Annotated in this window: 104 protein-coding genes and 2 tRNA genes (2 of these 106 cut by a window edge); 48 read left to right on the top strand and 58 right to left on the bottom strand. The window is 65.5% G+C overall.

Annotated features, from left to right (window positions below; all coding sequences use genetic code 11):
- A protein-coding gene (gene recQ, locus ACQY4G_RS06075; protein WP_421989476.1) for a DNA helicase RecQ crosses the window boundary here: on the bottom strand, positions 1-1497 show its 5' portion. Its footprint begins 273 nt before the window's first position; only the first 1497 of its 1770 coding nucleotides appear in the window; it begins with the start codon at positions 1495-1497; the stop codon falls past the left edge of the window.
- Between the two features lie 120 nt (positions 1498-1617).
- Between recQ and ACQY4G_RS06070 the strand changes: the two genes are divergently transcribed.
- From ACQY4G_RS06070 to ACQY4G_RS06045, 6 genes are all read left to right on the top strand, one after another.
- Positions 1618-1914, top strand: a complete 297-nt coding sequence (locus tag ACQY4G_RS06070) for a hypothetical protein (protein WP_067692584.1) — start codon at positions 1618-1620, stop codon at positions 1912-1914.
- Between the two features lie 71 nt (positions 1915-1985).
- Positions 1986-2261, top strand: coding sequence for a hypothetical protein (locus tag ACQY4G_RS06065; protein WP_067692581.1), 276 nt, complete (start codon positions 1986-1988; stop codon positions 2259-2261).
- On the top strand, positions 2254-3438 hold the full coding sequence (locus tag ACQY4G_RS06060) for an acyl-CoA dehydrogenase family protein (protein ID WP_421989474.1): 1185 nt from the start codon (positions 2254-2256) through the stop codon (positions 3436-3438). Before ACQY4G_RS06065 ends, ACQY4G_RS06060 begins: the two co-directional genes overlap by 8 nt.
- Before the next feature lie 189 nt (positions 3439-3627).
- Entirely contained in the window at positions 3628-4866 is a 1239-nt protein-coding gene (locus ACQY4G_RS06055) for a CoA transferase (RefSeq protein WP_421989472.1), read from the top strand.
- Between the two features lie 3 nt (positions 4867-4869).
- Positions 4870-6102: an acetyl-CoA C-acetyltransferase gene (locus ACQY4G_RS06050; protein WP_421989470.1), complete on the top strand. Its 1233-nt coding sequence runs from the start codon at positions 4870-4872 to the stop codon at positions 6100-6102.
- On the top strand, positions 6102-6956 hold the full coding sequence (locus ACQY4G_RS06045; RefSeq protein WP_421989469.1) for an FAS1-like dehydratase domain-containing protein: 855 nt from the start codon (positions 6102-6104) through the stop codon (positions 6954-6956). Before ACQY4G_RS06050 ends, ACQY4G_RS06045 begins: the two co-directional genes overlap by 1 nt.
- Here ACQY4G_RS06045 and ppk2 read toward each other — a convergent pair.
- Positions 6953-7723, bottom strand: a complete 771-nt coding sequence (gene ppk2, locus ACQY4G_RS06040; RefSeq protein ID WP_421989467.1) for a polyphosphate kinase 2 — start codon at positions 7721-7723, stop codon at positions 6953-6955. The genes ACQY4G_RS06045 and ppk2 overlap by 4 nt on opposite strands.
- Before the next feature lie 58 nt (positions 7724-7781).
- Between ppk2 and phhA the strand changes: the two genes are divergently transcribed.
- A complete protein-coding gene (gene phhA / locus ACQY4G_RS06035; protein ID WP_067693134.1) occupies positions 7782-8723 on the top strand; it encodes a phenylalanine 4-monooxygenase in 942 nt (313 codons plus the stop codon).
- Positions 8724-8786: 63 nt separating this feature from the next.
- Here the strand turns inward: phhA and ACQY4G_RS06030 are convergent, their stop codons facing one another.
- The 5 genes from ACQY4G_RS06030 to ACQY4G_RS06010 form a co-directional block, all read right to left on the bottom strand.
- Positions 8787-9038, bottom strand: coding sequence for a hypothetical protein (locus ACQY4G_RS06030; RefSeq protein ID WP_291171512.1), 252 nt, complete (start codon positions 9036-9038; stop codon positions 8787-8789).
- A gap of 79 nt (positions 9039-9117) precedes the next feature.
- The gene (locus ACQY4G_RS06025; protein ID WP_291171513.1) at positions 9118-9372 is read right to left on the bottom strand and encodes a GlsB/YeaQ/YmgE family stress response membrane protein; all 255 of its coding nucleotides are present in this window, start codon (positions 9370-9372) and stop codon (positions 9118-9120) included.
- 110 nt (positions 9373-9482) lie between these two features.
- On the bottom strand, positions 9483-10298 hold the full coding sequence (locus tag ACQY4G_RS06020) for an undecaprenyl-diphosphate phosphatase (RefSeq protein WP_421989465.1): 816 nt from the start codon (positions 10296-10298) through the stop codon (positions 9483-9485).
- An 80-nt stretch (positions 10299-10378) separates the two neighbouring features.
- A complete protein-coding gene (locus ACQY4G_RS06015; RefSeq protein WP_421989463.1) occupies positions 10379-12508 on the bottom strand; it encodes a M13 family metallopeptidase in 2130 nt (709 codons plus the stop codon).
- 156 nt (positions 12509-12664) lie between these two features.
- Positions 12665-14392 carry an ABC transporter transmembrane domain-containing protein gene (locus tag ACQY4G_RS06010; protein WP_421993578.1) on the bottom strand — a complete coding sequence of 576 codons (1728 nt, stop codon included), beginning with the start codon at positions 14390-14392 and terminating at the stop codon, positions 12665-12667.
- A gap of 264 nt (positions 14393-14656) precedes the next feature.
- Here ACQY4G_RS06010 and ACQY4G_RS06005 point away from each other — a divergent pair, with 264 nt between their 5' ends.
- The gene (locus ACQY4G_RS06005) at positions 14657-15895 is read left to right on the top strand and encodes a polyhydroxyalkanoate depolymerase (protein ID WP_421989461.1); all 1239 of its coding nucleotides are present in this window, start codon (positions 14657-14659) and stop codon (positions 15893-15895) included.
- 26 nt (positions 15896-15921) lie between these two features.
- On the opposite strand, the gene ACQY4G_RS06000 is transcribed toward ACQY4G_RS06005, so the two are convergent.
- The 6 genes from ACQY4G_RS06000 to ACQY4G_RS05975 all read right to left on the bottom strand — a co-directional run bounded on the left by ACQY4G_RS06000 (position 15922) and on the right by ACQY4G_RS05975 (position 21766).
- Positions 15922-17358, bottom strand: a complete 1437-nt coding sequence (locus tag ACQY4G_RS06000) for an MFS transporter (protein ID WP_421989459.1) — start codon at positions 17356-17358, stop codon at positions 15922-15924.
- Between the two features lie 40 nt (positions 17359-17398).
- Complete coding sequence (locus tag ACQY4G_RS05995; RefSeq protein WP_421989457.1) at positions 17399-18352, bottom strand: DUF5996 family protein; 954 nt, start codon at positions 18350-18352, stop codon at positions 17399-17401.
- Between the two features lie 17 nt (positions 18353-18369).
- Positions 18370-19551 carry an acetyl-CoA C-acyltransferase gene (locus ACQY4G_RS05990; RefSeq protein ID WP_291180094.1) on the bottom strand — a complete coding sequence of 394 codons (1182 nt, stop codon included), beginning with the start codon at positions 19549-19551 and terminating at the stop codon, positions 18370-18372.
- A 93-nt stretch (positions 19552-19644) separates the two neighbouring features.
- Positions 19645-20094, bottom strand: coding sequence for a MaoC family dehydratase (locus ACQY4G_RS05985; protein ID WP_291180097.1), 450 nt, complete (start codon positions 20092-20094; stop codon positions 19645-19647).
- Between the two features lie 111 nt (positions 20095-20205).
- On the bottom strand, positions 20206-21588 hold the full coding sequence (locus ACQY4G_RS05980; protein ID WP_421989455.1) for a DUF5935 domain-containing protein: 1383 nt from the start codon (positions 21586-21588) through the stop codon (positions 20206-20208).
- Positions 21581-21766 carry a hypothetical protein gene (locus tag ACQY4G_RS05975; protein ID WP_421989453.1) on the bottom strand — a complete coding sequence of 62 codons (186 nt, stop codon included), beginning with the start codon at positions 21764-21766 and terminating at the stop codon, positions 21581-21583. The genes ACQY4G_RS05980 and ACQY4G_RS05975 overlap by 8 nt, the downstream gene beginning before the upstream one ends.
- Positions 21767-21846: 80 nt before the next feature.
- On the opposite strand from ACQY4G_RS05975, the gene ACQY4G_RS05970 reads away from it, so the two are divergent.
- The 4 genes from ACQY4G_RS05970 to ACQY4G_RS05955 all read left to right on the top strand — a co-directional run bounded on the left by ACQY4G_RS05970 (position 21847) and on the right by ACQY4G_RS05955 (position 30479).
- The gene (locus ACQY4G_RS05970) at positions 21847-23064 is read left to right on the top strand and encodes a TIGR04063 family PEP-CTERM/XrtA system glycosyltransferase (protein WP_421989451.1); all 1218 of its coding nucleotides are present in this window, start codon (positions 21847-21849) and stop codon (positions 23062-23064) included.
- A 5-nt stretch (positions 23065-23069) separates the two neighbouring features.
- Positions 23070-24044 carry a hypothetical protein gene (locus ACQY4G_RS05965; protein ID WP_421989449.1) on the top strand — a complete coding sequence of 325 codons (975 nt, stop codon included), beginning with the start codon at positions 23070-23072 and terminating at the stop codon, positions 24042-24044.
- Positions 24045-24263: 219 nt separating this feature from the next.
- Entirely contained in the window at positions 24264-28916 is a 4653-nt protein-coding gene (gene gltB / locus ACQY4G_RS05960) for a glutamate synthase large subunit (RefSeq protein ID WP_425061724.1), read from the top strand.
- 126 nt (positions 28917-29042) lie between these two features.
- The gene (locus ACQY4G_RS05955; protein ID WP_421989447.1) at positions 29043-30479 is read left to right on the top strand and encodes a glutamate synthase subunit beta; all 1437 of its coding nucleotides are present in this window, start codon (positions 29043-29045) and stop codon (positions 30477-30479) included.
- On the opposite strand, the gene ACQY4G_RS05950 is transcribed toward ACQY4G_RS05955, so the two are convergent.
- Both ACQY4G_RS05950 and ACQY4G_RS05945 read right to left on the bottom strand, forming a co-directional pair.
- Positions 30476-31465: a hypothetical protein gene (locus ACQY4G_RS05950; protein ID WP_421989445.1), complete on the bottom strand. Its 990-nt coding sequence runs from the start codon at positions 31463-31465 to the stop codon at positions 30476-30478. The two genes, ACQY4G_RS05955 and ACQY4G_RS05950, sit on opposite strands and share 4 nt — an antisense overlap.
- A gap of 70 nt (positions 31466-31535) precedes the next feature.
- Positions 31536-32318 (bottom strand): enoyl-CoA hydratase, encoded by a 783-nt coding sequence (locus ACQY4G_RS05945; RefSeq protein ID WP_421989443.1) that lies wholly within the window; start codon positions 32316-32318, stop codon positions 31536-31538.
- A gap of 80 nt (positions 32319-32398) precedes the next feature.
- Between ACQY4G_RS05945 and ACQY4G_RS05940 the strand changes: the two genes are divergently transcribed.
- Positions 32399-33178 carry an SDR family NAD(P)-dependent oxidoreductase gene (locus ACQY4G_RS05940; protein WP_421989441.1) on the top strand — a complete coding sequence of 260 codons (780 nt, stop codon included), beginning with the start codon at positions 32399-32401 and terminating at the stop codon, positions 33176-33178.
- A gap of 1 nt (position 33179) precedes the next feature.
- On the opposite strand, the gene ACQY4G_RS05935 is transcribed toward ACQY4G_RS05940, so the two are convergent.
- From ACQY4G_RS05935 to ung, 3 genes are all read right to left on the bottom strand, one after another.
- Entirely contained in the window at positions 33180-34676 is a 1497-nt protein-coding gene (locus tag ACQY4G_RS05935; RefSeq protein WP_421989439.1) for a serine hydrolase domain-containing protein, read from the bottom strand.
- Positions 34677-34740: 64 nt separating this feature from the next.
- Positions 34741-35073, bottom strand: a complete 333-nt coding sequence (locus ACQY4G_RS05930) for a TraR/DksA family transcriptional regulator (protein ID WP_421989437.1) — start codon at positions 35071-35073, stop codon at positions 34741-34743.
- Between the two features lie 179 nt (positions 35074-35252).
- Entirely contained in the window at positions 35253-35933 is a 681-nt protein-coding gene (gene ung, locus ACQY4G_RS05925) for a uracil-DNA glycosylase (protein ID WP_421989435.1), read from the bottom strand.
- A gap of 78 nt (positions 35934-36011) precedes the next feature.
- Between ung and ACQY4G_RS05920 the strand changes: the two genes are divergently transcribed.
- The 3 genes from ACQY4G_RS05920 to ACQY4G_RS05910 are packed head-to-tail and all read left to right on the top strand — an operon-like array spanning position 36012 to position 37870.
- Positions 36012-36629 (top strand): ribonuclease D, encoded by a 618-nt coding sequence (locus ACQY4G_RS05920; protein ID WP_067692479.1) that lies wholly within the window; start codon positions 36012-36014, stop codon positions 36627-36629.
- A gap of 24 nt (positions 36630-36653) precedes the next feature.
- Entirely contained in the window at positions 36654-37322 is a 669-nt protein-coding gene (gene lptC / locus ACQY4G_RS05915; protein ID WP_067692477.1) for an LPS export ABC transporter periplasmic protein LptC, read from the top strand.
- The gene (locus tag ACQY4G_RS05910) at positions 37322-37870 is read left to right on the top strand and encodes an LptA/OstA family protein (RefSeq protein WP_067692474.1); all 549 of its coding nucleotides are present in this window, start codon (positions 37322-37324) and stop codon (positions 37868-37870) included. Before lptC ends, ACQY4G_RS05910 begins: the two co-directional genes overlap by 1 nt.
- Before the next feature lie 7 nt (positions 37871-37877).
- On the opposite strand, the gene holA is transcribed toward ACQY4G_RS05910, so the two are convergent.
- The 4 genes from holA to ACQY4G_RS05890 form a co-directional block, all read right to left on the bottom strand.
- A complete protein-coding gene (gene holA, locus ACQY4G_RS05905) occupies positions 37878-38924 on the bottom strand; it encodes a DNA polymerase III subunit delta (RefSeq protein ID WP_421989433.1) in 1047 nt (348 codons plus the stop codon).
- Positions 38921-39421, bottom strand: a complete 501-nt coding sequence (gene lptE / locus ACQY4G_RS05900; RefSeq protein ID WP_421989431.1) for an LPS assembly lipoprotein LptE — start codon at positions 39419-39421, stop codon at positions 38921-38923. Before lptE ends, holA begins: the two co-directional genes overlap by 4 nt.
- Positions 39421-41937, bottom strand: a complete 2517-nt coding sequence (gene leuS, locus ACQY4G_RS05895; RefSeq protein ID WP_421989429.1) for a leucine--tRNA ligase — start codon at positions 41935-41937, stop codon at positions 39421-39423. Before leuS ends, lptE begins: the two co-directional genes overlap by 1 nt.
- Positions 41938-42003: 66 nt before the next feature.
- On the bottom strand, positions 42004-42450 hold the full coding sequence (locus ACQY4G_RS05890) for a DUF3576 domain-containing protein (RefSeq protein WP_421989427.1): 447 nt from the start codon (positions 42448-42450) through the stop codon (positions 42004-42006).
- A 336-nt stretch (positions 42451-42786) separates the two neighbouring features.
- Here ACQY4G_RS05890 and ACQY4G_RS05885 point away from each other — a divergent pair, with 336 nt between their 5' ends.
- Positions 42787-43551 (top strand): hypothetical protein, encoded by a 765-nt coding sequence (locus ACQY4G_RS05885; RefSeq protein WP_067692457.1) that lies wholly within the window; start codon positions 42787-42789, stop codon positions 43549-43551.
- Positions 43552-43667: 116 nt separating this feature from the next.
- The gene (gene phbB / locus ACQY4G_RS05880) at positions 43668-44393 is read left to right on the top strand and encodes an acetoacetyl-CoA reductase (protein ID WP_421989425.1); all 726 of its coding nucleotides are present in this window, start codon (positions 43668-43670) and stop codon (positions 44391-44393) included.
- Positions 44394-44435: 42 nt separating this feature from the next.
- Here phbB and ACQY4G_RS05875 read toward each other — a convergent pair whose 3' ends face one another.
- A complete protein-coding gene (locus ACQY4G_RS05875; RefSeq protein WP_421989423.1) occupies positions 44436-45197 on the bottom strand; it encodes a DUF4019 domain-containing protein in 762 nt (253 codons plus the stop codon).
- A gap of 140 nt (positions 45198-45337) precedes the next feature.
- On the opposite strand from ACQY4G_RS05875, the gene ACQY4G_RS05870 reads away from it, so the two are divergent.
- A complete protein-coding gene (locus ACQY4G_RS05870; RefSeq protein WP_369815365.1) occupies positions 45338-45616 on the top strand; it encodes a ribbon-helix-helix domain-containing protein in 279 nt (92 codons plus the stop codon).
- Here the strand turns inward: ACQY4G_RS05870 and ACQY4G_RS05865 are convergent, their stop codons facing one another.
- Entirely contained in the window at positions 45617-45844 is a 228-nt protein-coding gene (locus tag ACQY4G_RS05865; RefSeq protein WP_067692451.1) for a hypothetical protein, read from the bottom strand.
- A 75-nt stretch (positions 45845-45919) separates the two neighbouring features.
- Entirely contained in the window at positions 45920-47203 is a 1284-nt protein-coding gene (murA, locus tag ACQY4G_RS05860; protein ID WP_421989421.1) for a UDP-N-acetylglucosamine 1-carboxyvinyltransferase, read from the bottom strand.
- 124 nt (positions 47204-47327) lie between these two features.
- Between murA and galU the strand changes: the two genes are divergently transcribed.
- Both galU and ACQY4G_RS05850 read left to right on the top strand, forming a co-directional pair.
- Positions 47328-48218: a UTP--glucose-1-phosphate uridylyltransferase GalU gene (gene galU, locus ACQY4G_RS05855; RefSeq protein WP_291180151.1), complete on the top strand. Its 891-nt coding sequence runs from the start codon at positions 47328-47330 to the stop codon at positions 48216-48218.
- Between the two features lie 86 nt (positions 48219-48304).
- Positions 48305-48649 carry a DUF2282 domain-containing protein gene (locus tag ACQY4G_RS05850; protein ID WP_421989419.1) on the top strand — a complete coding sequence of 115 codons (345 nt, stop codon included), beginning with the start codon at positions 48305-48307 and terminating at the stop codon, positions 48647-48649.
- A 59-nt stretch (positions 48650-48708) separates the two neighbouring features.
- On the opposite strand, the gene ACQY4G_RS05845 is transcribed toward ACQY4G_RS05850, so the two are convergent.
- From ACQY4G_RS05845 to glnE, 8 genes are all read right to left on the bottom strand, one after another.
- The gene (locus tag ACQY4G_RS05845) at positions 48709-50460 is read right to left on the bottom strand and encodes a flotillin family protein (protein ID WP_421989417.1); all 1752 of its coding nucleotides are present in this window, start codon (positions 50458-50460) and stop codon (positions 48709-48711) included.
- 34 nt (positions 50461-50494) lie between these two features.
- Positions 50495-51139, bottom strand: a complete 645-nt coding sequence (locus ACQY4G_RS05840; protein WP_421989415.1) for a YqiJ family protein — start codon at positions 51137-51139, stop codon at positions 50495-50497.
- Between the two features lie 401 nt (positions 51140-51540).
- The gene (locus ACQY4G_RS05835) at positions 51541-52842 is read right to left on the bottom strand and encodes a cytochrome P450 (protein WP_421989413.1); all 1302 of its coding nucleotides are present in this window, start codon (positions 52840-52842) and stop codon (positions 51541-51543) included.
- Positions 52842-54389 carry an acyl-CoA synthetase gene (locus ACQY4G_RS05830; RefSeq protein ID WP_421989411.1) on the bottom strand — a complete coding sequence of 516 codons (1548 nt, stop codon included), beginning with the start codon at positions 54387-54389 and terminating at the stop codon, positions 52842-52844. Before ACQY4G_RS05830 ends, ACQY4G_RS05835 begins: the two co-directional genes overlap by 1 nt.
- Positions 54390-54541: 152 nt before the next feature.
- A complete protein-coding gene (locus ACQY4G_RS05825) occupies positions 54542-55219 on the bottom strand; it encodes a M23 family metallopeptidase (RefSeq protein WP_083508240.1) in 678 nt (225 codons plus the stop codon).
- A gap of 139 nt (positions 55220-55358) precedes the next feature.
- Positions 55359-56159 carry a ferritin-like domain-containing protein gene (locus ACQY4G_RS05820; protein ID WP_421989409.1) on the bottom strand — a complete coding sequence of 267 codons (801 nt, stop codon included), beginning with the start codon at positions 56157-56159 and terminating at the stop codon, positions 55359-55361.
- Positions 56156-56629, bottom strand: coding sequence for a peroxiredoxin (locus ACQY4G_RS05815; RefSeq protein WP_421989407.1), 474 nt, complete (start codon positions 56627-56629; stop codon positions 56156-56158). The genes ACQY4G_RS05820 and ACQY4G_RS05815 overlap by 4 nt, the downstream gene beginning before the upstream one ends.
- A complete protein-coding gene (gene glnE, locus ACQY4G_RS05810; protein WP_421989405.1) occupies positions 56629-59307 on the bottom strand; it encodes a bifunctional [glutamate--ammonia ligase]-adenylyl-L-tyrosine phosphorylase/[glutamate--ammonia-ligase] adenylyltransferase in 2679 nt (892 codons plus the stop codon). Before glnE ends, ACQY4G_RS05815 begins: the two co-directional genes overlap by 1 nt.
- A 110-nt stretch (positions 59308-59417) precedes the next feature.
- Between glnE and ACQY4G_RS05805 the strand changes: the two genes are divergently transcribed.
- Genes ACQY4G_RS05805 through ACQY4G_RS05795 form a run of 3 tightly spaced genes read left to right on the top strand, consistent with a single transcriptional unit; the run spans position 59418 to position 62300 of the window.
- Positions 59418-61121, top strand: coding sequence for a M28 family metallopeptidase (locus ACQY4G_RS05805; RefSeq protein WP_421989403.1), 1704 nt, complete (start codon positions 59418-59420; stop codon positions 61119-61121).
- A 23-nt stretch (positions 61122-61144) separates the two neighbouring features.
- Positions 61145-62137 carry an agmatine deiminase family protein gene (locus ACQY4G_RS05800; protein ID WP_421989401.1) on the top strand — a complete coding sequence of 331 codons (993 nt, stop codon included), beginning with the start codon at positions 61145-61147 and terminating at the stop codon, positions 62135-62137.
- Between the two features lie 34 nt (positions 62138-62171).
- Positions 62172-62300: a hypothetical protein gene (locus ACQY4G_RS05795; protein WP_291171610.1), complete on the top strand. Its 129-nt coding sequence runs from the start codon at positions 62172-62174 to the stop codon at positions 62298-62300.
- A 130-nt stretch (positions 62301-62430) separates the two neighbouring features.
- Here ACQY4G_RS05795 and thrS read toward each other — a convergent pair whose 3' ends face one another.
- Positions 62431-64440, bottom strand: a complete 2010-nt coding sequence (thrS, locus tag ACQY4G_RS05790) for a threonine--tRNA ligase (RefSeq protein WP_421989399.1) — start codon at positions 64438-64440, stop codon at positions 62431-62433.
- Between the two features lie 231 nt (positions 64441-64671).
- On the bottom strand, positions 64672-66333 hold the full coding sequence (locus ACQY4G_RS05785; protein ID WP_421989397.1) for an alkaline phosphatase D family protein: 1662 nt from the start codon (positions 66331-66333) through the stop codon (positions 64672-64674).
- A 120-nt stretch (positions 66334-66453) separates the two neighbouring features.
- Between ACQY4G_RS05785 and ACQY4G_RS05780 the strand changes: the two genes are divergently transcribed.
- The 10 genes from ACQY4G_RS05780 (at position 66454) to ACQY4G_RS05735 (ending at position 78444) form a co-directional block, all read left to right on the top strand.
- Positions 66454-66678 (top strand): hypothetical protein, encoded by a 225-nt coding sequence (locus tag ACQY4G_RS05780; protein WP_421989395.1) that lies wholly within the window; start codon positions 66454-66456, stop codon positions 66676-66678.
- The gene (locus ACQY4G_RS05775) at positions 66675-67280 is read left to right on the top strand and encodes a hypothetical protein (RefSeq protein WP_421989393.1); all 606 of its coding nucleotides are present in this window, start codon (positions 66675-66677) and stop codon (positions 67278-67280) included. Before ACQY4G_RS05780 ends, ACQY4G_RS05775 begins: the two co-directional genes overlap by 4 nt.
- Complete coding sequence (locus tag ACQY4G_RS05770; protein ID WP_421989391.1) at positions 67277-67471, top strand: helix-turn-helix transcriptional regulator; 195 nt, start codon at positions 67277-67279, stop codon at positions 67469-67471. Before ACQY4G_RS05775 ends, ACQY4G_RS05770 begins: the two co-directional genes overlap by 4 nt.
- 79 nt (positions 67472-67550) lie before the next feature.
- Entirely contained in the window at positions 67551-68633 is a 1083-nt protein-coding gene (locus ACQY4G_RS05765; RefSeq protein ID WP_421993576.1) for a YjgN family protein, read from the top strand.
- A gap of 4 nt (positions 68634-68637) precedes the next feature.
- Positions 68638-69714, top strand: coding sequence for a M48 family metallopeptidase (locus tag ACQY4G_RS05760; protein WP_421989389.1), 1077 nt, complete (start codon positions 68638-68640; stop codon positions 69712-69714).
- 39 nt (positions 69715-69753) lie between these two features.
- The gene (locus ACQY4G_RS05755; protein ID WP_421989387.1) at positions 69754-70497 is read left to right on the top strand and encodes an alpha/beta fold hydrolase; all 744 of its coding nucleotides are present in this window, start codon (positions 69754-69756) and stop codon (positions 70495-70497) included.
- Entirely contained in the window at positions 70494-71333 is an 840-nt protein-coding gene (locus ACQY4G_RS05750) for a tetratricopeptide repeat protein (protein ID WP_421989385.1), read from the top strand. The genes ACQY4G_RS05755 and ACQY4G_RS05750 overlap by 4 nt, the downstream gene beginning before the upstream one ends.
- Positions 71330-72307: an LLM class flavin-dependent oxidoreductase gene (locus ACQY4G_RS05745; RefSeq protein ID WP_421989384.1), complete on the top strand. Its 978-nt coding sequence runs from the start codon at positions 71330-71332 to the stop codon at positions 72305-72307. Before ACQY4G_RS05750 ends, ACQY4G_RS05745 begins: the two co-directional genes overlap by 4 nt.
- A 176-nt stretch (positions 72308-72483) precedes the next feature.
- Positions 72484-77172 (top strand): NAD-glutamate dehydrogenase, encoded by a 4689-nt coding sequence (locus ACQY4G_RS05740; RefSeq protein WP_421989382.1) that lies wholly within the window; start codon positions 72484-72486, stop codon positions 77170-77172.
- A gap of 45 nt (positions 77173-77217) precedes the next feature.
- Entirely contained in the window at positions 77218-78444 is a 1227-nt protein-coding gene (locus tag ACQY4G_RS05735; RefSeq protein WP_421989380.1) for an NAD(P)/FAD-dependent oxidoreductase, read from the top strand.
- On the opposite strand, the gene queG is transcribed toward ACQY4G_RS05735, so the two are convergent.
- Complete coding sequence (gene queG, locus ACQY4G_RS05730; RefSeq protein WP_421989378.1) at positions 78428-79462, bottom strand: tRNA epoxyqueuosine(34) reductase QueG; 1035 nt, start codon at positions 79460-79462, stop codon at positions 78428-78430. The genes ACQY4G_RS05735 and queG overlap by 17 nt on opposite strands.
- Before the next feature lie 81 nt (positions 79463-79543).
- Here queG and ACQY4G_RS05725 point away from each other — a divergent pair, with 81 nt between their 5' ends.
- From ACQY4G_RS05725 to msrB, 4 genes are all read left to right on the top strand, one after another.
- A complete protein-coding gene (locus ACQY4G_RS05725; protein WP_421989376.1) occupies positions 79544-80524 on the top strand; it encodes an ABC transporter ATP-binding protein in 981 nt (326 codons plus the stop codon).
- On the top strand, positions 80521-81732 hold the full coding sequence (locus tag ACQY4G_RS05720) for an ABC transporter permease (RefSeq protein WP_421989374.1): 1212 nt from the start codon (positions 80521-80523) through the stop codon (positions 81730-81732). Before ACQY4G_RS05725 ends, ACQY4G_RS05720 begins: the two co-directional genes overlap by 4 nt.
- Positions 81733-81881: 149 nt before the next feature.
- A complete protein-coding gene (locus tag ACQY4G_RS05715) occupies positions 81882-83222 on the top strand; it encodes a cytochrome P450 (protein WP_067692371.1) in 1341 nt (446 codons plus the stop codon).
- Between the two features lie 83 nt (positions 83223-83305).
- A complete protein-coding gene (msrB, locus tag ACQY4G_RS05710; RefSeq protein WP_421989372.1) occupies positions 83306-83803 on the top strand; it encodes a peptide-methionine (R)-S-oxide reductase MsrB in 498 nt (165 codons plus the stop codon).
- Here msrB and ACQY4G_RS05705 read toward each other — a convergent pair.
- From ACQY4G_RS05705 to ACQY4G_RS05675, 7 genes are all read right to left on the bottom strand, one after another.
- Positions 83800-85545 carry a hypothetical protein gene (locus ACQY4G_RS05705; RefSeq protein ID WP_421989370.1) on the bottom strand — a complete coding sequence of 582 codons (1746 nt, stop codon included), beginning with the start codon at positions 85543-85545 and terminating at the stop codon, positions 83800-83802. The two genes, msrB and ACQY4G_RS05705, sit on opposite strands and share 4 nt — an antisense overlap.
- A 1-nt stretch (position 85546) precedes the next feature.
- Positions 85547-85966, bottom strand: coding sequence for a GtrA family protein (locus tag ACQY4G_RS05700; protein ID WP_421989368.1), 420 nt, complete (start codon positions 85964-85966; stop codon positions 85547-85549).
- Between the two features lie 13 nt (positions 85967-85979).
- Positions 85980-87551: an NAD(P)/FAD-dependent oxidoreductase gene (locus ACQY4G_RS05695; RefSeq protein ID WP_421989366.1), complete on the bottom strand. Its 1572-nt coding sequence runs from the start codon at positions 87549-87551 to the stop codon at positions 85980-85982.
- 85 nt (positions 87552-87636) lie between these two features.
- Positions 87637-88269: a PilZ domain-containing protein gene (locus ACQY4G_RS05690; protein ID WP_421989364.1), complete on the bottom strand. Its 633-nt coding sequence runs from the start codon at positions 88267-88269 to the stop codon at positions 87637-87639.
- A 152-nt stretch (positions 88270-88421) separates the two neighbouring features.
- Positions 88422-88507: transfer RNA gene (locus tag ACQY4G_RS05685), tRNA-Leu, on the bottom strand.
- Positions 88508-88577: 70 nt separating this feature from the next.
- Positions 88578-88859 (bottom strand): integration host factor subunit beta, encoded by a 282-nt coding sequence (locus tag ACQY4G_RS05680; protein WP_067692353.1) that lies wholly within the window; start codon positions 88857-88859, stop codon positions 88578-88580.
- A gap of 150 nt (positions 88860-89009) precedes the next feature.
- Entirely contained in the window at positions 89010-89351 is a 342-nt protein-coding gene (locus tag ACQY4G_RS05675) for a GntR family transcriptional regulator (protein WP_291171669.1), read from the bottom strand.
- A gap of 210 nt (positions 89352-89561) precedes the next feature.
- On the opposite strand from ACQY4G_RS05675, the gene ACQY4G_RS05670 reads away from it, so the two are divergent.
- The 5 genes from ACQY4G_RS05670 to ACQY4G_RS05650 all read left to right on the top strand — a co-directional run bounded on the left by ACQY4G_RS05670 (position 89562) and on the right by ACQY4G_RS05650 (position 95364).
- A complete protein-coding gene (locus tag ACQY4G_RS05670; protein ID WP_421989362.1) occupies positions 89562-91220 on the top strand; it encodes a peptide MFS transporter in 1659 nt (552 codons plus the stop codon).
- Between the two features lie 103 nt (positions 91221-91323).
- A complete protein-coding gene (locus ACQY4G_RS05665; protein WP_291171675.1) occupies positions 91324-92706 on the top strand; it encodes an amidohydrolase in 1383 nt (460 codons plus the stop codon).
- Positions 92703-94088 (top strand): amidohydrolase family protein, encoded by a 1386-nt coding sequence (locus tag ACQY4G_RS05660; RefSeq protein ID WP_421989360.1) that lies wholly within the window; start codon positions 92703-92705, stop codon positions 94086-94088. The genes ACQY4G_RS05665 and ACQY4G_RS05660 overlap by 4 nt, the downstream gene beginning before the upstream one ends.
- Positions 94089-94117: 29 nt before the next feature.
- A complete protein-coding gene (locus tag ACQY4G_RS05655; protein WP_421989359.1) occupies positions 94118-94609 on the top strand; it encodes an FKBP-type peptidyl-prolyl cis-trans isomerase in 492 nt (163 codons plus the stop codon).
- Between the two features lie 77 nt (positions 94610-94686).
- Positions 94687-95364, top strand: a complete 678-nt coding sequence (locus tag ACQY4G_RS05650; RefSeq protein WP_421989357.1) for an NnrU family protein — start codon at positions 94687-94689, stop codon at positions 95362-95364.
- A gap of 31 nt (positions 95365-95395) precedes the next feature.
- Here the strand turns inward: ACQY4G_RS05650 and ACQY4G_RS05645 are convergent, their stop codons facing one another.
- The 9 genes from ACQY4G_RS05645 to rpe form a co-directional block, all read right to left on the bottom strand.
- Positions 95396-96193: a crotonase/enoyl-CoA hydratase family protein gene (locus ACQY4G_RS05645; RefSeq protein WP_421989355.1), complete on the bottom strand. Its 798-nt coding sequence runs from the start codon at positions 96191-96193 to the stop codon at positions 95396-95398.
- Positions 96190-96987, bottom strand: a complete 798-nt coding sequence (locus ACQY4G_RS05640; protein WP_421989353.1) for an alpha/beta hydrolase — start codon at positions 96985-96987, stop codon at positions 96190-96192. Before ACQY4G_RS05640 ends, ACQY4G_RS05645 begins: the two co-directional genes overlap by 4 nt.
- Positions 96988-97010: 23 nt before the next feature.
- Positions 97011-98933 (bottom strand): 1-deoxy-D-xylulose-5-phosphate synthase, encoded by a 1923-nt coding sequence (gene dxs, locus ACQY4G_RS05635; protein WP_421989351.1) that lies wholly within the window; start codon positions 98931-98933, stop codon positions 97011-97013.
- A gap of 75 nt (positions 98934-99008) precedes the next feature.
- A complete protein-coding gene (locus ACQY4G_RS05630) occupies positions 99009-99476 on the bottom strand; it encodes a Fur family transcriptional regulator (RefSeq protein ID WP_291180254.1) in 468 nt (155 codons plus the stop codon).
- 37 nt (positions 99477-99513) lie between these two features.
- Positions 99514-100194, bottom strand: coding sequence for a peptide-methionine (S)-S-oxide reductase MsrA (msrA, locus tag ACQY4G_RS05625; RefSeq protein ID WP_067693091.1), 681 nt, complete (start codon positions 100192-100194; stop codon positions 99514-99516).
- Complete coding sequence (locus tag ACQY4G_RS05620; protein ID WP_255356022.1) at positions 100194-100325, bottom strand: hypothetical protein; 132 nt, start codon at positions 100323-100325, stop codon at positions 100194-100196. The genes msrA and ACQY4G_RS05620 overlap by 1 nt, the downstream gene beginning before the upstream one ends.
- A 109-nt stretch (positions 100326-100434) precedes the next feature.
- Positions 100435-102021, bottom strand: a complete 1587-nt coding sequence (gene purH, locus ACQY4G_RS05615) for a bifunctional phosphoribosylaminoimidazolecarboxamide formyltransferase/IMP cyclohydrolase (protein ID WP_421989349.1) — start codon at positions 102019-102021, stop codon at positions 100435-100437.
- Between the two features lie 5 nt (positions 102022-102026).
- On the bottom strand, positions 102027-103886 hold the full coding sequence (locus tag ACQY4G_RS05610) for a heparinase II/III family protein (RefSeq protein WP_421989347.1): 1860 nt from the start codon (positions 103884-103886) through the stop codon (positions 102027-102029).
- Entirely contained in the window at positions 103883-104545 is a 663-nt protein-coding gene (gene rpe / locus ACQY4G_RS05605) for a ribulose-phosphate 3-epimerase (protein WP_421989345.1), read from the bottom strand. Before rpe ends, ACQY4G_RS05610 begins: the two co-directional genes overlap by 4 nt.
- A gap of 277 nt (positions 104546-104822) precedes the next feature.
- Between rpe and ACQY4G_RS05600 the strand changes: the two genes are divergently transcribed.
- Positions 104823-105320: a DUF2141 domain-containing protein gene (locus ACQY4G_RS05600; RefSeq protein WP_067692322.1), complete on the top strand. Its 498-nt coding sequence runs from the start codon at positions 104823-104825 to the stop codon at positions 105318-105320.
- Here the strand turns inward: ACQY4G_RS05600 and ACQY4G_RS05595 are convergent.
- The 6 genes from ACQY4G_RS05595 to ACQY4G_RS05570 all read right to left on the bottom strand — a co-directional run bounded on the left by ACQY4G_RS05595 (position 105311) and on the right by ACQY4G_RS05570 (position 110670).
- The gene (locus ACQY4G_RS05595; protein WP_421989343.1) at positions 105311-106207 is read right to left on the bottom strand and encodes a hypothetical protein; all 897 of its coding nucleotides are present in this window, start codon (positions 106205-106207) and stop codon (positions 105311-105313) included. The two genes, ACQY4G_RS05600 and ACQY4G_RS05595, sit on opposite strands and share 10 nt — an antisense overlap.
- Entirely contained in the window at positions 106204-107241 is a 1038-nt protein-coding gene (locus tag ACQY4G_RS05590; RefSeq protein ID WP_421989341.1) for a diacylglycerol/lipid kinase family protein, read from the bottom strand. Before ACQY4G_RS05590 ends, ACQY4G_RS05595 begins: the two co-directional genes overlap by 4 nt.
- A 274-nt stretch (positions 107242-107515) precedes the next feature.
- Positions 107516-108769: an adenosylmethionine--8-amino-7-oxononanoate transaminase gene (locus tag ACQY4G_RS05585; RefSeq protein WP_421989339.1), complete on the bottom strand. Its 1254-nt coding sequence runs from the start codon at positions 108767-108769 to the stop codon at positions 107516-107518.
- Positions 108766-109389, bottom strand: a complete 624-nt coding sequence (gene bioD, locus ACQY4G_RS05580) for a dethiobiotin synthase (RefSeq protein WP_421989337.1) — start codon at positions 109387-109389, stop codon at positions 108766-108768. The genes ACQY4G_RS05585 and bioD overlap by 4 nt, the downstream gene beginning before the upstream one ends.
- Positions 109386-110507: an 8-amino-7-oxononanoate synthase gene (locus ACQY4G_RS05575; protein WP_421989335.1), complete on the bottom strand. Its 1122-nt coding sequence runs from the start codon at positions 110505-110507 to the stop codon at positions 109386-109388. Before ACQY4G_RS05575 ends, bioD begins: the two co-directional genes overlap by 4 nt.
- An 86-nt stretch (positions 110508-110593) precedes the next feature.
- Positions 110594-110670: transfer RNA gene (locus ACQY4G_RS05570), tRNA-Arg, on the bottom strand.
- A gap of 131 nt (positions 110671-110801) precedes the next feature.
- On the opposite strand from ACQY4G_RS05570, the gene ACQY4G_RS05565 reads away from it, so the two are divergent.
- The 4 genes from ACQY4G_RS05565 to ACQY4G_RS05550 form a co-directional block, all read left to right on the top strand.
- Positions 110802-111200 carry a hypothetical protein gene (locus ACQY4G_RS05565; RefSeq protein WP_291168497.1) on the top strand — a complete coding sequence of 133 codons (399 nt, stop codon included), beginning with the start codon at positions 110802-110804 and terminating at the stop codon, positions 111198-111200.
- A 112-nt stretch (positions 111201-111312) separates the two neighbouring features.
- Positions 111313-111792, top strand: a complete 480-nt coding sequence (locus tag ACQY4G_RS05560) for an MmcB family DNA repair protein (protein ID WP_421989333.1) — start codon at positions 111313-111315, stop codon at positions 111790-111792.
- Between the two features lie 48 nt (positions 111793-111840).
- A complete protein-coding gene (locus tag ACQY4G_RS05555) occupies positions 111841-112557 on the top strand; it encodes a sterol desaturase family protein (RefSeq protein WP_067692300.1) in 717 nt (238 codons plus the stop codon).
- A protein-coding gene (locus tag ACQY4G_RS05550; RefSeq protein ID WP_421989331.1) for a DUF2141 domain-containing protein crosses the window boundary here: on the top strand, positions 112521-112600 show its start. It continues 406 nt past the right edge of the window; 80 of the gene's 486 nt are visible here — the first part of the coding sequence; the start codon lies at positions 112521-112523; the stop codon falls past the right edge of the window. Before ACQY4G_RS05555 ends, ACQY4G_RS05550 begins: the two co-directional genes overlap by 37 nt.

Raw genomic sequence — 112600 nt, 5'->3', positions numbered from 1 at the left:
GATCTCGACCGCGCTCTCCCCCTTGAGGATTGCGCGCGCCGATCCGCCCAGCGCCAGCCCGCCATGCTCGGTCGCGACAAGATCGCCGCGCGCCTGCAAGGCCCGCGACAGCGGCTGGAGCAGGCGCGCCTCCTCGCCCCCGACGATGCCGAACACGCTCAGCCGGTCGTGCCCGCGTTGACGCACGCGCTCGTCCTCGTTGCCGGTCAGGACCTTCTGCAAATGCCCCATGCCGAAGCTCTGACCGGTCCGGTAAACGGCTGAGAGCAGCTTGCGCGCCAGTTCGGTGACGTCGGTGACCCCGGGCTGTTCGAGACAATTGTCGCAATTGCCGCAGGTTCTGGGCGGATTCTCGCCGAAATGCTGCAGCAGCACCGCGCGGCGGCATTCGGCAGTCTCGACCAGCCCGGCGAGCGCATCGAGCCGCGCGCGCTCGGCATTGCGCCGCGTCTCATCCACCTCGGCGAGCCGCTGGCGCGCGGTCGCGAAGTCGCCGGCACCCCAGAACATGACCGCCTGGCTCGGATCGCCGTCGCGCCCCGCGCGGCCGGTTTCCTGATAATAGGCCTCGATCGACTTCGGCACGCCGACATGCGCGACGAACCGCACATCGGGCTTGTCGATCCCCATGCCGAAAGCGACCGTGGCGACGATCACCATATCCTCGGACGCGACGAAGGCGGCCTGATTGGCTGCGCGAACCTCGGAATCCAACCCCGCGTGATAGGGCAGCACCGGCCTGCCGGTCGCGGTGGCGAGTTTCTCGGCCAAATCCTCCACCTTGCGCCGCGTCTGGGCATAGACGATTCCCGGCCCCGCCTCGCTCGCCATCAAAGTGGTCAGCTGGCGCACCGGATTGTCGCGGTGGCGGATGGCGTAGCGGATATTGGGCCGATCGAACCCGGCGAGGACGAGGCCATCTTCCGCGATGCCGAGCTGCGCCATCACATCGGCGCGCGTCTGCTGGTCGGCGGTCGCGGTCAGAGCGAGGCGCGGGACCTGCGGAAAACCATCCAACAGGCCCCGCAGCAGCCGGTAGTCGGGGCGGAAATCGTGCCCCCATTCGGACACGCAATGCGCCTCGTCGATCGCGAACAGGCACAGAGGCGCGGCGCCCACGAACTCGCGGAACGCCGGCTGGCTTGCACGCTCGGGCGCGACATAGAGCAGATCGAGCTCGCCCGCGCGGAAAGCCTCCTGCGTCTCGCGCCAGTCGGCATCGGCGCTGGTCAGCGTGGCCGCGCGGATACCGTTGGCGCGCGCGCTGCGCAGCTGGTCGTGCATCAGCGCGATCAACGGACTGATGACCACGCAGGTGCCTTCCAGCATCACTGCGGGGAGCTGGTAGGTGAGCGACTTGCCCGCGCCGGTCGGCATGACGGCCAGCGTCGATTGCCCGCCCAATACGCGCGCAACGACCTCTCCCTGCCGCCCGCGAAAGGCGTCGAAACCGAATGTGTCCTTTAGGGCTTGAAGTGCGCCTGCGTTTCCGCTCATCCCGGCCTGATGCCAGACGTGCACGCAGGCGCAACCGGCGGCATGCGATTTTCCCCTTGCCCAGCGCCCTCCGCTTGCGCTTTATCCGCCGGCAACAAGTCCAATCCGGAGAGAGACGTCATGAAGTTCCGTATCGCCCTGACCGCCGCCGCCACCATCGCGCTTGCCGCCTGCGGCAGCACCGAGGATGCATCGACCGAAGCCGAAGCCGACACCGTCGAAATCGCGGCGGACGAAGCGCTGGCCGACATCGATGCCGAGCCGGTCGAGGATCCGGCGGCCACGATCGAAGAAACGGCCCCCGAACCCGAAGGCATGTCCCCGAGCGAAGAGGCGCAGATCCAGGAAGCTGGCGACAATGCCGCCGACACGGCCGCCGCCGCGATGGACGCGATGGCCGAAGATATCGGCAACTGATCGGCCGACGTACGGGCAGCCGCGCCGTAGCGTCCTTTGCGCTTCGCGCGCGAGCGCCTAGCCTCCGCCCCATGTTACGACTCGCGCCCCCGCTCGCCGCGCTCGCCGCGCTTTCCGCCTGCTCCGGATACGAGGAGGGGGAGGAGCCGGTCGAGGCGGTTTCGCAAAGCGAGGCCGACGCGCTCGACGATGCCGCCGAAATAATCGAGCAGCGTCGCCTGCCCGAAGACGTCTTGCCACCCGAAGGCGACGACGGCGCGGGCGAGCCCGGCGCAGACACCGGGCAAACCCTCCCGGCGCCGCGCGAATCGGGCGGGCCGGCTCGAATGGAGTTTCCCGATGAGTGACGCCGCAAATCCCGGAATGGATGCCGAAACCTTCGATCAGTTCCTTGAACAGCTCGAACGCTATGTTCGCGAACGGCTGATTCCGGCGGAAAAAGACGTCATCGCCAACGACAAGATTCCCGACGAGATTGTCGCGGAAATGAAGGAGATGGGGCTGTTCGGCCTGACCGTTCCGGAGGATTTCGGCGGCGCGGGGCTGAACACGACGCAATATGCCAAGGTGGTGAAGACGATGGCCTATGCCGCGCCCGCCTATCGCTCGATCTTCTCGATCAATGTCGGCATGTTCAACTCGGCGATCAAGAACGGCGGGACCGAGGCGCAGAAGGCCGAATGGTGGCCCCGGATCGCCGAGGGCGCGATCGCCTGTTTCGGCCTGACCGAGCCCGGTTCGGGCAGCGACAGCGCCGCCATGGCCACCACCGCCAAGCCCGATCCCGACGGCAATGGCTGGATCCTCAACGGGACCAAGCGTTACATCACCAACGCACCGCATGCCGATGTCGGCCTGATCATGGCGCGGACCGAGAAGGACGCGCTGCCCAAGAACGCGCATGTTTCGGCCTTCATCGTGCCGATGGACACGCCCGGCGTGTCGACGGGCAGCCCCGACGAGAAGATGGGCCAAGCAGGCAGCCATATCTCGGACATCATGCTCGACGACGTGCATGTGCCGGGCGAAGCGCTGCTGGGCGGCGAGACCGGCAAGGGCTTTCGCTTCGCCATGATGAGCCTCGACAACGGCCGCATATCGGTCGGAGCAGCGAGCACGGGCTATGCCCGCCGCGCGCTAGATTCCGCAGTCAAATATGCCAACGAGCGGCAGGCCTTCGGCGAACCGATCGCCAATTTCCAGCTGATCCAGCAGATGCTGGCCGACAGCTGGACAGAAATCTACGCCGCCGAGGCGATGATGACCGATGTCACCGCGCGCGTCGATCGCGGCGAGAATACGGTCAAGCACGCCGCCGCCTTCAAGGTCTTCGCCTCCGAAATGTGCGGCCGCGTGGTCGATCGCGTGGTGCAGATCTACGGCGGCGCGGGCTACCTCGCCGAGTACGACGCCGAACGCTTCTTCCGCGACGCACGCATTTACCGTATCTACGAAGGCACGACGCAGATCCTCCAGCTCCAGATCGCCAAGCACATGCTGCGCGAATATGCGGCGGGTGTGTGACGAGACGTCGGATGAGCCCTGTGACGAGTCTTTTTTCCGTGCGCGCCGGACCTCCGTCCGGCCCTTGCTGTTCCATCCCGCTCCCCCTCCCGACCACCCATAAAATACCGTGCCGTGGGTGGCCGGGAGGGGGAGCGGGATGGAACAGCCGCGAGCTGACGACGGACGTCGGCAGCGCACCCAACAAAAATGTATAGCCTCCTTTCGGACCTCTCGATCATCGAAGCCTCGAGCTTCGTCGCCTCGCCCACGGCAGGCCTTTATTGCGCGCAGATGGGCGCGGAGGTGATCCGGGTGGATCACAAGGCGGGCGGGCTCGATTATGATCGCTACATGCTCACCAAGGAGGGCCGCTCGCTGAGTTGGGAGAATCTCAACCGGGCGAAGAAATCGGTCGCGCTCGACCTGCGTAGCGGCGAGGGCCGCGAACTTCTTGTCGAGCTGTCCGCCCGGACCGGCAACCTCATCACCAATTTGCCGGAAAAGAGCTTCCTGTCGCATGACGTCATTGCGGCGCAGCAGCCCGACGGCGCACCCGATCTGGTCAGCGTGCGGATCATGGGCTGGCACGACGGCAGGCAGGCGATGGACTTCACCGTCAACGCCGCCAGCGGCTATCCGCTGATGTGCGGACCCGAAGAGTGGGACCTGGAAACGGCGCCGCCGGTCAACCAGGTATTGCCCGCGTGGGACTTCATCACCGGCGCCTATTGCGCCTTTGCGATGCTGGCGGGGCTGCGCCACCGCGACGTCAGCGGCGAAGGCAGCGAAATCCGCGTGCCGCTGGGCGATGTTGCCATAGGCACCATGGCGAACAGCGGGGCGATGGCCGAAATGCTTTGTCGCGGGGCCGATCGCGAGCGGCTGGGCAATGCCATCTGGGGTGCTTTCGGGCGCGATTTCCGCAGCCGCGACGGCGTGCGTTTCATGGTTGCCGCGTTGACGGCGAAGCAGTGGAACGGGCTCGTCGCTGCCTTCGATCTTGCGGACGAAATCAGTGCACTCGAAAGCGAACTCGGCGTGCGCTTCGCAGAAGGCGACCGACCGCGCTTCGAAAATCGCCACCGCCTGTTCGACCTTTTTCAGGCGCGCGCAGACAAGCTGGATTGGGCCGATCTCTCCGCGCGTCTTGCCGAAGAAGGCACGACCTTCGAACGCTATCGCACGATGTATGAAGCGGCCAATGACGCGCGGCTGGTTGCAGACAACCCGCTGTTCGGCCCCTCGCCTGCAAATCCGAGCGAATTCGCATACCCGGCGACGCGCAGCTTCGCCAATATCCCGACCCGCGATGCGGGCGATCCCGCGCCAGCACCCTATCTCGGCGAGCACACCGAAGAGGTGCTCGCCGAGCGTCTCGGGCTGGCATCGGGCGCGATTCACGCGCTCGTCGATCGCGGCATCGCCCGCCTCTCCGATAAGGACTGATCCATGACGTCACCCCGCCGCGTAGCCATCTGCAAGCCCCTCAGAACCCCCGTCGGACGCTTCCTCGGCAGCCTCGCCCCGCTGGAAGCGGGACAGCTTGGCGCCATCATCATCAAGGCGCTGGTCGAGCGTAGCGGCATCGACCCCACGCGCGTCGACGACGTCGTTTTCAGCCAGGGCTACGGCAGCGGCGAGGCACCCGCGATCGGCCACTGGAGCTGGCTTGCCGCGGGCTATCCCGAGGAAGTGCCCGGCTTCCAGCTCGACCGGCGCTGCGGTTCGGGCCTGCAGGCCGTCGCGACGGCAGCGATGATGGTCCAGACCGGCGTGGCCGACTGCGTGCTTGCGGGCGGCGTCGAGAGCATGTCCAATGTCGAGCATTACACGACCAAGGCCCGCAACGGCGCGCGCATGGGCGATATGGTCCTATGGGACCGGCTGACGCGCGGCCGCCTGATGAGCCAACCGATCGAGCGCTATGGCGTCATCACCGGCATGATCGAGACGGCCGAGAACCTCGCCAAGGATTACGGCATTACGCGCGAGGAGGCCGACGCCTTTGCGGTGCGCAGCCACCAGAATGCAGCGCGCGCCTGGGATGAGGGCAAATTCGACGAGCAGCTCGTCCCGGTCGAGATTCCGCAGCGGCGCGGCGATCCGGTGGTGTTCGACAAGGATGAGGGGTTTCGCGCCGATGCCAGCATGGAAACGCTGGGCAAGCTGCGCGCCATCGACCTGAAGCGCGACGCCGACGCCATCGTTACGGCAGGCAATGCCAGCCAGCAGAACGACGCCGCGGCGGCCTGCCTGATCGTCGCCGAAGACAAGGTCGAGGAACTGGGTCTCGAACCGATCCTCTGGTTCCATTCGTGGAGTGCGGCGGGCTGCGATCCCAGCCGGATGGGCATCGGCCCGGTCCCGGCCGTCGAGCGTCTGTTCGCGCGCAACGGCATGGGCTGGGACGACATCGGCCTGATCGAACTCAACGAAGCCTTCGCCCCCCAGGCGCTCGCTGTGCTCAAGGGCTGGGGTTTTGCCGAGGACGATAGCCGCCGCGAACTGGTCAACGTCAACGGCTCGGGCATTTCGCTCGGCCATCCGATCGGCGCGACAGGCATCCGCATCCTTGCCGACATGGCGCATGAGATGCAGCGCCGCGAGGTGCGCTATGGCCTCGAGACCATGTGCATCGGCGGCGGACAGGGGATGGCCGCCGTGTTCGAGCGCGCCGCCTGATGGCGGATTGGTCGGACTGGATCGGGCGCGAACAGCGCGGCGCGGACGAGCTTGGCGCGCGCCTCGCCGCGCAATGGTGCGCCACCTTCGACCGCGATGCGCCGGCCGACAGCGCGATGCCGCAGGGCATCCATCTGTGCCTGTGCACACCCGAGGCGCGCACCGGCCAGCTCGCCCCCGATGGGCACCCGGTCCGCGACGACGACATCGCGAGGTTCCTGCCACCCGTTCCGCTGCCACGCCGCATGTGGGCATCGAGTGCGATGCAATTCCACGCCCCGATCGCGATCGGCGCCCGGATCGAGCGGACCAGCCGCGTCGCTTCGATCACGCCCAAGTCGGGCAGCCGCGGCGAGATGGTCTTCGTCGACGTCGATCATGAAACCCACGCCGACGGAACCCTCGCTGTGAGCGAGCGGCAGAGCATCGTCTATCTCGAAGGCCTCGCGCCCGACGCACCGATTTCGCCACCCGAACCGACGGGCGAAACCTTCGACCCATCGAGCTGGGATGCCCACCGTTCGCTGATTCCCGACGAGCGGCTGCTGTTCCGTTACTCGGCGCTGACCTTCAACACCCACCGGATCCATTACGATGCGCCCTTCGCGCGCGAGGTCGAACGCTATCGGGGGCTGGTCGTTCAGGGCCCGCTAACGGCCAGCCTCCTGTTGCAGCTTGCCAGCGCGCATTTCGGCGAGAACCGCCTCGGCACCTTCACCTTCCGCGGGGTGAGCCCCGCCATTGCCGGCGAGACGCTCAACCTCGCTTTGCGCGGGACGAACGGGGAGATCGAAATGGGCGCCTTCGCCTCTGACGGGCGCCAGGTCGTGAAAGCCAGCGCGGCGCTCGGCTAGCCGAGCGGATAGTCGGCAATCGGACCGAGCACCGAATAGTGCTCGGCCTTGGGTTCGCGTCCCAGTTCGGAAAACTCGATTTCGGGCGGCGCGACATGCGTGTCCGGCAGCCGGTCGAGCAGATCGCGCACCAGTGTGAGCCGCCCGTGTTTCTGATCGTTGAAATCGACCAGCGTCCAGGGGGCCCATTCGGTATGCGTCGCCGCCAGCATCGTCTCGCGCGCTTCGGTGTAGGCATCGTATTGGCCGCGTGCAGCGAGATCGATCGGCGAAAGCTTCCAGCGCTTGAGCGGATCATCGAGCCGTTCGCGCAAACGCTCTTCCTGCCGCGCCTGGTCGGTCGTAAGCCAGTATTTGAACAGTAAGATTCCATCGTCGACCAGCATGCGCTCGAAGGTCGGAGCCTGCTGCAGGAACTGGGCGACCTCGGCCTCGCTGGCATAGCCCATCACCTTCTCTACCCCCGCGCGGTTGTACCAGCTGCGGTCGAACAGCACGATTTCGCCGGCACAGGGCAGGTGCTGGACATAACGCTGGAAATACCACTGGGTCCGCTCCGCCTCGGTCGGCTTGGCCAGCGCAACGATATGGCACTGGCGCGGATTGAGTTTTTCCGAAACCGCGCGGATCGCGCCACCCTTGCCTGCCGTGTCGCGCCCCTCGAACAGCACCACGATGCGCTGCCCGGTCGTTCGCGCCCAGCGCGCCATGGCCACCAGTTCCGCGCGCATCGGCTTCAACGCCGCCTCGTAATCCTTGCGCTTCATCGCGCTCCTTTCGCACCATTTGAATGCCTGCGCCAATGGTAGTATCAACGTCTACGATATGGCTACACTCGCAGAACCCGAACAGGACTTTACCCGCCTGCCCGACCTTCCGGCAGACGTATTCACCGCGCCGCTGAAAAAGCCCGAGCATGTCGGCGACGACTGGCTCGAACCCAAACAGACCGAGTACGACAGCGAAGACGACGCGATCTGGGACGACCTGTTCGCAAGGCAGATGGGCGTGTTGCCCGGGCGGGCCGCAACCGCGTTCATGGAGGGGACCGAGAAACTCGATCTGGGCAAGGGCGGTGTGCCCGAATTCGGGAAGCTGTCGGAAGAGCTCGACAGGCTGACCGGCTGGAGCGTCGTGCCCGTGCCGATGCTGATCCCCGACCACGTGTTCTTCTGGCACCTCGCCAACCGGCGCTTCCCGGCGGGAAATTTCATCCGCACGCGCGAGACCTTCGATTACATTCAGGAACCCGACGTCTTTCATGACGTGTTCGGCCATGTGCCGATGCTGACCGACCCGGTCTATGCCGATTACATGCAGGAGTATGGCCGCGCCGGGTGGAAGGCGATGCGCTACAACCGGCTGAAAGCGCTGGGTGCGCTCTATTGGTACACGGTCGAATTCGGACTGATCCAGGAAGCGCCGGGCGACATCCGCGCCTATGGCGCCGGCATCCTCTCGGGCCCGACCGAGGTCGTCTATTCGGTCGAGGCAGAAAGCCCGAACCGGATCATGCTCAATGTCGACCGCGTTATGCGCACCGATTATGTGATCAGCGACCTTCAGCCGACCTATTTCGTGATCGAGAGCTTCGAGGATCTTTACCGGCAGACTGTCGAGCGCGATTTCGACAAGCTCTACCGCAATCTCGGGCCCGGCTTCACTTACGCGAACACGGCGGTGATCGATGTCGACTACGTGGTCAACCGCGGGACGCTGGAATATACGCTTCGCGGCGGGCGCGGTTCGGGCGCGAAACCCGTCTGAGCGAATCAAAAACGGCCCGGGATCGCTCCCGGGCCGTTCGTTTTGGTCGCAATCGACCGAAAATTACATTTCGTCGATTTCGTCAGCCTGCTCTTCCATGGTTTCTTCCATGGCGTCGGTCTGGTCGTCCATTGCGTCGGCCTGATCTTCGGTGATCTCACCGGCCTCTTCCATGGCGTCGACCTGGTCGTCACGAGCGTCTTCCATCTCTTCGATGTTGGCTTCGGCTTCGTTCTCGGCAGCACTGTCGCAGGCGGCGACGCCGAGGCTGAGAGCAGCGGCCGATGCGACGATGGTAAGCTTGTTGAAGTTCATTTTCGTTCCCCTTGGTATTCGAGACGCGAATCCATCCCGCGCCCGTTTGTAAAGAAATGCGGATGATTGTGAAGCGCGCTTAACGATAGGCGCGTTGCCGCACGAGGTTGAACAGGCCGATCGACACGATCGAACCCAGAACCGCCCACAGCAGCGCGATACCGCTCACGGTTCCGAAAACCGCGCCTTTACCGGCAATCAGGCCCGTCACAAGCGAGCCCAGAACGCCGACCAGCGCATTGGCAAGAATATCTCTACCGTCTTCGATGCGCAGGATAATCGTCGCCAGCCACCCGAGCAGGGCACCCACTACGATCAGGATCAGCAAGCCCATTTGTGTCTACCTTTGCGTTTCACTCTGTGGTCATAAACCCGCGTGCACTCAAAGGTTCCGCCGCACAGCAGAAATATGGCCGGACTGTGGCGCAGACCGGACCGGCAGCGTCAGGCGAACGACAGCCAGATGAGCGCTGCGGTGCCTGCCACGATGCGATACCAGGCGAAGGGGGTAAAGCCGCTGCGGCTGACGAAGGCTACGAAGGCGCGGATCACCACCAGCGCGACGATGAAGCTGACCACGAAACCGACGGCGATCTCGTCCCAGCCGACGCGCGTCGTCCCGCTCATCATCTCGTCGTACTTGGTGACGACTTCGAGCGTGCTGGCCCCGATCATCGTCGGAACCGCGAGAAAGAACGAAAACTCCGCCGCGGTCTTGCGGTTGATGCCCATGGCGAGCGCGCCCATGATCGTCGCACCCGAGCGGCTGACGCCGGGAACCATCGCGAGACATTGTGCAAAGCCCACGCCAAGCACCTTCTTGAGCGGCAATTCCGCCACTCCGCGCCCTTCGTCGCGCGGCTGCGCCACGCGTTCGATGACGATAATGGCGATCCCGCCCGCGATCAGCGCCCAGGGGACGATTCCCGGATTGCCGAGCATGGCCTCGAAATTTTCGTAGAGCGCAAAACCGATCACCGCGCTGGGCAGGAAACCGAGCAGGATGTTGCGGGCGAACATGAGCCCCTCGCGCTCGCCCTTGAGCACGCCCATGCCGGCCGACCAGAACGTGCCCCAGTACTGGTACACGACCGCCAGGATCGCGCCGAGCTGGATGACAACGTTGAACATCGCCCATTCGTTCGGGTCCGCGCCCGAGATCTCGGTTGCGAGGATCAGGTGCCCGGTCGAAGAAACGGGAATGAATTCGGTAAGTCCCTCGACAATGCCGAGGAAGATCGCGGTGAGGAAATCGTTCATTGCGCTCGCGTCCATGAAGCAAGGGCGGAGCAAGTCAAGCAACCTGCTCCGCCCTTTGACGATTTAGCGGCGAATCGTGTCTACCAGATACGAATGCGCTCTTCCGGAGGCAGGTAGAGATCGTCCTCCGGGGTCACGTTGAACGCCTCGTACCAGGCATCCATGTTGCGCACGATTCCGTTGGTACGGTATTTGGTCGGGCTGTGCGGACCCTGGCGGATCTGCGCGCGCAGCGCGTCTTCGCGATACTTCCCGCGCCAGACCTGCGCCCAGGCGAGGAAGAAACGCTGGTCGCCGGTCAGCCCGTCGATCACCGGAACCTCCTTACCCTCGGTCGCCAGCTTGTAGGCGCGATAGGCCATCGAAAGACCGCCGAGATCGCCGATATTCTCGCCCAGCGCGAGGCGCCCGTTCACGCAGGTCTCGCCATCGTCGAGCGGACAGAACTGGTCGTACTGTGCCACCAGCTTGTCGCCCAGCTTGTCGAAGTTGGCGCGGTCCTCGTCGGTCCACCAGTTGCGCAGCGCACCCGAGGCGTCCGATTTCGAGCCCTGGTCGTCGAATCCGTGGCCGATCTCATGCCCGATCACACCGCCGATCGCGCCGTAATTGACCGCGATATCGGCGTCCTTGCCGAAGAAAGGCTGCTGGAGAATGCCGGCCGGGAACACGATCTCGTTCTTGGTCGAATTGTAATAGGCGTTCACGGTCTGGGGCAGCATGAACCACTCGGTGCGGTCGATCGGCTGACCCAGCTTGGCGAGATTATCGGCGGTCGACCACTCGGCCGATGCCATCACATTGGCCAGCGGGTCACCGGCGACGATCTCCAGGCCCTCATAGATTTCGAGATTGTCGCGGTAACCGATCTTGGGATCGAAACTGTCGAGCTTGGCCATCGCCTCGGCCTTGGTGGCCTCGGTCATCCAGTCGATTTCCTCCAGCGATTCGGCCAGTGCCACGCGCAGGTTGGCGACCAGTTCTTCCATCGCCGCCTTGCTTTCGGGCGGGAAATAGCGCTCGGCATAGGAGGCACCCAACAGCTCGCCCAGCATGCCTTCGGTCGCGGCGATGGCGCGCTTCCAGCGGTCGCGCTGTTCCGGAATGCCGCGCAACGCCGTGCCGTAGAAGGCGAAATTCGCCTTGTCGAAGCGCGACGGCAGGATCGCGGCGTTGTTCGACAGGAAGTTCTTGATCGTCCACGCTCGGAGCACTTCCATCGGCGTGTCGAGCACGAGTTCGAGCATGGCCGGCGTTCCGCCGCCGATCTTCTCGAGCGTTTCCTCGTCCAGCTCGAGCTCGGCCGCGAGCGCGGCGGAAGGCGGAATGTCGTTGACGATGAAGCGGTCGCTCGCGTCGAATCCCGTCGCGGCGAGCATCGCCGCCATCGGGAAGCTTTCGGACAGTCCGCCAAGCTCTTCCGGCGTCAGCGCCGTATAGGTGAGATCGCGATTGCGGCGCACCGTGCGGTCCCACGCGACCTTGCGGGCGATGGAATCTTCGAAATCATAGACTTTCCGTGCCATTTCGGCGTCATATCCGGCCTCGGATAGCAGAAAGCCGAGATAGTCCTGGTAGGCCGACCGGATCGAAAGCCCCTTTTCGCTCTCGTCGAAATAATATTCGCGGTCGGGCATGCCGAGCCCGCCGGACCCCACATAGACCGAGTAACGCGTCGGCTCCTTCGCATCGACCGTGACGAAGCCGCCGAGCGGCGAGGGATAGCCGGGCGTACCCCACAACGTCACCAGTTCGGCCAGCGTGTCGGCGTCGCGGATTTCGTCCAGATAGGGCTGAGCGGGCGCGAGGCCTGCCGCCTCGATCGCATCGGTGTCGAGATAGGATGCATAGGCATCGACGATGCGTCGCTCGTCATAGGTCAGCTCCGCCGCCGGTTTCGCCAGCAACTCGTCGACCACGGCCTTGACGTCGGCGGTCGACTTTTCGCGCAGCAGGTCGAACGCCCCGAAACGTGCCTGGTCGGCGGGCAGCGGGTTCTCGTCGATCCATTTCTGGTTGGCATAGGCGAAAAAGTCGTCGCCCGGATCGATGTCCGGCGACAGATAGCGCGTATCGAAGCCCCATTCGCCGAAGCTCATGGTCGGAGTGGGCACCTCGACGGCATCGTCGGTTTCGGCCTCGGCCAGCGCGGGCGTCGCAATCGCAAGCGCCAGCGCGCTGGCGCCGGTGGTGATGATGGATCGGAACATTGGCAGTCTCCCAATTCGTATGGCCCCGCAGGGCGAAATCGTGTGATGCTTGCATAGGGCGATCGGCGCGAAAATGACGACGCCGGTCGGTTTCACTTGCAACTTTGTCGAAAAAGCGCGGTCGCAGGCGGGTTCTCGGACACCTCCGCCGAGGAATCAGGCGTTTTCGAGCCCGAACTGCAGCGAGGCGAGGTGCGCATAGAGCCCGCCATTGGCCGACAACTGATCGTGCGTGCCCTGTTCGGCAATGCGGCCGTCCTCCATCACCACGATGCGGTCCGCCGCGCGAACGGTCGACAGGCGGTGCGCGATGACCAGCGTGGTACGGGCTTCCATCAGATGTTCGAGCGCTTCCTGCACCAAGCGCTCGCTTTCGGCGTCGAGCGCGCTGGTCGCCTCGTCGAGCAACAGGATCGGCGCATCGCGCAACAGCGCGCGGGCAATGGCGATGCGCTGGCGCTGGCCACCCGACAATTGCGTACCGCTTTCACCAAGATAGGTGTCCATGCCCTGCGGCAGCTTCTCGATGAATTCGGCGGCGTTGGCGGCGCGCGCGGCGGCCCAGATCTCGTCCTCGCTCGCATCCCAATTGCCGTAACGCAGATTGTCGCGGGCATTGGCGCTGAACAGCACGCCTTCCTGCGGGACATAGGCGATCCGGCGGCGCACCTCGGCGGGATCGGCGGCGGTCAGCGGGATGCCGTCGAGCCGGATCGAGCCGGCCTGCGGATCGTAGAAGCGCTCCGCGAGCTGGAAGATGGTCGACTTGCCGGCGCCCGAGGGGCCGACGATGGCGACCGTCTCGCCCGGTTCGATTTCAAGGCTGAAATCGGTTATCGCCGGCGCCTCCAGCCGCGTCGGATAGCGGAAGGTGACGTTGCGGAACGACAGGCTGCCGCGCGGCGGCACCGGCAGGTCCTGCGGGCGCTCGGGCGCAGTGATGGCGGGCTGTTCGTCGAGCAGCTCGGACAGGCGGCTGGCCGCGCCTGCGCCGCGCAGCAGGTCGCCATATACCTCGGTCAGCGCCCCGATCGCGCCCGCGACGAGCCCGGCGGTAAGGACGAAGGCGGCGATCGTACCGCCCGAGATCGTGCCCTCGCTGACCGCCTCCGCGCCGCGCCAGACGAGCAGCGTGATGCCGCCGAACACCAGCAGAATGACCACGGCGGTCATCGCCGCGCGCAGGATCACCCGGCGCTTGGCCACGCTGAAGGTCCGTTCGACCGCTTCCCTGAAGCGGCCGTGCTCGCGGTCCTCCTGGTTGAAGCCCTGCACGATCTTCATCGCGGACAGCACTTCGGTGACCATCGCGCCGATATCGGCCACGCGGTCCTGACTGGTGCGCGAAACCTTGCGCAGCCGCCGGCCGAACAGGGTGATGGGGACGACGATCGCCGGGATGATGAGGAACAGCCCCATCGTCAGGCCCGGGACCAGCCAGAACAGATAGAGCGTACCGCCCACCGCCATCAGCGTGTTGCGCAGCGCGACCGAAACGGTCGTGCCCACCACCTGTTCGATCAGCGCGGTATCGCTGGTCATCCGGCTGGAGATTTCCTTGGGGCTGTTCTCTTCATAGAAGCCCGGCGCGAGCCGCAGCAGGTTTTCCTGCACGCGCAGCCGGATATCGGCGACCACGCGTTCGCCCAGCCAACTGACGAAATAGAAGCGCATCGCGGTGCCCACCGCCAGAACGCCCACGATGATCAGCAGGTAGCGGAACCAGCGCCCCATGTTGGCGGGGTCCGCCCCATCGGCGAAGCCGCGGTCGATTACCAGCTTGAAACCCGCCGGGATCGCCAGCGTCGCCGCGGCGGTTATGAACAGCGCAAGCAGCGCCAGCGCGACATGGCCGGGATAGTTCTTGCCCGCGCGCCACACCATCTTCAGCGGCTTGAGCGAGCGTTCGCGCGGGGCATCCTTGGCCGCGCGCTTGCGCGCGAAGCGCCCGCGCCCCTCGATCTTCGTATCGTCCGTTGCTGACATGCGCTTCCCACTAGGTCCACGCGCGGCGAAAATCCACTGCGCTGCACGCGCGAAGACACTATTTCGGAGGTTGTGCATTGCACAATGGTCACGCCGGCGTCAGGATGAGCGCCTTTCGTCCGGGAAAAAACGACAAGAACCCGGGGCAGCAGGGGATACGTATTGCTCTATCACGCCTATGAACTGCAGCGCAGCTGGCTCCATTCGGCCAGCGCCTTCGCCTCGATCGGGGTGGAGATGCTCAACAATCCGTCCAATCCGATGAACTATGTCGGCCCGATAAGGTACATGAACATCGGCCCGATGGCGGCGAGCGCGCTGGAAGTCTTCGCCCATGCCACCGCCTCATACGGCAAGCCGGCCTGGGGCATCGAGACGGTCGAGGTCGACGGGCGGCCGGACCCCGTTTTCGAAGCGACGGTGATGAACCGCCCGTTCGGCGATCTGAAGGAATTCTACCGCGAGAGCCTGCCCGCAGATGCGCCGCGCCTGCTGGTGGTCGCACCCATGAGCGGGCACTATGCCACGCTGCTGCGCGGAACGGTCGAGCGGATGCTGCAAAACTACCGCGTTTTCGTGACCGACTGGGCCGATGCCAAGACCGTGCCGTTGCACGAGGGCACTTTCGACCTCGACGACTACATCGACTACGTGATCGCCTATCTCGAACATATCGGAGAGGGCGCGCATGTGATGGCGGTGTGCCAGCCTTCGGTTCCGGTCTTCGCCGCAACCGCGATCATGAATCGCGACAAGCATCCCTGCACGCCCAAGACGCTGACCATGATGGGCGGGCCGATCGACACGCGCTGTTCGCCGACCAGCGTCAACGATCTCGCGATGGATCGCCCGATCGAATGGTTCCGCCACAACGTCATCGCCACCGTGCCGATGCAGTATCGCGGCGCGGGGCGGCGGGTTTACCCCGGCTTCATGCAGCTCGCCGGCTTCATGAGCATGAACCTCGGCAATCACATGCTGAGCCATTACGAGATGTTCAAACACCTCACCGTGGGCGACCAGGACAGCGCGCAGGCGACCAAGGATTTCTACGACGAATATCGCAGCGTCTGCGACATGACCGCCGAATTCTATCTGCAGACGGTGCAGGAGGTGTTCCAGGACCACGCGCTGCCCAACGGCACCTTCCTGCACCGCGGCAAACGAATCGATCTGGGCGACATCACTCGGACGGCACTGCTGGCGATCGAGGGAGAACGCGACGATATCTCGGGCCTCGGGCAGACCAAGGCCGCGCTCGACCTCACCCCTCGTCTGCCCGAGGCGAAGAAGCGTTATTACATGGCCGAAGGTGCCGGCCATTACGGCATCTTCAACGGCAGCCGCTGGCGCAGCAAGATCGCGCCGGTGGTCGAGGAATTCATCGCCAGGCACGGCTAGATTCGGCCAAGGCTCGGCCGGACAGGCTAGGCTTTCGCGTCGAGCTGCTTGAGGCCGAACCACCCGGTCGCGCCCGCCAGCGCGGCGGCCCCGGCCATGGCGTAAAGCGCGGCATGGAAGCCGTCGAACAGCGCCTCGCCCGACATGGCGAGCACACTCCCCATCAGGGCCACCGCGATCAGCCCGCCGGTGCGCGATACCGCATTGTTGAGCCCGCTCGCCGTGCCGGTATAGCTGTCCTCGACCGCCGCCATGACCGCGCTGGTCAGCGGGGCGACGGCGATCGCCATACCGATCCCGATGGCCGCAATGCTGGGCAGGATACTCGCCCAATAGGAGCTTTCGGGCCCAATCCGCAGGCCGAGCAGCAAGCCGCCTGCAACCACCAGCGGGCCGATGGTCAGCGGCAGGCGCACGCCGGTGCGCTGCGCCATCCCGCCCATCAGCGGGCTGCCCAGCCCGATGAGCAGCGGGAAGGGCATGATCGCGAGGCCCGCCATTGTCGGGGAATAACCCGCGCTTTCGATCAGGAGATAGGGCAGGATCAGCAGCATCCCGCCGAGCGCGCCGTAGAGCAGGAAGGTCAGCAGGTTGAGGCTGACCACGCAGGTCCCGCCGAACAGCGCGAGCGGCATCATCGCCGCCTCGCCCTTGCGGCTCTCGATCCCGAAGAAGACGACCGCGAGCACAAGGCCGAAGGCGAGGCTTGCCGCGACCCGCCAGTCGAATGCGCCGCTCGCGCTCCAGAAGGTCAGCGCCAGCGTGATCCCGGCCAGCGCCAGCGTCGCGGTGCCGGCGCCCGCGTAATCGGTCGGCACGTCGCCCGCGCGCCGCACCTCCTGCGTCTTCCACAGCGCGAGGGTGGCGGCGGCCACGCTGATCGGGATCAGCAGCCAGAAGATCGAAGGCCAGCCGAAATTTTCGACCAGCCAGCCGCCCGCAAGCGGTGCCAGCGCGCCCGACGCCGCCCCCGCCGCCGCCCAAGCGCCGACCGCGCGTCCGCGCGCCTTGCCCGAAAAGGCGCCGTTCAGCAGCGCGAGCGAATTGGGCAGCAGCAGCGCGCCGCCGATGCCCTGGCCCGCACGCCCGACGATCAGCGCGGGCAGGGTCGGCACCAAAGCGCAGAGCAGGCTCGCGAGACCGAACAGGACGACGCCGATCACCAGCAGTTTCCTGCGCCCGTACCGGTCGCCCAGCGCCCCGCCGAGCATCAGCAGCGCGGCGAGCGGCAGCGTGAAGGCGTTGACCGCCCATTGCGTCTCGGCGGCGCTGGCGGCGAGGTCGGCGCGGATCGCGGGCAGCGCGACATTGACGATCGAGCCATCGATGAAGGGCAGGCTGGAGGCGAGGATCGACATCGCCAGAACCCAGCGCGGATGCGCCTGTTCGGCCTTGAGATCGTGTGCTTCGGCACGTGCGCAGGATTGCTCGGGACGGCAATCGTGCGGCGCGTCGTAACTCATGCCAGGGGCCTCGATACGGCTGGGAGCGGCATCTCAGCGATCAGCCATCGCGGCGGGCCGCGACATCGTAAGGTTCGCCGAAGCCACCTCGCGGGATCTCCAGCATGGCCCGCTCCCATGCGGCGCACTTGGCCACTGCGGCATAACTGCTTTCGAGAAATCGCAGCAACGCAGCCTGGGGATCGGCGCTTTCGCGCAGCGCGGCATAGGGCAGCACGAACTCGCCCAGATCGCCGTGCCAGTAAGCGGCGTGGGGTTCGATCGGGCTTTCCGCCAGCCCGTCGGGCGTGGGATAGCCATAGGCGTAGAAGGCCGCTTCATCGACCCCGCCGCCGCCAAGCCAGAATCCCGCGCTGGCGACCTCGTGGCTATAGGCTTCGCGGGTCACCGCGTCGGACAGGTTGGGAAAGCCGCCCGGATGCAATGGCGCCTCGCGCCCCGAAAAGCGGGTGACCGCGAGATCGAAGCTGCCCCAGAACAGGTGGCTCGGGCTCGATTTGCCGACGAAACCGGTGCGGAAGGTCTCGAACACGCGATTGACGTCGGAAAAGGCACGGTGGATGCGCGACAGCACGGCCTCGTCCCATGCCCGCTCGCGCCTGTCCTCGGCGAAGGGGATGGCTTCCTCGACCTCGTTCGGAGCGCCCGAGATATCGGTGTCGACCCCGGCGAGCGAGAGCAGTTCGGCAAGCTGCTCGTGGAAGCGGGCAACGCTCTGGCCGGTGATTTCGAAGCCGTCGGCAAAGCCGCTCGAGGTTTCGACCGCGACGGCGGAACTGAGACAGTCGACCATGATCTCGGCCTCGCCGCCCGGAAAGAACACCGGATAGCTGCGGAAACCGCGCGGCACGACGCGCAGGGCGACGTGCCAGCTGTGGTTGCACCACGGCAGCGCGCGGGTGGGCAATTTACCCACCACCTGCAGATAGGCATGCAGGCTCTCGATGACCGGGCGATCGGCCTCGAAATCGAGTTTGGGCCACCGCTCGGTCATCGAAAGAACTCCTGCTGTTAGAAAATCTCGAAGAGACCTGCCGCGCCCATGCCGCCGCCGACGCACATGGTCACGACGCCGTATTTGGCGCCGCGGCGCTTGCCCTCGAGCAAGACGTGACCGGTGCAGCGCGCACCGGTCATGCCGTAGGGGTGGCCGATCGAAATCGAACCGCCATTGACGTTGAGCAATTCGCCCGGGATGCCCAGCTTGTCGCGGCAGTAGAGCACCTGCACGGCGAAGGCTTCGTTCAGTTCCCAGATACCGATGTCGTCGACCTTGAGGTCGAAACGCTCGAGCAGCTTGGGGATGGCGAAGACCGGGCCGATTCCCATTTCGTCGGGCTCGGTGCCCGCAACCGCCATGCCGACATAGCGGCCGAGCGGGGTGAGACCCTTTTTCTCCGCGACCTTGGCCTCCATGAGGATGCTGGCCGAGGAACCATCCGACAGCTGCGAGGCGTTGCCCGCGGTGATCGAGGTGCCCGGACCCATGACAGGCTGCAGGCCGGCGAGGCCTTCGAGCGTGGTCGAGGGGCGGTTGCCTTCGTCCTTGTCGATGGTCACCTCGACGTCGGAGATCTCGCCGGTTTCCTTGTCCTGCACCTTGTGCGTGGTGGTGACGGGAACGATCTCGTCATCGAACAGGCCCTTTTCCTGTGCGGCAGCAGTGCGCTGCTGGCTCGACAGGGCATATTCATCCTGCGCCTCGCGGCTGATGCCGTAGCGCTGGGCGACCGTCTCTGCCGTCTGCAGCATCGGCATGTAGATCGCGCCATGCATGTTCACCAGCTCGGGATCGGGCATCACGCGCATTTCCTTGGTCTGGACGAGCGAAATGCTTTCCTGACCACCGGCGGCGACCACATCCATCCGGTCGGTAATGATCTGCTTGGCCGCGGTGGCGATGCTCATCAGGCCCGAAGAGCACTGGCGGTCGATGGTCATGCCGCTGGTGCCGATCGGGCAACCGGCGCGCAGCGCGACCTGGCGTGCAAGGTTGCCGGCCTGCGTGCCCTGCTGGAGCGCGCTGCCCCAGAGCACGTCGTCGACTTCGCCGGCCTCGATACCGGCGCGCTCGATCGCGGGCTTCAGTGAATAGGCGCCGAGCGTCGGGCCCTTGGTGTCGTTGAACCCGCCCTTATACGCACGGCCGATGGCGGTGCGGGCGGTGGAGACGATGACTGCGTCACGTGACATTTGCTTTTCCTTGCTGATCCCCAGCGCAGGCCGGGGTCTCCTTGAGGGATGGCGCGGGGCCGACGGAGGTCCCAGCCTTCGCTGGGACTCACACTAAACGAAAATCTGGGTGATCCATTCGCAGATCAGGGCGGGCTTTTCCTCGCCCTCGATCTCCATGGTGATCTCGCAGGTCTGCTGCCACTGGCCGGGGCGCTTCTCGTTCATTTCGAGCAGCTTCCAGTGTCCGCGAATGCGCTTGCCGCTGCGGACGGGGCTGATGAAGCGCGTCTTGTTGCCGCCGTAGTTGACGCCCATCTTCACGCCTTCGAGCTTGGGCGTATCCGAATTGGCGCCGAGATAGGGAATCATCGACAGCGTCAGGAAGCCGTGCGCGATGGTGCCGCCGAACGGCGTCATCTTGGCTGCTTCCTCATTGATGTGGATGAACTGGTGGTCGCCGGTGGCATCGGCGAACTGGTTGATGCGCTCCTGGCTCATTTCGACCCATTCGCTCGTGCCGATGTGTTCGCCAACCTTCTCTGCCAGTTCCTGCGGGCTCATGCGCGCCTCTCCTCTTGTCCAAAATCGTCGGATTCGCGCGACTCCGGCCGCGCGATGCGGCGCGAGTCATGGCGCATGGAAAGAGGGCGCGCAACCGCGCGAATGGTGCCGTTACGGCATGGCGGGCTTGGCCGAGGCAGCCGTGCGGCGCGCTTCGCGCAGCGCCTTGCGCTCCGCCTCGGCCCTGGCCGAATCGCGTTTGCGGCAATAGGTCGACAGCGCGATCTGCAGCCCGATCAGCATCAGGAACACCGGCTGGTAGGCGATCCCCTGGAAGGTCGCCCCGACCAGATAGATGATGTTGGAAAACTGCAAGGCGCTCGCCAGCGGCCCCTGCCATTGTTCTGCCGGGCTGTCGCGATGGCGCCATCTTCGGCGAATGCGTTCCATCTGCAGCAGGCCGAGCGCATGCAGGCTGACCCACAGGAACAGCCCCGGCCAGCCCTGCTCGCCAAGCATCTCGAAGAAGGAGGAATGAAACGCACGCGATTCGTCGGTCACTTCCTTGATTTCGGTGACCAACGCCCCGCCTTCGTCACGCGTCACCGGCAAATCATAGGTGAACTCGTTCGCACGATAAGCGTCGAACCCGCCGCCGAGCGGGTTCTCGGTTGCGTAATCGAGCGTCCACATCCAGACCTGCACGCGGGTGGAAGCCGACTGGTCGGACTGGAGCGAGCCGAGCGTCGCCATGCGTTCGTAATAGCTCGCCGGGATGAACGGCAGTGCCATCACGCCCAGTGCGCCCGCCGCCATCAGATACATGATGCGGTTCTTGACGTCGCGCAGCATCAGCAGGCCGAGCACGGCGATACACACGAGACCTGTGCGCGCCTCGGTTCCCACCGGTACCAGCAGGCAGGCGAAGATCAGCAGGCCGGCGAAGGTCTTCACGCGCCAGTCGGGCGGGAAAATGGTGCCGTGTTTGGCGAACCACAATATAATCGGGATCAGCGCGATCGAGACGGTCGCCAGGGTCGAACTTTCATAGATGTTCGAATTGTCGTTCACGAAGAAATAGAGGCTGTCGTAGCCCCCGCCGCCGAGCGCGGTCTTCATGCCTGCCGAGATGATGATCGCGCCTGCGGTCAGCACCAGCACCAGCGCCGCGGCCTCGATCCGCAGCCGCGTGAACAGCGTGAAGGGGAGGAAGATCGCGAACACCAGCGCCTTCCATACCCAGTCCCACTTGCCCTGCGCATTTTCCGGGAATTCGGCCCATTGCAGCGTCATGAAGCAATAGAGCAGCAGCACCAGCAGGATGCCCTGGCGCAGGGTGAAGCGGGTTTCCGCCTTCGGATCGGCCACCGCCCAGCCGGCAAAGGCCAGCAGGAAGGCGATCAGCGAGATCGGCAGCAGAGGTGTCAGCGTCCAGCCGATCTTCTGCGGGGCGAGGATATCGATGTAGAGATAGGCCAGAACCCAGACGAAGGGCCGCTTGAGACCAAGCGCGAACATGCCCATCACGGTGAGGAACAGTGCGGCGTCAAGCATCGCCCGGTTCCTTGCGGCTGCGCCGGGCGCGCCGCGCCTCGCGCCTGCTTGGCGCGTCCGCATCTGCCGCATGGTCGCTGAGCGGGTCCTCGCGATCGAGTTCGTCGCGCATCAATATGCGGAACAGCGCGATCATGATCAGCGCATGGGTCAGGGCAAGGGCGAAATAATCGATCACAAGGCGGTTCTTCCTGCGCTACCCCCTAATGCAACGCGGTTGACGCGCCGTTAAGCCTGTTGTGTCACACAGCGCAGCCGATGACCCGCGTGCTGCATATCCTCGACCATTCGCTGCCGCTGCATTCCGGCTATACCTTCCGCACGCGCGCGATCCTCAAGAGCCTGCAGGCCGCGGGCGTCGAGATACGCGGAATTACCGGCCCGCGCCATATTCGAGGCGGCCCGCCGATCGAGGAGGTCGAGGGGCTGACATTCCACCGCGTGCCGGGCACCCCGTCCAGCCTTCCGGGCCTGCGCGAATGGCGCGAGATCGCGGCACTGCGCGCCGGCATCGAGCGTCTCGCCGCCGACTGGCGCCCCGATATCCTGCATGCGCATTCGCCCGCATTGTGCGGTATGGCCGGCCTGGGCGCCGCACGGCAACTTGGCGTGCCCCTGGTGTATGAGATCCGCGCCTTCTGGGAGGATGCGGCGGTGGGCAATGGAACCGGCAGCGCAGGCTCGCTCAAATATCGCCTGACCCGCGCGCTCGAGGACCGCGTGGTCAAGGGGGCCGATGCAGTGTTCACGATCAGCGAGGGGTTGCGCGGGGACCTTGTCGAGCGCGGACACGACGGAGGTAAACTCGCGCTGTCGCCCAATGGCGTCGACCTTGCCCTGTTCGGCGAACCGCCACCGCGCGACGCTGGGCTGGCGCGGCAGATCGGCATTGGCGAGGGGCCGGTGATCGGCTTCATCGGCAGCTTTTACGACTATGAAGGGCTCGATGACGCCATCGCCGCCATGCCGATGCTGCGCGCACGCCACCCGGACACGCAACTCCTGCTCGTCGGCGGTGGGCCGATGGAGGAGACGCTGCGCGCGCTGGCGGCGGCCTCTGCGGCACGCGATGCGATCATCTTTACCGGCCGCGTTCCGCACAGCGAGGTCGAGCGCTACTATTCGCTGGTCGATGTGCTCGCCTACCCGCGCAAAAAATCGCGGCTGACCGATCTCGTCACGCCGCTCAAGCCGCTCGAGGCCATGGCACAGAGGCGTATCGTCGCCGCGAGCGATGTCGGCGGGCATCGCGAGCTGATTGAGGACGGTGTCACCGGGCTGCTGTTTCCGCCCGACGATCCCGCGGGAATCGCAGAAGCGCTGGCGCGCTTCATCGACGAGAAATACCGCTGGCCCGCGATGCGCGAGGCCGGTCGCTGCCATGTCGCCGAAAACCACGATTGGGCGAGGAACATCGATCGTTATCGGGCCGTTTACCAACATCTGCTAGAAAGTGGCTCTTCAGCGACCGAGTGAGCCGCATGGAACGGGTATTCGAACGAGAAATGACTGCCGCCAAGCGCACAGCGCCGATCAGTAGCCACCCCGCCTTCAAGTGGGGCGTCGGCGCGTGGTTCGCGCTGCTGCTGGGGCTCGGCCTGTTCGTGATGCCGGCCGGTGTGCACCAGCTATTGGCCGAGCGTTTCGGCCTGGCCGGCATTTTGCCCGGCGAATCCGCTGCCCGCCTCGTCCTCTCGATGGGTGCCGCGCTGCTCGGCCTGATGATCGGTCTCGTGCTTGCCATGCGGGTTGCCGCGATCAACGAGGCAAGTGACGAAAGCGACGACGAAGAGGCCGCCGAAACCGCGGGCGTCTGGCTTCAGGACGACAAGGAAGACCCCAGGCCCGCCGACACAGGGGCGGACGCTCCGCGGCGCCCTTTCAACCCGCGCGAAGATTTGCCGGAAGAGGGCATCGGTTCGTTCGAGGGAAGCGCGCGTGGCGGCCTGACCGCCCGCGATGCCGATACCGAAGAAGCCGGTCTCGAGGAGGTCGAAAGCGTTCCCGACGACCCCTATTTCGCCGAGGAATGGGAGGAGCCCATCCACGAGGCCGAGGCCGCGGATGCATGGGAAGACACGCAAGAGCCGGCCTCCCCGGTGGAGGAGCCCGCCGTCCAGACCTCTCCGGACACAGAAGCGAAGAGTTCGCACAGCGCGACGGTGGAGGCTGAGGTGGAAGAAACGCTCGAGCCGGAAAGCGCAGCCAGCCCTCCTTCGCCCGCAGCGCTCGGCGACCTCTCGCTCGAGGAGCTGACCCAGCGTCTCGGCACTGCGCTCGATGCCTTGAAGGCAGGCCCGCCCGAGAATGGAGATGCCGATCCGGTCATCGCCTTCCTGCGCCGGGAAGCGGAGCGCGAAGCTCCCGATCGCGGTTCGGGCGGCGGCTCCGGCGATCCGCAGGCGGATCTGCGCAGCGCGCTCGACAAGCTCAGCCGCGTCGGCAAGCCGAAGTAAGCATACGAATTTCCTCTACGGAAACGCGCGCTCAAGCGTAATTCTTGGCGCTGGAGAAATTTTGCTACGCTTCTCGCAGTTGCAAAATATCGATCCTGTCGGCATTAGGGCCCTTCGCGCAATTTTGCAGGTGCCGCGAAGGGCACCGCTCGACCATGTTCCCGGCCGCCCCGCATCCAGCGAGGCCGGTCGGCGGGCACGAAGGAGGACGCTTCGCCAATGGGACGCACGCCGCCCCACACAACGGGTCTGTACGATCCGCGTAACGAACACGACGCCTGCGGGGTAGGCATGGTCGCGCATATCAAGGGCGCGAAGAGCCATGCGATCGTCACCCAGGCGCTCGAAATCCTCGCCAATCTCGACCATCGCGGCGCGGTCGGCGCCGACCCCCTGCTGGGCGATGGCGCGGGTATTCTGCTGCAAGTGCCCGATCCGCTGTTCCGCAATTGGGCCAAGGAACACGGCCACGACCTGCCGCAGCCGGGCGACTATGCGGTCGCCATGTGCTTCCTCCCGCAGGCGAGCGAGGCGCGCGAATTCGTCGAAAAGCAGCTCGAGCGCTTCGTCGAGAAGGAAGGCCAGCGGGTGGTCGGCTGGCGCGATGTGCCGACCACGCTCGACGGGCTCGGCAAGGCGGTGGTCGATTCGATGCCGGTCATCCGCCAATGCGTCGTCGCGCGCGGGGGCGACTGCGCCGATCAGGACGCCTTCGAGCGCAAGCTCGTCGTCATCCGCAAGCAGACGCTCAACCCGCTCAAGGCGCTCGAGGACAAGCACGGCATCCCGGGCCTGACCACCGCCTATATTCCGAGCTTTTCCAGCCGCACCGTCGTCTACAAGGGCCTGCTGCTCGCCAATCAGGTCGGCAGTTTCTACGACGATTTGCGCGATCCCGACTGTGTCAGCGCATTGGGCCTGGTCCACCAGCGCTTTTCCACCAACACCTTCCCCAGCTGGCGCCTCGCCCACCCCTATCGCTTCATGGCGCATAATGGCGAGATCAATACGGTTCGCGGCAATGTGAACTGGATGGAAGCGCGCCGCCGCACGATGGAAAGCGAGCTGCTCGGCGCCGATCTCGACAAGATGTGGCCGCTGATCCCGCATGGACAGTCGGACACGGCCTGTCTCGACAATGCGCTCGAACTGCTGCTGACCGGCGGATACAGCCTCGCGCATGCGATGATGATGATGATGCCGGAAGCCTGGGCCAAGAACCCGCTGATGGATCCCGCGCGCCGCGCCTTCTACGAATATCACGCCGCGCTGATGGAGCCCTGGGACGGCCCCGCCGCCGTATGCTTCACCGACGGCCGCCAGATCGGCGCCTGCCTCGACCGCAACGGATTGCGGCCCGCGCGCTGGTGCACGACCAAGGACGATCTCGTCGTGCTCGCTTCGGAAAGCGGTGTGTTGCCGTTCAAGGACGAGGACATCACGCGCAAGTGGCGCCTCCAGCCGGGGCGCATGCTGCTGATCGACCTGGATGAAGGCCGTATCGTCGAGGACGAGGAGCTGAAGGCCGATCTCGCCAATGCGCAGCCCTATGAGGAATGGCTCAAGGCGGCGCAGTACAAGCTCAAGGATCTCGACCATATCGAGCCCGAGCTGAGCGAGATTCCCACCGCCACCACCAGCCTGCTCGAACGCCAGCAGGCCTTCGGTTACACGCAGGAGGACATCGCCCGCTTCCTCGGGCCCATGGCGCGCGGGAGCGAAGATCCGATCGGTTCGATGGGCACCGATACGCCGATCGCCGTGCTGTCCGACCGCAGCCGCCTGCTCTACGATTACTTCAAGCAGAACTTCGCGCAGGTCACCAACCCGCCGATCGACCCGATCCGCGAAGATCTGGTGATGAGCCTGCTCTCGATGATCGGCCCGCGCCCCAATCTGCTCGGCCGCGATGCCGGCACGCACAAGCGCCTCGAAGTCAGCCAGCCGATCCTCACCAATGAGGGGCTTGCGAAAATCCGCTCGGTCGAGGCAGCGCTCGACGGCGCCTTCCGTACCGCGACCATCGACATCACCTGGGATGCGAGCACCGGAGCCAAAGGCCTTTCCATGGCGCTGAAGGAAATGTGCTGGGCGGCGACCGAGGCGGTGCTGGGCGATGCCAACATCCTGATCCTTTCCGATCGGAACCAGGGCCCCGACCGCATTCCCATGCCCGCGCTGCTCGCCACCGCGGCCGTCCACCACCAGCTGGTACGCCAGGGCCTGCGCATGCAGACCGGCCTGGTCATCGAAACCGGCGAAGCGCGCGAAGTGCATCACTTCTGCGCATTGGCGGGCTATGGGGCCGAAGGGATCAACCCCTATGTCGCGTTCGAAACGCTGGAGAGCCTGCGCGCCGAACGTTTCGCTGACCTCGATCCGACCGAAGTGCGCCAGAACTACGTCAAGGCGGTCGGCAAGGGCATCCTCAAGGTCATGTCCAAGATGGGCATCTCCACCTACCAGTCCTATTGCGGCGCGCAGATCTTCGATGCGGTCGGCCTGAACAGCGAATTCGTCGACACCTATTTCACCGGCACTGCGACCACGATCGAAGGCATCGGCCTCGCCGAAGTGGCGCAGGAAGCCGTGCTGCGCCACGCGCAAGCCTATGGCGACAATCCCTTGTACAAGGGCATGCTCGATGTCGGCGGCATCTACCAGTACCGCCTGCGCGGCGAAGCGCATGCCTGGACGCCCCAATCGGTGGCGCAATTGCAGCATGCAGTGCGCGGGAACGATGCCAAGAATTACGACGAGTTCGCCCGCTCGATCAACGAGCAGTCCGAACGCCTGCTGACCATCCGCGGGCTGATGGAATTGAAGCCCGCCGAACAGCCGTTGAGCCTCGACGAGGTCGAACCCGCGGTCGAAATCGTCAAGCGTTTCAGCACCGGCGCGATGAGCTTCGGCTCGATCAGCCACGAAGCGCACTCGACGCTCGCCATCGCCATGAACCGCATCGGCGGGCGCTCGAACACGGGTGAAGGCGGCGAGGAGCCCGAACGCTTCCGCGCGCTCGACAATGGCGATTCGATGCGCAGCCGCATCAAGCAGGTCGCCTCGGGACGCTTCGGCGTGACGACCGAATATCTGGTCAATTCGGACGATATCCAGATCAAGATGGCGCAGGGCGCCAAGCCCGGCGAGGGCGGTCAATTGCCCGGCCACAAGGTCGACAAGCGCATCGGCAAGGTGCGCCATTCGACCCCTGGGGTGGGCCTGATCTCGCCCCCGCCGCACCACGACATCTATTCGATCGAGGATCTGGCCCAGCTGATCCACGACCTCAAGAACGTGCAGCCCGAAAGCCGCATTTCGGTCAAGCTGGTGTCCGAAGTGGGTGTGGGCACGGTCGCCGCGGGCGTATCCAAATCGAAAGCCGACCACGTCACCATTTCGGGCTACGAAGGGGGGACGGGCGCGAGCCCGCTGACCAGCCTCACCCATGCAGGCAGCCCCTGGGAGATCGGCCTCGCCGAAACGCAGCAGACGCTGCTGCTCAACGATCTTCGCAGCCGCATCGCGGTGCAGGTCGATGGGGGCCTCAGGACCGGGCGCGATGTCGCGATCGGCGCATTGCTCGGCGCGGACGAATTCGGTTTCGCCACCGCCCCGCTGATCGCGGCGGGGTGCATCATGATGCGCAAATGCCATCTCAACACCTGTCCGGTCGGCGTCGCGACGCAGGACCCGGTGCTGCGCAAGCGTTTCACCGGCACCCCCGAGCATGTCATCAACTACTTCTTCTTCGTCGCCGAAGAGCTGCGCAAGATAATGGCCGAGATGGGCTTTCGCACCGTCGAGGAGATGATCGGCCGCGTGGATCGGGTCGACATGCGCCGCGTCGAGCGCCACTGGAAGGCGCATGGGGTCGATTTGAAACGCATCCTCCATGCCGTCCCGCGCGAAGAAGGCCGGGCGCTCCATCACACCGCAAGCCAGGATCATGGCCTAGCCGCGGCCATGGATGTCGCGCTGATCGAAGCCTGCAAGCCGGCGATAGAGAGCGGTCAGGCGGTCCAGCTTTCGCGAACGATCCGCAATGTGAACCGCACTGTCGGCGCGATGCTGTCCGGCCGGATCGCAGAGACGCATGGCCATGCTGGCCTCGCACCCGACACGATCCGGATCGATTTCACCGGCGTTGCCGGGCAGAGCTTCGGTGCCTGGCTCGCCCACGGCGTCACCATCAGCCTGACTGGCGATGCCAACGATTATGTCGGCAAGGGATTGTCGGGCGGTCGCATCATCGTGCGCCAGCCGAAGGAAGCGCCGCGCGCGCCCGGGAACAACATCATCGTCGGCAATACGGTGCTCTATGGCGCGATTGCGGGCGAGGCCTATTTCCATGGCGTGGCGGGCGAGCGCTTCGCGGTGCGCAACTCGGGCGCGGTCGCGGTGGTCGAGGGCACCGGCGATCACGGCTGCGAATACATGACCGGCGGCGTGGTCTGCGTGCTCGGCCCGACGGGCCGCAATTTCGCCGCCGGGATGAGCGGCGGCATCGCCTATGTCTATGATCCCGAGAATCGCTTCGAAAAGCTGTGCAACCATGCGCAGGTGGATGTTCTGGACGTCCAGCCCGGCGACGGCGAAGGCGCCGAAAAGAGCTGGGGCAGCCCGCAGCAACGCCCCGTCTCGGTCGAGAATTTCGGCATGGGCGATCCGCTCTATCACGATGCCGAACGGCTCAAGGTACTCGTCGAGCGCCACCTGCTGCATACCGGCTCGGCCAAGGCCAAGGCGCTGCTCGACGATTGGGCGAAGGAACTCAAGAACTTCCGCAAGGTGATGCCGCGCGACTACAAGCGCGCCCTGGAAGCACTCGAAGACGAACGCGAACAGGCCGCGATGGAAGCGGCGGAATGATCGATTTCGACCTCCCCATTCACTCCCGCGAAGGCGGGGATCCCACTTCTTCTTTCAACGTTCCCGCGCAGCCTGGCGGGACCCCCGCCTGCGCGGGGGCTTCGGCCGAATCGGAGATTTGACCTCGTGGGCAAGGAAACCGGCTTTCTAGAATACGAGCGGCACGACCGCACCTATCTCGACCCGAAGGAGCGAGTGGCGAATTACAAGGAATTCGTCGTTCCGCTGCCCGAGGACGAGCTGCGCCGCCAGGCCGCGCGCTGCATGAATTGCGGCATTCCCTATTGTCACACCGGCTGTCCGGTGAACAACATCATCCCGGACTGGAACCACCTCGTCTACGAAGACGACTGGAAGAACGCGCTCGACGTTCTCCACTCGACCAACAATTTCCCCGAATTCACCGGCCGCGTCTGCCCCGCACCGTGCGAGGCGGCCTGCACGCTCAACATCGTGGACTCGCCGGTCACGATCAAAAGCATCGAATGCGCGATCATCGATCGCGGCTTTGCCGAAGGCTGGGTCAAGCCCGAGCTGCCCGAGAAACGCACCGGGAAATCGGTCGCGGTGATCGGGAGCGGCCCGGCCGGCCTCGCCTGCGCACAACAGCTCGCCCGGGCCGGCCACGCGGTAACCGTGTTCGAGAAGAGCGACCGGATCGGCGGGCTGCTGCGCTACGGCATTCCCGACTTCAAGATGGAAAAACACCTCATCAATCGGCGCGCGGTGCAGATGGAAGCCGAGGGCGTCCAGTTCCGCACATCGAGCGAGGTCGGGGTGGAGGTCAGCTTCCAGGCGCTGCAGGAGAATTTCGACGCGGTGGTTCTGGCGGGCGGCGCGGAAGAAGCGCGCATGCTCGACATTCCCGGCTCGGAGCTCGACGGCGTGCGCCTGGCGATGGAGTTCCTGACCCAGCAGAACAAGCGCAATGCAGGCGACGACGAGGTTCGCGCGGCCCCGCGCGGGAGCCTGACGGCCACGGGCAAGCACGTGATCGTGATCGGCGGCGGCGACACGGGCAGCGATTGTGTCGGTACATCGAACCGCCAGGGCGCGGCCAGCGTGACGCAGCTCGAGATCATGCCCAAACCGCCCGAGAAGGAAGACAAGGCGCTGACCTGGCCCGACTGGCCACTGAAGCTGCGCACCTCCTCGAGCCACGAAGAAGGGGTCGAGCGCGACTGGGCCGTTCTGACCAAGCGCGTGGTCGAGGAAAATGGCGACGTCGCCGGGCTCGAATGCGTGCGCGTCGAATGGAAGGACGGGCGCATGCAGGAGATCGAGGGCAGCACTTTCACGCTGAAGGCCGATCTCATCCTGCTGGCGATGGGCTTCACCGGGCCCAAGCGCCGGGGCCTGCTCGACCGCGCGGGTGTCGATCTCGACACACGCGGCAATGTCGCGGCGGATACCGACTGGTACCTCACCAGCGAGCCCAACGTCTTTACCTGCGGCGACATGCGCCGCGGGCAGAGCCTGGTAGTCTGGGCGATCCGCGAGGGGCGCCAATGCGCCCATGCGGTCGACAAGGCGCTGATGGGCACGAGCGAGCTGCCGCGTTAGGCGGGTAGGCGCTCCTCCAGCGCAGCGAGGAAGGCCGCGCTGTCGTCGATCCGTAGGGCAACCCGCACGATCTCCTGCTCGGCCCCGATCAACGGCCGGACGATGATCGCCCGATCCAGTTCGAGCATGGCATTGGGCCATGAAAGGACCGCGTGGTTAAGCGTGTCTTTCGCCTTCACCTGCTCGGCATCGAAGCTCGGCACCACGCCCGCAATCGCGGCGTAGGGCACCAATACGTCGACCATAATGCCGCTGCGCACCCGCAGGCCTTCGTCGGTCAACAACACCGGATGCAGGCGGAAACCCTGCGCGAGACCGATGATCCACAGCCCACTCGCAATGCCGAGGCCGAACCAGATCCACGCGACGGTCGCGTTCCATTGCATCAGCAGGAAATGCATCACCGCAAGCTCGATCGCCTGCAAGGCGAGAAAGACATAGATCATCGGCAACAGAAAACGGTGATAGTCGAACGCCTGCGCGCCTTTCGGAATATCCTGCCCGCACCGCCAGCCCAGCAAGGCGAGCCGCATGATCCGCGCTTCCGCGCTCATGAATCGAACCAGTCCTGGCGGGAAGACGAGCGCGGCGGCTTCTTCGCGCGATGCGCCTGCTGCCAATGCCCGAACGACGACGGTGCCGCTCCAGATCGCGAAGAGCGTGACCGTCAGCGCCGCCGCCGCAAGCAGGGGCGGCATCGAGAGGATCGCCGCGCGAACAGGCTCGGCCGCACCGGCCAGGATGATAATGCTGGCGAGCGCGGCGGCGCCGAGCATTGCGCGCGCGCCGGGCCGTCGCTTTTCTGCCTTGGCGATCGTCGCCAGCAGCAGGCTGTCGGCCACGATCCAGGCGAAGAGCAGCGCCGCCAGCACCGCATTGGCCGCGGCCCAATCCGTATGGGTCATGGCGCGGGCGAGCGCGATGGCGAGGATGGGAAGGACGATCGGCGCGAGGCCGGTCAGACGGGCGGACAGCTGCCGTTCCATGACGTCTCGATAGCTCGGCGAGCGTGATTTCGGAAGCGCCAAACATTCACCGGTTGTTTCGCCGAATGCATCATCGCTGCGTGCGGCCACGCGCCTGCACGGCGGCTCGGCGCGCTTCGACTTCCTCCGGACTGACTGCGCTGTTGGCGGCAGAGGACAGCCGGTGTTCGAGCGCCAGCCCCTCGCCGAAACTGGCGGCGTAGCCCTCGTCGATCAGCCGCTTGTAGGTGGCGAGGAAATCTGGGTCGACGCTTGCCATATCGGCGGCGAGGCGGCGCGCTTCGGGCAGCAGCTCTTCGGGCGTAACCACGCGGTTGACCAGCCCCCAGCGCTCGGCGGTTGGCGCATCGAGGAAATTGCCGGTGAAGCTCAGCTCCTTGGCGCGCGAAATCCCGACCATCCGGCTGAGCTTTTGCGACAGGCCCCAGCCCGGCACGATGCCCACGCGCGCATGGGTATCGGCAAAGCGCGCATGGGTGCTGGCGACCAGCACGTCGCAGGCCAGCGCCAGTTCGAACCCGCCGGTGATCGCCACCCCGTTGATCGCGCCGATCACGGGCTTTCGGCAGTGTTCGATCGCCTTGACCGGGTTTTCCTCCGCGCCTTCGGCATTGGCCGCACCCAGCGCGCCCTCTTGCGATCCCAATTCCTTCAGATCCAATCCGGCGGTAAGAGCCCGCTCGCCCGCACCGGTGAGGATCACTGCCCGCACGGCGTCGTCCACATCGAGCGCGGTCATCACCTCGAACAGCCGGTGTCGCAGTGCTTTCGACAGCGCATTCATCGCTTCGGGTCGGTTGAGGGTGACGGTGGCGATCCCGTCGGCGATCTCGGTCAGGATGAGGTCGGTCATGCGCGATAGCCTAGCCGATGGGTTGCGCCTTGCAATCGTCCTCCCACTCGGCATGAGTGGGCAGGAGAGGAGAGACGAGCATGGCATTCAAACCCTTCGACCTCACCGGCAAGGTGGCAGTGGTGACCGGCGGCAATGGCGGGATCGGGCTGGGCATGGCCGAAGGGCTGGCGGCGGCCGGCGCGGATATCGCGATCTGGGGCCGCAATGCGGACAAGAACGCCGCCGCGCTCGAGAAGCTGAAGGCCCATGGCACGCGGGTCGAGGGGCTGGCGGTCGACGTTGCCGACGAACAGGCCGTGATCGACGCCATGGCCGAGAGCCTGTCGCGCCTCGGGCGGATCGATACCTGCATCGCCAATGCCGGTGTGGGCGGCGGCGCGCCGCTGACCGAGCAGACCACCGAGGCCTGGCGCAAGGTCACCACGGTCAATCTCGACGCTGTGTTCTGGACCTTTCGCGAGGCGGCCAAGCACATGGTCGAGCGTGCAGAGGGCGGCGACAAGGGTGGCTCGCTGCTCGTCACCTCATCGGTCTCGGCGATCCACGGCGCGCCGCAGAACCAGGCCTATGCCGCGACCAAGGCCGGGGTCCTCGCGATGGTGCGCGGTACGGCGGTCGAACTCGCCCGCCATGGCATCCGCGCCAATGCGGTGCTGCCCGGCTGGATCGCCACCGAAATGACCGAGCGGCTGCAGAATTGGGACGCCTTCAACGAAAAGGCGATCGGCCGCGTGCCCATGCGCCGCTGGGGCGAGGGCGAGGATTTCGCCGGCATCGCGGTCTATTTCGCCAGCGATGCCAGCAAGTTTCACACCGGCGATTCGGTGGTGATCGACGGCGGCTATTCGATTTTTTGAGCTAGAGACCGCGCAATCGCGGCGAAACGTTCGAATGTTGCCGCACCGCTTGGACCTTGCCCGCACGGTCCCGTTCGAAGAGGACCTCGTGCCGCTCGTCGCCCTTGTCGGTGACGACCCGGAAACGATCCTCGCCGAGCGGCTTGAGGCGCCACATGCCCTTCGCCGGCTCGTTTGCATCGGGCGATAGCCAGGTCAGCCCGCCGGCCCAGGGAATGATCATGTAATCCGCGCCCCACGGCTGGCCGCCATAGACCCCGGCATAATCGGAAAGCGACACGCCCTCGACCGGATCGAAAGGTTTGGCCTCGCCCCGCGCCTTGACGAGCGCTGCGATGCCGCGCGCGACAGTGCCCGGATCGTCCATCGCATTCATCGCCACGGCCACGCCCATTTCCTCTTTCGGCGCGATCATCAGCGCGCTGCGATAGCCCGGGCACGACCCGCCATGGCTGACGATCGTCGTGCCGCCTTCCTGCCGCACCGCGAACCCCAGCCCCCAGCTGGTTTCCCAGTCGGGCGAGACGTAATGGACGCGCTGCATCTCGCGCAGCGTCGAGGCACGCAGCACTTCGGCTTCGCCGCTCTTGGCCAGCCGCAGGGTCCAGCCGGCGAATTTGGCGAGGTCTGCCACGCTGGCGCTGAACCCGGCAGCCGGCGTGATTCCCGCAGGATCGAACAGTGCGACCTGCGGGCGCGAGCCGTCGGGCTCGAGCGCGCCCCAGCCGACGGCCATCTGCCCGCCGTAAAGACCGGTGGGGATTCCGGGCCGCGTATCGTCGAGACCGAGCGGATCGAGGATATTGGCCGTGACATAGTCGGCGAAGGGCTGACCGCTGACCGCCTCGACCGTCTCGCCCACCAGCGTCAGACCGAGATTGGAGTATTGCCAGGTGGTGGAGGCGGGATAGAGCGGGACCTGGCTGGCGATTTTCGCGCGGATCTGGTCCTGGCTCGGAAAGGGAAAATCGGGCCCGGTCCAATAGGGAAAATCCGCTTCGCGCGGCAGTCCGGCCGAATGGGTCAGCGCCCCGCGCAGCGTTACCGGCACGCTTTCGCGCGGATCGTCTGCGAGCGTCGCCCAGGGCAGGTATTCGGAGATCGGCGCATCGAGCGCGACCTTGCCCTGCTCCCATTGCTGCATCAGCGCGATCGCGGTGAAGAGCTTGGATATCGAGCAGATCGAATAGATCGTATCGGGCGTGGCAGGCTTGGTCTTCGCGCGGTCGGTCGTTCCGAAGCCCTGCGCCCAGACGGTTTCGTCACCCCGCGCGACCGCCGCCGAAATTGCGGGGATCTTGCGAAACTGTCGCTGTCCTTCGATCCAGAGTTCGGCCGCGCGCATCGCCTCGGCCAGCGCCTCGGCCTTGGCTGCTTCGTCGCTTGCCGTCGTGCCGTCCGCCACCTCGGCATGGTGTTCGCCGCCGCTGCGCGCGTCCGCCGGGACCACCATTGCGAGTACCGCCAGCGCCGCGCCTGCCTTGAAAACCGCTTTCACGAGCTTCTCCCCCTTTAACGTTCGCGCTGCAAACTGGCATAGCGCCCTGCGTCTGCAAAGCCGCTTAACCGGCGCTCGCACATTTGAGGCAGGTCGCGATACTCGGATCGTGGGCGAGCCGCCGTTCGGCGATCTGCTCTCCGCAGACGGTGCACCAGCCCCATTCGCCTTGGTCGAGCCGGGCGAGTGCAGCGGCGATCCGGTTACGCTCTGCCTTGCGGCGGCGCTCGGTCGCCTGCGCCATCGCCTGCTGTTGCATCGCATCCATGCGCGACAGACGCCCGACGCTGTCCTGCTGCAATTCGACCGTATCGCGCGAGTCCGCATTGGCCGCATCCTCGGCTTCGAGTTCGGCGCGGCGCGCGAGCAGGCGGGTGCGGGCCTCGTCCTCTCTCATGTAAGCATTTTCCTACAGGGACCTGCGCATGGCAAGTAGCGGGCATGCCGGACCGCCAACCCTTCGCCCGAGACCTGCCGCCAACGGAAAGTCACAGGCCGTATGCGCGACGGGGCGGCAACCCGCCGGAAAGCAAGGGCTTTTGCGGAAAGTCTCGCTTTCCAGCGGCGGCGTTCGTGTCACACTTCCCAGTCGATCGAGCCGCGCCCGTTCTCAGCGAGAAAGGCGTTGGTGCGGCTGAACGGCCTCGACCCGAAAAAGCCGCGATGCGCCGACAGCGGGCTGGGGTGCGGGCTTTCGATCACGCAGTGCCGCCCGCTGCGCAACCCATCGATCCGTTTCGCCTTGGCCTGCGCATGGCTGCCCCACAGGATGAACACGCTGGGTTCGGATCGCGCCGCCACCGCCGCCACGCAGGCATCGGTAATCGCGTCCCAGCCGCGCCCGGCATGGCTGCCTGCCCGCCCCGCCTCGACCGTCAGCGTATTGTTGAGCAAGAGCACGCCCTGGCGCGCCCATTCGCTCAAATCGCCATGGTCGGGTCGCGCAATCCCAAGATCGGCTTCGAGTTCCTTGTAGATATTGACCAGGCTTGGCGGGACCCTCACGCCTTCGGGCACTGCAAAGCACAGCCCCATCGCCTGGCCCGGCCCGTGATAGGGATCCTGCCCCAGGATCACCACCTTGACCTCGTCCAGCGGGGTCAGGTCGAGCGCCTTCAATCGGCACCCGCGCGGCGGATAGATCGCCTTGCCCGCCCGTTCTTCCGCCACGAGATACCCGCCGAGCTGCCGCGCCTGGGGAGTTGCGAGCACCGGTTCGAGCACGGGCTGCCAGCTTTGGGGGACGCTTTCGGTCATGATGCGATTGTAGCCGGGACCGGGCGGTGGGCCAGCACCCCTTCCCTACAATCCCCAATCGGCCTAAGGCGCTGGCCCATGGCAGTGCATTTCCACGAAGAAGACCTTCCCGAAGGCGTCCTCGCCGATGGCCCGGTGGCCGTCGACACCGAAACCATGGGCCTCGTCACCATCCGCGACCGGCTGTGCGTCGTGCAGATCAGCGATGGCAAGGGCGACGAGCACCTCGTGCGCTTCGGCCCCGAGAGCACCTATGACGCACCCAATCTGAAGGCGGTGCTGGCCGATCCGGAGCGGCTCAAGCTGTTTCATTTCGCGCGCTTCGACCTCGCCGCGATCGAGCATTATCTCGGCGTGATGGCGACGCCGTGCTATTGTACCAAGATCGCCAGCAAGCTGACCCGCACCTATACCGATCGCCATGGCCTCAAGATGCTGGTCGAGGAATTGCTGGGCGAGAGCATTTCGAAAGCCCAGCAGTCGAGCGACTGGGGCGGACCCGAGCTGAACGAGGCACAGCGCGAATATGCCGCGAGCGACGTGCGCTTCCTCCACCGGATGAAGGACGAACTCGACCGCAGGCTCGACCGCGAAGGGCGCACCGATCTGGCGCAGGCCTGTTTCGAATTCCTCCCCACCCGCGCGCGGCTGGACGTGGCAGGATGGGCCGACCACGATATCTTCAGCCATATGTAAGGACCGACCGGACAGGTAACACCCATGGCATCCCGGCATCGCAGGATCGAAACGGCACAGGCCAAGGAACGGCGGCACGAACGCCAGCACTGGGCCGAGCCGGGCGGGACGCATGACCGGCTGGTGGGGTTGCTCGCGCGCGCGCTGCCGATGGCAGTCGGGGTGCTCGCCGCGCTGATGGTCATCACGCCGCTCAGTCCGCGCGGCGAGGTGAGCTTTCTGCTCGATCGCAACAAGGTGGCGATCATCGAGGAGCGCCTGCGCGTCGACAACGCGCTCTACCGCGGGGCGGACGACCAGGGGCGTCCCTTTTCGCTGACCGCTGGCGAGGCGGTACAGCGCTCCAGTTCCGAGGGCATCGTGCGGATGAACGATCTGGTTGCGCGGCTGCTGCTCGACGATGGGCCCGCGCGCCTTTCCGCCGAGGCGGGCCAATACGATATCGACGAGGAGGTCGTCTCGATCATCGGGCCCATGCGGATGCTGGCGGCGGACGGCTATCGCATGCTGGCGCGCGACGTCTCGGTCGATCTCGCCAACAAGCAGCTCGTCGGCGCGGGCGGGGTCGACGGCGCGATCCCCGCCGGGACCTTTCGCGCCGACCGCTTGACCGCCGATCTGTCGGCGCGCACCATAACCCTGACCGGAAATGCGCGGCTGCGCATGGTACCCGGTGAATTGAGGATGCCGTAATGAAGCACCTGCTCCCCACCATCGCCCGTTGGGGCATCGGCTCCTTCGCCGTCACCGCGGCCGCCTTTGCCGGGATACAGCTTTCCGCGCAGGCGATCGCCGGGCACAATTCCAACGCGCCGGTCTCCTATGCCGCCGACCGGATCGAGCTGCAGGACAGGCAAAACCGCGTGGTGCTGTCGGGTAATGTTCAGATCAGCCAGGCCGGGCTCAACCTCAGCGCGGCGCGCACGATCGTGAACTATTCCGACGCGGGCGATCTCTCCATCCAGCGGATCATGGCGACCGGAGGGGTGAACGTGTCACGCGGCAACGAGCGCGCACGCGGCGATACGGCAGTCTACGACTTCAATCGGCGGATCATCACCATGGCGGGCAATGTCCGGCTCCGCCGCGGCGGCGATACGCTCAATGGCGGGCGGCTGGTGATCGATCTGGCGACCGGCGTTTCGAGCGTCGACGGGCGCGCCAGCGGGTCCTCCTCGGTCACCGGCGAGGGCGAGTCGGGCGGCCGCGTGACAGGAACCTTCTCGGTCCCCGAGAACTGATCCGCGCCTAGCGGGATCGCGCCCCGGCGACCTTGGCGATATCGGCGAGACCCTGCGCGAGGAGCAGTTCGGCCGCCTGGCTGTTGGTCAGCAGTTCGCGGTGCAGGCCGACGAGCCGCTGCGTCAGCCGGTCGAGCTTGTCGCCGTGCCGCCAGTGCGCAAACTGCTGGCCGATGTCGCGCTTCTCCTTGAAGAAGATGCCCAGCCGCGCCTCCTCGCCCCGATCGAGATCGCCAAAGGGGCGCGAGCCGAGCGTGGCCGCGATCCGCGCCAGCTGCGCCGCGCGCCGTTCGAAGGCGAGCAGCACGCCGACGGGGTTGAGGCCGAGCTGCTTCATCCGCGCCAGTTCCACGCCGACCTTGGCCGCCTGCCCGCCCATGACGGCGTTGACCAGCGGCGCGAAGCCATCATCCTCGCTCGCCGCGCCGATCGCATCGAGGTCCTCGGCAGTCGCGGTCTGCGGGCTCTGCGCCGAGGCGTCGAGATAGAGCGCCAGCTTGTCGACCTCGCTCTTCGCGAGCCGCACATCGAGATTGGCCGCCCGCGCGATCCGTTCGGCGAGGTCACCGCCCAGCCGGACGCCCGCCCCGTCGGCCAGCGCGCGCACGCTGCGCGTCACCGATTGCAAGTCGGGCGGATAGAACATCGCGACCAGCGCATCCTTGCGCTTTTCCAGCAGCTTGGCGCTGCGCGACTTGTCGGTCGCGGAGGTCGCGACCACGATCACGGGGCAGGCCTCGCCCGCGCCCGCCTCGCCGGTCTCGACCAGCACCTTCAACGCCTCGAGCGCCTCTTCGCCGCTCGCACGCACCCAGATATGGCGCTTGTCGCCGAACAGCGAATTGGTCCGCGCCTCGTCGCCCAGCTTCGCGGGGTCGCCGCGCAGTTCGGCGCCCGACAGCTCGACGCGCTCGCCTGGGTCGGGGAGCCAGCTGGCGAGCTCGTTCGCCGCTGCGGTCGCCCCAGCCTCGTTCTGCCCGCAAAAGAAGAAGATCGAGCAGCCCTGCGCGGCGCCACGCGCCTTGGCCGCAAAATCGCGATTGGTGAGCTTCACTGCTCTCCGTCGCCCTGGCTGCGCAGCGCCAGCGCGACGCGCGTCACGATCCGCTGGGCGAGGTCCTGCGAGAGGTTCTCGAGCGCGGTCTGCTCGGCGGCGATGACTGCATACTCGCTCGACACCACGTCGATCCCTGCGTCCGAGCCATCGCTCGCATCGAGGACGATCTCGCCGCTCGACAGGTCGATCAGCTGGTAGCGCGCGCGGAGCGTGCGGCGCTCGCGGCTGATCGTGTCGTCGCGCAGGACGGCCAGGCCTTCGAGCTGATCGTCGAGCCGCACTTCGATGCGATATTGCGGGCTCGTCTGTCCCGCCGCGCCGAAGCGTTCCTCGAGCGCGCTACGCACCAGCCATCCCGCGCGGCCTTCGATCGGTGCAACGTCGATCGCGGCGAGCGACTGCGCCACCGCGCCGCTGCCGCCCCCCGCATACATGGGCGAGAGCCCGCAGGCCGACAGCGCGAACAGGGCGAAGCTGGCGAGGAGAATCCGCATCAGGTGACGATATTCACCAATCTGTCGGGCACCACAATGACCTTGCGCACTTCTGCCCCGTCGAGCGAACGCTGCACCTTCTCGCTGGCCAGCGCCATCGCCTCGAGCTCCTCCTTCGGCGCGCCCTTGGGCGCGGTCAGCGTATCGCGCAGCTTGCCCCTGTGCTGGACCGCGATGGTCACCTCATCCTCGACCAGCAGCGCGGGATCGACTTCGGGCCAGGCGGCATCGGCGACCATTCCGCTCTCGCCCAGCGTCGCCCAGGCTTCCTCGGCGAGATGCGGCATCATCGGGGCGACGAGCTGGACCAGCGTGCGGATCGCATGACTACGGCTGGTCGAGGGCTTGGCCTTCTCGACCGCGCCCGTCAGCTCGTAAATGCGCGCGACGGCCTTGTTGAAGCCCAGCGCCTCGATGTCCTGTGCGACTGCCGCGATGGTCTGGTGCGTCTTGCGCGCCAGTGCCTTGTCTTCGCCTTCTGCCCCGGCGTCATAGGCACCGAACAGGCGCCACAACCGGTGGACGAAGCGACTGCAGCCCTCGATCCCCGCTTCCGACCACGGCAGGTCGCGCTCGGGCGGGCTGTCGGACAGCATGAACCAGCGCACCGCGTCGGCGCCATAAGTGTCGACGATCGTATCGGGGTCGACGACATTCTTCTTCGACTTCGACATCTTGATGACGCGGCCGATCTCGACCTCGCCGCCATCGGCGGTCAGCAGCGCGCGCTCGGCCTCGCGACTGATCTCGTCGGGCGCGTAATACACAGTCTTTCCGCCCTCGCGGCGCGAATAGGTCTCGTGCGTGACCATGCCCTGCGTGAACAGCGAGGCGAAGGGTTCCTTGACGTCGAGCATGCCGATCTGCGCGAGCGCGCGGGTCCAGAAACGGGCATAGAGCAGGTGAAGGATCGCATGCTCGATCCCGCCGATATACTGCTCGACCGGCAGCCATTTGGCAACTTCCTCGCGGTCGAAGGGCCTGTCCGCCGGCTGGCTGGCAAAGCGCAGGAAGTACCACGAGCTGTTGGTGAAGGTGTCGAGCGTGTCGGTTTCGCGCTCGGCCTTGCCGCCGCATTTGGGGCAGTCGACGTGTTTCCAGGTCGGATGGCGCAGAAGCGGATTGCCCGGCGTCTGGAAATCGACGTCCTTGGGCAGCGTGATCGGCAGGCTGTCCTTGGGCGCGGGCACCACGCCGCAGCTCTCGCAATGGATGAAGGGGATGGGCGTGCCCCAATAGCGCTGGCGCGAAACGCCCCAGTCGCGCAGCCGCCAGACGGTCTTGCCTTCGCCCCGGCCCTGTTCCTCGATGCGGCGGATGATCTCACGCTTGGCGTCCTCGACCTCCATTCCATCGAGGAAATCGGAATTGACGATCACGCCTTCCCCCGCCTCGGCTTCGCCGTCGAACGGTTTGTCCGCGTCATCCACGCTGGGTGCAACCACACGCGGGATCGGCAGGCCGTATTTGGTGGCGAATTCGAAGTCGCGCTGGTCGTGGCCCGGCACGGCCATGATCGCACCGGTGCCGTAATCCATCAGCACAAAATTGGCGATGTAGACGGGCAGGTCGGCGCCGGTGAATGGGTGTTTGGCGGTGATACCGGTATCAAAGCCGAGCTTCTCCGCTGTCTCCAATTCGGCAGCGGTCGTGCCGCCCTTCTTGCACTCTGCAATGAAGGCCTTGGCTTCTTCGCTGTCGAGCGACTGCGCCACCGGATGGTCGGCGGCAACGGCGACGAAGCTCGCGCCGAAAATCGTGTCGGGGCGCGTAGTATAGACCGGCAGCCTCTCGCCGTTCGAGAGGTCGAAGGCGAACTCGAGCCCCTTGGATTTGCCGATCCAGTTTTCCTGCATCAGCTTGACCTTGTCGGGCCAGTTGTCGAGGCTGCCGAGACCTTCGAGCAGCTCCTCGGCGAAATCGGTGATCTTGAGGAACCACTGGTTGAGTTTGCGCTTCTCGACTTCCGCGCCCGAACGCCAACCCTTGCCGTCGATCACCTGCTCGTTGGCGAGCACGGTCATGTCGACCGGATCCCAGTTGACCTCTGATTCCTTGCGATAGACGAGGCCTGCCTCGTAGAGATCGATAAACAGCGCCTGTTCGTGGCCGTAATAGTCGGGCTCGCAGGTCGCCAGTTCTCTGGACCAGTCGAGCGCGAAGCCGAGGCGCTTCAGCTGCGCCTTCATGTGTTCGATATTGTCGCGCGTCCAACCGCCCGGATGGACGCCCTTTTCCATCGCGGCATTCTCCGCCGGCATGCCGAAAGCGTCCCAGCCCATCGGGTGCAACACTTCATGCCCTCTGGCCTTCTTGTAGCGCGCCAGAACGTCGCCCATCGTGTAGTTGCGCACGTGGCCGATATGGATGCGCCCCGAGGGATAGGGAAACATCTCGAGCACGTAGCTCTTGGGCTTTTCGGAATCGCTGTCGGCGCGGAAAGTCTGCGCCTTTTCCCAGGCGGCCTGCCAGCGTGCATCGGCCGAAGCCGGGTCGAAACGGGTATCGCTGCTCATAGGCAGCCGCGTTTACGGATTTTGGAAGCGATGGGAAGGCGCTTTTCGAGCAGCGCCCGCCGCAGATCAGCTCACCGCTTCGCGGCGCAGCTCGCGCGCCTTGGTGAGGATGATGTCTTCGAGCCTTTGCACGGTTGCCGCCTGTACCGGCGCATCCACCCACGTGCCGTTCTGATTGACCTGGCGGCTGGCCGCCACGCGCAGCGCATCGGCGCGCAGGTCGGAATCGAGGATGGTGACGGTCATCTTGACCCGCTCGCCCGGATTGCTCGGGTTGGCGTACCAGTCGGTCACGATCACGCCGCCATTGCTGTCGACCTGCAGCAGCGGAGCGAAGCTGACCGCATCGAGCGCGGCGCGCCAGAGGTAGGAATTGACGCCGATCGTGGTGACCTGCGCTGCTGCGAGATCCGCCTCGGGACGCTCGCGACCGCCACACGCCGCAATGCCGAGCGATGCTGCAATCGCGACGGCGATGGTTGCTGGGCGGCGAAGATTTGCGAAAGCGCTCATGTCGGTCCTTGGTATCCTGCAGGGGTCTTGGCTCTATACTGCCTGCTCGCAGCGGAGCAAGGCAAAGGGCCATTCGCCCCGCACACACCCCTTTTCGGGTGAATACGCGCTTAATCCGCCAGCGGGGGCGGTTGGCTCCGGCAAGTGCTTGTGGAAACTGCGCAACACTTTTCGCCAATTGCGGCCGCAGCCTGTGGAAAAGCTGGTCAACCGATCAGGGAGTGCTAGTCTGATCGATGACAGGCAGGGACTCGGCAGCCTGCCCGGCAGGAGTCAGGAACCATTCACCGGCTTTCTGGCTTAAGAGTCCACGGTGAGAAGGAAAATCGGTTCGCGATGACACGTCCGGTCAAGAGTCAGGGTAAGGCGCGGTTCGTTCCCGCGGCGCTGGCTGCTGCCGGGCTCGCGCTGACCATTCCTGCGGCCGGTCTTGCCGTCGTCCAGACCAGCGCTGCGGCGGAGCTTCCGGAAACCGTTTCCTACCTTCCGTTCACTCCCGCCAAGGTCGACACGCAGCTCGCTGCGCGCGTCGCCGCCCTGATCGGCGAAGACGGCCTGCGTTTCACCCCGGCCAGCAAGTCGGCCCTCAACAAGGATCGTTCGGTCACTGTCGCGGTTCGGGTCAACGATGCCACGGCGCGGGCGATTTCGGTTCGTAGCGCGGTGGATTCGGTCGGCACCGCCAATTCCGGCGAGCGTATCCTCGCCATCAGCCCGACCAGCTACAATCTCGGCGTTGCGCGCGGCTATCAGAGCTTCGCCCAGCCCACCCGCCAGACCAATGTTTCGATCGGCCTGCGCGACATGGGCATGCCCGATCTGTCGACCTTCGCGCCCGATACCGACGAGAAGCCGGAGAAGCCGGGTCGCTTCGGCTCGCGCCTCTCGCTCGAAAACGAAGACAGGGCCGGCCGGTCTCCGCGCACCTTCGAAGGCTCGGGCAACCAGAGCGTCGATCTCAGCACCTCCTATCGCGTGGTCGGCAGTCTCAATCTGACCGCCGGGGTCCGCCTGTCGAAGGACAACAACCGTCTGGCACCGCTCACCGACGGGGTCGAAGACGATCAGGCCGTCTACGTCGGCACCCGCGTCAGCTTCTAAGACATATCCCGAGAATACGGTTGCGTCGGCGCCCCTTGCGGCGTTTTGGCTTGGCGCGTCTCGCCTTCATGTCCTAAGCCTGTGCCGACGCTACGGAAAGCTTGGGAGAATAGACTATGTCACGAGTTGCCATCGTAACCGGGGGCACGCGCGGAATCGGTCGCGCCATTTGCGAACGGCTGCGTGACGAACGCGGTTTTACGGTCATCGCGAATTACGCCGGCAATGACGATGCGGCGAAAAAATTCACCGAAGAAACCGGCATTGCGACGACCAAGTTCGATGTCGGCGACTACAACGCCGTGCAGGATGCCTGCGGTAAGGTCGCGGAGGAGCACGGCCCTATCGAGGTGGTGGTCAACAATGCCGGCATCACGCGCGACGGCACGCTGCTCAAGATGAGCTACGAGGATTGGGACGCGGTCATGCGCACCAATCTGGGCGGGTGCTTCAACATGGCGAAGGCGACCTTTGCCGGCATGAAAGAACGCGGCTGGGGCCGCATCATCAACATCGGTTCGATCAACGGCCAGGCGGGGCAGTACGGGCAGGTCAATTACGCCGCGGCGAAGAGCGGTATCCACGGCTTCACCAAGGCGCTGGCGCAGGAAGGCGCGCGCTTCGGGATCACCGTGAACGCCATCGCTCCCGGCTACATCGACACCGACATGGTCGCCGCCGTACCCGAGCCGGTCCTCGAGAAGATCGTCGCCAAGATCCCCGTCGGTCGCCTCGGCAAGGCCAGCGAAATCGCCCGCGGCGTGAGCTTCCTCGCGTCCGAACATGCCGAATTCGTCACCGGCTCGACGATGAGCATCAACGGCGGCCAGCATATGTATTGACGGCAGCCGGGCACCTGCGCTGCGCGGGCGCCTGCGGTTGCCTTACTCGACCAGAATGCCGACGACTTTCCACGCTCCATCTTCCTGCTGGAGCGTGACCGTCTCGATGACCTCGTCCGTGCGGTTCGCGTAACGTGCGGTGAAGTGGACCTCCTGATAGCCGTATGGCGGCGCGTTGAGATAGCGGACCGCGCGCAGTTCGCGCGAGACAAGTGCGCCGAGTGGGGCTTGCACCTGCTGTGCGGCGCTCGCCCAGCCCGACACGGTGTTGACATCGCGAAAGGCCTTGCCTGCCGCATCGAAACTGGCCTGCCAGTCCTGCGCATCGGTCAGGGCAAGCCAATCTCGCGCGGCCGCGACCACGGTCGCATCGCTCGCGGGCACGTCCACTGGCACCTCCTGCCGTATGGGTTCGTGAAAGTGCGAAGCGAGAATAAGCCCGGCGGCAAACACAGTCATCATGGCGAGAACTCCTGCAAGGATGCGGCGGTTCGATCTTGCTGCCGCTTCCCGTCCTTCCTCGCTCGCTGGAGTCCCGGTGGCGTCCCCCAATTCGTCGTAGACAGAAAAATCGGGGGTGGCGCGCTCATGCTCCCAGACCAGCCGCGCGGCCTCGCGGCTGCTGGTCACCGCGAGCTTGCGCCGCGCGGCGCGAAGGCGTTCATTGATCGTATGCACCGAAAGCGCGAGCTCGCCCGCCATCGACTTCGCGTCATGGCCGCGAACCATCAGGCGCAGCGTCTCCTTCTCCTTTTCGGTCAGGTCGGCGTAGCCTTCGGGCCTGGTGGTGCGCGCTTCTGCCATGGACATCGCAGGGCTAGGCTGCGGACGGTGTGCCGGCCACCCCGAAAAATTCGTATCCGGAAGCTGCAAATATACCGATCGACGCACTTCGTCGATTGGGGGGTTCAGTTTGCGGATTCGCGGGGCTAGGAGCGCGCGCGATGCACATGCCCCCCTACCACCCCCCGAAAAAGTATTCCGTCCGGATCGACGGACACCGCACCTCGATCAGCCTCGAACCCCTGTTCTGGGAAAAGCTCTGCACGGCCGCCACCGTGCGCGGGCAGTCGATCAATGCGCTGGTGGCCGAGATCGATGCCGAGCGTATCCGCGCCGAGACCCCGCCGGGCCTCGCGGGTGCGATCCGGATCTGGCTGGTCACGCACGAAAAGAGCGGCTGGATCGCTCCAGCCGCCCATCCGGACAGTCAGACTGTCTGATCAGTATTTCGCGGTCGCATCGCTCGCGGGGAAGGTCTCGTCGAGCGCTTCGTCGGTCGCGCTCATCGTGTCGCCTTCGGTCGCGGTCGCAGCCGCCCCCGCGTCGCGGAACTGGCCCTCGGGCTGGCCGTCGGCAAAGGCCACGCCGTTCCTGTCGATACGGTTCTTCTCGTAATAGCGATAGCCGGCGTAGCCGAGACCGCCGAGCACAAGCATCTTGAGTAACATATGCGGACTCCTTTCTTGTCGACCCAACGTCTGGGCCGCCGGAAAGGTCCGCAAATTGCCGCTTCAATTACCGCGTCAGTCGTCGCCCACGCGCTCGACGTCGGCGCCGACCAGCTGCAGCTTTTCCTCGAGCCGCTCGTAGCCGCGATCGAGGTGGTAGAGGCGGCGAACGGTCGTCTCGCCCTTTGCCGCAAGACCCGCGATCACCAGACTCATCGAGGCGCGCAAATCGGTCGCCATGACTTCGGCGCCGGTGAGTTCGACCGGGCCCCTGACCACCGCCGTACGACCCGTTGTCTCGATGTCGGCACCCATGCGCGCCAGTTCGGGGACATGCATGAAGCGGTTCTCGAAAATCGTCTCCTTGAGCACGCTGGTGCCCTCGGCACGGGTCAGCAGGCTCATCAGCTGCGCCTGCATGTCGGTAGCGAGGCCGGGAAAAGGCGCGGTGGTGAGGTTGTGCGCCTTGAGCCTGCCATTGGCCCTGACGTCGATCCCGTTCTTGTCGCTTTCGATTTCAACGCCGATGTTGCGCAGCGCGTGAATGGTCGAGCCCATGTCCTTCGCCTCGGCGCCTTCGAGCCGCACTTCGCCGCCGGTGATCGCTGCGGCGCAGGCATAGGAACCCGCTTCGATCCGGTCGGGCATCACGCGGTAGGTCGCGCCATGCAGCTTCTTTGCGCCGTGAATCGTAAGCTCGGACGTGCCGATACCCTCGATGTCGGCGCCCATCGCCACCAGCAGGTTGCACAGATCGACGATTTCGGGCTCGCGCGCGGCATTGATCAGGCGGCTGGTCCCATTGCACAGCACCGCCGCCATCAGCGCATTTTCCGTTGCGCCGACCGAGACCACGGGAAAATCGAACTCTCCACCCGGCAGGCCACCGTCGGGCGCAATGGCCTTCACATAGCCTTGGGCCAGTTCGATATGCGCGCCGAAAGCCTCCAGCGCCTTGAGGTGAAGGTCGATCGGTCGGTTGCCAATCGCACAGCCGCCAGGCAACGACACCGTCGCCTCGCCCGTGCGCGCGAGCAGCGGGCCGAGGACGAGGATGGAGGCGCGCATCTTGCGCACGAGATCGTAGGGCGCGACCGAGCTGGTGATCCGCATAGCTTCGAGCGTGACATTGCGGCCGAACTCCTCGGGCCGCTTGCCCGGGATCGTATGGCTGACGCCGAATTGCGTCATCAGGTGCTGGAAGCCGTCGATGTCTGCCAGGCGCGGAAGATTGCGCAAGGTCACCGCCTCTTCGGTCAGCAGCGCGCAGGGAATGAGCGTGAGCGCGGCGTTCTTGGCCCCCGAAATGGGAATCGTGCCCGACAGGCGCTTGCCGCCGCGAATGATCAGTTTGTCCATGGAAGTGTGCTTTACCCTTGGGCGCCCTGCTGGCAAGCGTCACGACAATGTCGTAACCCCCGCCGCGGGCGGTTTGTCGATTTGATCCTATGCACCCGCCGCACGAAAAGGCACGTGAGCACAGATGACTGCACATAAACCCATCAGGAAGGCCGTGTTTCCCGTTGCCGGGCTCGGCACGCGATTTCTTCCCGCAACCAAGGCGATCCCGAAGGAATTGCTGCCGATCGTCGACCGTCCGCTGATCCAGTATGCGGTGGACGAGGCGCGCGAGGCGGGGATCGAACAGATCATCTTCGTCACCGGGCGCGGCAAGACCGCGATCGTCGAACATTTCGACATGGCCTTCGAGCTCGAAACCACGATGGAGGAACGCGGCAAGGACCTGTCGGTGCTCGATCCCACCCGCGCGACGCCGGGCGACATCATCACCGTGCGCCAGCAGGTCCCGCTCGGCCTCGGCCATGCGATCTGGTGCGCGCGCGCGATCGTAGGCGACGAGCCCTTCGCCATATTGCTGCCCGACGAGCTGATGATCGAGGCCAAGGGCGGCGGCACCGGCTGCATGAAACAGATGGTCGAGGCATACAACGAGGTCGGCGGCAACCTTATCTCGGTGCTCGAAGTGCCCGAGGACGAGGTGTCGAGCTATGGCGTCATCGCGCCGGGCGAGACCAGGAGCGATACGCTGACCGAGGTCACCGGCCTGGTCGAGAAGCCTCCGGTGGACGAGGCGCCGTCGAACAAGATCATCTCGGGCCGCTACATCCTCCAGCCCGAAGTGATGCGCGTGCTCGAGGACCAGGGAAAGGGCGCGGGGGGCGAGATTCAGCTGACCGACGCCATGGCGAAAATGATCGGCAACCAGGCCTTCCACGCGGTCACCTTCGCGGGCCGGCGCTTCGACTGCGGCAGCAAGACCGGCTTCGTCGAGGCGACGCTGGCGCTGGCGCTCGAGCGCGAGGATATGGGCGCCGAAGTGCGCGCGGTGATGGAGCGGCTGCTCGCCGGCTGATCGCCCCCGCGTAACCTTTCGGCGGCTTTGGTCGAACCGGTGACGGGGAGCATCGAGGCTTTCCATAGATCACTGGGAGACGAGAAATGAATTTTGCGAAACACGCAGCGCTGGCCGGCGCGGTCGCGGCCCTGGCCGCCTGCGGCGGGGCCGCCGACGACAGCGCCGCCGATGGCGCCACCACCGCCCAGGGCGCACCGGCCGATCCCGAGCTGGTCGCCGCGGCGGAACAGGGCGAGATGGAGAAGTGCTACGGCGTGGCCAAGGCGGGCGAGAACGATTGCGCCGCGGGCCCCGGCACCAGCTGCGCGGGCACCTCGACCGTCGACTGGCAGGGCAATGCCTGGAAATATGTCGAGGCCGGCGACTGCGTCCCGATGGGCGGCTCGCTGACCGCGGTCGAGGACAACGACCCGCCGGTCCCCGCCTGACGCGGATATGAAAAAGGGGGCGCGGTGGGCGCCCCCTTTCCGTTCAAGCCGGCTCTGGTTCAACTGGCCAAGGCTTCGTCCTTTTCGCCAGCTTCAGCCTCGCCGTCGGCGACTTCGGCTTCTTCGATCTGCTCGGCGATGTCGTCGAGCACCTCGGCAAGTCGCGGAGCATCCGCCTCGGCTGCCGCCGGGCCCTTGACCAGGCTGTCGAGCGAGGACCCGTCGAGGCCCAGCTCCTTCATCAGCCCGTCGAGCACGGGTGCCTGCGCCCGATAGGCCAATGCGGCGCTCACCGCGTCGGTCGCGAGATTGCCCGATCCGCCGCCAGCAGCCGTGCTGCCGTTGGCAGAGGCCTTGCCACCGCCATTGGTGAGTCCGTCGACCTGGACGATCTTGATCGAATCGATCGCTTCCATCGGCTTGGCGCTCTCGCGGATGACCTCCGGCAGTACCTTGAGCAGCGCCATCTTGGTCTGCAGGCTGATCTGGTCCGAAGACAGGATATTCGCCGCCTCGTTGATCGCTTTCTGACCCGCGGCCTCGACTTCGAACCGGACGCGCGAGGCTTCTGCGCGCAGCTTCTCGGCCTCGGCCTCGCCCTGCGCCTCGAGACGCAGCGCTTCGGCGCGGTTGGATGCAGCCTCTTTTTCTGCCTCCGCCTCGACCTTGACGCCGATCGCGTCGCGCTCGGCCTGCTTGGCCGCCTCGATCAATTCGATACGCTTCATGCGTTCCGCAATCTCGGTTTCGCGGCTTGTCGAAACCTGCTCTTCTGCGGCGACCGCCTTGGCGCGGGCTTCATCCGCTTCGGCCTTGGCCTGACTCTCTTCGCGGCTCTTGTTCTGCACCGCGATCTGCTGCTCCTGTCGGGCGATTTCGAGCGCTCGTTGCTGGTCGATCCGTGCTTCCTCGACGAGGCGGTCGGCCTCGATCTGCTGGGCATCGACCTGCTTTTTCGCCTCGATCCGCGCGGCGTCGGCCTCGCGGGTGCGTTCGGCCTGCTCGCGCGCGATTTCCGAGCTTTGCGCAGCACGGCGGACCTCGACCTCACGCTCCTGCGCAAGCCGGGCATATTCCTTGTCGCGCCCGATTTCGAAGCTGCGCGCGTCGGCTTCGAGATTCTTGGTTTCCATCTGCACGCGCGTGTCCTGCTCGATGTCGTTGCGCAGTTTCTTGCGCGCCTCGATCTGCTCGGTCAGCTTGGTCAGGCCCTCGGCGTCGAATGCGTTGTTGGCGTTGAAATGCTCGATGCTGGTCTGGTCGAGGCCGGTCAGCGAGACAGATTCGAGTTCCAGCCCGTTCATGGCCAGATCGTTGGACGAAACTTGCTGCACCTTCTGGACGAAATCTGCCCGCTGTTCGTGCAGCTCGTTCATGCTCATGCCCGCCGCGACCGAACGCAGCGCGTCGACGAATTTCCCTTCGACCAGGTCCTTGAGCATTTCCGGCTGCATCGTGCGCTGGCCAAGCGTCTGCGCGGCCATCGCGATCGAACTCGCATCTGGCTTCACCCGAACATAGAATTCAGCCTTCACATCGATCCGCAGGCGGTCGAGCGTGATCAGCGCCTCGCCGTCGCGGCGGACGACCGAGAGCACCAGCGTGTTCATGTTGACGGGCATGGTTTCGTGGAAGACGGGCAGCACCAATGCACCGCCGTTCATCACCACCTTCTCGCCGCCGACACCGGTGCGCACGAAAGCGATTTCCTTCGACGCGCGGCGATAGAGCCGGGTGAGCGTGAAGGCGATGACGAGGAAGACGGCAAAGCCGCCTCCGGCCCAGATTGCGATTTCAGAAAGGTTTTCCATTGCTTCTCCTTGGTTGTGAAATTTTTACTGCGCGTCAGCCTTGCGGCGAGAGGCGGCGCTCGGCGAGCGCGGTTGCGTAGAATTGGTTGGCTTCGCGGCGGACGAGCAGCACCTCGTCACCCGCATGCAATTCCGACGATGCTTCGTGCGGTTCGACCATTACGTGATGCGCCTGGCCGTGGATGTCGTGCACACGGGCGCGGGCCGGCGAACCGGTGCGAGCGACGCCGTCGGTTATCGTGGCACGGCGCCCGAGCAGCGTGTCGGTCGAAACCGCACTCGTTTCGTCCTGCGGGAGGATCGCGCCCAGCGGGCGGGCCAGCACACCGGTCAGCGGCACAGCGGCCCCGGCTGCGAGCAGCGCCGCCAGCCAGCGGTGAAGCGGGGCCCCCGTGAGGCTTTCCGCCAGCGCCTGTGTCGACACGCCGATCGCGGCAAAGCCGAACAGGAGCAGCGCCATCCAGATGGTCAACGGAACCCGGCCGATGCCCAACAGCGTGTACAGCCCGTCGAGCGCATCCGGCTGGATCGCCGCTTCGCCATCGACGCCGGCCGCCGGATCCACATCCGCGTCGCTGGAAAACAAGTCTCCAAGCCCTACCGCCTGAACTATCGCAAGCGCCACGACCAAGACGAACGCCACGGCAAACGGCATATTGTGCGTTTCAAATATCGACATGACCCCCCTTTTTCTTGACTATAGAGCCATCGAGGAACACGCGCACCGCCTATAGGTCAGTCGCCCTGCGCTCCTACTTGCTCACATGCGTCTTTCTTAGCAAAAATTGCCGGATTTTGGCAGAAATATGCGACGAACCGAGTTCGATTTTCCTACTTGCGTTGCAACTGATAGCCCTCGATTTCCGCCATCCTCGTGCTCGGCGAACAGCGGGCGGATAGGGTGCAGATAAAGCGCATCGAGCGCTGTCTACGGCAGTAAGGATCAGGTCGGATCGAAGGTCACACTCTGACAGGCAGGAATGGCGCCGCAGCCCCCGAAATCCGTGGCGCCCGGCGGAAGGTCACGGTTTCCGGGAACGCGATTTGCGGTCCACTTTGCGGCCCTCGCCGGACCCGCGATCAGGCCGCGGTAAAGCGCAGCGGCAGCGTCTTCAGCCCGCCGACGAAGGTCGATTTGGACCGCGCGGGCTCGCCGGCCAGTTCGACGCTCTCGATCCGGTCGAGCAGCACTTCGAACAGGGTGCGCATCTCCAGCCGCGCGAGGTGCAGGCCGAGGCACTGGTGCGCGCCCGCCCCGAAGGCGAGGTGGCGGTTGGGGCTGCGCGCGGCGTCGAAGCTGCGCGGATCGTCGAAATGGGCCGGGTCGTGATTGGCCGCGACATAGTTCATCATCAGCCAGTCGCCCTTGGCGATGGCCTGCCCGCCGACCTCGGTTTCCTCTGCCGCGGTGCGCATGAAGTGCTGCACCGGGGTAGTCCAGCGGATCGCTTCCTCGACGATGCCGGGCAGCAGCGACCGGTCGGCCTTCACCCGCGCCCATTGTTCGGGGTCCTGCGCCAGGGCGAGCATCGCGCCTGCGGTGCTGGCGCTGGTGGTATCGTGCCCGGCCGCGGCGACGATGATGTAATAGCCCATCATGTCGCGATCGTTCAGCGGCTCGCCATCGACCACGGCATTGGCGATGGTGCTGGCGACGTCTCCGGTGGGGTTGGCGCGCTTCTCGGCGGTGAGCTTTGCGAAATAGGCCTCGAAGTCCTTGACCGCCCCGGCCACGATCTGCGTGATCGCCTCGGGCGGCAGGTCCTTCATGCCCGATTGGTTGAGATCCTCGTCGCTGCCGCCGAACATCTGCTGGGTGAGCATCAGCATGCGCGGCTCGTCCTCTTCGGGCACGCCGAGGATCTGCATCACGACATGCAGCGGATAGGGCGCGGAGACGAGCTTGCAGAAGTCCACTTGCGGCCCGGCATCCACCATCCGCTGGACGGTCGCCTGGGCGATGCCCCTGATCTCGTCCTCGATGCCGCGCAGGTTCTTGGGCATGAACCACTCCTGCGTCAGCTTGCGATACTTCATGTGGATCGGCGCATCGAAGGTGACGAGGCTGGCGACCATATGCTCGCTGCCGCCGCTGAACTGCTTGGCGAATTCGAGCCCCTCGGTCAGGCTGAAGACCACCGAATGCGGGTTGTTGAGAAAGGTCGCATTGTCCTTCGACATGCGCATGACGTCGTCATAGCGCGTGACCAGCCAGAACGGCGGATGGACGAGCGTGTCGTCGGGCTCGACCCAGGCCACGGGGCTCTCCTCGCGCAGCCGGTCGAAGATGTCGAGGATGCCGTCCCATTCGGCGTAGCTTTCCGGGTCGATCACCGCGCGGGCGGTGTCGGGATCGAGACGGGGCTTGTCCTGCGTCGCCATCACGCCTGCTCCGTCTCTTCCTCGGCCTTGCGCAGATACTCGTCGCGCAATTCGCGCTTGTACAGCTTGCCATTCGCCTCGCGCGGCAATTGCGCGCGAAAGTCGAACAGCTTGGGCATCTTGATCTTGGCGAGGCTGGGGGCGAGAAAATCGCGCAGGTCGGCTTCGAGCGCTTCGCCCGCTTCGCCCATGTCCATCGGCTGGACAACCGCGACGACCTTCTCGCCGAAGTCTGGGCAGGGCGCGCCGATCACTGCAGCGTCCATCACCTTGTCATGGGTGACGAGCAGGTTCTCGATCTCCTGCGGGTAGATGTTGACCCCGCCCGAGATGATCATGTGGCTCTTGCGGTCGGTGAGGTAGAGATAGCCGTCCTCGTCGACATGACCGATATCGCCCAGCGTCATCCAGCCCTTGGGATGCATCGCCTCGCGCGTCTTCTCGGGGTCGTTGTGATAGGTCGGAATGTTCTCGTTCTCGAAGAACAGCAGCCCGTCCTGCCCCGCGGGGAGCTCCTCGCCATTCTCGTCGCAGACATGCAGCGTGCCGTGGATCGCGCGGCCTACGCTGCCGGGATGGGTCAGCCAGTCCTCGGCCTTGATCAGCGTCATGCCGATGCCTTCCGAGCCGGCGTAATACTCGTTGATGATCGGGCCCCACCACTCGATCATCTCGCGCTTGATCGGGACGGGACACGGCGCCGCCGCGTGCAGCGCGCGCTTGTGGCTCGACAGATCGTATCGCGTGCGGACCTGCGGATCGAGCTTGAGCATGCGCACGAAATGGGTCGGCACCCACTGGCTGTCGGTGACCTTGTATTTCTCGATCGTCTCCAGCGCATGTTCGGGGTCGAACTTCTCCATCACCACCACGGTCCCGCCGAGCCGCTGCGCGGTGGTGCCCCAGCCGAGCGGGGCGGCGTGATAGAGCGGGGCGGGCGAGAGATAGACCATGCTGCCATCGGCGGGCATGCCCGCGCCCATGATCGCCAGCGCGACGAGCGGATTGGTGGCGAGGATATCGTCGTCCTCGGGCGGCGCGGGCTTGACGCCTTTGGGACGCCCGGTGGTGCCCGAGGAATAGAGCATGTACTGGCCCGGCGCCTGGTCGGCGATCGGCTCGGCAGGCTGGGCCGCTAGCGCCGCCTCGTAATCCTCGTCGCCCTCGCCGCCCACGATCAGCAGCGGCAGGTCGGCGCATTCGCCTCGGATGCCCTCGATCACTTCGGCGAACTTGGTCGTCGTGAGCAGAAACTTGGCGCCCGCATCCTTGAGGATGTAGCAAATCTCCGGCGCGGTCAGCCGGGTCGAGATCGGCACCATCATCGTGCCCGCGCGCTGCGATCCCCAGACCACCTGCAGGTAATGCGCATTGTTTTCCATCAGCACTGCAAAATGATCGCCGCGCTCCAGCCCGCGCGCACGCAGGAGCTGCGCGAAGCGGTTCGCGTATTCGTCCATCTGGCCGAAAGTCACGGTCTCGCCGCTGCCGGCCATGATGATCGCAGGGTGATCGGGGCGCGTCCGCGCATGGGTGATGGGGTGCATCGGTCTGTCTCTCTCCTCTCCGGCGGTCCGTCATGGGTGCGAACTTGTCCGGTTTCGCAAAGAAACCTACCCAACCCACTCCTGCGGGCAAGAAAAAAGGCGGCGGGATCGCTCCCGCCGCCATTTTTGCAAAGCCCGAGGGGCCTATCGGCTCAGTTTTCGTCACCGTCGCCCTGACCGCCTTCGCCGGTCGCTAGCGCGAATGCACGCTGCGCTTCCGATTCGACCATGTAGGGAACCGGGTTGACCGGCTTGCCGTCGATGCGGACTTCATAGTGGAGGTGCGGACCGGTCGAGCGGCCGGTCGAACCGACGTAGCCGATGATGTCGCCCTTCTTCACGCGGGTGCCGGCTTCGACCGCAATGCGCGACATATGCGCGAAGCGGGTCTGCAAATTGGCGCCATGTTCGATCGAGACGTACTTGCCGTAGCTCGAGAACCACTGCGCCTTGCTGACATAGCCATCGGCGGTGGCGTAGATCGGCGTGCCGGTCGGCGCGGCGAGGTCGACGCCGTTATGCGCGCGGCGGCCACCCAGCACCGGATGCGTGCGCATGCCGTAATCGCTGGTGAGGACGGTGTTGTCGAGCGGCATGCGCGACGGCACCGAGACCCGGGCAGCAGCCGGAGTCGAGCGGTCGAGCTTGTCCCACTGCGCGAAAAGCTGCTGGAATTGCGCGTCGTCGCCACCCTGACCAGGCGTTGCGACCTTGCTCATGTCGATCGCGCCGACAGCGGCGGCATTGGTTTCCTGCGCCTGCACCGGGGCGGCGGCAATGCTGAAACCTGCCATAACTGTGAGAGCAAGCGTAGTGCGCTTGGAGATCATGCTAACCCGTCCATCCGGCGCTGTTTCGCGCCTTTTCGATCCTTGGCGGAGACGGCGTCCCGTGCCGCTCGCGCCTTTTTCTGTCACTGCCGGAACCCCCCGGCGTCTCGTGAGTTTGGGTTAGCGGCGGAAATCTTAATCAAGCAATAGGCACATAGAAGTCTCGCGGCAGACCGCCTGCGAAACGCGCCGAGTCGTTGAACGGCCCTTTCAGCCCTCCGGAAAAGTGCAGTTTTACGAGATTTTGCCACGATTCCCGTGGGTTCTCGCCGCGCTCCGCACAGATCGTGTGAAAATGCTTTGACCCGGCCGCGACATGGTTAATCTCGTCGTCAAGGATTCGTTTGAGAATTTTCGCCCCGTTTTCATCACCTTGCGCCTGCACACGTTCCAACGTGGCTGGCGTGACATCGAGACCACGCGCTTCGAGGACCATGGGAACGATCGCGAGCCTTGCCGCAACGTCATGCGCGGTATCCCGCGCGGCGCTCCACAGCCCGTCGTGCGCAGGCAACGCCCCGTAGCGACTGTCGAGCGAATCGAGTTTGCGTGCGATCAGTGCGAAATGCATCGCCTCGTCGGCAGCCACCGCCAGAAAGTCCGCAACGAACGCCTTTCCCATCGATTCGCCGAAGCGCCCGGCCATGTCGAGTGCAAGGTCGATGGCGACGAATTCGATATGCGCAAGCGCATGCCACAGCGCGATCCGGTTGCGCTCGGAGCCCATCTTGCCGCGCTTCGGCATTTGACTGGGCGGAAGAAGCTCGAGACCTTCCGGCCAGGCCGGACGATCGGGCATGGCCGCGTCGAACACGAAATCCAGCCGCCCAAGGCGCCAGTCGCGCGCCACCTGCCGCGCGGCGAAGACCTTGGCGGTCGGCTCCCCGGTCAGCAGCGCATCGCGGATCGCAGCCGAAACCGAGAGACGCGGGGTGGTCATGCGGCGCGCGCGGCCTCGAGTACCTCCTCGGCATGGCCCTTGACCTTCACCTTGTGCCAAACGCGCAGGATCGTGCCGTCTTCACCCAGCAGATAGGTCGTGCGGACCATGCCCATGAAGGTCTTGCCGTACATCTTCTTTTCGGTCCACACGCCCAGTTCGTCCGACAGCCCGCCTTCTTCCGCATCGGTCGCAAGGTCGACCGTGAGGTCGTGCTTGGCGATGAAGTTCTGGTGCTTCCTGGCCGAATCCTTGCTGACGCCAAGCAGGTAGGTGCCCGCCGCTTCGAACTCGGCTTTGAGCGCGGTGAAGTCCTTGGCTTCGGTGGTGCAGCCGGGCGTGTTGTCCTTGGGATAGAAGAAGATCACCGCCTTCTTCCCCGCAAGGTCCGCCTTGGTCACCTTGCCGCCATCGGGCGTTTCCATCGAAAAGTCGGGAAAGGCATCGCCTTCGCCATAGCTCTTGGTCATCAATCCACCTCCAGGGTTTCGCCGAATATGTCCTGCCACGCCACCGCGACAGTTTTGCGCGCCTCGTGCAATCGCTCGATCAGGCACGCATAGTCCGCGCACCCGCTCTGCCGTGCCAGCAAAGATGCGGCCGCCGCATTGGGCCGATCGAGATCGGGCGCAAGCAGGCGCGTACCCACGAGCAGACGGGTCATCAAGCCATGCGCTTCGATCAGAGCCGGCGGCAGGCGCCCCGCGTCGACCAGCCCGCCGATGGCCCGATCGAGATCGGGAGTCAGTGCGGTGCGATGGCGCAGCTGGAGGAAATGGACGAGGAACTCGATATCGACCAGCCCGCCGCGCAACAGCTTGGCGTCGAGCGGGCCCTTGGCGTGTTTGTGCGCCGCCATTTCGCCGCGCATTTTGAGAAGATCGGCGCACAGCCTATCGAAATCGCGCTCTCGGCAGAGGATCGACGCCACGACCTCGCCTACATCCTTGCGCGCAGCCTCGCTCCCTACCAGCACACGCGCGCGGGTCAGCGCCATATGCTCCCACGTCCACGCATCCTCGCGCTGGTAACGCGCGAAACTCTCGACACTGACCGCCAGCGGTCCCTGATTGCCCTGCGGCCGTAAGCGTGTGTCGACCTCGTATAGCGCGCCTTGCGCGGTCGGCACGCTGAGCGCGGCGGTGACGCGCTGTGCGAGCCGGTTGAAATAGAGCGTGGCGCCCAGCGGGCGGTCACCGTCGGATTCGCCTTCATGGGTACCCGTGAAGAGGTAGATGATGTCGAGGTCGGAAGCGTGCGTGAGCACACCGCCACCCAGTCGTCCGAGGCCCAACACGACCAGCTCGCTTCCTGCGATCCGACCGTGCTTGACGGCGAACTCTTCCTCCGCCGCCCCGACGGCTACCTGCAAAGCGGCCTCGGCCGTGCGCGAAAGGCCTGCAGCGATCTCCAGTGGGTCGTGCGCGGCCTCGATGAGCTGGACCCCCAGGGCGAAGCGGGTCTCGCTCGTCACGACGCGCAATCGGTCGAGCCGGGTCTCGTAATCATCACCCCGCTCGCGTCGCCCCATCTGCGCGGCAAGCGTCTCGACGCTGCCGGGCAGATCGAGCGCGGTCCGGTCGATCAGCGCGTCGAGCAGGTCCGGCTTGCGCGAGAGATCCTCGGCGAGCGGCTGTGCAAGCGTCAGGCAATCGGCGATCAGCGTGAAAAGGCCGGGACGCGCCTCGAGCAGGCGAAACAGGTTGATCGCGCTGGGCAGGCGCGAAATGAGGCTTTCCCATCGCACCACGGCGGCATCCGGGTCGGGCGAGCCGGCAATCGAGGCCAGCAGGTCGGGCCGGATCGCTTCGAATGCACCGAGCGCCGCGGTACTGCGAAGCGCCTGATACCGGCCGCCCGTCCAGGCGTTTACGCGCTCGGCGAGGTCGGCAGAGATTTCAGGTGTCCCTTCGGAATCGCCCATGACGTGCGGCGCACTCTTGGGGACCGATATGCGATCTTCGTCGAGCAGCGCATCGAAGCGCTCCGCGACAGGAAGGGCGAGCTCTTGCACATGCTCGACCAGCGCGGCTCCGTCGGAAAGGCCGTGCAATCGCGCGACATCGTCCAGCGCCTCGCCCGACGGTAGCGAATGCGTCTGCTTATCGCCCACCATCTGGAGCCGGTGTTCGATTGTACGCAGGCCGTCATAGCTTTCGCCCAGCGCCCGCGCGTCATCGTTCGATATCCGTCCCGTCGTCGCCAGCGCATCGAGCGCGGCACGCGTGCCGCGGACCCGCAGGGAGGGATCGCGCCCGCCATGGATCAGCTGATGCGTTTGTGCGAAAAATTCGATTTCGCGAATTCCGCCGCGTCCGAGCTTGAGGTTGTAGCCCGGTTCGGGAACGCCCGGTCCGCGCTGCTCGTCGCGAATGCGGTGGGTCAGGCGCCGCACCTCGTCGATGGCGCCGAAATCGAGGCTGCGGCGCCATACGAAAGGGCGGATGTGGTCGAGAAAAGCCTCTCCCGCGCCGATATCGCCCGCGCAGGCGCGCGCACGAATGAACGCGGCGCGTTCCCACGCCAGTGCCGAGCTTTCGTAATGCGTGATCGCCGCATCGAGCGGGATCGCCAGTGGGCTGACTTCGGAGGCGGGGCGCAGCCGCAGGTCGACGCGAAAGACATAGCCTTCGCTGGTCACCTCCGAAAGCAGCCGTACCGTCTCGCGCGCATAGCGCTGCGCCGCCTCGCCCGGCTCGTCGCGGTCGCGGCGCGGCAGTGCATCGGGATCGTAAAGCAGGATCGGGTCGATGTCGGAGGAGTAGTTCAGTTCGCCCGCGCCGTGCTTGCCCAGCGCGAGGCCGATCAGGCCGCAAGGTTCCGCATCGGGCACGCGCTTGGCGATCGCGGCCACGATCGCAGCGTGCAGCGCGCGGTCGGCGAAAGTCGACAGTTCGCGCATGACCTTGTCGAGGTCGAACGCGCCGGCAAGATCGCCCACCGCCAGCGCCAGCGCGAGCCCCAGCCGCTCGCGGCGAAGGGCGGTCGCGACGTCATCCGCGTCGACCTGCTTGGCAAGACGCAATGCCGCCTCGCCCTCGCCCGCAGCCAGCCGTTCCGCCAAATCGGGCAATCGCTCCAACGCTCGCGCAAGGAACGGGGCATGCGCGCGGGCGCGGTCGATCGCTGAAGTCCAGTCGGCTGCCATCGCCTGCACCCCTGCCGCCACGAGGGCGAGCGTGCAAGCTTGCCCTTGCCCCGTCCAGCCGACTAGAAGCGCCCGCATATTTGCGAACACACCAGAGAGGATGTCCCCCGATGAAACGCCTCGCACTTGCCGCCTGTTCGGCACTGCTGCTCACCGCGTGCCAGGATCTCGGCCAGGTCGACAGCGGCGCGAACGCGCTCGACCTGCCCGATGTCGCCGACGGCACGATTTCCGAAGAGACCATGAAGCGCGTCACCGAAAGACTGTCCTCGGACGAGTTCGAAGGCCGCGCTCCCGGCACACCGGGCGGCGAGAAGACCATCGCCTATCTGATCGAGGAATTCGAAAAGGCCGGTCTCGAGCCGGGCAACAATGGCAGCTGGGTGCAGGATGTCCCGCTGGTCGAGATCACCGGCAAGGAGTTCGCCCCGCTGACCATCTCGGGCGGCGAGGGCGGCGACATGCAGCTCGCCTTTGCCACCGACTGGGTCGGCGTGACTTATCGCGAGGACGTCCAGACCGCGCTGGAAGACAGCGAGCTGGTTTTCGTCGGCTACGGCGTTAATGCGCCCGAGCGCGAATGGAACGATTACGAAGGCGTGGACATGACCGGCAAGACCGCGGTCATCCTCGTCAACGATCCCGACTATGGCACCGAAAGCCTCGAGGGTCCGTTCAACGGCAAGGCGATGACCTATTACGGCCGCTGGACTTACAAATATGAAGAGGCCGCACGCCAGGGGGCGGACGGCGCGATCATCATCCACGACACCGAACCGGCGAGCTATGGCTGGAACGTGGTCGAATCGAGCTGGTCGGGCCCGCAGGCCTATGCCTCGCGCGGCGACAACCCGCCGCCCATGACCAAGGTCAACGGCTGGGTGCACAAGGAAAAGGCGCGCGAAATCCTCGCCGCCGCGGGTCGGGATCTCGACGAGCTGATGGCCGCCGCACGCGAGCAGGATTTCGAGGCGGTGCCGCTCGGCCTCACCGCATCGACCAGCTTTCGCAACGACATCCGCACCTTCTCCTCGCAGAACGTGATCGCCATGCTGCCCGGCAGCGAACGGCCCGACGAATACGTCATGCATACCGCGCACTGGGATCACCTAGGTCGCTGCACGCCGGCCCCCGATGGCGACGATATCTGCAACGGCGCGGTCGACAATGCGACCGGCACCGCGGCGCTGGTCGCCCTGGGCGCCGCGCATGTCGAAGCCGGCCCTGCCGAGCGTACGCTGGTGTTCCTCGCCGTGACGGCAGAGGAGTCTGGCCTTCTGGGCGCGGATTACTATGCCGCCAACCCCGTCTTCCCGCTCAACCAGACGGTGGGCGGGATCAACATGGACGCCTTCCTGATGGCGGGCGCGGCGCGCGACGTGACCGTGGTCGGCCCAGGCAAGTCGCAACTCGACCTGTTCCTCGACAAGGCGCTGATGAACGACGATCGCGTAACCACGCCCAACCCCAATCCCGAAGCAGGCTATTATTACCGCTCGGACCACTTCGCCTTCGCCAAGCGCGGCGTGCCGATGCTCTATCTCGACGGCGGCGAAGATCTGATCGAGGGCGGGCGCGAAGCGGGCGCGGCGGTTGCGGCCGACTATCGCGAGAACCGGTATCACGGCCCCAAGGACGAATATGATCCGAACTGGGATTGGTCGGGCGTGATGAGCGATCTGTCGCTGTTCTACCGCATCGGACGAATGCTCGCCGATTCGACCAGCTGGCCCAATTGGAACGAGGGTGACGAGTTCAAGGCCGTACGCGACGAGAATTGCGCCGAGGACGGCGCAGGCTGCGCACCCGCCTGAGGCGCGAAACGGAGAGCCGATCCATGCCTTTCGTGATGCCGCCCGAATGGGCGCCGCAGGACTGGCTGTGGATCGGCTTCCCGCACGATTCGAAAGAATGGCCCGAAGTGCTTCCGCGCGCGCAGGAGCAGATCGCGGCGTTCGCCAACGCAGTTGCCGAAAGCGGGCAGGAGGTCCGGCTGTTGGTACGCGACGCCGCCAACGAAGCGCGCGCACGGCAATTGGCGACAGGCGGCGTGAGGCTGGAGCGGCGCGTCTATGGCGATGTCTGGCTGCGCGACACGGGCCCGCTCGTACTATGCGACGGCGAGGGCAACCGCGCCGCGCGGCGCTTCGGCTTCAATGGCTGGGGCGGGAAGTATCTGATGGAAGGGGACCAGACGGTGGGCGCCGAACTGGCCCAGGATGTCGGCCTGCCGCTCGAGGTGGCAGACTGGATCCTCGAGGGCGGGGCGATCGACGGCGACGGCACCGGTCTCGTCGTTACCACCGAGCAATGCCTGCTCAATCCCAACCGCAACCCGCAGCTTTCGCGCGGGGAGATCGAGGAGCGGCTGAAACGCAACCTCGGCTTCACCCGCGTGCTATGGCTCGGCGAGGGGTTGATCAACGACCACACCGACGGCCATGTCGACAATCTCGGCCGCTTCGTTGCCGCGAACACGCTGTGCCTGCCGCGCGCGACCGGCAGCGACGATCCCAATGCGGCGATCTATGCCGATGCCAAGCGGCGCGCCGAGGATGCGGGGGTCACGGTGAAGGAGATACCCTCACCCGGCCTCGTCACCAGCGGCGACCATGTCGAGCCGGCAAGCTACGCCAATTTCGCGATCACCAGCCACCTCGTGGTGGTGCCGACCTTCGGCAGCCCGCATGACGACGAGGGTGTCGCAGCGATCGCCGAGCTCTTCCCCGATCGCGCGACAATCGGCCTGCCGGGCGATGCGGTGCTGGCGGGCGGCGGCGGATTCCATTGCGCCAGCCAGCAAATGCCGTCTGCCGGCTGGCGCCCTTAACGCTTCATTAGGGATTGCAGTGGACAATGGCCGCATGGCCAAAACCATCGCTCTCGTCCGCTCCGAAAGCGCCGATCTCTCGGCTGCCAATGTCGCGCGCGCGCTGATCGTTACCTGCTGCGCCCTCGCACTCGTCCTCGCCGGACCGGTGCTGCCCTTCTAGGCGCCTTCCCGCGCAGACGGGAATCTCAGGCAAACTCGTTGCAGTCCGACCGCGGCCCCCGCCGGCCTTGCGGGCAATCTGTCCTGGGCGGTCGGCTTGTCAGGCAGACTAAGGGCGGGGGCTCGGCGCGTTACTTGAGATCGGGCGGCGTGCCGGTATCCCTCAGCATTGCGATCGCCTCGTCGAGGCTCATCACCTTCTGCTCCTTTTCACCCAGCGTGCGGACCGCGACAGTGCCCTCCTCGGCCTCGCGCTTGCCGACCACCAGCAGGTGCGGGACCTTGGCGAGGCTGTGTTCGCGCACCTTGTAGTTGATCTTCTCGTTGCGAAGATCGCTTTCGACGCGAATGCCCGCGGCTTCCAGCTTGGCGACGGCGCCCTTCGCATAGTCGTCCGCATCGGAAACGATGGTCGCAACGACCGCTTGCGTCGGTGCGAGCCAGACGGGCAAGCGCCCGGCGAAATGCTCGATCAATATGCCGATGAAGCGCTCGTAGGAGCCGAAGATCGCGCGATGGAGCATGACGGGGCGGTGCTTTTCGCCATCCTCGCCGACATAGCTCGCATCGAGCCGTTCGGGCAGCACGCGGTCGCCCTGGATCGTGCCGACCTGCCAGGTGCGGCCGATCGCATCGGTGAGGTGCCATTCGAGCTTGGGCGCGTAGAAGGCGCCTTCGCCGGGCAGCTCCTCCCAGCCATATTCCTCGTTGTCCATCCCGGCTTCGCGGACCGCATCGCGCAGTTCCTGCTCGGCCCGGTCCCAGTCCTCGTCCGAGCCGAGGCGCTTCTCGGGACGCAGCGCCAGCTTTATCTCGTATTTGAAGCCGAAATCCGAGTAAACTTCATCCGCCAGCTTGCAGAACGCGCGCACTTCCTCGACCACCTGCGCCTCGGTGCAGAAGATATGCGCATCGTCCTGCGTGAACTGGCGCACGCGCATCAGCCCGTGGAGCGCGCCATGCGGTTCGTTGCGGTGGCAGCAGCCCATCTCGCCCAGCCGCATCGGCAAGTCGCGATAGGAGGTGATGCCCTGCTTGAAGACCAGCACATGCGCCGGGCAGTTCATCGGCTTGATCGCCATCCAGTCGGCATCGTCGGCGATCTTGGGCGAGGCGGCCTCGTCCTCCGATTCCACATCGGGGACGATGTCGGGGACCGCGAACATGTTCTCGGCATATTTGCCCCAGTGGCCCGACTGGGTCCACTGTCGCACGTCCATCAGCTGCGGGGTCTTGATCTCGCGATAGCCACCGCCATCCATCTTGCGCCGCATATAGGCTTCGAGCTCGCGCCAGATGCGGTAGCCCTTGGGATGCCAGAAGACGCTGCCATGTGCCTCTTCCTGCAGGTGGAACAGGTCCATCTCGCGGCCCAACTTGCGGTGGTCGCGCTTGGCGGCCTCTTCCAGCCGGTGCAGGTGGGCATTGAGCTGCTTCTTGTTGAGCCAGCCGGTGCCGTAGATGCGCGTAAGCTGGGCATTGCGCTGGTCGCCGCGCCAATAAGCCCCGGCGACACGCATCAGCTTGAAGGCCTGCGGATCGAGCTTGCCGGTTGAGGCAAGGTGCGGGCCGCGGCACATGTCGAGCCAGTCCTCGCCCGACCAGTAGACCGTCAGTTCCTCGTCCTCGGGAAGTTCCTTGGCCCATTCGGCCTTGAAGGTCTCGCCCTCGGCTTCCCACTTGTCGATCAGCTGCTGGCGGCTCCAGACTTCGCGCCTGAGCGGCTTGTCGGCCTTGATGATCTCACGCATCTTCTCCTCGATCGCGGGAAGATCGTCCATGCTGAACGGCTCGCGCGTGTCGGGCGCCTTCACATCGTAGTAGAAGCCATCGTCGGTCGCCGGGCCGAAGGTGATCTGCGTGCCGGGCCACAGCGCCTGCACCGCCTCGGCCAGCACATGGGCATAGTCGTGCCGCGCCAGTTCGAGCGCGTCCTCTTCGTCGCGGTTCGTGACCAGCGCCAGTTCGGCATCGCCTTCGAAAGGCCGATTGATGTCGCGCAGCTCGCCGTCGACACGCGCAGCGATCGCGGCCTTGGCGAGGCCCGGGCCAATCGCCGCGGCCACATCGGCGGGCGTCGAGCCCTCTTTCATTTTGCGCACCGATCCATCGGGCAGGCTGATCTTGAGCAGTTCCGTCATGTCACTCGTCGTCCGTTTGCTTGACGCGCCCATGGCACAAGGGCGCGCATGCTTGAAGCGGCGATCGGGGTAATTTCGATTTCGAGGGGACGCCGCGCCACCCGAAACCGGGTGGCGGCGGATGCGACTAAGCCGCGACCGACCGCCCCCGGGTGCCCGGGGTGGTGGTAGTCGTGGTCGTGATCCGCATTTGCGTCATGACCCGCGAAGTAGCGCCGGTCGGTTAATTTCTCAACCCAAGTCGAGCATGCGGCTCCCGGCGAGCGTGGTGACACGCTTGGTCGCGCCAACACCTGCGCCCTTTTCGCGCACGCTCGACAGGAAGCGGAATTCGCACGAGGCGCTGCCCGGGGTCAGTTCGACCGCCATGTAGCCACGGCGCGAGCCGTCCATCCATCTGAGCTGGCGGTTGTGGGCCACGGTCTCGCGCTCGAGCCGGTCGCTGGCGATGTGCGAAGCATAGCTCTCCAGGCCGGGCGATGTGACGCTCTGGACGCCGAATTCGACGCCAACCTTCTCGCCCGCGTGGTCGAGATCGAAAGCCCAGGCATTGTGCGTGTCGCCCGCCAGGCTGACGAGGTTGGCATTCGCCTCGAGCGCGGCTTTGAACACGCGGTCGCGCGCAGCGGGATAGCCGTCCCAGGCATCCATGTTGAGCGGCAGTTCGGCGCGGCTCGCCATCGCCCCGGCGAGGATCCGCTGGCGGATGTAGTCGGGCAAGTCGCCCGGCAGCCCATCGGCCAGGCTCGGCGCGGTGGCGAGATTGCCCATCAGCACCTGCTGGACCAGCACCTGCCACGGCTTGCCCGCACCTGCCGACCGTTTCAGGCCGTCGGACAGCCACGCCTGCTGCCGCATGCCGAGCAATTCACGGCTACCGTCGCGATAATCGCCTTCGCGGAAAGCGATCAATGCGGCCATGGCATCCTCGGCCGAAGTCTTGCCGGAGAGGATATCGCCAAAGGAAAACTGTTCGGCGCGTGCGGTCAGCCGCGTTTCGAGCCGGAAGAGCGTGGCGAGATCGCCGACTTCGTAGGCGGCCCAGGGCTCGTCCGACACGGGCATCCATTCGCGATAGGCCTTGATCGCGGCGGCCTTGCGTACGGACCACTCGCCTTCGCTATCCGGCTGGTGGTTTTGCGCGCCGCCTTCCCACGAATCATTGGTGCTTTCATGATCGTCCCAGCCCGAGATCATCGGGTACAATTGATGCAGCCGGCGCAGATCGGCATCCGCGCGATAGGTCGCGAAACGCAGCCGGTAATCGGCCAGGCTGACCGTCTCGCTCGCGGGGAACAGGATACGCCCCGGTTGGGCCTGTTCGCTGGAGGGATAGGTGCCGGGGCCGTATTCGTAGAAGTAATCGCCAAGGTGCAACGCGCAGTCGAAACCGCCATCGGCGGCGGCGTGGGCATAGGCGTTGAACCAGCCGAAGCCGATGTTGGAGCAGGAGAATGTCGCCATGCGGAATTTCTCGGTCGCGCCGACCGGCAGCGTTTTCGTGCGGCCGATGTCGGAATGCGAACCGTCGGGCGCGGTGAAGCGGTAATAGTACCACCGCCCCGGCTCGAGCCCCTCAGCGAAGGCTTTAACGCACCAGTCGTTCTCGGCGCTGGCCGAAACCGTGCCGCCCGCTACCTGGCGGACGAAGTCGAGCGATTCGCTGACCTCGAACTCGAGCGGCGTATCCTGTGCTCCGACGAAGCGTGTCCACAGCAGCACCCGCGTCGGCCCGGGTTCGCCACTGGCGACACCATGCGTGAATCCGATCGCCCGGCCTTGCGCTGCGACCGGCACCCCGGCGGCGCCCAATCCCAGAAGCCCTCCTTTCAGCAACGTCCGGCGATCGATCGCGGGCATGCGGGCGGGGGCGGGCGGTTCGGTAGCGATCATGGATGTCTCCTCTGGCGCCGACATGCCTGCGCCCGATGACGGGGCGGTGACAAGCGAATTGCGGAACATGGAAAGCCTTCGCGTCTATTTGGAAAGCAAACTTGACATGAACGATCGTCTATGACAAATAACCTTTACATCAAGGAAAGGACCATTGCCATGTCAGCTAGAAAACAAGCGCTTTTTTGGGCGGGAGCGATGCTTGCCATCGCCGTGCTCGCGGTTCTCGATGTCGTCCCTCAGGAGGTCGCGCAATTCTCCGTTCTGGTGCTGCCTGTGCTCGCATGGCTGGGCATCATGCCGCGGAGCGGCTGTTGCGCGTTTTTGCAGAAAGGCTCGGCATGACCGAGAACGCGAAATTCGCACTTACCCGCACCGTCCCTTTCTGGGCTGGGCTGACCTTTGCCGCATTCGGTGCGGTCGCGGGACTGGCGCTGAGCGACGCGATCAACACGGCGACCACGCTGCTGCTGATGACCGTGCCCGCAGCGCTCTTCTTCCAGACCATGCGCGTCGCCAATCGTGATGGCAGCTGCACCGGCAAGCGAGAAGTGCAACGGCGCTATACCAAGCGTGTGGCCCTGTTCACCTCGCTCTATCTTCTCGCGCTCGCGGTGATGACCTTCGCCGACAAGAACGGCGTCGGTTTACACGCGGTGCGCGTGGTCCTCGCCATGCTGCCGGGCCTCGCGATAATCGGTGTGTTCTGGTCGATCGGCAGGCTGATCGTCGAGGAGCGGGACGAGTTCCTGCGGATGCTCACCATTCGCCAGTCGCTGATCGCCACCGCGCTTGCGCTGAGCGCCGCCTCGGTCTGGGGCTTCCTCGAGACTGCCGACATCGTCATTCACCTGGATGCCTATTGGTGGGCGGTGGTCTGGTTCGGCGGCATCGGCGTGGGAGCTGTCATGAACCGGATGAAATACGGTTCATGGGGGGCGATGTGAAAAACCGCCTCAAGGTCCTGCGCGCCGAACGCGACTGGAGCCAGCAGGACCTCGCCGCGCGCCTCGAGGTCTCGCGTCAGAGCGTCAACGCCATCGAGACCGGGCGCTACGACCCTTCGCTGCCGCTCGCTTTTCGGATCGCGGATGTCTTCGGCCTCGCCATAGAAGAAATCTTTCTGCGCGAAGAATAGCGGTGCGGCGATTGACATGGCCCCTTCGATCCGTGAGCAACAGCCGCTCGGGTCGAAAGGGTTTTGTTCCATGCACGGTATGCACGACAGGCAGGGCGCGGACAGTGCCTTCGTTTTCGAGGGCGATTGGCGCGAATTCGCCAAAATCGCCTTTCCCAACCTGCTGCTGACGATCGTTACGCTGGGCATTTACCGCTTCTGGGCGACCACCCGCGAGCGGCGCTACTTGTGGTCGCGCAGCCGCTTCGTCGACGAACAACTCGAATGGGCGGGCACGGGAATGGAGCTGTTTCTCGGTTTCGTGATGGTCTTCGTGCTGTTCGGCATTCCCTATTTCGGGCTGAGCTTCGTCGCCCAGGCACTGATCGCACGCGGCTACGAGGCATGGGGCGTGGCGCTCAGCTTCGGCGCGCTGATCGCGATCTTCTACCTGCTCGGCGTAGCCCGTTTCCGCGCGCTTCGTTACCGCCTGTCGCGCACCCGCTGGCGCGGCATTCGCGGCGGCAGCAACGACCAGGGTTTCGGATTCGGCCTGTCCTACATGTGGAAGACGCTGGTCGGCTGGATCCCGCTCGGCCTGCTCGTTCCCTGGTCGATGACCAGCCTGTGGAACGAGCGCTGGTCGAAAATGAGCTTCGGCCCCTTCGCGTTCGAATCCGATGCCAAGGCGGGCGGCGTCTTCGGCCGTTTCCTGCTGTTCTATCTTGCGCCTTTCGTACTGTTCGCGGGCGGGGTGATAATGGCCGGCATGGGCATGCTGGCAGGCTACGGTATCGGCGGCGAAGACGGCATGGCCGTGGGCGGAGTGCTGGGCATATTGGGCCTGATCCTGTTCTTCTATCTCGGCCTCGGCCTGATCGCGGTGGCTTTCTATGCCAAATTCTACCGCGAAGTGGTCGGCGCGACGCGCTGGCGCGATCTCGAATTCAGCTTCGAGGCCACCACGCTCGACTGGGTCAAGCTACTGGTGGTCGATGCGCTGCTGGTTGTGTTTACATTGGGGATCGGGCTGATCTTCCTCTCCTACCGTCACTGGAAATTCTTCATGACGCATCTCGAGGCGAGGGGCGAAATCCTGCTCGACGAGCTGACCCAATCGGAAACGAAAACCGCCAGGCACGGCGAGGGCCTGCTCGACGCCTTCGACGTGGGCGCGATCTGAACGGATGGCAGACACCTTCGCCATTGCCGCCGAATGGTACGACGGCACCAATGCGGTGCGCCATTCGGGCGAACTGGCGTGGGACGGCAGCGGCGGCTTCACGCTGGTTAGCCCGACCGCGCGCGACAGCTTCGCGGCAGCCGACCTGCGCTTCGGCGAGACCCGGCCGGGCCAGCGCGTCTACCGGCGAGAAAGCCTGCCCGGCTTCCGGCTGATCCTGCCCGAGGACGTACCTCCGGGCCTTGCCGCGCAGCTCCCCGCGAAGAGCGACTATGGCGCGTGGATCGACCGGCTCGGGCTGGGCAAGGCGGCGGCGATCTTCGGCGTAGCGAGCGCTGCCGCGGTGGCGCTGTTCCTGACCGCGCCCGACTGGCTCGGTCCGCGCATTCCGGCCAGCTGGGAACGCAATATAGGCGAGGCGATGGTTGGCGATTTCGGCGGCCGCATCTGCAGCACGCCCGCCGGCGATGCTGCGCTCGCCAAGCTGCTCTCCAAGGTCGATCCGGCCGCGGAACGGGTGCGCGCCGGCATCGCCAATATCGACATGGTCAATGCGGTCGCGCTTCCGGGCGGGCAGGTGCTGTTGTTCGACGGGCTGGTGCAGCAGGCGGAAAGTCCGGAGGAGCTTGCCGGGGTACTGGGGCACGAAGTCGGCCATGTGCGCGAGCGGCACGTCATGACCGCGTTGCTGCGGCAATTCGGCCTCTCGATCCTGCTCGCGGGCGCCGATTCGGGCGTTACCAACTCCATCTTCGGGCTCGCTTCGATGGGCTATTCGCGCGAAGCCGAGCGCGAGGCCGATGAATATGCCCGCGCCCGCCTGAAGGAGAGCAACATCTCGCCACTGGGTGCAGCAGGGTTCTTCGAGAGAATGTCGGAGGAATACGGCGAAAACGCCGACGCCCCGGCTCTGGCGGGCTGGTTGGCGAGCCATCCCTCCTCGGGCGAGCGCGCCGAAGCCTATCGCGACGCGGCCGACGATGGCGGGAATTATGCGCCGGTACTGACACCCGGCGAGTTCGCCGCCCTCAAATCAATGTGCGAAGAAGATCCGGACGTCGAAGAATTCGACTTCTTCTAAGCCTTGCATTCGCGCGGCTGCGGGGCGACATCGAGCGCCATGTTCGACACCAAGCATTTCGAGCTGGCCGACGGGCGGCGCATCGCCTTTCGCCATATCCGCGGCAACGGCCCTGCGCTGGTGTTCCTGCCCGGCTACATGTCGGACATGGCGGGCGGCAAGGCGAGCGCGCTGTTCGACTGGGCCCGCGAACAGGGCCGCGCGTGCCTGCTGCTCGATTATTCGGGCTGCGGCGAAAGCGAGGGCGACTTCGCCGACGGCACGCTCTCGCGATGGCGCGATGAGGTGCTCGCGCTGATCGATGAGACCATCGAGGGGCCGGTCATCGTTATCGGGTCTTCGATGGGCGGCTGGCTGATGCTGATGGTCGGCCTAGCGCTGGGCGAGCGGCTGGCGGGCATGGTCGGCATCGCCTCGGCTCCCGATTTCACCGAATGGGGCTATTCCGCAGCCGACAAGGCGACGCTTGCGGGCGGGGAAACCGTTTATGAAGACAATCCCTATGGGCCCGATCCAACGCCCATGCATCCCGGCTTTTTCGCCGACGGTCAGGCGCAGTTGCTGCTGGGCGGCCCGATCGCGATCGATGCACCCGTGCGGCTGATCCACGGCCAGCGCGATGCCGATGTGCCATGGGAGATCAGCCTGCGCCTCGCCGAGGGCCTGCGTTCGGACGACGTACAGGTCGCGCTGGTAAAGGACGGCGACCATCGCCTGTCGCGCGAGCAGGATATCGCCCTGCTGCTGCGCACGATCGACGCGCTTTCGAAAGGCTCCGCATGATTGCCTCCGCCCTTGCCCTGCTGCTGATGCAGGTCGGCCCCAACCCCTCGCTCGACGCTTTTCCCGGAACGCCCGAAGAATTGCGCGACCGGCCAGAACGGCCGCGCGCCGGGCAGCCCCCTGCCATCGCCTCCGAAGCGGGCAGCAAGCTCGCCGAATGCGTCAACCTGGCGCGCGAGGATGCCGAGGCGGCAAGCGATTTCGCGCAGAATTGGCGCGAAACCGCCGCCAGCCAGCTGGAACTCGCCCAGTCCGCGCATTGCCTCGGCCTGGCACTTGTCCGGCAGGGAGACTTCGAAGGGGCACAGCGTGCCTTCGATCTTGCGACAGACGAAGTGCCTCCGGGCGCCCCCGCCTATCAGGCGCGGCTGGCGGCAATGTCGGGCAATGCGGCCATGGCGCAGGGCAAGCCCGCGATTGCCGAAATCGCCTTCAGCCGGGCTGTGAGTTTCGCCACCAGCGCCGCCGACGCCTCGCTCGCCGCTAGCGTTTCCATCGATCGCGCGCGCGCGCTGGTGGCCCTCGAGCGGAATGACGAGGCGGTCTCGGCGCTTGCGGGCGCACGCGCCGGCGATCCCGGCAATGCGCGTGCCTGGCTGCTCTCGGCGACGCTGTCGCGCAGGCTCGAACGGCTCGGCGAGGCACGCGAGCAGATCGCGCAGGCCGCGCTGCTTTCACCGCAGAATCCGGCGGTGGGACTGGAAGCGGGGGTGATCGCCGCGCTTGCGGGTCGCGAGGAGGAAGCGCGCCGAAGTTTCGAATCCGTCCTGCTGGTCGCTCCGCAAAGCGCGGAGGCGAGGCGCGCGCGCGACTATCTGGAGCAACTCGCATCGTGACCGACTTTTCGGTGCTCGACCTCGTGCCGGTGCGCGAAGGCGGAACACTCGGTGAGGCATTCGACGCGGCGACAGCGCTGGCCGGAACCGCGGAAAAGACGGGTTGCAAGCGCTTCTGGGTGGCCGAGCATCACGCGATGGCGGGCATTGCGGGCGGCGCGACGTCGGTCGTGCTGGCGCATATCGGCAATGCCACCTCGACCATCCGCATCGGCTCGGGCGGGATCATGCTGCCCAACCATACGCCGTTCCAGATCGCCGAGCAGTTCGGCACGCTCGATGCGCTGTTCCCCGGACGGATCGACCTCGGTCTCGGCCGCGCGCCGGGTGCGGGGCCCGAACTGCAGCGCGCACTGCGCAAGGATCTCCATCGTGCCGCCGAGATGTTCCCGCAGGACGTGGCCGAGCTGATCGCGCTGATGGCAGGCGAGGCGGCAATCCATCCCACGCCGGGCCTCGGCGCGCGGCCCGAATTCTGGATGCTGGGTTCGAGCCTGTTCGGGGCCCGGCTCGCCGCCAGGCTCGGCCTGCCCTATGCCTTCGCCAGCCATTTCGCGCCCGACCATCTCGATTCCGCGCTCGAGCTCTATCGCCGCGATTTCCAGCCTTCCGAACACTGCGAGAAACCGCATGTCATGGCGGCGATGAACCTGTTCGTCGGAGATACCGAGGAAGAGGCGGAATATCTCGCTACCTCGCAACTCCAGGCCTTCGTCGCGCTGCGAACCGGTACGCCCGGCAAGCTGCCCCCGCCGATTCGCGGGTATCGCGAACAGCTCCCCGCGCAGGCACAGGCCATGCTCGCCCATATCGGCCAGGCCAGTGCGATCGGCACGCCGCGGCAGGCCGCCGAGGCGGTGCAGGCCTTCATCGCGCGCACCGGGGCGGACGAGATCATATTCGGCGGGAGCATGTTCGACGCCGAGGCGCGCTGCCGCTCGCTGGAGCTCGTGTTGGAGCAGCTGGCCGGCTAGGCATGCCGTAGCGTCGACGAGCGACGCAGGCTTCGCATACGATTGCATTTTCTCGTGCGGATTGCCTTGCAGGGCGAGTCCAACGGGCCTAGGCGCAGCGCGCAGGTCGTGGCGCACACGACTCGGATATTTCGCGGCGCGGAAACGATCATGCGCCGCCAGGAGAGAGGCCCCGCATGGGTTCGAGAACTGCCGCCCTTCCCAAGAAGCTCCAGAACGCGATTACCGAAAGAATGCGGCTTTCGCTGCTGACCGGAGATACGCCGTTCGAGAAGGAACGTCTGGGCGATGCCGCGGCCTTCGTCGGTGAGCTGGCCGCGCAGCGCACGCTGGGCCGCTCGGCCATGGCGATCGAAAGCATCAGCGACGAGCGCCGCCTGACGCGGATCGCGATCATCAACGACGACATGCCGTTCCTCGTCGACTCGGTCGCCGCGACGATTGCCGCACTGGGCCTTTCGATCGACCGCCTGGTCCACCCCGTCATCCCGGTCGAGCGCGACGACGCGGACAAGCTGATCGCGATTCCCGATGGCGATCCGGAAGACGCCTATTGGGAATCGATGATCTACATCGAGGCTGCGCGCGTCGATGCGAAGACCCGCCGCCAGCTGCAGGAATCGCTCAAGGAAACGCTCGCCGATGTCCGCGCGGCAGTCTCGGACTGGCCCAAGATGCAGGACGCGATGGCGGCGGACGCCCAACGGATCGCCGCTGCCGACAGCGAAGGTGCCGAACTGCTCGACTGGCTCAATTCGGGCATGCTCACCCAGCTCGGCCATGTAAAACGCTATCGCGACGGACGGCAGGAAGACGAGTTCGGCATTTGCCGCAAGAGCGCGGCGCAATTGCTCGCCGAGGCCTCCTATGAACGCGCCTTTGCCTGGTTCGAGGCCGACGGGGACCGTCGCCGCCCGTTAATCATCAAGGCCAATCGCCTCAGCAATGTTCATCGCCGCGTCCCGCTCGACCTGTTCATCATACCCGTCGGGGAACCGGGCAAGCCGGCCGCTCTTTCGGTCCATGCGGGGGTCTGGACCAGCGCCGCGCTGGCCGCCGCACCGCGCGCCGTGCCGCGCCTGCGCCGCGAACTCGAAACACTGCGCGAACGCCACGGCTTCGACGATACGGGTCATGCCGGAAAGGCCCTGGTCCATGCGTTGACCACGCTGCCGCACGACCTGCTGATCGGCTTCTCCGAAGGCGACGTCGAGCGCGTCGCGACCACCATGATGAGCCTGGTCGACCGCCCGCGCCCACGGCTCGCGCTGGTCGAGGCGCCGCTGGCGCGCCACCTCTTCGCCTTTGTCTGGCTGCCGCGCGACATGGTCGCAACGCAAGTCCGGCTCGAGATTCAGGCGTTGCTCGAAGAAGCCGCATCCGCGCGGCTGCTCGACTGGAGCCTCGAGGTCGAAGGAGGCAATCTCGCCACGATCCGCTTCGTCCTGGATATTCGCGATGGCGACAAGGCACCCGACGAGGCCCGGCTCGAACAGCAGATGCAAACGCTGCTGCGCGGCTGGAGCGAAGCGGTCGAGGCCGAACTCGCGACGATCGAGGAGCCATCCCGCGCGGCGGGCCTAGCCATGCGTTTCGCCGACTCCTTCCCGACCGCCTTTCGCGGTCGCTATGGCCCGCGCGAAGCCGCGCTCGACATCGCGAGGTTGCATGATCTCGGTGCCAGCGTCGAAAACGACGACGTGGTCCGCGGGGCGCGGCTGTATTACTGCGAGCGCGAACTGCCCGGCTGCCTGCGACTCAAACTCTACCAGTCCGAAGGCAGCCTGCCACTGTCCGAAGGCGTGCCCGCGCTCGAGGATTTCGGGTTCTACGTGCGCTCGGAAATGCCCACCGTGCTCGATGAGGGGCGGCTCGGAACGGTCCACGATTTCCTGCTCGACCTCAAGCCGGGCGCCGATCCCAAGGCGCTGATCGAGCGGTCGGACGCGATCGAAGAGGCGGTCGCCGCGGTGCTCAATGGCGAAGCGGAAAACGATCCTTTCAACCGGCTGGTGCCCGAGGCCGGGCTGGCCGCGCGTGAGGCCAACTGGCTGCGCGCCTTTTACCGTTACCTGCGCCAGGCGGGCATGGGCTTCACGATCTATACTGTCGTCGATGCGCTCGCCGCCGCACCCGACGTGACCCGCGCGCTGATCGCGCTGTTCACCGCACGCCACGATCCCGAGTTCGGCAGCGGACGCGAGAAGGCGATCGAGGAAGCGCGCAACGCGATCAAGCGTGGCCTCTTCAAGGTCAAGGCGATCAACGACGACCGTTTGCTGCGCCTCTACAATTCGCTGATCGATGCGATCCTGCGCACGAACGCGTTCGCGCCCGCGGCCGCAGAGGCGCTCGCCTTCAAGATCGATTCGGCCAAGGTTCCGGGCCTGCCCAAGCCGATCCCCTATCGCGAAATCTTCGTCTATTCGCGCCGGGTCGAGGGCATCCATTTGCGCAGCGGCCCCGTGGCGCGCGGGGGCCTGCGATGGTCCGACCGGCGGGACGATTTCCGCACCGAAATCCTCGGCCTGATGAAGGCGCAGCGGGTGAAGAACGCCGTGATCGTGCCGACCGGAGCGAAGGGCGGTTTCTATCCCAAACAATTGCCAAGCCCCGCGATCGACCGCGAAGGCTGGGTCGCCGAAGGGCGCAGCAGCTACGAGACATTCATCCGTACGCTGCTGTCGGTCACGGACAACATCGTGGACGACAAGGTCGTGCACCCGGACCAGGTCGTCATCACCGATGGCGAGGATCCCTATTTCGTCGTTGCCGCCGACAAGGGCACCGCCACCTTCTCCGACATTGCCAATGCGATCGCGCAGTCGAGGGACTTCTGGCTGGACGATGCCTTCGCGTCCGGCGGTTCGAAAGGCTACGACCACAAGGCCATGGGCATCACCGCCAAGGGGGCCTGGGTCAGCGTGCAGCGCCACTTCCTCGAATTGGGCGTGGACGTGCAGAGCGACAGCATCGAGGTCGTGGGGTGCGGCGACATGTCGGGCGACGTCTTCGGCAATGGCATGCTTTTGTCGAAAGCGATCAAGCTCGTCGCCGCCTTCGACCACCGGCATATCTTCCTCGACCCCGATCCCGATCCGGCGACCAGCTGGAAGGAGCGCAAGCGCCTGTTCGGCCTGCAGCGGTCGAGTTGGGAAGATTATGACGAGAAGCTCATCTCGAAGGGCGGCGGCGTATTCCCGCGCGATGCCAAGAGCATCAAGCTGTCCAAGGCGGTGCAGGCCAAGCTCGGCATCGAGCAAAGCGAGATCGAACCCGAGGCACTGATTTCGGCGATCCTGCGGACGCCGGTCGACCTGATCTGGTTCGGCGGTATCGGCACCTATATCAAGGCCGCCCAGGAGAACAACGTCCAGGTGGGCGATCCCGCCAACGATGCGCTGCGCGTCGATGCGTGCGCGGTGCGGGCCAAGGTCATCGGCGAAGGTGCCAATCTCGGCATTACCCAGGCCGGCCGCATCGAATTCTCGCTCCACGGCGGCCGCTGCAACACCGACTTCATCGACAATTCGGCCGGCGTCGACTGCTCGGACAACGAGGTCAATATCAAGATCGCGCTGGCGGCCGCAAAGCGTTCGGGCAAGCTCAGCGAACGCAGGCGCGTCGCGCTGCTCGAATCGATGACCGACGAGGTCGCGCAGATCGTGCTGGAGGACAATCGCCTGCAGGCGCTCGCGCTGTCGATCGCCGAACAGGGCGGGGCCGTCGCGGTGCCGCCGCAGCTGCGGCTGATCGAGGCGCTCGAAGATCGCGGTGCGCTCGACCGCCAGACGGAGGGCCTTGCCTCGAGCGAAAACCTCGGGCGTCGCGCCTCCGACGGACAGGGCCTGACCCGTCCCGAACTGGCCGTGCTGCTGTCATCGACCAAGCTGGTTCTGCAGGATGCCATCGAGCAGAGCAGCCTGCCCGACGATCCCAGCGTCGCCCGCCTGCTGGTCGATTACTTCCCCTCGGCCATGCGCAAGAAGTTCAAGCAGCAGATCGAAACGCACCAGCTGCGCCGCGAAATCGTCGCCACCGCGCTGGCCAACCGCTTCGTCAATCGCATGGGCTTCGTCCATCCCTTCGAACTCGCGGAAGAAGAAGGCGTGGGTCTTGCCGATGTCACCGCCGCCTTCGTCGCGGCGGACCAGCTGTTCGGCGCGGGCGATTTGTGGGAGGAACTGGAGACGGCCGCGATGCCGGAGGATGTGCGCATCTACCTGTTCCGCCACACGGCAGGCGCACTGCGCAGCCAGATGGCGGACCTCATCCGAACCGGGATAAGCGCCGAACCTCCGAGCAAGATCATAGCCAGCCTGAAGGATCGCGTGGCACGGCTGATGACCGGATCGGAGGAGCTGCTGACTGCGGCGTCGATCCGGCAATCGGACAGGCTCAAGGCGGAATTCGTAGATATGGGCGCGCCCGAGACACTCGCCGCGCGCGTCACGCACCTCTACCAGATCGACGGTGCGGTAGGGCTGGCCGCGCTCTCGCGCGCCGCCGAGATCGAGGTGCGCGCCCTGACCGCCGCCTTCACCGATCTGGGCGAGCGCATCGGGCTGGACTGGGCGCAGAGCACATCGGCGATGATGAACCCGTCGGACGTGTGGGAGCGTCTGCTGGTCGCCGGGCTCTCGCGCGACTTCCAGCAGATGCGATTGGAGTTCCTGCGTCGGCTTTCACGTCGGAAGGGCGCCAAGAAGGACCCGATCGGCGCGGTTGCCGGATGGGCGGATGAACACGCCGCCGCAATCCGCCGATTCCGCGCCATGGTCGGCCGCGCGCAGGCGCAGAGCGAGGTCGCTCCGGCCATGCTGGCACAGGTCGCCAGCATGGCGCGCAACCTGCTCGCGCGTTAGCACTGTGCTTGACCGGCCGACGTTTTCGCGCCAGCCAGCGCGGCGATGGAACATTACGACGTCGTCATCGTGGGTTCGGGGCACGGCGGTGCACAGGCCGCCATTGCCCTGAGGCAGAACGGCCACGAGGGATCGATCCTCATGGTCAGCCGAGACCGCAATCCGCCCTATGAACGCCCACCACTGTCGAAGGAATATCTCGCGGGCGACAAGCCCTTCGAGCGAATCCAGATCCGGCCCGAGCAGTTCTGGGCCGACAAGAACATCGAGCTGCGGCTGGGCCGCAATGTCAACGAGGTCGACCCGATCGCGCACGAGCTGGGCCTGTCGGACGACACGCGGATCACCTATCGCAAGCTGATCTGGGCAGGGGGCGGCGACGCGCGGCGCCTGTCGTGCCCGGGCTGCGATCTTGCCGGGATCCACTACATCCGCTCGCGCCGCGATGTCGACACGCTCAAAGAGGAACTGGCCGCGGGTGCCCGGCGTGCGGTGATCGTCGGCGCCGGTTACATCGGCCTCGAAGCCGCCGCCGTGCTGCGCAAGCTGGGCTGCGCGGTCACGGTGGTCGAGATGCTCGACCGCGTGCTCGCGCGCGTGGCGGGCCCGGAACTGTCTGAATTCTATGCCGCCTACCACCGCGAGCAGGGCGTCGACCTGCGCCTGTCGACCGGCGTCGAGACGATCGAGGGCAAGGACGGCCGCGTCACCGGCGTGCTGACCGATAGCGGCGAGAAGATTGCCTGCGACGTTATTATCGCCGGCATCGGCATCGTGCCTGCGGTAGGCCCGCTCATCGCGGCGGGCGCGGCGGGATCGAACGGGGTCGATGTCGATGCCTACGGGCGAACCACGCTGGACGATATCTACGCCATCGGCGACTGCGCCAGCCACGCCAACCCTTACGCCGACAATGCGGTCATCCGGCTGGAATCGGTCCAGAACGCCAACGATATGGCGACCTGTGCGGCCAAGGCGATCATGGGCGACAAACAGGATTACGACGCGGTGCCATGGTTCTGGTCGAACCAGTACGATCTGCGGCTGCAGACCGTGGGCGTTGCGATCGGATACGATGCGACCGTGCTGCGCGGCGATCCGGCGGCGAAGAAATTCAGCGTGGTCTATCTGAAGGAAGGCTGCGTGATCGCGCTCGACTGCGTCAACAACACCAAGGACTATGTCCAGGGTCGCAAGCTGGTGATGGACCGCGCCGAGATCGATCCCGGCCTGCTTGCCGATGCAGAGGTCCAGCTCAAGGAGATGCGCTGAGCCGCATCAGCGCCCATCGCGCGGCCTCGGCAACGGTCGGATCAGTGTCCTCGCACAGTCGCGCGACCATGGGTTTTAGCGTGGCCGATCCGCTGTTGCCCGCGGCATAGAGGCAGTTTCGCACGAAGCGATCGCGCCCGATCCGCTTGATCGGCGATCCTGAAAAAAACTGGCGGAACCCCGCGTCGTCGAACTGCAGGAATGCGGCGAGCTCCGGGGCAAGCAATTCCTCGCGCGGGGCGAGCTTGAGATGCCGGTGCGCGGTATCGGCGAACTTGTTCCACGGGCACACCGCCAGGCAATCGTCGCAGCCGTAGATGCGGTTGCCCAGTGCAGCGCGGAATTGCTCGGGGATCGGCCCCTTGTGCTCGATCGTGAGATAGGAAATGCAGCGCCGCGCATCGAGCTGATAGGGTCGCGGGAAGGCATCGGTGGGACAGGCGTCCTGGCACGCGCGGCAGTTACCACAGCGATCGGCATGCGGTTGGTCGGGAGCGAAATCGAGGGTGGAATAAATGGCGCCGAGGAACAGCCATGAGCCGTGCTCGCGGCTAACGAGATTGGTGTGCTTGCCCTGCCAGCCGATCCCCGCCGCCTCGCCCAGCGGCTTCTCCATCACCGGCGCGGTGTCGACGAAGACCTTGAGCTCGCTGGCGGGCTCGCGCGCGATCAGCCAGCGCGCCAGCGCCTTGAGCGCTTTCTTGACCACGTCGTGATAGTCGCGCCCATGGGCATAGACCGAAATGCGCGCCTTTTCCGGAGCCTCTTCCAGCGCCAGCGGATCGACATCGGGCGCGTAGCTCATGCCGAGTGCGATGACGCTCCTCGCCTCGGGCCACAGCCCCTGCGGCGAAGCGCGCTGCACCTTGCGATCCTCCATCCATTGCATCGAACCGTGGCGACCCGCCCCGAGAAATTCCTCCAGGCGCGCGGCGCGATGAGGGTCGGGAGTGGCAGGCGCGAAGCCGCAGGCGGCGAAACCGAGCCGCGCCGCCTCCTCGCGCAAGTCCGTCTGCAACCCAGAATTAACCACGCTTGCGTGTGCTCCCGTTCATTGCCAGCCGTTATACATGCGCCCATGCTTACCGGGACCGGCACCATGACGCGACCCCACGCTTGCGGCCATGGTCCGCTCGCTATCGAGGCAAACGGGCTGGTCAAGCGCTTCGACGGCACGCTGGCGGTGGACGGCGTCGATATCGCCGTGCCCGAAGGCGCGATCTACGGCATCCTCGGCCCCAATGGCGCTGGCAAGACCACGACCTTGCGCATGCTGTTGGGCATTATCGATCCCGACGAAGGCGTTCGCCGGGTGTTCGGCAACGACCGTCCGCACGAGGTGGCCAAGTTGATCGGCTACCTTCCCGAGGAACGCGGCCTCTACCCGGCCATGAAATGCGACGAAGCGATCGCCTTCATGGGTGCACTACGCGGGCTACCGCTCGCTGAGGGCAAGGCGCGCGGGAGCGAGCTGCTCGAAGCCCACGGCCTGGGCCATGCGATCGACCGCCAGATCCGCCAGCTTTCCAAGGGCATGGCGCAGACCGTGCAATTGCTCGGAACGCTCGTCCACCGTCCGAAGCTGGTGGTGTTCGACGAACCCTTCAGCGGGCTGGACGCGATCAACCAGGGCAAGCTGGAGGTCATGATCCGCGAACTCGCAAAGACCGGCACGACGGTGATCTTCTCCACCCACGTCATCCATCATGCCGAGCGGCTGTGCGACGAGGTCGCCATCATTGCCGGGGGCAAGGTACCCTATGCCGGATCGGTCGATGCCGCGCGCGACCGCATCCCCGCGCAGGTGAGGCTGGAAACGCGCTCCAGCGAGGGTGCCTGGCGCGCGGCGCTCCCCGATGACGCGCGCCATGACCGCAAGGGAGACGACAGCCATTTCTGGTGCTTCCCTGTCCCCGAGACCGGGATCGAGGCGCTGCTCAAGCGACTGATCGAGGGCGAGGCGGGAATTCTGTCGCTGTCGATCGAGCGCGCCGGTCTGCATGATGCATTCGTCGAGATCGCGGGCGCAGCGGCGGCCCGCGCGCTCGACGAGGATACCGCCGGAGGGGTAGGTCGATGAGCGACACTACCCGCCTGACGCGCTTCGAAGCCGCCCGGGTCGTCGCACGGCGTGATTTTCACGCAATCCTGTTCAGCCGCGCCTTCCTCTTCTTCCTGCTCGGACCGCTGTTTCCGATCCTGATCGGCGCGCTCGCAGGCGGAATCGGCGGACAGGTCCAGCGCGATGCGACCACTCGTCTGGTCGCGGTGGTCATGGCCGAGGCGGATGCCGAGGCGATGGTCGAAGCACGCGCGCGGCTCGCACCGCAGATCGGCCGCGCCTTGCCGGAACTCGCAATCTCACGGTCCTCCGCCCCGCCCGAGGAGATCCTGCGCGAAACGGGCAGGAATTACGCTGCGGTCGTTACCGGAACGCTCGATGCGCCCGAGGTTACGGCGCCGCAGGAAGCGATCGCCATGTGGAGCGGGCCGATCGCCATGATCGCCGCACATGCGGATGCGAGCGAGGTGCAGGCCTATCCCGCCGTCGCGGCGCGTCCCGTCGCCACCAGCAGGGCTGCCGAGCGGAGCGACCGCATCCGTACCGCGCAGGCCGGCCAGCTCATCCTGTTCCTGCTAATGATGCTTCTCGCCGGCATGGTGCTGTCGAACCTGGTCGAAGAGAAGGCCAACAAAGTGATCGAGGTGCTTGCCGCGGCGATCCCGATGGATGCGGTGTTTCTCGGCAAGCTCGTCGCCATGCTGGGCGTCAGCTTCGTCGGCATCGCGGTCTGGGCCGTGGCGGGGGGCGCGATAGGACTGCTTGCCGGAAACGCGCTGCCGCAGCTGCCCGAGCCGGCGCTCGGCTGGCCGCTCTTCGTCGCATTCGGGATCGCCTATTTCGCCATGGGTTACCTCTTGCTCGGTTCGCTCTTCCTGACCATCGGCGGCATGGCGGCGACCGTCCGCGAGGTGCAGACGCTGTCGATGCCGGTGACCATGGCGCAATTGTTGGTGTTCTTCCTCGCGGCATCCTCGATCACCCGGCCGGGATCGCCCATCGAACTGTTCTCGGCCGTGTTTCCGCTATCCTCGCCCTTCGCCATGCTTGCGCGTGCGGCCCAATCGGAGGCGCTGTGGCCACATGCTCTGGCGCTGGCATGGCAGGCGCTATGCGTGTTTGCATTCGTGCGCGTCGGTGCAACGATCTTCCGCCGCCGCGTCATGAAATCGGGAAAGGCTGGTCGCGCAGTGAAAGGACATGTCGGTGGGACGAAACCGGTCTGAATCGTCGCGTAGATTCCATCGCTATCGGGCGACGCGTACCAATTTGGGTAGCGATTTGAAACGCACTATTGACACGCCTGTCAGTTAGGGCAGGATGGCGGCACATGGAGAGAGCGACCGGACGGATTCGCTCCCGCGAGGAGAGAGACATGGCCACTGCTGCAATCGAACGCCCCAAATGCCGCACTTCGCCGACCGCCTACGAGGCGCTGAAGAAGCATTTCGAGGAGCATCCCGAGCACAAGCTCGACCATCCGCACAAATGGGACGTCAGCCGCAGCGACATCTACGCCGAGAATACCTGGCATCCGATCTTTCGCGAAATGCGCGAAGCAGGGCCGCTGCATTATATTCCCGATAGCCCCTACGGCCCCTATTGGGCCGTGGTGGGCCACAAGGCGATCCAGCATATCGAGGCGCTGCCCGACACTTTCTCTTCCAGCTGGGAACACGGCGGGATCACCATCCTGAACCGCCTGACCGAAGAGGAACTGGCCGAAGCGGGGATCGAGGAACGGCGCGAGCTGCCGATGTTCATCGCGATGGACCGCCCGGAGCACACCGGGCAGCGGCGCACCGTCGCGCCCAAGTTCACGCCCAGCGGCATGGCCGAGATGGAAGGCGAGATTCGCCAGCGTACCGGCGAACTGCTCGATTCGCTGCCGCGCGGCGAGAAGTTCGACTGGGTCGACAAGGTCTCGATCGAGCTCACCACCGGCATGCTCGCGATCCTGTTCGGCTTTCCCTGGGAAGACCGCCGCCTGCTGACCTTCTGGTCCGACTGGTCGGGCGACACCGAACTCGCAACTGTCCGCGATCTCGACGAGATGCGCTGGGGCTTCCTCCACGAGATGGCGGCCTACTTCCAGTCGTTGTGGGCCGAGCGCACGCAGGACAAGGAGCCGGGTGACGATCTCATCTCGATGATGATCCACTCGGACGCGATGAACCAGATGAGCCCGCAGGAATTCATGGGCAATCTGATACTGCTGATCGTGGGCGGCAACGACACGACCCGCAATTCGATGAGCGGGATCATCTACCAGCTCGACAAGAATCCCGATCAGCGCGAGCTGTTCGAACAGCAGCCCGACCTGATTCCGAACGCCGTGCAGGAAATCCTGCGCATGCAAACCCCACTGGCGCATATGCGCCGCACCTGCGTGGAAGACACCGAGGTTTTCGGCCAGACGATCAAGAAGGGCGACAAGGTCGTGCTCTGGTACCTCTCCGCCAATCGCGACGAGGAAGTGTTCGAGAATCCCGATAAGCTCGACATCACGCGCGAGAACGCCCGGCGCCATATCGCCTTCGGTTACGGCATTCACCGCTGCGTCGGTGCGCGGCTTGCCGAATTGCAATTGCGCGTGCTGCTCGAAGAAATGCACAAGCGCCGCATGCGCGTGCGCGTCGTGGGCGAAGTCGAGCGGGTGCGGGCGAATTTCGTGCACGGCTTCCGCAAGCTCGAGGTCGAGGTCACCGAGTTCTGACCCTTGCCGCGTAACCAATCGGTCCCTTCAAGCGTAGGTTCAGGCGCGGGGTATTATCGCTCCACGCCATGGGCCCGCGCTTGATGACCGATAACTCGCTCGACCGCCGCCGCCTGCTCGGCTGGATCGGTGCCTCTGCCAGCTTCGTCGCGCTCACGGCCTGCGGCTCGCGCGCGGCGGAGGCGAAGGATTTCCCGATCCGCCTGTCCGAGGCCGAGTGGCGCCAGCGACTGAGCGAGCAGGAATTTCGTATCCTGCGCGAAGCGGGCACCGAACGGCCCTATTCTTCGCCGCTAAACGACGAAAACCGCGCCGGCACCTTCGTCTGCGCGGGCTGCGGCAATGCGCTCTACAGTTCGCGGAGCAAATATGATTCGGGAACCGGTTGGCCAAGCTTCTGGCAGCCGGTCGACAAGGGCGCGGTGGGCACCAGCACCGATTTCAAGATCGGCTATCCGCGCACCGAGGTTCATTGCGCCGATTGCGGCGGACACCTCGGACACATCTTCAACGACGGCCCGAAACCGACCGGCAAGCGCCATTGTATCAACGGCGCGGCGATGGACTTCCGCCCGGCCTAACGGACGCGCCAGACTCGCAGATTGCCCTCATCGAGCCTCGGCACGGGGATCAGCCATGCAGGGGCGCGATCCCTCAGCAGGTTCGCCGCAAGTCCCTCGGGGGCACTGCGCGCATAGACCTGCGTGTCGGACATGCCCTTGCACAGGGCGATGTAATCCACCTCGCGCCGCGCGACGATCGCGTAGGCCGTGGCCGGATCGGAGCGAAACATCGCCAGCGTATCGGCCATCGCCTGCTCCGCACGGTGATGTCCGGTGGCGAGGACGCTATGCGGCGTGTGCGCCAGCATCGCCGGCCCCATGTCGAAGGGCATCGCGATCGTCCCATGCGCCAGCCCCGAAATCCTCGTAAAGTTTTCGGGTGCATAACAATTGTCCGCTCCAGACGGAAGCGCAGTGCCAGCTCCCGGACCGGTCCGGTCCGCGGGTATCAGCCTGTCGAACACCAACGAAGGCATCAGGGCAAGCACCAGCGCGCCGAGGATGGCGCCTTTCGCCCAAACCGCTTTCTCACGCTCGACACGTGTGAAAGCGGAAGCGATCAGCCAGCCCAGCGGAAGCGCGGCGAGCGCTCCGGCAAAGGCGAGTGAGCGCCAGGTCAGCATGCCGAAGCCGAGGGCCAGGACGATGAGAAACGTATAGAGCGGCCAGATCCCGCCCCGCGAGCGAGCGAGGTAAAGGGCCGCGCCCAGCCCGAAGATCAGCTGCAGGAGAACCGGAGCGGCCAGTGCGGAATTCTGCTCCCAGATCGGCCGCCCCTCCATGACGAGAGCGTACCAATAGGTGCGCACATCGGGTGCGAGCGTGCCGAAGGGGCTGGCGAGACATTGCGGTGCCGCCATCGCGAAGCTTGCCACACCCAGCGCCCCGGCCAGCGCGAGCGGGGCCATTATGAAGAATGGGCGCGCGGGGTCGAGCCGGGCGACAACCGCCACGGCTGCGGCGATGACGCCGAAGAGCAGCAAATGCGCCGGGCCTATCGCATCGCAATACTGGACGAAGTTGGCCGGCCCCAGCGCGATCAGGAAGATCACCGCCAAGCCGCTGGCGAAGCTCGCCAGGTAGAGCGACAGCTGCGCGCGAGATCGGCGATCGGCCAGCCAGCGCAGGGCGAAAACCAGGCCAAAGGCCGCCGCCATGGTCATGACTTCGAGCGAGATCGATGTGCCCACTGCCATGGCTGCACCCGCCAGCACCGGCCCTCTCCAACCAGCCCCTGCGACAAAGCCGGCTGCAGCCAGCGCGACCATCGCGACCTGCCAGCCGTGATGATCGAGCACCCCCGGCTGCATCTGGCTCAGGACTGCCGGCAGGAGGCCGACGGCGATTGCGGCGAAGCCGGCAGTGCGCAGGTCGAACAGCCGCGCCGCGCTCCAGCCGACGGCGGCCATGGTCAGCGCGAGCACGCCCAGCGGCACTATGATTTGCGCGGCGAGTTCCGCGCCCGCCTGCCCGAGGACAGGAGCGAGCAACGCGATCACGGCGAGGATCGGAAGGTCGACCAGCCGCGACCAGTGCATCGGCACCCCATCCGGGGGCGAAAGGCGGTATTGGCGCAGATCGAACCAGCCCTGGCCGGCAATCAGGTCGCGCACCTGTACCAGCCGCAGCGCATCGTCGCCGCGGATGGACTGGGAAGACAGCTGATCGAACGAGGCGATGAGCGAAATTCCCGCGACCAGCAGCCAAACAAGCGCGATACGCAGCGCCAGCGCACGCCGGTCGACGGGGCGGCTGGCCATTTCAGCCGGGAACGGTTGCGGCGCGAAAGACAATGTGCCTGCGCATCAGCCAGGTTGCGACAAAGCTGGCGCCGACCGCAACCAGCTTGGCAAGACGCGGATCGACCCCGATCGCCTCGCCAACCGCGACGATCGACGTCGTGATCGCGAGCCCCAGCAATGCCGATGTGACGAATAGCGCCTTCTGCCAGCTGCGGCGGCGTCCGTTCGCGGCGACGCTGTCGATGAAGACCGCGCGGCTGGACAGGAACCAATGCGTGAGAATGCCGAGCGCATAGCCGGTCGCCGCGGCGGGTACGGCGCCCAGTCCTGCGGCGAGAAGGGCCATGAATATGGCAATGTCGACGGCGAGAGCCCCGACGCTCGCAAGCAGGTAGCGCGGAAAGCGCCTATCCAGAAAGGGGGCGAAGATAATCCGCATGGCCCGGCGCCGCCTATGCCGCCCGGCGTCCGGGCTCGACCCGCTCGGGCACCTCGCGCAGCGATGCGAGAGCGGCGGCCTGGTCGGCGCTGACTTCGCGGCTGGGCAGCGCCTTATCCGTGCCCTCTTCGCCAGCCTCGTGATATTCGGCGTCTTCGTTGACGCACCAGGTATCGTAGACGCGCTCGCCCGCAAGGATGTTCTCGACCGTCAGCATCGCGGTCATCATCGCGTGGTCCTGGTTGTTGTAGCGGTGCATGCCGTTGCGCCCGACCAGATGCAGCGTCGGATGCTTGCTTTCCAACTCGCGGCGCAGGGCATCGACATTGGCGGCATAGGACGCGTCATAGACCGGATAGGCCTTCTCCTGCCGGACCACGGCACCCGATCTGATCTTCTTGCGATCGACGAGGCCGAGCACCTCCATCTCGTCGGTGGCCAACGCGACGAGGTCCTCGTCATCCATCGACCACAAGCCGTCACCCTCGAAACAGAAATACTCGAGGCCGACGCAGGCCATGTCCGCATCCGGGACCATCTCGGGCGACCAGCTGCGGAAGTTCTGCACACGGCCGACCTTCACCTTGCTGTCGTGAATGTAGATCCAGTTGTCGGGGAACAGGTCCTCGCCCTCCACCATCAGGGCGACGGTAAGAAAGTCTCGATAGCCGAGCTCGCTGGCCTGCAACGCCGATTCCGGCAGCGGGTGCAGCCGCTTGGCAAGCTCGCGCATGGGCGCGGAACTGATCGCATGGCGAGCGCTGACCACGATATCGCCGTCGGGACCGCTCGCGCTCATGCGCCATCCCCCCCTCGCATCGGCGGTAAGCTGTTTCAGGCCGTGCCCCATGAAGAGGTGGCCGTGGCCGCTCGCAAGCACCTTGTCTCGCGCGGCTTCCCACATCATGCCTGGCCCCAGCCGCGGATAGCGGAAGGTTTCGAGCAGCGTCTTGGTCGCCATGCCGTCATTGGGGGTCTTGTTGAGGCCAAGGCTACGCTTGAGCCCGTCGATCACCGCGCTCCACAGGCTCAGCCCCTTGATGCGCTGCGCAGCCCAGTCTGCGCTCATCTCGTCGCAGGGCATGCCCCAGACCTTCTCGGTATAGGTCTTGAAGAAGATCGAATAGAGCTTGTGGCCGAACTGGTTGGTGGTCCAATCCTCGAAGCTCTTCACGTCCTTTTTGGGAAACAGCCTGTAGCGCAGATAGCTCAGCATGCAGGCGATCGAGCGCAGCAGACCCAGATTGGCGAGCGCTTCGAAGGCGCGCAGCGGATAGCTGTAGAACTTGCCTTCGTAATAGATGCGGCTCATCCGCGGCCGCTGGATGAAATCGTCCTCGCCGAGGATTTCGTTCCACAAATCGACGACCTGCTGGCTCTTCGAGAAAAAGCGGTGCCCGCCGATATCGAAGCGATAGCCTTCGTGCGCGACCGTGCGGCTGATTCCGCCGACATAGCTCGCATCCTTTTCGATGATGGCGACCGACTTGCCCTGCTTCGTCAGCAGATATGCCGCGGTCAGCCCCGCGGGCCCCGCGCCGATGACAGCAACGTCTACTGCAAGTTCCTGGGATGCGCAGGCCATGAGGTTCCCCCGGTTGATACCTCGCCGGGAGTGAAGGATAATGGTTAGGACTAGGTTAAGGGCGCGGCGGATTGGCCGGGCCGGATCACATCTGGCCCTGCAGGAGGAAGGGGCATTGCACCTTCGCGGCCATCATGGCGAATTCGCGCAGGGCGAAAGTGTCTTCGAATACCAGACCGTAATTGGCGTCCTTGCGCCAACGGACCTTGCAGCGAATGTCGGGCAGATGCTCGCAGCTGATCGTCACGCGCTGGTCGATCGCGAAGACATCGTCGCATTCGATCCGTGCGCCCTGCTGGGATATATTGAGCGTGAAGGCCCTGGCCTTGCCGGACAATGTCGATACCGTCAGCGGAAGCATGATGTTGAGCCGCAATGCGCGTTTGGGGAACTTCCAGTTCTCGTGGATCAGGCGTTCGACCTCGATCGGACGGGCAAAGCGATAGCTGGCCTCGCGGCCCTCACCGCGCACCAGCTCAAGTTCGTAGGTCTCCCCGTTCTGCAATTCCAGAGCGACCGCGGTGTCGGTCGGCAGCGGATGGAACGTGCGCACGGATACACCGGTTGCCGAGACGTCGCGAATGACACAGACGAATTCGCCCTGGCCGCAGACCAGCTTCGCCGAGCGAATGAGCGAGGTGAAGCGCGGGGCGCCGCGCTGCTCGACATCGCCACCGGCGTCGTTGTCATTCCTGTCTACTCCGGTGCTGTAATCCATAGCCCCTTCGTGTCCCAAACAAGCGCAGCCTTACAATGACTGGCACACTGACCGTGCACCATACCCTGTTTGGTTTACGCTAATAGGCGGCTAGGGGTTAATGCCTAGGTAAGCAGGATCGAGTTTTTTGCGCGGCCCCGCCGCGGCGGGGCTGGTGCGGGTGGTGGGACTCGAACCCACACGATCGCAAGATCAGGGGATTTTAAGTCCCCGGCGTCTACCATTCCGCCACACCCGCCTGCACCGCGCAGCCCTAGTCGCTGCCCGGCGGGTGGGCAATCGCCGATCTGGCGATGGTATGGATAAGCTCAACCCTCGTTGAGGCGCTTGCGGATATCCTTGCCCGGCTTGAAATAGGGCACGCGCTTGGCCGGCACGTCGACGGTTTCGCCGGTGCGCGGATTGCGCCCCTTTCGCGCCTCGCGCTCGCGGGTGGAAAAGGCACCGAAACCGCGCAATTCTACGCGCCCGCCCTCGGTCAGACGCTGGGCTATTTCCTCGAAGAAAATGTCCACCACCTGCTCGACTTCCTCGGCCCGCAGCTCGGGATTGTCCTGTGCGAGGGCAGCAAGAAGTTCGGATCGGATCATTTGGCGTCTCCCGGCCGGTGCGGCCGCATTAAGTCGTTTCCACGATGCGCCCCTGCCGGAATTACGCTTTTGCGTCCGATTCCAACGCGATGACTGTGGCAGAAGCCGCAACCGCCCGCAAGCTCACAATTGTAAATTTACGCCATCGCCCTATGCGTCGGCGAGCAATTCGTGCGCAGAGACCCCCAGGCGATCCATTCGCGTACGGATTTCAGGCCATTCCTCGCGCAGGAATGCCTCGCGTTCGGAACGGCGCAAGCGATCGGCCGCGCCGCTGACGACATACATTCCGACCCCGCGCTGCACCTCGACCAGACCGTCGTTCTGGAACTGCTGGTAGGCTTTGGCAACGGTCAACGGGTTTGCGCCCTGTTCGGCAGCCAATGCGCGCACCGAAGGGAGCATCTCGCCTTCGGGATAGCGCCCGTCGATGATCGCGGCCGCGATCATGTCGCGCAGCTTGAGATAAACCGGCTTGGACTGGTTGCTCATGACAATTTCCCCGAGACAGACTGCATCAGTGCCATAATACAGCGCGGCGCGCAAGGTTCCCGAAGAGCCTCGTTCAGATACGCGCAAGCCGGTCACGTGTGTAACTAATGCTTCACATGAGGCGCGAACCCGCTAGTGTGCGCGCTTCTTCGGGGAGGGCCGGCGCGAGCAGCGTGGCTCCGCACAGGAATCAAGGGAAACCGGTACAATATGGTCGAAGGCATGTTCTTCACATTCGACTCTGCGTTCGAAATGTGGACATTCAGGGTTGCAGTGGTCGCACTGGCAGCATTTCTCATCGGCGGCGTGGTTCTCATCACGCGCCCGCAGGAAGAGGTGATCGGGCACCCCAAGGGCCTGTTCCTCCTGTTCATGGCCGAAATGTGGGAGCGCTTCTCCTACTACGGCATGCGCGCGCTGCTGATCTTCTATCTCGTGCAGCACTGGCTGTTCTCGGACAGCGAAGCCTCGATCATCTACGGTGCCTATACCGCGCTGGTCTACATCACCCCGGTGGTGGGCGGCTATCTCGCCGACCAGTACATCGGGCAGCGCAAGGCGGTGCTGTTCGGCGCGATCCTGCTGACTTTCGGCCACTTCTTCATGGCGTTCGAGGGATCGGGCGGACAGGCCGACCCGATGATCAACGTGTTCTGGCTCGCGCTGGCGCTGATCATCGTCGGCTCGGGCTTCCTGAAGGCCAATATTTCGGTGATCGTCGGCCAGCTCTATTCGCGCACCGATGTGCGTCGCGACCCGGCCTACACCATTTTCTACATGGGCATTAACGTCGGTGCGGCGACCGCATCGATCATCTGCGGCTATCTCGGCCAGACCTATGGCTGGGAATACGGCTTCGGCCTCGCCGGCTTCGGCATGCTGCTCGGCCTCGTCTTCTTCGTGCTCGGCAAGCCGCTGCTGCTCGGCAAAGGCGAGCCCAAGGATCCCGCCAAGATCAGGGGCGCCAAGGAATGGGGCATTTACGGTGCGGGCCTTGCCATGGTGCTGCTGTGCTGGGCCGCGATCCAGTATCAGGAACTGGTCGGCTACGTGCTCGGCGCCTTCGGCGGCGGTCTCGTCCTCTACGTCCTGTTCACCGCGGTGACCAAGCTGCCGAGCCAGGAGCGTGACCGCATTTTCGCGGCGATGTTCCTGATCCTGACCTCGATCGTCTTCTGGGCGCTGTTCGAACAGGCGGGCTCCAGCCTCAACCTGTTCACCGATCGCCATGTCGACACGCAGGGCGTCAACGCTTCGATGTTCCAGTCGATCAACGCGATCTACATCGTGCTGCTCGCCCCGCTGTTCGCGATGCTGTGGCAGGGGCTGGCGCGCAAGGGCGCCGAACCCAGCACGCCAATGAAGTTCGGCCTCGCCGTGATCCAGGTGGGCCTCGGCTTCCTCGTGCTCGTGTGGGGCTCGGAAAGCGTCGGCATCAGCGTGCCGACTCCGGTGATCTTCATCTTCCTCATCTACCTGCTGCACACCACCGGCGAGCTGTGCCTCTCGCCCGTCGGCCTGTCGGCGATGAACCGCCTGAGCCCGGCGCATATGGCCTCGCTCATCATGGGCACCTGGTTCTTCGCTTCGGCCACGGGTAACTTCGCCGCCGGCCTGATCGCCGCCGCTACCGGCGCCGAAGGCGTCGGCGAGGAAGCGGGCAAGCAGGTGGTGCTCGACGTCTACTCGACCGTCGGCTGGTATGCCATTGCGATCGGCGTGGGCGTGATGGTCATCAGCCCGCTGATCAAGAAGCTGATGCATCTCGACACGATCAGGGACGACAATCTCGACCACGATCTCGAGGGCCAGTCCGAAGCGGGCCTGGAAGCGCAGGAAGGCGGCATGCACCCGACCACCCGCGCCTGATCGCGATCGGGGAATCGTCCGAACGGCGATCTCCTTCGACCAAATTGGATTGACCGGGCGGGCCGGGGCAGCGATGCTCCGGCCCGACTGCATTGGGGGTTCCATGAGAAAACACGTCGTGCTCGCCTGTGCCGCTGCCTTCGCAGTGGCTGGATGTTCCACCACTGACGGGGGCGATGGTGTCGCCTCGGCTTCAACGCGGGACTGGACCGCGCCGGTCGGCGCGGATGGGCGAGAACCCTTCGCCTCGACCTACCGCCGCTATCCCGGCCGCCCGACCGCGCTGGTCGGCGCAACCGTCTACGACGGCAAGGGCGGGCGGATCGACAACGGCACGGTCCTGTTCCGCGACGGCGAAGTGGTCGCGGTGGGCGACGCCGCGCTCTCGACCGAGGGTTACGACCGGATCGACGCCAGCGGCAAGTTCGTCACTCCCGGCATTATCGACATCCATTCGCACCTCGGCGATTACCCTACCCCGAGTGTGGATGCGCATGCAGACGGCAACGAGATGACCGACCCGATGACACCCGAGGTCTGGGCCGAACATTCGGTCTGGCCGCAGGACCCCGGCTTCACCCGCGCATTGGCGAATGGCGGCGTGACCGCGCTGCAGATCCTGCCCGGCTCGGCCAACCTCACGGGCGGGCGTTCGGTGACGCTCAAGAACGTCGCCGCGCGTACGGTGCAGGGGATGAAATTCCCCGGCGCGCCCTACGGCATGAAGATGGCCTGCGGCGAAAACCCCAAGCGCGTCTATGGCGGCAAGGGCCGGATGCCTTCGACCCGCATGGGCAATTTCGCAGTCAATCGCCAGATGTGGCTCGATGCGCAGGCCTATGACGGCGACAAGCGCGATCTCGGTAAGGAAACGCTGAAAGGCGTGCTCGACGGCGAAATCCTCGTCCACAACCACTGCTACCGCGCCGATGAAATGGCCCTGGTCATGGATATGGCCAAGGAGATGGGCTACGAGGTCACCGCCTTCCACCACGCGGTCGAAGCCTATAAAATCGGTGATTTGCTGCGCGAAAACGACGTGTGCAGCGCGATCTGGGCCGACTGGTACGGTTTCAAGATGGAAGCCTATGACGGCATCCTCGAAAATGCCGCTTTTCTCCAGCGCGAGGGCGCCTGCGTCGTCATCCACTCGGACGATGCCAACGGCATCCAGCGCCTCAACCAGGAAGCTGCCAAGGCGCAGGCTGCAGGCCGCCGCGTGGGAATAGACATTCCCGATGCCGAGGTCATCGGCTGGATCACGCTGAACCCCGCCAGGGCCATGGGTATCGATGCGATGACCGGCAGCCTCGAACCCGGCAAGATGGCCGACGTGGTGTTGTGGAACGGCGACCCGCTGAGCGTGTATTCGCGGCCCGAGAAGGTCTGGATCGACGGCGCGCTGCTGTTCGATGCGATGGACCGCAAGCGGCGGCCGGTGAGCGATTTCGAGCTCGGCCAGCCGGGTGAAGGAGACGTGAAATGACGCGCGCGCTGAACGCCCTCGCCCTCGGCACCGCCGGCCTGCTGGCACTGGCCACCGCAAACCCGGCCGCGGCGCAGGACGTCGCGATCACCAATGCGACCGTGGCCACGGGTGACGGGTCCGAGCCCATCGATGGCGCGACCGTGGTCGTGCGGGGCGGTGAGGTCGTCGCTGCGGGCCGGGGCATCGCGGTGCCCGCGGGGATCCCGATGCTCGACGGTACCGGCGCTTGGGTCACTCCCGGAATTTTCGCCACGGTCACGACGCTCGGCCTGTGGGACGTCGGCGCGGTGAGCCAGTCGAATGATACGCGCGCGGGCAATTCGCCGTTCAGCGCGGCGCTGGATGCCGCGCCGATCGTCAATCCGGCCTCGCAGCACGTTTCGATCCATCGCGCTGCCGGGGTTACCCGCGCCACCACCGTCACCATGCCGTCGAGTTCGATCTTCGGCGGGCAGGGTGCGGTCATCGACCTTGGTGCCGATCCGAACGCCGTCACCCGCCCACGGGCCTTTCAGGTCGTTGCGCTGGGCGAATATGGCGCCCGGCTCGCCGGTGGCAGCCGCGCGGCGACGCACGCGCTGTTCCGCAACGCGCTGCGCGAGGCGAGCACGCTCGGCACGCAAGCCCGCATTCCGGGATCGAGCACGCGTCGCGACATTCGCAGGGGCGACGACGTTCCGCTCGATCCGCGCCTTGCCGGTCGCGACACGCAGCGCTCCGACGATGTATTGCTGACCCGCTTCGATGCGGCGGCACTCGTGCCGGTCGTGCGCGGGGAGCAACCGCTTTACGTCTATGTCGAACGCGCATCGGACATTCGCAGCACGCTGGCGTTGAAGGGCGAATTCCCCGATCTTGATCTCGTCCTGGTCGGAGCGAGCGAGGGCTGGCTGGTCGCCAGCGAGATCGCCGCCGCCGGAGTGCCCGTAATCGCTGACGGGCTCGACGATCTGCCGCAGAATTTCGAGGAGCTGGGTTCGACACAGAGCAATATCGGGCGGATGGTCAAGGCCGGCGTACGGGTCGCCATCAACGCAGCGGCGATGGAGAATCCGCGCAATCTCAACCAATATGCCGGCAATCTGGTCGCGCTCACCCGCGTGCCGGGTGCCGACGGGCTGAGCTGGGGACAGGCTTTCGCCGCGATCAGTTCGGTACCGGCGGCAATCAGTGGCATGGATGGCCGCGCCGGCTTGCTTGCTCCCGGTGCGCTGGGGGATCTCGTGATATGGGACGACGACCCGCTCGAGGTCGGATCGATGCCGTTGAAGGTGTTCATCGACGGCGTCGAACAGCCGCTGGAGAACCACCAGAGCCGCCTGAGGGATCGCTATCTCGACCTCGATACGAGCGACCTGCCCAAGGCCTACGACTGGTAAGGCGCACCCCGGACGAGGACATGAAGGACATGCGTACCACCTTGCTCGCGCTTGGCGCGGCTGCCGCCGCGGTCGGATTCGCGACGCTTTCGGCGCAGGATCAGGTCGACCGATCGCAGGACATCGCCTGGATGAATGGGCAGCAGGCCTATCTGGCCGGACTTGGCCAAGAGGATGGCTGGCGCACGATGCCCGGCGGGCTCAAGTGGCGTTATGTCGAATACACCGGCAGCAAGGAAAGGCCCCGCGTAGAGGACAGGGTGACGGTCCACTATGCCGGGACCTTCATCGATGGCGAGACCTTCGATTCCTCCTTCGACCGGGGCGAACCTGCCGCCTTTCCGTTGGGGCGGTTGATCAAGGCCTGGCAGATGGCGATCCCCGAGATGGGGGTGGGCGATACGATCGAAATCGCCGCGCCTGCCGACCTCGCCTATGGCCCGACCGGGAAGGGCCCGATCCCGGGCGGGGCCACGCTGCTGTTCAAGGTCCAGTTGCTCGATATCGAGCGCTCCGACTAACCCAGGCGAAGCGGCACCGCTTGCGTTGCGGTCACATTCTGCTATCCATGTTGACGCTGTAAACATGGGAGTTGGTCATGGATGACGCTCTGATTTCGTTGCTGGCCGCCTCGATCGCCTTCGTCGGCACGCATTTCGCGCTCTCGCACCCGCTGCGCGCACCGCTCGTCGGCATTCTCGGTGCGACCGGCTTCATGGCGGCCTACAGCCTGATCGCGGCGGGTTGCATGGCGTGGATGTATTTTGCCTTCGTCGCGGCGCCTGCCGGGGGGCTCGCCACCAGCGGCGAAATTGGCTGGATCGTCGCCACCGTCCTCACGCTGCCCGCGCTGGTGCTGTTTCTCGGTTCGCTGAGGGGCAATCCCGCGCTGCCGGCCCCTGGCGCCCAAAAGCTTGCTACGCAGAGTCCGACGGGAGTTTTCGCGGTTACCCGCCATCCGATGATGTGGGGGTTCGCGCTCTGGGCGCTCTCGCACATCCTGCTGCTGTGGAGCTGGCGCACCATGATCGTTGCCGGTGCGATCCTCGTGCTCGCGCTGGTCGGCGCCCATATGCAGGACCGCAAGAAGGAAGCGCTGATGGGCGCTGCGTGGAAAGAGTGGGAAGCGAAGACCAGCTACTGGCCGCGTTGGGGGAAAATCTTCGGGGCCGGTCTGCTTCTGTGGGCCATCGCGATCGCGGCCTGGCTCGGCATCAGCTACTGGCACGTGAGCGCGGCGGGAATTCCGGCAGGCGTGTTTCGCTGGCTGGGCTAGCCGCCCGCTGGCCGCGCGGCGACATCGTGCGTCATGCGCCCTTGAACACCGCCGCGCGTTTCTCGAGCAGCGCGTCGATCCCTTCCATGTGATCGCCGGTCAGATGCATCAGCGCCTGCGTATTGGCCGCCATTTCCAGTGCCGTGTCGTAGGAGACCGAGCGCCCCTGCCGCATCAGATTCTTCGCCTGCCGCAGCGCATGCGGCGGCATTGCCGCGACCTTCGCGGCCAAGGCGCGGGCCTCGTCCATCAGCGCCTCGCCCTCGACGATGCGGCTGACAAGGCCCCAGTCGAGCGCGGTCGGCGCACCGATCACATCGCCAGTATAAAACAGCTCCGCCGCCCGCGCCTCGCCGATGATGCGCGGGAGGATCCAGGTTCCGCCATCCCCCGGGATTATGCCCAGCTTGAGAAAGGTAACGCCAAATTTCGCCCGATCACTCGCGATACGCATGTCGGCGAGGCATGCAAGGTCGCAGCCCAGCCCGATCGCCGGACCGTTCACCGCTGCGATAAGCGGCACGCGCAAGCCGTAGAGCGCGCGCAGAACCTTGTGGATGTTGTTGCGATAGCCGTCCGAAATCTCCGGCGCGGTGCCGCCGAATGTGCCCGTCCGCTCCTTCATCGCCTTGATGTCGCCGCCGGCGCTGAAGGCGCGCCCCGCGCCGGTCAGGATCACGCAGCGCACGTCCATGTCGGCGTTGATCGCATCGCACGCTGCGGCGAAAGCGTCGCCGTCGCCCGAAGCCCCGAGCGGATTCATCGTGTCGGGCCGGTTGAGCGTCAGCGTGGTGACGTGGTCGGCAGTTTCGATCGTGAGCAGGCTCATTCGCGATGGTCCTCTTCGGTCTGCTGGGCCAGAAACGCGATCACGGCCTCTTCGGCGGCGTCATGCCATGCGAGATCGTGACCGTAACCCGAAAATATGCGCAGATACGCATCGGGATTCGCGGCGAGCAGTCGCTCGGCATGGATATGCGGAACCACGCTGTCCGCATCACCGTGAAGGATCAGGGTCGGAGCCCCGATCTCGCCGATCTTCTGCATGTTTTCGTATCGGTCGCGCAGGAGCAGTCCGATCGGGAGCCAGCGGAACTTCTCCGCCGCAAGCTGCGACAGGCTCGCGAAGGGCGAAATCAGCACGAGCGCCGCAGGAGCGATCTCGCTCGCCATCTGGACCGCGACGCCCGATCCGATCGAGTTGCCGATCAGCACGAGGTTTCCCGGGTCGACGCCGCGCTCGGCCAGAAACGCGATTGCGGCCCTGGCGTCCCGGTAGAGCCCTTTTTCGCTCGGCGAACCGGGGTTGCCTCGATAACCGCGGTACTCCGCCGCCAGCACGCCATAGCCTTCCGGCACCAGCCGGTCGGTCGCCACCACGCTGGAGACCCAGTCTGCGCCATTGCCATGGAAATAGACGATCGTCGGGAAGCCCGGCCGCGCGGCGCGGTATCCCGCCTTCAGCTCGAGGCCGTCAGCGGTGGTGTAGGAGACTTCCTCGAAGCCGCCGGTAATGGGCAATATCCCACGCGGAGCGGGATAGATGAGCGAACCCTGCGCCAAAAAGAGCACGGCCACAAGCGCGAGATAAGCGACCGCGAATGTTGCCAGCGCGGTTGTCACGAAGCGCGCCAGCCGTTTGCCGATCAGGCCCGCGCCTCTTCGACGCCTGCGGAATTGTGCCGCAGCGCGCCCAGCACGGTGTCGACGATGTGCGGCGCGTTGAGGCCGGCCTCGTCATACTGCTTGTCGGGCGCGTCCTGGTCCTGGAACATGTCGGGCAGGCGCATGGTGCGCACCTTCAACCCGCCGTCGGTAAGCCCGCTGTCGCTGGCGAAGGTCAGCACATGCGCACCGAGGCCGCCCACCGCGCCTTCCTCGATCGTCACCACGACTTCGTGGCTGCGCATGAGCTTTTCGATCAGTTCGGTGTCGAGCGGCTTGGCGAAGCGCAGGTCGGCGACCGTGGTCGACAGGCCCTTGGCCTCGAGCTGTTCGGCGGCCTTCTTCGCCTCTTCGAGGCGCGCGCCGAGCGACAGGATCGCGACCTTGGACCCTTCACGCACGATCCGGCCCTTGCCTATTTCGAGCTTCTCGAGCGTCTCCGGGATCGCGACTCCCGTGCCCGCACCCCGCGGATAGCGAAAGGCGATCGGGCCATCGTCATGTTCGGCCGCCGTATAGGTCATATGCGCCAGTTCCGCCTCGTCGGCGGCGGCCATGACCACGAAATTGGGGAGCGTCGAGAGATAGGTAATGTCGAAGGCGCCTGCATGCGTGCAGCCGTCCGCGCCGACCAGCCCGGCACGGTCGATGGCGAAGCGCACGGGCAGGTTCTGGATCGCCACATCGTGCACCACCTGATCGTAGGCGCGCTGGAGGAAGGTCGAATAGATCGCCGCGAAGGGCCGCATGCCTTCCGCCGCGAGGCCCGCGGCAAAGGTTACGCCGTGCTGTTCGGCGATGCCGACGTCGAAGGCCTTGTCGGGATGCGCCTTGGCGAATTTGTCGACACCCGTCCCGCTCGGCATGGCCGCGGTAATGGCGCAAATGCGCGGATCGTCGTTCGCCAGCCTGGCCAGCGTCTCGCCGAAGACGTTCTGATAGGCGGGCGGCCCGCCGGACGACTTCTTCTGTTCGCCGGTGACGACATCGAACTTGGCGACGCCGTGATATTTGTCCGCGCTGTTTTCGGCCGGGGCGTAACCCTTGCCCTTTTTGGTCACCACATGGATCAGCACCGGGCCCTGTTCGCTATCGCGGACATTTTCGAGCACCGGAATGAGATGGTCGAGATTGTGACCGTCGATCGGGCCGACGTAATAGAAGCCAAGCTCCTCGAACAGAGTGCCGCCCGTCACCATGCCGCGGGCATATTCCTCGGCCTTTTCGAGGCCCGAGTGTACCTTGCGGCTGAGCTTTTTCGACAGGCGCGAGGCAAGGCTGCGCAGGCCGAGATATTCGCTGCTTGAGACGGTGCGCGCGAGATAGGCCGACAGACCGCCCACCGGCGGCGCGATCGACATGTCGTTGTCGTTGAGGATGACGATCAGGCGATTGCCTGCCTGTTCAGCGTTGTTCATCGCCTCATAGGCCATGCCCGCGCTCATCGCGCCGTCGCCGATGACCGCGATGCCGCGACCCGCACGGCCCTGCATCTTGTTGGCCATGGCAAAACCCAGCGCGGCCGAGATCGAGGTCGAGCTGTGCGCCGCGCCGAAGGGATCGTATTCGCTCTCCGCGCGCTTGGTGAAGCCCGACAATCCGCCGCCTTGGCGAAGCGTGCGAATCCGGTCGCGCCGCCCGGTGAGAATCTTGTGCGGATAGCACTGGTGGCCCACGTCCCACACCAGCTTGTCGGTCGGCGTGTCGAAAACATAATGGATCGCCGCAGTGAGCTCGACCACGCCCAGTCCGGAGCCGAGATGGCCGCCGGTGGTGCCGACCGCATCGATCATCTCTGCGCGCAGTTCGTCGGAAAGCTGGCGAAGCTGGTCCTGCTTCAGCTTGCGCAGGTCTTCGGGAGTATTGACCGTATCGAGCAACGGCGTCTTCGGGCGACTAGTCATGGGAGAATCTCTACACCCGTAAATCGCAACTGTCGATGAACGCTTTATCTATTGAAAAGAACGCTTCGGCGCTGCTCAGCGAGCGCAATCGTCGCACAAGCCACGCAATTCGACCACTGGGCGGACATCGATGAAGCCGGCGTCCCTGCCCGCTTCGCGCAGTGCGCCCGTCACGCGCTCGTCATCGATATGCGTGGCCGTTCCGCAATCGTCGCAGATCAGGAAAATGCAGTCGTGTCGGCAGCCCGGATGCGTATTGACCAGATAGGCGTTCGCGCTTTCGATCCGGTTGGCGAGGTTGGTGCGCACGAACAGGTCGAGGATGCGATAGACGCTGTTGGGCGCGACGCGCTTGCCTCGCGAGCGCGAGAGATTGTCGGCGATATCGTAGGCGCTTGCGGGCTTGTCGTGCCGGGCGAGTTCCTCGAACACCGACTGGCGCATGCCGGTCCATTGCTCGCCGCTGTCGGTCAGCGTGGCGCGCGCCGCTCGGATCAGGTCGTCGCCTTCATGTTCGGTATGCGCATGTGCGTGTGTGGCCATGCGGTAAGAGGTAGGATGCCACGCCCTCGCGCGCAAGCTAGCCCGGCTGGAAGTCCGCCGAATAGACGCCCGGATACATCGCCTTCAGCGCCTTCACCTTGGGCGCATCCCAGCGCACGATATAGCCGTGCCGCGGGTTCTTGAGCATGAAATCCTGATGGTAGGTCTCGGCCGGATAAAACGTCCGCGCCTTCTCGATCCTTGTGACGATCGGCTTCGACCAAAGTTTGGCGGCGCGCAATTGCTGCAGATAGGCCGCCGCGACCGCCGCCTGTTCGCGCGACTGCGGCACCAGCGCGCTGCGGTAATGCGCGCCGACGTCGGGGCCTTGGCGATTGAGCTGGGTCGGATCGGCGACCACCGAGAAGAAGATGCGCAGCAACTGATCGTAGCGGATGACTGCGGGATCGTAGACCACCTTCACCGCCTCGGCATGGTCGGTAACGCCCGAGGAAACAAGCTTGTAATCGGCCTGCCGCCTCGTGCCGCCATGATAGCCCGAAACAGCGCTCTTCACGCCCCTTACATGGCTGAAAACGCCCTCGACGCCCCAGAAACAGCCGCCTGCGAAGATCGCGGTCTTGAGGCCTGCGCCTTCGTCGGCCACGCGCTTTGCCGCTGGCGCTGCGACCGCCTTCTCGGCCGCGATCGCCGGCTGCTGGCAGGCGGACACGCCGAGCGCGAGCGCGGCAGCAGCCAGGGCGGCGGGCAGCCGCATCACAAGATCGAGGCGATGAGCTGCGGGACGGCGGCCAGAATGTCGCCGCCATTGGTCAGCAGGATGGCGATAGCTCCAGCACCGAATCCGATGCCGAAATTGCGATAGAGGTCGGGAGTGAAGAGGGTCATGATGGGTCTTTCGTCAGCCTTGCCGACGTGGTTACACACGCTGCCATTGCAACGTGCTTAATCGAATGGTTGTGATCGGTTCAGGCGATGAGCCGCCTTCAACGGTGTCTCAGTGGCGGAAGTGGCGCATCCCGGTAAAGACCATGGCGAGGCCCCTCTCGTCCGCCGCGGCGATCACTTCCTCGTCGCGGATCGAACCGCCCGGCTGGATGATTGCGGTTGCGCCTGCTTCCGCGGCGGCGAGCAGGCCGTCGGCGAAGGGGAAAAAAGCGTCGGATGCCACCGCGCTGCCCACGGTGCGGCTCTCCGCCCAGCCGTATTTCTCGGCCGCCTCGGCAGCCTTCATTGCGGCGATGCGCGAGGAATCGCGGCGGTTCATCTGACCCGCACCGATACCCGCGGTCGCACCGTCCTTGGCATAGACGATGGCGTTCGACTTGACGTGGCGCGCCACGGTCCAGGCGAACAGGCAGTCCTCGAATTCCTGCTGCGTCGGCTCGCGTTGCGTAACCACGTTGAGCTCGGCCTCGGTGATCGCGCCGTCGTCGCGCGTCTGCACCAGCAGGCCGCCGGTGATCGGCTTGACCGCAAGCCCGCCGCGCCGAGGATCGGGCAGGTCGCCGGTCACCAACAGACGCAGGTTCTTCTTCTTCGCGAAGGCCTCGCGCGCCTCGTCGCTGACCGCAGGCGCGATGACGACTTCGGTGAAGATTCCACAGATCGCGCGCGCGGTCTCGCCGTCGAGTTCGGTATTGACCGCAACGATCCCGCCAAAGGCCGAGACGCTGTCGCAGGCGAGCGCCTCGTTCCAGGCCTCGAGCAGGGTCGAAGCCTGCGCCACGCCGCACGGGTTCGCGTGCTTGACGATGACCACCGCCGGACTGCCACCCCTGAATTCGGCGCACAGTTCGAGCGCGGCATCGGCATCGTTGTAATTGTTGTAGCTGAGCTCCTTGCCCTGGAGCTGTTCGGCCTGCGCGATGCCCTTCGCATGCGGGCCGGAGGGCGTGTAAAGCGAGGCCTTTTGGTGCGGGTTCTCGCCATAGCGAAGTTCGACCGGCGCCCGGCCGTTGACCGCGAGGAAATCGGGAAACAGCTGCTGCTGGTCGGCGAAGGCGAACCACTGGCTGATCATCGAATCGTAAGCGGCGGTCGCGGCAAAGGCCTTCGTCGCGCATTTGCGGCGGAAGTCGAGCGAGGTCGCACCGGACGCTTCCAACTCGCCGATCAGGGTCTCGTAATCCGCAGGATCGGTGACGATGGTGACGAACTGGTGGTTCTTTGCCGCGCTCCGGACCATCGAAGGACCGCCGATATCGATGTTCTCGATAATCTCGTCGCGCTCCGCGCCGCGCATGACGGTCGCCTCGAACGGATAAAGATTGACCACTACCAGATCGATCGCGCCGATCGCATGTTCGTCCATCGCGGCGGCATGATCGGGATTGTCGCGCACGGCGAGCAACCCGCCATGGACCATAGGGTGGAGCGTCTTCACACGGCCGTCCATCATCTCGGGGAAATCGGTCAGATCGGAGACGTCCTTCACCTCGAGACCCGCCTCGCGCAGCGCCTTGGCGGTGCCGCCAGTCGACACCAGCTCCACACCCTTCGCGGCCAGCGCCTTGCCCAGATCCACCAAGCCGGTCTTGTCGGACACCGAAAGCAGTGCCCGCTTGATCGCCACGTCGGTCATTGATTTCATCCCATGCGTTTGAGCAGCCAGGGGAAGCGTCCCCCGCTGCGCGATGTCAGTCCTTCGACGACCAGCTGCTTGGTCGCACGCGGGCGGCCCTGCCCGTCGACCCAGAGGCTGTCCTCGATCGCGATATGCGCCTCGCCGCTATCGCCTCCGAGGCGGAATTGCCAGTAGCTTCCGTCGGGCAGCGCCAGCCCGGCACCGCGCTTGTCGTCCGACAGGCCTGCCTCGATCCCGTAGCCGAGGTGGAAGCGGATCGCGAAAGCGATCTTGCCCCGCTTGCCCTGCCGCCCGGATGGTTCGAGCAATTCTTCGCCCGACAGGCCGGTGCCATCCGCCCCCAGCAGCAGCGTGCGGCGGTGAATCAGGCCGTATCGCGCGGCATAGCCATTGTGCGAAGCCTCAAGCCGCGCCGCATCGCGGCCCTTCTGCTTGACCGTGGTGCGCGCGATATCGACTTCCTCGACACCCTTGCCGATCTGTCCCTTGATCAACACTGCGGTCGAATTGGCATCGTCGAGCACCAGCGTCGAATGCGCCGCCGTGCCGCGCAGCCCCTGCTCGATGCGCACGGGGACATTCCCGCCCGCCAGCTCGCCGCCGCCGCAATTGACGATGATGCGCTGTTCGCCATGCGACAGTTCGAAGGCGAGCGTCGAGGCGCAGCCGTGGCGCGCATGCCGCGCGCGCGGCGGGGGCGCGGCATCGAGCACCAGCACCGCCTTGCCCGCATCGATCCGCTGGTAGCCCCAGTGCCTGCATTCCTTGCTCGGGCGCGCGCGGATCCCGCTTGCCGCGATCAGCGCGTCGACCCGCGCGGCAGAGGTCGCGCCGGCGCCCTGCCAGCTACCGAGCCCGCGATCGCCCATCCGCAGCGCCAGCAGCGGCGGGACGAGCAGGCCGAGCATGGTCTCGAGCGCGGGCGGCGGATCGCGATCGACCGCCTCGTAGCAGGCGCGCAGATCGACCAGCAGCGCGATCGCTTCCATCTGCGCAAGCGGGCTTCGCGAGAGCACGCCGCCATCCTCGCTTACCAGCTCGCCCAATGCGCGAAGCAGCCCCGCTTCTCCGAACAGGCGACGCGGACGACCATCGGGCAGCAACAGGCCGGCCGCGACGATTGCGCACCAGCCGGCGACCTGGCCCAATCGATCCTCGGCGCGGGCGACCTGTCGGTCGAGATAGCGCGCGGTGGCCTCCATCGCTTCCAGCGCCTGGCCGCGCAGCCTCGCATCGCCGCCCAGAAGCAGCGGCGCATGGACCAGCCAGCCGAGCAACCGCAGACCCGCGTGCTCGACACTCCAGGCCGGACCCTTGGCCGAGACCGGATTGGCCTTGAGCCAGCGCGCCAGAAGCGTCTCGCCGATCCCGGCACATTCCTCGCGCGGGGCACAGGCGCCGAGATCGCGAAGCCAGGTGAAGCCGTGAACCATGCGCTGGACCGGCGGCGTCAGCGGGGCATTGCTTGCGAGTTCGATTCTGTCGACCGGCAGCTTGAGGCCATGGACGAGGAATTGTCCGGCGCGCAGCGCCATGCCTGCTGCGCGTTCACCTCCGAGCGGGCTGGCGACTGTCGCCAGCAGGCGCGGCGCGGCGGGCTTGCGCAGGGGCGCCGCGAGGACCGATCCCGGCACGCCCAGCCGGTAGGCCCAGCGCACCATGCTGTCGACGGCCCCCGCGCGCGGCGGCTGAAAATCCGCGAGCGCCAGCGCGCGGGCCGGCTCCAGCGGAACCGCTTCGGGCAATGGCGGCTCCTTGTCCACCAGCGGCTCATCCATGCCCTTCAGCGGCAGAGCGGGCGCGGCCTCGTCCTCGCGAGCGCCGCCTTCCGCGCGCAGGAGGGTGCGCGCGCCCTGGCTCACTTCTGCCCTTTCAACGCGGCGATATTGGACGCGTACCGCCCTGGCCCGCCCTTGAAAGTGGCCGAACCCGCGACCAGCACATCTGCCCCCGCATCGACGCACAGCCGTGCGGTTTCGCCATTGACGCCGCCATCTACCTCGAGATGGATAGGCTTGCCCAGCGCATCGATGCGCTTGCGGATCGCCTCGATTTTCTTGAGTTGCGAATGGATGAAGCTCTGCCCGCCGAAGCCGGGATTGACGCTCATCACCAGTACGAGATCGGCATCTTCGAGAATATAGTCGAGTGCCTCTACCGGCGTTCCGGGATTGAGCACCACGCCCGCTTTCTTGCCGAGATTCGCGATCGCCTGCAGCGTGCGATGAATATGCGGCCCCGCCTCGGGGTGGACCGTGATGATGTCCGCACCGGCCTCGGCAAAAGCCTCCAGATAGGGATCGACCGGCGCGATCATCAAATGGACGTCGAAGGGCTTGTCGGTATGCGGGCGCAGCGCCTTCACCACCGCCGGGCCGATGGTGATATTGGGGACGTAATGGCCGTCCATCACGTCGACATGGATCCAGTCCGCCCCGGCTTTGTCGATCGCGCGCACCTCTTCGCCCAGCGCGGCGAAATCGGCGGACAGGATGGAGGGAGATATCAGCGGGATGGTCATGCGGGGCTGAGACCTTGGATCGCGGGTGAGCCTCGGCCAGCCCTACGCGCGCGAAAGGAGGGTTAACAAGCGATACGCGGGACCTTTTCCACATGGAGCATGCGCGAGCGGGCCGACCGGGGCCCTGAGAACGACAGCCTGTTTGATTGATGCGCAGGCAAGAAATTCAGCCGCAATTCAGCGCAATTCGCTAAACGGACCCCAAATAGCGGGCTATGCGTCCCTTTACCCGGTGCCGAAGCCCCGTTTCACCAGAATTCGACGATGGATATCATTTATGGATCGCAAGACACTGACCGCCGTCGGCATCGCCGGGCTTGCCCTGGCCGGGCTTGCCGCGCCTGCCCCGGCCGATGCGCAATATCGCCAGAAAATCACCCATGACGCCAGCAAATGCGCTGCCGGCGGCGGACCTGCCGTGTGGGTGACTATTTACGACATCAAGGAAAGCACAGGCACGATTCGAGTGCAAAGCTATCGCGGCACCAAGGAAGACTGGCTCGAGAAGGGCCGGTGGATCTACCGCATGGAGGCCCCCGCCAAAGCCGGATCGATGACCTTCTGCATGCCGCTGCCCGCGCCCGGAACCTACGGTATCGCTGTGCGCCACGACGTCAACGGCAACGGCAAGACGGATATCTTCTCCGATGGCGGGGCGATGTCGAACAATCCCAGCATCAACATCTTCAACCTCGGCAAGCCGAGCTACAAGAAGACCGCCTTCGAAGTCGGTTCGGGCGTGAAAACCATGTCGATCCGGATGCGCTATCGCTGAGCGCGGCGTTTGCGCCACAGCTCGACGAGCGCTCCCGGCGCCGCGAGCAGCGGGTGCTTGGCGCGAAACGGTGTGACCTCCAGCGCGATACCCGTGTGCCGGTGGAGCTTCCACGCGGCATAATCGGCCGCTCCGTCGAATGTCGTGGTCGCCTTGGCCAGCCGCAGCAGGTTGAGCGTCTTACCCAGCCGCGCCCGACTGCGCCACCAAGCGAGAATACGGCGGCGCCCGGGATCGGCAAGTGCGGGCTCCAGCAAGTCGCCCCGTCGCTCGAAAGGGATAGCGGCCGCTTCCCATGCCAGCGGCAGCAGGCCATCGAAGTGATCCGCATTCACCTCGAGAATGGCGTTCTCGCGCCCGGGCTTCTCGATCCGGAATTCCGCCTGATAGGTCGCGCGGAACAGCGCGCGCCAATAGTCGTCCGCAGTGCCGCTGGCAGGGCCGACGGCCGCTGCCAGGCGCCCGGCCGTGATGGCCGCGGCGCCGAGTGCCTCGACCACCAGCGTTCGCGCGCCGTCATCGGCCTGCCAGATCAGCGCCGAGGGCTGGACGAAGCGCGCCCAGATCGTCGTATCGCGCGATCCCCCGCCCGCCGCCTTTGCAAATTGCGCCAGCGACATGGTGGCGATCTTGGCGCGTAACCGCTCCCCACCGTGATCCCATTCGCGATAGCTGACGCGCGGCCAAACTCGCTCGCGCTGCGGCCCGGGCAGCAGGACGTAGAAATCGAGCACGCCTTCGAGCGAGCCGGTCCGCAGGTTCGACCCATAGAACAGCACGGCCAGCGCACCCGCTTCTTCGCCGAGCTTGCGCGCATAGACCGCGACCTCGCTGCGCACCGGCCGGTCGAGCGCGGTGTCGAGACGTTGCGCGAGCGCGGTCGTCACACGCTGATGAAGGTCAGCTCGGGTCCCTGCCCGATCCGATAGCGTCCGGCAGGAAAGGCCTCGCCGTCGAGAATGACCGGCTCGGCCACGTCGATCGCCACGGCATCGGCATCGAGCTGGTGAAACCCCGCCTCGGCCAGCCAGCGCGGGCGCCAGCCCATGAAGATGGCGGGCAATGCGGCCAACAGGCGCCGCCGCGGACGGTCGAGGACCGCGACCTTGAGACCCGGGCGCGGGGCGCCGAACAGCTGGATTCCCATGGGCATGCGTTCGAGCGTGGAGGCGAGCATCACGCTGCGCCGTGCAGGGTCGCCATGCTTGGACCGCGGCAGGGGGGCGCCGCCCGGCAGATAACGCAAGTCCATCTGCGTGCCGCGCCGCCACTTGTTCCCATTGGTACCGAAGAGCGCCTGGAGCACGCCCCAGGCCCCCGTCGCGCCGACGGCGAGGCTGTTGAAAAAGCCCAGCGAGTGCGCTTCCTGTCCGGCCTCGATACCGAGCGTGAAAGCCCCGGCCCCGAAGATGAAGCCCAGCATGGCAGGATCGTCCTCCTCGACCCGGCTGACCGCGAGCGGGCAGCGGAGGATTCGGCGACCCGAGGCATAGGCCTTGAGCGCGGCTTCGAGCGACCAGTCGGCGGGCGCGCCGAGATCGACGTTGAGCGCATTGGTCTTGCCCTTGGGCAGCACGGCGATTGCGGGCCAGCGGTCGGCGAATACTGCCTGCCCCATCGTCAGCACGTCGCGAACCGTGCCGTCGCCACCATTGATAATCAGGAAATCGATGCCCTCGCGCGCGAAGCCGGCCAATGCGTGGGCGATTTCGTCGCGGGTGCGCGGTTGGGCGACCATTGCGTTGTCGGCACCGGCACACGCGAGGTCCTGGCCTTTGTTGCGGTGGCTGCGCGGGTTGTAAATGATCCCGATGCGGGGTTCGGGGACGCGGCGGGCACGGTATATCGACCGGCGCAGGGGCACCGTAGCGGCGCTTTGCCGCCGCGACAGGCTGTCGAAATTGTAGATTACCCGATCCATGAAACCTATGCCTTAATCGCCGACGCCGGCGCATATCTAGGGAATTTTCGTCAAATTGTAATAGCGTCGCAATGCATTCTTCGTTGGGGACGCCCAATGGATACGTCTAACAGAAAAATTTCGGCACCCGGACGAACAGAAAGGGTGGGCTCGGCCACTCTCACTCGGGAGAGCCGGCGCGGGCACTTGCCGGAGCCGGCATGCAGGCGGAACCGGGCCGCTCCGGCGCAATCGCGCAAGCCCCCCGTGGGCAGGACTTCGAGATCATCCGGCATCATCCGGTCACCGCATCGAGTACCTCGCCGATGACCGCATAGACCCTGTCGAGTTGCGCGGCGGTGATGCAATAGGGCGGCATCACATAGACGGTGTTACCCAGCGGCCGCAGCAGCACGTCCCGTTCGCAGAACATAGCCAGCATGCGCGGCGCGAGGTCGGACAGATATCCGTCCGCCTCGCCCACATCGAAGGCGGCGATGGTGCCCATCTGACGGGGCTGGCGCACCGCCGGGTGTCGCGAGAGCTCTGCCAGCCGCTCGGCCTGCCGCGCCGCCAGCGCCGCTATCCGCTCCGCCACCGGCTCCTCGCGCCAGATGGCGAGATTGGCATTGGCCGCCGCGCAGGCGATGGGGTTGGCGGTGTAGCTGGAGGAGTGGAAGAACATCCGCGCCCGGTCGCTGCTGCAATGCGCTTCGAAGATCGGCTCGCTCGCGATGGTCACCGCCAGTGGCACCGCACCCCCGGTCAGCCCCTTGGACAGGCACAATATGTCGGGCTCGATCCCCGCCTGTTCGCAGGCCAGCAGCGTTCCGGTGCGGCCCCAGCCGGTCATCACTTCGTCGGCGATGAACAGCGTGCCGTGCGCCGCGCAGATACGCCGCATTTCGGCCAGCGTGTCCGCATTATACATCAGCATGCCGCCCGCGCCGAGCACCAGCGGCTCGACGATGAAGGCCGCCGCGCCCGCCGCGCAGGCCCGCTCCAGCGCGTCGAGCGTCGCCTGTTCGGCCCCTGCTTGCGGGAACGGAATCGAGGTAACGTCGAACAGCAGCGGCTCATAGGCGCGGTTGAACGCCCCGCGTGCGCCGACCGACATGGTGCCGATGGTATCGCCGTGATAGCCATTATCCATCACCACGATCCGCTCGCGCGGCTCGCCGCGGTTGCGCCAGTAGCCCAGCGCCATCTTGAGCGCGACCTCGACGCTGGTCGAGCCGGAATCGGAGAAGAATACGCGCGTTAGACCCGGCGGCATCATGGCGCGCAGGCTGGTCGCAAGCTCTTCCGCGGGCTGATGCGTCCAGCCAGCGAAGATGATCTGGTCGAGCCGGCTCGCCTGCTCGGCGATCGCCGCGGCGAGCTTGGGATGCGCATGTCCATGCGTCGTCACCCACCAGGAGGAGATCGCATCGATCGCCTGCGCCCCGTCCTCGGTATGCAGCACCGCACCCTCGGCGCGCGTGACTTTGGGGATGGGTTCGCCCAGCCCGTGCTGCGTGAAGGGATGCCAGATGGGTGATTCGGTCATGCAAAGGCCTCGATCTCGAAATTGTCGGCGAAAGCGGCTGCAAGGCTGTCCGCGCCGAGAGGGTCGAGCAGCGGAAGGCGGCCGAGCCGAGCGACCTCGCCGATCGCGCAGATGGTCGCCTCGCTATCCTCCTGCGCCTCGCCGACGAAGGCCATGCCGATGATCGGCACACCGCGCTTGCGCAGAGCTTCGATCGTCAGCAGGCTGTGGTTGATTGTACCGAGCGCGGTGCGGGCAACCACCACGACAGGCGCGCGCCATTGCGCGAAGAGATCAGCATAGAGCAACTCGCGCGTGACCGGCACCAACGCCCCGCCAGCACCTTCGACCACCAGCGATCCTTCGACCTCTGGCAGCACAAGCCGCGCGGGATCGATCGCGAGACCGTCCAGCTCCGCGGCCCGATGCGGCGAAAAGGGCGTCGTCAGGCGATAGGCTTCGGGCAGGATATGCGCCTTTGGCACCCCCAGCGCGGCGACGCGCGCAGCGTCGCTGCCGTCCTCCAGTCCCGCCTGGACCGGTTTCCAATATTGCGCACCGAGCGCAACGGCGAGCCCGCCGGCGAACACCGTCTTGCCGACATCGGTATCGGTTCCGGTCACCACGATCGTGCGATTCACAGGATGTCCTCCAGAGCATCGCCGAGCGCGGCCACGGCCGCCTCGTCGGTATTGAGCGTGAGCGAGATGCGCAACCGTGCGGTCCCGGCGGGGACCGTGGGCGGGCGAATGCCGCGTACGTCGAAGCCCCGCGCCTGCAGCGCGGCAGCGATTTCCATGGTGCGAGCATCCTCGCCGATGACGACCGGCTGGATCTGCGAGCCGCTGGGCGCGATGCCGAGATGGCCGAAAGTCCGTTCGGCCGCTTCGACCAGCTTTGCCAGCCGTGTGCGGCGGTCATCGGCGGCGGCGGCGATATCGAGCGCAGCATGCGCGACCGCGGCCATCAGAGGCGAAGGCGCGGTCGAGAAGATGAAGCCGCGCCCGCGATTGACCAGGAATTCGCGGACGATCGCCGGGCCTAGTACCAGCGCGCCTTCGCTGCCCAGCGCCTTGCCGCAGGTCGCCAGCACGATCGCATTGTCCTGTCCGTGCAGCTCTGCCGCGAGCCCGCACCCGTGCGGCCCGAACACGCCTACCGCATGCGCTTCGTCGACCAGCAGCATCGCTCCTTCGCGCCGCGCCAGTTCGGCAAATTCCGCCACCGGGGCGCGGTCGCCATCCATGCTGTAGAGCGTTTCGAACGCGATCCAGGGCGTGCCGCGCCCACCATCCGCGCGCCACGCGGCAATGCCATCGGCGGCGGCATCGACGTCATTGTGCGCAAAGGCTCTGGACGACGCGCGCGAGAGGCGCATGCCTTCATGCGCGCTGGCATGAACCAGCGCATCGTGGAGGATGAGGTCGCCCTTTTGCGGCAGCGTCGCAAAGATCAGGCTGTTGGCGGCATAGCCCGAGCCGAGGAACAGGGCGGAGGGAGCCTCGAAGAATGCCGCCGATCGCTCTTCCAGCGCTTCATGCTCGGCGCAATTACCGCGCAGCAGCCGCGACCCGCCCGAGCCGAGAGTAACCCCGCGCTGGAGCGCCGCGACAGCCGCTTCGCGCAATGCGGACGATCCGGCCAGCGCGAGATAGTCGTTGGACGAGAAGTCTCGTCCCTGTGCCAACGTCAGCATCCGGCGGCGGCCGGCCTGCGAAAGGCGGTCGAGATCGTGCTTGTAGAATTCGGGTAATCTCACAGCCGGCACCGTCTAGGTCCCCGCCGGCGATTTGCAACTGTGCACCGGGCAAATCGCGCAAGGCGATGCCGAAAACATCCCGCCCTTGGCGCACCCGAGAGGATTCGAACCTCTGGCCTCTGCCTTCGGAGGGCAGCGCTCTATCCAGCTGAGCTACGGGTGCATGTCGGGCCTTTCGGCGAAGGGGGCGCTTAGCAAAGCGCGTCCGCACTCGCCAGCCTTAAAACGACCCAGCGGAATTGGCGAGAACCGCGTTAGGTCTTTCGCAAGACTGGCGGCGTATCCGTGGCAGCCATGAGCGCGATGTCCCACCCGTTCGACCTGGCCCAGGCCACGATGCTCCCGCCCGCCGAGACCGGCCCGCGCGACGTCCCGGACAGCACCGTACTGGCCGAGCAGTGGCAAGCCGTTCACGAAGCAGCCGCTGCCGTGGGCAATCTCGCCCAGCTCGGCAGGGAACCGCTGTCGTCGCAGATAGCCGAGCTGCCGCAGCGTGCCGCGCAAAAGGGTGGCCGGAGCTATGAGTTGGCGGCGCGGGGGATCGACGACCTCGCCGCCGTGATGCAACCGGGATTGCGGGCGCTTCTTTCGCTGACCGCCGAGGGACAGGACACGACCGCGGCCGCGCTCACGCTGTGGCGCGAGTTCCACACTGCGCGCCGGGCGATCGTCGATCTCGTCGACGCGGCGTAGCGCCGAAAGGCCGATAGCGACCGGATCGGCGATCTTTCACGCATCCCGCATGAGCGCGACGTGCCGGGGGTTTGGCCTTGACCGTGTTCGCACTCTGTTCCATTCGAGCCGCATGACGGATTCTATAACGGAAGCGCAGACGGCAGCCTTGGTGGCAAAGGGCATCGCGCGTCTCTTTGCGCGCAACGACGTCTGGTGCCTTGCTGAGATGCCGCTGCGCAATGGACGGCGCGCGGATCTGATGGGGGTCGATCCCAAGGGCCGCGTGATCATCGTCGAGATCAAGGTCCAGCGCGGCGACCTCTTGGGTGACGGCAAATGGCCCGACTATCTCGATTATTGCGACCGTTTCTACTGGGGCGTGCCGCCGGGGCTCGATCGCGGCCCGCTCGAGGGGGAAGCCTATCGCCCCGAATGCTGCGGAATCATCGTAGCCGATGGCTATGACGGCCAAATCGTGCGTCCGGCACCGCTGGCGCCGCTTGCCGCCGCGCGCCGCAAGGTCGAGGTCGAACGTCTCGCGCGCACCGCGCTCCGCCGCGGGACCGTGGCGCTCGATCCACACTGCGCGCCGTGGGGCACGCCCGAATAGCATTTGCCGGTTTTCCCTTTGCGCGCGGCGGACTAGGGTCGACGCACGATGTGGACCGCCATCATCCTTTCCGCGGCCGCGATGACCGCGATCGTGGCCATGCGCTATCTCGCCTCGAGCGGGATCTTCGCCGCGCTCACCAACCGCGTGCGACCGGGCTATCATGCGCAGCTCGGGCCGCAGATCCGCCGCGAGATCGGATGGTCGCTGGCGTCGGCGGCGATCTACGGCATCCCCGCGGGCGTGGTCGCCTGGGGGTGGCAGGAGCGCGGCTGGACGCTGATCTATACCGAGTGGGATGCCTATCCGCTGTGGTACCTCGCTCTCGCGCCGCTGCTCTACCTGCTGGCGCACGACACATGGTTCTACTGGACGCACCGAGTGATGCATCGCCCCAAGCTGTTCCGGACGATGCATGCGGTGCACCACGCCAGCCGCCCGCCGACCGCTTGGGCGGCGATGAGCTTCCACCCCTGGGAAGCGATCACCGGCGCGGTGGTCATCCCCGCGCTCGTCTTCCTCGTCCCGATCCATGTCGCCATGCTCGGTGTCGTGCTGCTGGTGATGACAGTGATGGGCGTGACCAATCATATGGGCTGGGAGATCTTTCCCCGGGCCCTGGTTCATTCCAAGTTAGGCAACTGGCTGATAACCGCCAGCCACCACCAGCGTCATCATGAAGAGTACAGATGCAATTACGGTCTCTATTTCCGCTTCTGGGATCGCGTATGCGGGACGGATCGCGGCCTCAGTCCCAACGCCTGAGCCGCGCGGCCGCGCTGGCGCTGCTGCCGCTTGGCGGCATGCT

It is taken from the genome of Qipengyuania sp., assembly GCF_965277845.1.
Lineage (GTDB): Bacteria > Pseudomonadota > Alphaproteobacteria > Sphingomonadales > Sphingomonadaceae > Qipengyuania.
The sequence above is the reverse complement of the archived record's forward strand: the minus strand, read 5'-3'. Positions and strand labels throughout refer to the sequence as shown.

Coding starts and splice junctions, on each gene's coding strand:
- ACQY4G_RS06070 (WP_067692584.1), top strand. CDS start 1,618: ATGAAGTTCCGTATCGCCCTGACCGCCGCCGCCACCATCGCGCTTGCC.
- ACQY4G_RS06065 (WP_067692581.1), top strand. CDS start 1,986: ATGTTACGACTCGCGCCCCCGCTCGCCGCGCTCGCCGCGCTTTCCGCC.
- ACQY4G_RS06060 (WP_421989474.1), top strand. CDS start 2,254: ATGAGTGACGCCGCAAATCCCGGAATGGATGCCGAAACCTTCGATCAG.
- ACQY4G_RS06055 (WP_421989472.1), top strand. CDS start 3,628: ATGTATAGCCTCCTTTCGGACCTCTCGATCATCGAAGCCTCGAGCTTC.
- ACQY4G_RS06050 (WP_421989470.1), top strand. CDS start 4,870: ATGACGTCACCCCGCCGCGTAGCCATCTGCAAGCCCCTCAGAACCCCC.
- ACQY4G_RS06045 (WP_421989469.1), top strand. CDS start 6,102: ATGGCGGATTGGTCGGACTGGATCGGGCGCGAACAGCGCGGCGCGGAC.
- ppk2 (WP_421989467.1), bottom strand. CDS start 7,723: ATGAAGCGCAAGGATTACGAGGCGGCGTTGAAGCCGATGCGCGCGGAA.
- phhA (WP_067693134.1), top strand. CDS start 7,782: ATGGCTACACTCGCAGAACCCGAACAGGACTTTACCCGCCTGCCCGAC.
- ACQY4G_RS06030 (WP_291171512.1), bottom strand. CDS start 9,038: ATGAACTTCAACAAGCTTACCATCGTCGCATCGGCCGCTGCTCTCAGC.
- ACQY4G_RS06025 (WP_291171513.1), bottom strand. CDS start 9,372: ATGGGCTTGCTGATCCTGATCGTAGTGGGTGCCCTGCTCGGGTGGCTG.
- ACQY4G_RS06020 (WP_421989465.1), bottom strand. CDS start 10,298: ATGAACGATTTCCTCACCGCGATCTTCCTCGGCATTGTCGAGGGACTT.
- ACQY4G_RS06015 (WP_421989463.1), bottom strand. CDS start 12,508: ATGTTCCGATCCATCATCACCACCGGCGCCAGCGCGCTGGCGCTTGCG.
- ACQY4G_RS06010 (WP_421993578.1), bottom strand. CDS start 14,392: ATGGTGTGGCGCGCGGGCAAGAACTATCCCGGCCATGTCGCGCTGGCG.
- ACQY4G_RS06000 (WP_421989459.1), bottom strand. CDS start 17,358: ATGAGTTACGACGCGCCGCACGATTGCCGTCCCGAGCAATCCTGCGCA.
- ACQY4G_RS05995 (WP_421989457.1), bottom strand. CDS start 18,352: ATGACCGAGCGGTGGCCCAAACTCGATTTCGAGGCCGATCGCCCGGTC.
- ACQY4G_RS05990 (WP_291180094.1), bottom strand. CDS start 19,551: ATGTCACGTGACGCAGTCATCGTCTCCACCGCCCGCACCGCCATCGGC.
- ACQY4G_RS05985 (WP_291180097.1), bottom strand. CDS start 20,094: ATGAGCCCGCAGGAACTGGCAGAGAAGGTTGGCGAACACATCGGCACG.
- ACQY4G_RS05980 (WP_421989455.1), bottom strand. CDS start 21,588: ATGCTTGACGCCGCACTGTTCCTCACCGTGATGGGCATGTTCGCGCTT.
- ACQY4G_RS05970 (WP_421989451.1), top strand. CDS start 21,847: ATGACCCGCGTGCTGCATATCCTCGACCATTCGCTGCCGCTGCATTCC.
- ACQY4G_RS05965 (WP_421989449.1), top strand. CDS start 23,070: ATGGAACGGGTATTCGAACGAGAAATGACTGCCGCCAAGCGCACAGCG.
- gltB (WP_425061724.1), top strand. CDS start 24,264: ATGGGACGCACGCCGCCCCACACAACGGGTCTGTACGATCCGCGTAAC.
- ACQY4G_RS05950 (WP_421989445.1), bottom strand. CDS start 31,465: ATGGAACGGCAGCTGTCCGCCCGTCTGACCGGCCTCGCGCCGATCGTC.
- ACQY4G_RS05945 (WP_421989443.1), bottom strand. CDS start 32,318: ATGACCGACCTCATCCTGACCGAGATCGCCGACGGGATCGCCACCGTC.
- ACQY4G_RS05940 (WP_421989441.1), top strand. CDS start 32,399: ATGGCATTCAAACCCTTCGACCTCACCGGCAAGGTGGCAGTGGTGACC.
- ACQY4G_RS05930 (WP_421989437.1), bottom strand. CDS start 35,073: ATGAGAGAGGACGAGGCCCGCACCCGCCTGCTCGCGCGCCGCGCCGAA.
- ung (WP_421989435.1), bottom strand. CDS start 35,933: ATGACCGAAAGCGTCCCCCAAAGCTGGCAGCCCGTGCTCGAACCGGTG.
- ACQY4G_RS05920 (WP_067692479.1), top strand. CDS start 36,012: ATGGCAGTGCATTTCCACGAAGAAGACCTTCCCGAAGGCGTCCTCGCC.
- lptC (WP_067692477.1), top strand. CDS start 36,654: ATGGCATCCCGGCATCGCAGGATCGAAACGGCACAGGCCAAGGAACGG.
- ACQY4G_RS05910 (WP_067692474.1), top strand. CDS start 37,322: ATGAAGCACCTGCTCCCCACCATCGCCCGTTGGGGCATCGGCTCCTTC.
- lptE (WP_421989431.1), bottom strand. CDS start 39,421: ATGCGGATTCTCCTCGCCAGCTTCGCCCTGTTCGCGCTGTCGGCCTGC.
- leuS (WP_421989429.1), bottom strand. CDS start 41,937: ATGAGCAGCGATACCCGTTTCGACCCGGCTTCGGCCGATGCACGCTGG.
- ACQY4G_RS05890 (WP_421989427.1), bottom strand. CDS start 42,450: ATGAGCGCTTTCGCAAATCTTCGCCGCCCAGCAACCATCGCCGTCGCG.
- ACQY4G_RS05885 (WP_067692457.1), top strand. CDS start 42,787: ATGACACGTCCGGTCAAGAGTCAGGGTAAGGCGCGGTTCGTTCCCGCG.
- phbB (WP_421989425.1), top strand. CDS start 43,668: ATGTCACGAGTTGCCATCGTAACCGGGGGCACGCGCGGAATCGGTCGC.
- ACQY4G_RS05875 (WP_421989423.1), bottom strand. CDS start 45,197: ATGGCAGAAGCGCGCACCACCAGGCCCGAAGGCTACGCCGACCTGACC.
- ACQY4G_RS05870 (WP_369815365.1), top strand. CDS start 45,338: ATGCACATGCCCCCCTACCACCCCCCGAAAAAGTATTCCGTCCGGATC.
- ACQY4G_RS05865 (WP_067692451.1), bottom strand. CDS start 45,844: ATGTTACTCAAGATGCTTGTGCTCGGCGGTCTCGGCTACGCCGGCTAT.
- murA (WP_421989421.1), bottom strand. CDS start 47,203: ATGGACAAACTGATCATTCGCGGCGGCAAGCGCCTGTCGGGCACGATT.
- galU (WP_291180151.1), top strand. CDS start 47,328: ATGACTGCACATAAACCCATCAGGAAGGCCGTGTTTCCCGTTGCCGGG.
- ACQY4G_RS05850 (WP_421989419.1), top strand. CDS start 48,305: ATGAATTTTGCGAAACACGCAGCGCTGGCCGGCGCGGTCGCGGCCCTG.
- ACQY4G_RS05845 (WP_421989417.1), bottom strand. CDS start 50,460: ATGGAAAACCTTTCTGAAATCGCAATCTGGGCCGGAGGCGGCTTTGCC.
- ACQY4G_RS05840 (WP_421989415.1), bottom strand. CDS start 51,139: ATGTCGATATTTGAAACGCACAATATGCCGTTTGCCGTGGCGTTCGTC.
- ACQY4G_RS05835 (WP_421989413.1), bottom strand. CDS start 52,842: ATGGCGACGCAGGACAAGCCCCGTCTCGATCCCGACACCGCCCGCGCG.
- ACQY4G_RS05830 (WP_421989411.1), bottom strand. CDS start 54,389: ATGCACCCCATCACCCATGCGCGGACGCGCCCCGATCACCCTGCGATC.
- ACQY4G_RS05825 (WP_083508240.1), bottom strand. CDS start 55,219: ATGATCTCCAAGCGCACTACGCTTGCTCTCACAGTTATGGCAGGTTTC.
- ACQY4G_RS05820 (WP_421989409.1), bottom strand. CDS start 56,159: ATGACCACCCCGCGTCTCTCGGTTTCGGCTGCGATCCGCGATGCGCTG.
- ACQY4G_RS05815 (WP_421989407.1), bottom strand. CDS start 56,629: ATGACCAAGAGCTATGGCGAAGGCGATGCCTTTCCCGACTTTTCGATG.
- glnE (WP_421989405.1), bottom strand. CDS start 59,307: ATGGCAGCCGACTGGACTTCAGCGATCGACCGCGCCCGCGCGCATGCC.
- ACQY4G_RS05805 (WP_421989403.1), top strand. CDS start 59,418: ATGAAACGCCTCGCACTTGCCGCCTGTTCGGCACTGCTGCTCACCGCG.
- ACQY4G_RS05800 (WP_421989401.1), top strand. CDS start 61,145: ATGCCTTTCGTGATGCCGCCCGAATGGGCGCCGCAGGACTGGCTGTGG.
- ACQY4G_RS05795 (WP_291171610.1), top strand. CDS start 62,172: ATGGCCAAAACCATCGCTCTCGTCCGCTCCGAAAGCGCCGATCTCTCG.
- thrS (WP_421989399.1), bottom strand. CDS start 64,440: ATGACGGAACTGCTCAAGATCAGCCTGCCCGATGGATCGGTGCGCAAA.
- ACQY4G_RS05785 (WP_421989397.1), bottom strand. CDS start 66,333: ATGATCGCTACCGAACCGCCCGCCCCCGCCCGCATGCCCGCGATCGAT.
- ACQY4G_RS05780 (WP_421989395.1), top strand. CDS start 66,454: ATGACAAATAACCTTTACATCAAGGAAAGGACCATTGCCATGTCAGCT.
- ACQY4G_RS05775 (WP_421989393.1), top strand. CDS start 66,675: ATGACCGAGAACGCGAAATTCGCACTTACCCGCACCGTCCCTTTCTGG.
- ACQY4G_RS05765 (WP_421993576.1), top strand. CDS start 67,551: ATGCACGACAGGCAGGGCGCGGACAGTGCCTTCGTTTTCGAGGGCGAT.
- ACQY4G_RS05760 (WP_421989389.1), top strand. CDS start 68,638: ATGGCAGACACCTTCGCCATTGCCGCCGAATGGTACGACGGCACCAAT.
- ACQY4G_RS05755 (WP_421989387.1), top strand. CDS start 69,754: ATGTTCGACACCAAGCATTTCGAGCTGGCCGACGGGCGGCGCATCGCC.
- ACQY4G_RS05750 (WP_421989385.1), top strand. CDS start 70,494: ATGATTGCCTCCGCCCTTGCCCTGCTGCTGATGCAGGTCGGCCCCAAC.
- ACQY4G_RS05740 (WP_421989382.1), top strand. CDS start 72,484: ATGGGTTCGAGAACTGCCGCCCTTCCCAAGAAGCTCCAGAACGCGATT.
- ACQY4G_RS05735 (WP_421989380.1), top strand. CDS start 77,218: ATGGAACATTACGACGTCGTCATCGTGGGTTCGGGGCACGGCGGTGCA.
- ACQY4G_RS05725 (WP_421989376.1), top strand. CDS start 79,544: ATGACGCGACCCCACGCTTGCGGCCATGGTCCGCTCGCTATCGAGGCA.
- ACQY4G_RS05720 (WP_421989374.1), top strand. CDS start 80,521: ATGAGCGACACTACCCGCCTGACGCGCTTCGAAGCCGCCCGGGTCGTC.
- ACQY4G_RS05715 (WP_067692371.1), top strand. CDS start 81,882: ATGGCCACTGCTGCAATCGAACGCCCCAAATGCCGCACTTCGCCGACC.
- msrB (WP_421989372.1), top strand. CDS start 83,306: ATGACCGATAACTCGCTCGACCGCCGCCGCCTGCTCGGCTGGATCGGT.
- ACQY4G_RS05705 (WP_421989370.1), bottom strand. CDS start 85,545: ATGGCCAGCCGCCCCGTCGACCGGCGTGCGCTGGCGCTGCGTATCGCG.
- ACQY4G_RS05700 (WP_421989368.1), bottom strand. CDS start 85,966: ATGCGGATTATCTTCGCCCCCTTTCTGGATAGGCGCTTTCCGCGCTAC.
- ACQY4G_RS05695 (WP_421989366.1), bottom strand. CDS start 87,551: ATGGCCTGCGCATCCCAGGAACTTGCAGTAGACGTTGCTGTCATCGGC.
- ACQY4G_RS05690 (WP_421989364.1), bottom strand. CDS start 88,269: ATGGATTACAGCACCGGAGTAGACAGGAATGACAACGACGCCGGTGGC.
- ACQY4G_RS05680 (WP_067692353.1), bottom strand. CDS start 88,859: ATGATCCGATCCGAACTTCTTGCTGCCCTCGCACAGGACAATCCCGAG.
- ACQY4G_RS05675 (WP_291171669.1), bottom strand. CDS start 89,351: ATGAGCAACCAGTCCAAGCCGGTTTATCTCAAGCTGCGCGACATGATC.
- ACQY4G_RS05670 (WP_421989362.1), top strand. CDS start 89,562: ATGGTCGAAGGCATGTTCTTCACATTCGACTCTGCGTTCGAAATGTGG.
- ACQY4G_RS05665 (WP_291171675.1), top strand. CDS start 91,324: ATGAGAAAACACGTCGTGCTCGCCTGTGCCGCTGCCTTCGCAGTGGCT.
- ACQY4G_RS05660 (WP_421989360.1), top strand. CDS start 92,703: ATGACGCGCGCGCTGAACGCCCTCGCCCTCGGCACCGCCGGCCTGCTG.
- ACQY4G_RS05655 (WP_421989359.1), top strand. CDS start 94,118: ATGCGTACCACCTTGCTCGCGCTTGGCGCGGCTGCCGCCGCGGTCGGA.
- ACQY4G_RS05650 (WP_421989357.1), top strand. CDS start 94,687: ATGGATGACGCTCTGATTTCGTTGCTGGCCGCCTCGATCGCCTTCGTC.
- ACQY4G_RS05645 (WP_421989355.1), bottom strand. CDS start 96,193: ATGAGCCTGCTCACGATCGAAACTGCCGACCACGTCACCACGCTGACG.
- dxs (WP_421989351.1), bottom strand. CDS start 98,933: ATGACTAGTCGCCCGAAGACGCCGTTGCTCGATACGGTCAATACTCCC.
- ACQY4G_RS05630 (WP_291180254.1), bottom strand. CDS start 99,476: ATGGCCACACACGCACATGCGCATACCGAACATGAAGGCGACGACCTG.
- msrA (WP_067693091.1), bottom strand. CDS start 100,194: ATGCGGCTGCCCGCCGCCCTGGCTGCTGCCGCGCTCGCGCTCGGCGTG.
- ACQY4G_RS05620 (WP_255356022.1), bottom strand. CDS start 100,325: ATGACCCTCTTCACTCCCGACCTCTATCGCAATTTCGGCATCGGATTC.
- purH (WP_421989349.1), bottom strand. CDS start 102,021: ATGACCGACGTGGCGATCAAGCGGGCACTGCTTTCGGTGTCCGACAAG.
- rpe (WP_421989345.1), bottom strand. CDS start 104,545: ATGACCATCCCGCTGATATCTCCCTCCATCCTGTCCGCCGATTTCGCC.
- ACQY4G_RS05600 (WP_067692322.1), top strand. CDS start 104,823: ATGGATCGCAAGACACTGACCGCCGTCGGCATCGCCGGGCTTGCCCTG.
- ACQY4G_RS05590 (WP_421989341.1), bottom strand. CDS start 107,241: ATGGATCGGGTAATCTACAATTTCGACAGCCTGTCGCGGCGGCAAAGC.
- ACQY4G_RS05585 (WP_421989339.1), bottom strand. CDS start 108,769: ATGACCGAATCACCCATCTGGCATCCCTTCACGCAGCACGGGCTGGGC.
- ACQY4G_RS05565 (WP_291168497.1), top strand. CDS start 110,802: ATGAGCGCGATGTCCCACCCGTTCGACCTGGCCCAGGCCACGATGCTC.
- ACQY4G_RS05560 (WP_421989333.1), top strand. CDS start 111,313: ATGACGGATTCTATAACGGAAGCGCAGACGGCAGCCTTGGTGGCAAAG.
- ACQY4G_RS05555 (WP_067692300.1), top strand. CDS start 111,841: ATGTGGACCGCCATCATCCTTTCCGCGGCCGCGATGACCGCGATCGTG.